The sequence below is a fragment of the Pectobacterium colocasium genome, assembly GCF_020181655.1.
Classification (GTDB): domain Bacteria; phylum Pseudomonadota; class Gammaproteobacteria; order Enterobacterales; family Enterobacteriaceae; genus Pectobacterium; species Pectobacterium colocasium.
The window spans coordinates 3802080-3917422 of record NZ_CP084032.1 but is presented as its reverse complement, the minus strand read 5'-3'; the positions used below and the strand labels follow the sequence as shown (position 1 = coordinate 3917422).

Genomic DNA, 115343 nt, shown 5'->3' with positions numbered 1-115343 from the left:
TCTGCGATGTCGCTCCCCTGTCTTTTTCGCCGGATCTCGATCATTTGCGCAAACTCGTACAGGAACAGCCGATAAAGGCATTGATTGTCGTCCCGATGTGGGGTTACCCGATTGAAATGCGCGCCGTAGTGGATTTTTGCAAGACGGAAGGGATTCGGCTGATTGAGGATTGCGCCCACGCATTTGGCACCACCTCTGACGGGCAATATCTGGGGACGTTTGGTGATGTTTCCTGTTTCTCTACCCATGAGCGCAAGCTGATGAGCACGGGCGAGGGCGGCTTCTGTCTGACCAATGATGATGATGTCTATGAGCGGATGCTCAGGTGGCAGCACCACGGGCTCAAAGCATCCAGCAGGAACAACGGCTATATCTTGGGCGAAGACATCGGCACCAACTTCAAATTGCCACCGCTGTGCGCTGCGCTGGGTATCAATCAGTTAAAGAAACTCGATCGCAAAATTGCGGATCGCCGCGAGCGCGTGCAGAAAGTCCGGCAGGCGCTGTTGGCTATCCCGACAATACAGGAATTCCCCCGCTATCAGGGCGCGGAGATCAATGGCTATTCCATGGTCTACCACCACCTCAACGGCGCGAGCGTTGATCAAGGTAACCGCATGTTTTCTCAGGGGGTGATGTCCGATACCACTCGATACAAATACAAACCGCTTTATCGCGAACCGGCTTTTACGCCATACGCAGAGCCTTGTCCCAATGCGGAACACATCATTGAAACCATTTTCACCGTTCCCTGCCATGAAGGGCTTAACGATAGCGATATCGATTACATCGTCAGTGTCGTGAACGACAATTTTAATGCCTAAGGAAGAGGTCATGGACGACGCGATCTTTGCAAACGATCTCAACGATCCTGTACAGGCCCGAAAGCGTGAGCTGGATGCCGTTATTGCCGTTGCGGCGGGGGATATGGACACCTCTCTTGCCACGGTCGCGCGCTTCGAATCCGAGTTGGCAGACTGGGCTGGGTTTGCGGCATGTGTCGCGACGTCGTCGGATACCGGGGGCGTCAGTGTGATGCTCGGTGCTCTCGATTTCCGGCCCGGCGATGGGGTTATCGTGGGCCCTGACGTCCCGGCATGGGTCACGTCGCCTTTGGTTCATGCGGGGTTGATTCCCGTGGCCGCAGACTATGAGCCTGGCACGCTGCATGTACAGTTGGCTGCGTTCGAGCAGCATGTCAGTGAGAGAACCAGAGCGGTGCTGGTTTCCTCCTCTTTTCTGTATCAGCAGGACATCGCCCACGTTATTGAGATGAGCCGCGCGAGGCAACTTGTCACGATTGTTGAGTTGACCGCGTCCATTGACACGATGCTCGACCATCGACAGATCGCTGAGGGGGTCGACATTGGGCTGTTGTCCTTGCGAGAAGGGCGTTCTGCGATTTCCACTGGCGAAGGGGGCGCTGTACTTTTTCGCCATCGCGAATGGGGGCGCCGGGCGAAAAGTTACTCTCAATTCTCCGATCTGGATGGGATACATCTCGGTGTTAACCACAAGATAAGTGGTATCCAATGTGCTGTCGGGCGACTTCGTTTACAGGCGCTGATAGCAAGGAATGCGGCGCAGCACACGGCGGGCTACCGAATGGATGCTGATGGCCAACACGCTGCCAATCCGTCGCTATCTCACTCTGTGGCCGCAGGGGCTGATGCCCACGCTATCAAAGATAGCTTTTATCCTGTCGGAACCCGTGAAGAAGCGTTTGTGCTAGCTGCGTTGAACAGCGGCATCGGGGGACGATCCGAGAGCGTTCGCCAATACGAACAGCAGCTAAAAACGCATTTTAATGCCGGGCAGGCTATTGCCACGTCATCGGGATATGGTTCGCTCGTTGTCGCGCTGTCTGCCTTTGGCCTTAAGCCGGGAGACAAGGTGCTGTTAACGCCGACATGCCCCCTGTGTACGGTGTATGCCCTCACGTTTATGCGCGTCGAACCGGTATTTTGCGATATCAGCCCGGATGACTTCACCATCGATCTGGCTATGGCTGAGCGCCTGATCGACGACAAAACCAAAGCGATTATCGATATCCCGATGTGGGGATATCCAGTTGATGCGAAGCGAGTTGCCGCGTTTGCGCGTGCGAACGGTTTGTACTACCTGCTTGATATCGCACTGGCGCACAAGGCCAGATTAGATGGCGAATTCCTCTGGAAATACGCCGATATGGCGACGTTTTCCACGCACCACAGCAAAACGCTGGTTACCGGTGAGGGCGGGGCGGTTCTGACTGATAACGACGAGCTGGCGCTGAAGGCGAAGCAGTTCACGCACTGTGATTTCACCGCGTCCCGTAATCCGGTATTGAATTTCTCTCTCTGTGGTTTACAGGCTGCGCTGGGGCTGGCACGGCTTAATCGACTGGAACAGGATGTGCAGCATCGTTTGTCTACCATGCAGACGGTGAGCACGTTGCTGACCAACCCCTATCTCGAACCGTTACCGATCATTTCCGGTGGCGAACCCGCTGGCACTAAACTGATCGTGCGCTCGCTGACGGGCAGCAATGCCGCTTTACTTGAACATCAGTCTCATGCCGGCATCCCCTCGGATATCGCCCTGTATAACTGTAAGGCGCTGTATCAGTATCCCGTTTTACGTGACAAAGCCACGCCGTGCCCGAATGCCGAGCGGATGCTGGCGAGCATCACCACCTTACCTGTTCACCCGGATATCCGACAGGCTGACATCGCGGTTATCGCAGCGGTACTCAATCGCTTTCAGCCTGAGCATACGGAGGAGGTTCTGTCATGACGACATTAAAAAACGCTACAGGCAAGGCTATCGTCATTGGCGCCAGCATTGCTGGCTGTCTGGTCGCCCGTTCGCTTGCCAGGCACTTCAAGGACGTTGTGCTGCTCGATTTGGATACGTTTAGTGATAAACCTTGCACGCGTCGGACGGTGCCGCAGGAACATCATGTGCATCTGCTATTAAATCGCGGTGTCCAGATTATTGAGAATTTCTATCCCGGTTTTAAGAACGAACTGCTGCAATTCGGGGCTGAAGAGATCGATCTGTCTCATGGCGTGAAATGCTATGCCGGCGTGGGCTGGAAACAGCGCTGGCCGACCGGTATTACCGCGCACTATTGTTCAAGAACGCTGCTTGAGCATGTTCTGAGACAATCGGCCAGACGCGTACCGAATATCGAGATTAAAGAGGGCTATCGGGTTAAACACCTTCTTCATGATGACGGAGCCGTTCGGGGGCTTGTCGCGAGTGTTGGGCAAGTAGAGGAAACGCTGGAAGCCGATCTGGTGGTGGATGCCTCTGGCAGAAACTCAAAGGCTGCGGCATGGCTGAAGCAGCTAGGCTACGGCGAGGTTCAGCGTGAAGAGGTCGAGAATCAGCTCGGCTATGTGTCGCGCGTCTATAAGAAAGACACAACGCGTCAGACTGGCTGGAAAGTGTTGCTCGTGACGCCCAATCTGCCGACAAAACGCAGTATGGGTGTCATCAGTCCCATTGAGGGAGACAAGTATATCGTCACCGCCGGAGGCTGGTTCGGCGCATCGCCCAAGCCTAATGAGCATGACTTTATGCGATTCCTTGCCGAACTGCCGGTGCCTGACATCCATGATGAGGTCAGCAAGCTGGAGCCGCTGAGTGAGTTTCACCAGTTCAAGATGCCGTGCAGCCTGAGACGCCGCTATGACCTGATGCCGTCATGGCCGGAGAGCTTTCTGGTCGTGGGGGATGCGCTATGCAGCATCAACCCAATCTACAGTCAGGGGATGAGTGTTTCGGCTCTGCAAGCCGAAGCGCTGGACGTCGCTCTGCCTGAGTACCTCCGGCGGGCGATCCCAGCCCAGCAGGTGCTGAATGTGCAAGTGATGGCGACGGAAATTTCCTGGCAACAGGCCAAAAAAAGCGATGAAAGCCTGAGCCAGCAAACCGCAAAAGCCGCTCTGAAAAGTAGGCTGAAAGAGCGGTATATCAGTCTGGTTCACGCGGCCTCGTTCCACAATCGGGATGTGGCGATTGCCACTCTCAAGATCGCTAACCTGTTAGAAGCGCAGCGCACGCTCTATCGTTTCCCCATAGTCAGAGCCTCATTATCCAGCGTCATTGCCCGAGCCATACGATAAGGAATAGCACGATGAAAGGTAGCACTGCGATTAAACACGTTATTTTCGACTGGAATGGCACGCTGGTCGATGATCTGGCACTGGCGGTGAAGGGGCTGAACGCGGTGAGGGAGTTACAAACGCTGCCCCCTCTCGATGCAAAGAGATATCGCGAGCATTTCGGGTTCCCGATCCAGTCGTTCTATCAGGCGGTCGGGATCGACTGCGAGAGCGGGCGATTCGACGATTTGATCCACACGTATCTGAGTATTTTCAATAGCGAAATCAACCAGTGTCCTCTCCATCAGGGGGCCGTGGATATCATCAGTATGTTGCGACGTACCGGTGTGAGCATCTCCGTGCTGTCTGCCAGCCAGCACGAGACGTTGCAGAACAATCTAGCCAGCGCTGGCATCGATCACCTGGTCGATCATGTGTTTGGCCTCACGAATACTCAGGCTAAAGGCAAGCAGGGTATTGCTCTGGAGCTAGACTCGGTACTGGGCAATCCGGGAACGGACGCCCTGATGATCGGTGATACCGACCATGACATCGACGTCGCACACGCCTGTGGCTGGCAGATGGCTTCTGTCTCACACGGCCATCAGACGCACGAACGGCTGAGCGCTATTCACCCGTTTGTTTTCGGGGATCTGTCATCGGTATACCGCGCCTATTTCCGCTAATTTCGCCAATGCCATGGAGGGTTTCACATGCTAAGCCAAGATCGTGTGTTCGATGTGATGGTGGTACTGATCGTGTTAAGTCTTTTTCTCCGGCTGGCGATCAAGCTTTATTATCGCGACGGTGAGCGGATCCTGCCGAAATTCAAACTTAGCCCCGGCAACAGAGATGAGATCAGTTACTACAAGCGATTTGATACGCTCTTCGCGCCGTTGCCGTTTATCTACTGTTGGCTGGAGATTTTTGCCGCCGTGCTGTTTTTCCGCTGGACAGACTATAACGTGCTGTCCGGTGTGCTGCTGGCGGTGGTGACCTCGGGGCGGATGAGAGCGCTACAAGAGCTGGGTCACAATGCGCTGCACGTGGCGCTGTGCCCCTCGAAGAAGTTACAGTGGTTCCTGTCCAACACGTTTTTCCAGTTCCCGACGCTGAAAAGGGATATGGATTCGCGCTTTATTACGCACGTCATTGAACATCACCCTAATGCGGACGTTCCGGGTAAAGATCCGAATCTGCGGCGGGTGATTGCCGCAGGCATGGTGCCCGGCATCAGCCGTGGTCAGTTTATCAAAGCCTTGTTCTATCCGGTTAGCCTTAAAGGTCTGGCTAATAACATCAAGGGCAACTTTCGCGATGTGTTTCGCGAAAATACCTCGAAGCAGACCGCACTGCTGCGCGTCATCGTGACGATAAGCGTGGTCGCGCTGTATCTGTGGGTGGGCGGCGTTGCGGCATTGATTGTCGGGTGGGTGATTCCTGTTTTCTCCATTTATCCGCTGTTTTCGTGGTGGTCTCTGCTCTCTAAACACCGCTGGCACACGCCCTATATCCCAACTCGCTATCGGCTTGCCCATGATTATGAACATGGCCGCGCCACGGATTTTTCCGGTGTGTTCGGCGCGATTCAGCGATATCTGATATTTCCGATGTCCGACGCCTATCATTTGGCACACCACATTTATCCAACCGTTCGCTATCAATATATGCCCGCCGTGGACTGGGCGCTGAAAGTCAATGAACCGCGATACACGCAGTACATCGCGAAGGGAATGATTTTTGGTTCAGGAGGGCAACCTGCTGCGCTCTCTGAGCTATACCATCGGCTCGTCAACACGGCTGTTCAATCGCCACTAAACAGGGAAAGAGGAACGATTAATGACTGATCAACGAACGACTACGCCACCCCGTATTGGGATCATCTGCGGCAGCGGTATGGATTCTCTGTCGATCATCGAGGCGCCTGAGCGCATCAACGTCACGACTTCCTTTGGCGACCCTTCCGGCATCATCACGCTGGGCGAGATAGCCGGGGTTCCGGTAGCGATCGTTAATCGGCATGGCATCGGTCACAGGCTGCTGCCCTCGGAAATTAACGTCAGAGCTAACATTGCCGCGCTCAAGGCACTGGGGGTTTCGCAGGTGATCTCGTTTAGCGCCGTCGGCAGTCTGGTCGAAGAAGCCCCTCCAGGTACGTTTGTCGCGATCGATCAATATATCGATCGGACGTACCGCCGCGTAAATACCTTCTTCGGTTCAGGGGTGGTGGCGCATGTTCCTTTTGGGAAGCCGGTTTGCACGGATAACCATTCGCTGCTGGTTGATGCACTGGGCGAACTCGCCATTCCGCATCTGGCAAAGGGGCTGTATGTCGTGATGGAAGGGCCGCACTTTTCAACCAAAGCGGAATCCGCATTCCATCGCCAAATGGGGGGCACGGTTATTGGCATGACCGCCATGCCAGAGCCAAAGCTCTGCCGCGAAGCGGAGCTTTGCTACAACATGGTCGCGATGGTGACCGATTACGATTGCTGGCATACCTCCCATGAGGCGGTGAATGCCGCTATGGTCAGCGAGCAGATGGCTGATAATATTAAGAAAGCCGAGTCTCTGTTATCCGTCATCGTGCCAAAACTCGCACAGCGTGAGGCGCTATGCCGCGATCGCTGCCAACACGCGTTAGATGGCGCTATCATGACGGATTTCAGCCTGATCTCGTCCGAAGCCATTAGCCGTTTTTCACCGTTACTTGACCGTGTTATCCAGGACGATATGTCGTCCTGAAATCGTTGCTTAGCTGGGAGAGATTGGAATGAAAACTACCGCAGGATTGTTGTTTGACCTGGATGGAACATTGCTCGACACAGACCGGCTGCATCTGGCCGCGTTTAATGAACTCCTGGCCGACTTTGGTCAGTCCGTCACGATCGACTATTACAACGAAAAAATCATGGGCGCGCCGATGGACCACATCACGCGCGATCTTTTCCCCAATCTATCGCCCGAGCACCGTTATGAACTGGGAGAACGTAAAGAAGCGCTGTTCAGGAAGCAGCTTACGGGGCCGCTGGAAGGCCGCCCTGGCGTGACTGAACTCTTCGAGTGGGCGCAGGACAGAAACATTGGGATCGCTGTGGTAACCAACGCGCCGCGTGAAAGCGCCATCATGATGTTGAAGGGGCTACATTTATTGGAGTCCGTCGATCATCTGCTTATCGGCGCGGAGCTGCCGCGTAGCAAACCCGATCCTTATCCCTACGCGGAAGCAATGCGGCTGCTGGGCGTTGGGCGTGAAAACGCCTTAGCGTTTGAGGATTCCGGCCCCGGTATTCAGTCTGCGGCGGCGGCCGGGGTATTTACCTTCGGTATGACGGGCGCGCTGGATGAAGCGGCGTTGCTGAAGTATGGCGCATCAGCGGCGATCCCAGATTTCAAAGACGACAAGCTGACGGCCATGCTCAGCAAGCTTAGCGCGTGAGGTAAAGGAACCAACATGACCGCCACTCTCATTCATGCCCCAACGGGCTACGGCTCAAAGGCTACGCTCAAGGCCTACAGTTCTTTTGAACCTTATGAGCTTGCGGATTATCTGCGTGCTCTCGCGCATCACATGCCTGATGTGGCGATCCATATTGAAAGAATGCCTACGGCAGCCCTGACGGCAAGGCTGGCTCAGGAACAGCATGCTCCTCAGGTGGATATGATTCTGGGGTGGGCAGATACCGCCTCGCGAACTCTCGATTTAAGCGAGGTGCTATTTGCACCGGGCGCTGACGCCGATGGGTATATGCGCATCACTGGTTTTTCAACCGCGTTTGTCGTCGATCCCGCTGTCCTCTCTGAGACGGGGGTGGATATCGCATCCTGGGTCGATCTTGCCCAACCCGCGCTTCAGGGGAAGATTGCGTTCCCCGACCCAGCCGTGTCGGGCGCGGGGTTTCTGGCGCTGGCGACGATTCTGCAATTCTACGGTGAACCCGAAGGCTGGGCGATCCTCGCTGATATTTATCGTAATGCACATATCAGACCGCCTTCTGCGTGGGAGCCTGCTCGGTTGACCGGAGAAGGGCAGATCGCGGCCGGTGTGACGGTAAAAATAGCAGCCTCAAACCGGCAGCGGGAACGTCCCTCTCTAGGCATCGTTGAGCCGCAGGATGCGATCGGCATTGAATCCGAGGTTTTTACTGGCTTTACCACGACCCGTCACCCTTTGCTGGTCACTCAGGCATTGGAATGGCTCAGGTCAGAAGAAGCTGAAGGGATTTATGCCAGCTACAACAAAGTTATTCTCGGAAAACCGGATAGCCGGCTATTTGTTATTGATGCTGAAAACGCGGTAAAAAATCGAACCCGCTGGTTATCCCAACTTGAATCCATTGCAAACGGTAATCACCTATGAAAAACACGACTTATGCACCCTCTGCCACGACGGCGGTCGTCAATGGCAGTTGGGTATTAGCCAATGACTGGGGAAAGCTCACTAAATACGACATCACTTACACACGCTCAAACGGAACGGAACAGCGGCTGGTTCGTGAAGCCTATGATCGTGGTCACGGCGCGACCATTGCGCTCTACAACCCGGATGCGCGTACGGTCATTCTCACCAGTCAGTTTCGGCTGCCCGCTTTTCTGCTGGGTCATCATTATGAGCTGATCGAAGCGTGTGCAGGTCTGCTGGATGAACGCGACCCGATAGAGGCCATCAGAAAAGAGGCGGAGGAGGAAACCGGATATAAACTCAATGAGGTCACCAAAATTGGTGAAATATTCATGAGCCCCGGTTCTGTTACTGAGCGTCTACACTTCTTTATTGCGCCGTTTACGCACGAAATGCGCATCAATGAAGGCGGCGGTATCGCGGAAGAGGGCGAAGATATCAAGGTCATGGAAATCCCGATTAAAGATGCGCTGCAAATGATTGATGACGGCCAGATTATTGATGCCAAAACCATTATTTTGCTTCAGCACCTGGTGATTAAAAATATTTGTAAGCCGTAATTCTCCTCTAAAGGACATGAATAGATGACGGAACAGAGCCTGGTTAAACCCCAATTCAAGCGCGACTATTACACGTTCTATTTATATATGTTGTCGGTGGTGTGCGGTTTTCATCAGGCCGTACCGGGCTCTATCACTCCTTTCCTACGCGATGAATTACAGCTGTCCAGAATCGTGATTGGCTGGCACTTTAGCCTCTACGCCATTGGTATGTTTGCGACAGGCTTTATCGTTACCTACTGTTCAAGAAGGGTATCGCCAAAGCGTATCCTGCTCACCAGCTCATTTGCGGTGACGATTGCAGTGGCCATTTTTTCCCTGCCAATGCCTTCATCGGCAACGTTGGGCATGTCGTTGGTGTTAGGGCTGGCGGGGGGCGCCATGCAAATTGCCATTCAGGAATCGCTGGCACGTCATCACGGTGAAAACAGCGGGGTTGCCATCACGGAAGGATGCATTTTTGCCGCCATCGGGGTCTTTGCCGGACCGGTCTTTGTCAGCCTCGCGGTGGAGTCAGGTTGGGGATGGCGGATGGCAATGTTCGTGCCCATCATCGCGCTGCTGCCTCTTCTCTTTATTGCGCCCGAAAATCTATCGCGGGTGCCTGTCAATATCGCCACTTCAACCAGCAATCCTGCGGAGCGTTCCCCTCGTCTGCCGCTGGTAGCGTTCCTGATGTTCGGCATGATTTTCCTCGGCATTTCAGCCGAGTGGGGCATTGGATTTTGGGGCGCACAGTTTCTGGAAGAGCAGTTATCCGTAACGGTTGCGACCAGCGTGGGGATGATGTCTGCCTACTTCGGCGGTACGATTGTCGGGCGAATTGCGGTGAGTCGCCTGCTGCTGCGCTATGAAATCAACACGCTGCTGATCGGGGCAATCATCGTTGGTGGAATCGGTTTGGTTATTCTGTGGCTGGTTCCTCATGTCACCGTTGCGCTGGTGAGCCTGGCGATTTTAGGCGCCTGTCTGGGGAATTTTTTCCCGTTGATATTATCGGTTGCAACGCAGCAACCGCCGCAGTTTCTGTCAAAAATCGCGGCGGGAGCAACGCAGTCGGTAGGGCTGGCGCTCTTACTGGCGCCCCTGTTACTTGGCAATGTCGGCGAAAGTATCGGGTTGGTTGGCGCTATTGGATTATTGACCGTGATTCCGCCCGTGATGCTGGTGGCCTACCTGCTGTCACGTAAGCTGTCTTAATGAGGCGAAGGGGGCACGGCGCTGGACGTACTCCTGTGGTGCCCTTGCTTCAAGGCTGCCGGACCTGCTCAGGGAGCAGGTCGATATCAGCGGGAATGGCGGGGTCAGCGATCGCTACGAGAATAATACGGCCCTTTCTGAACCGACTCGCGCAGTTTCAGTTCACCGGTAAAAGGTTGTAGCGGTTTAACGTCTTTGCCAGCGATCAGATCCAGCACTTGGGTAATCGCCGTGGCGGCCATCTCTTCAATCGGCATGTACACGGTGGAGAGTGACGGGTGCAGGTAGGTTGCGCAGGGTTCATCGTCAAAGCCGAAGACGGAGACATCCTGCGGTAATGTTTTCCCCGCCTCGTACAGCGCTTTCATCGCGCCAATTGCCATGTGATCGTTGCTGGCAAACAGTGCGCTAAAGCTCATGCCGCTGTTCAGCAACTGCCGTGCGGCCTGATAGCCGCTGGCCACCATGCTGGTTCCATACGCCACCCGCTGTGGTTCAAACGCGATCTGGTGAGTGGTTAATGCCTGCTGATAGCCCGCAAGCCGTGCCTGTGCCGTCGGCGTTTGCATCGGTGCGGTGATGCAGGCGATCTCGCGGTGACCCTGTTCGATCAGGTAATTCACCACGTCAAACGCGGCCTGCTGCTGGCGGAAGAAAATACAGCGCTCCCGTGCTTGCGGCAGATCGCGATTCATCACAATCATCGGAATGGTCAGCGTGTTGAGTAACGCCATGAGATCCGCTTCGGACATATAGCGGGTATAGAGAATTATCGCATCGCACTGCCTGTCAGACAGAAGCTGCACCGCTCGCTGCTCATCCTCCGGTGTATGGTGCCCATCGGTCACGATGAGGTGTTTACCGTGGCTTTCCGCGATATCCGTAGCACGGCGCAGCAGGCGGCCAAAGTAAGGGCCGTCGAAATTAGAGATAACAAGACCGATACTGTTTGAGGTGCGACGAGCCAGCGAACGAGCCAGAAAATTAGGGCGGTAGCCTAGCTCGTCCATTGCCCGAAATACCGCATCGCGTGTTGCCTGTTTGACCTGACCAGTACCGTTGAGCACTCGGGATACGGTCGCTTTAGACACCCCTGCACGTTTCGCCACTTCCTGCATGGTTTTCATGGCTGCACCTTAATTGAGTATGATGACGGGCTAAGCGCCTATCCATCCCTGTTACGACATATTACCACAGGCATATTGCTGGATTTAACGTCCGGTGCTCGTTTCTCAACCAGGTTTTTTCAGTTTTGTGATGCAGCCATTTCGCGCCGTAGCAAGACAATCTCTTCTGCTAAATCCCGGCATAGCATGGCGGTCATCAGATGATCCTGTGCATGTACCATGATCAGATTGACGGGCACCTTTCCTTGTCCTTCGTCCAGACCGATCAACTGAGTTTGAACACGGTGAGCCTCACGAGCCGCTTCGAGCGACGCGGCGAGCAGGTCGTCAGCCTGTTGCCACTCCCGTTGACGCGCGGCCTGAATCGCCATCATGGCGTTTGAACGGGCTTCACCTGCGTTGATCAGCAGTTCCATCACGGTTTGTTCCATATCGAATGCCGGGGCATTTTCTGTGTCTTTCATTGTAGATTTCCTTCGTTGCCTGAGAAGTTGCCATTCATGGTATGCCAAAAGTCACATTTTCATCATATTGGAATTCCAATATTGCCTTGTGAGAATCCTGTCACAGAAAAATAATTCATTATGGTTGATTTTTGGTATGCCAAACGCGAAAGCGCGGTACCTGCATTTACCCTGCGCGTAACGGCCATCCCGCGTGTCACACGCGATATAACAATATGATGATGAAAGAGGTGGTGTTATGTCATTTAAGGACCAACTGATTGATTCATTGGGCTCCTTTGCCAATAAATTTAACAGTCTGCGTTACATTATGGCGATTAAGGCATCCTTTATTACGCTGATGCCTGTCATTATCGTCGGGGCGTTCTCCGTTCTGATTTCCAACATGGTGATGGATCCGAAAAATGGTCTGGCCAGTTTTTCCATGTTCTCGTTTCTGGCTGAACTTAAACCGATTATGAGCGGCATTAACTACGCCACGCTCAGCTTTCTGACTATCGGTGCCGTCTTCCTGATTGGTATCGAGCTTGGGAAGATTAACGGTTCACGCGGGCTGTTTCCCGGCCTGCTGGCGGTGATCTGCTTTATTGCCGTCACGCCAACCACGATCGAAATGGCCGTCAACGGGCAGATGATGGTGGTGAAAGACGTGCTGGCGAAACAGTTCTCCGATACGAAGAGCCTGTTTCTGGGGATGTTTATCGCCATTCTGTCTGTCGAGATGTATACCAAGCTGCAAAATGTCGATCGGCTACAGATTAAAATGCCAGACAGCGTGCCGCCCAACGTCGCGGCCTCTTTTTCTGCGCTGTTTCCTTCCATCATCACGGTGGTTGCGATTGCCACCTTTGGGTTTGTGTTTCACCGCGTGACGGGCATGTATCTGTATGATGCTGTTTATAAAGTCGTGCAGCAGCCGCTGGAATCCGTGGTGCAAAGCCTGCCTGGTTTACTGGTGCTGATGTTTGTCGCTCAGCTGTTCTGGGTGATCGGGATTCACGGCAACCAGATGATTAAACCGATTCGTGAACCGCTATTGCTGGGGGCGATTGCCGTCAACATGACCGCGTTCGAACAAGGGCAGGAGATACCGAACATTATCACTATGCCGTTCTGGGATGTGTACATGAGCATCGGCGGTTCCGGCCTGACAATTGGCCTGCTGCTGGCGGTGATGATTGCGTCTAAACGCAAAGAGATGAAAGAGATTGCCAAAATCTCTTTCGGCCCCAGCGTGTTCAATATTAATGAGCCGGTGATTTTTGGTATGCCGATTATGCTCAACCCGATTCTGGCTATTCCCTTCATTATCACGCCGCTAGTGACGGGGACGATCGGTTATTTCGCCACCAGTATGGGCTTTGCGGGCAAAGCCGTGGTGATGGTGCCGTGGACGACCCCGCCGATCATTAACGCCTGGCTGTCGACGGCAGGCTCAATGGGGGCGGTTGCGACGCAGATTGTGTGCATCATCGTTGCGATGCTGATCTATCTGCCGTTTGTCAAAGTGGCGTCCCGTCGTGCTGAACTGGCGCAGTTGGAAGCGGAAAAGCAGGCCGCAGCGGAAAAAGCCTGAAACGGGCAAGAAGAGAGGTAACGCATGAGTAAGGTTTCACTGGCTATTCCACCTGATTTTATTCTGGGTGCGGCGGCATCGGCATGGCAAACGGAAGGGTGGAGCGGCAAGAAAGCAGGGCAGGATTCCTATCTGGATCTCTGGTACAAGCAGGATCGTCAGGTCTGGCATAACGGGTATGGCCCGGCGAAAGCGACGGACTTCTTTAACCGCTATCGGGAAGATGTGGCGCTGATGAAGTTGGCGGGGCTGACGCACTATCGTACGTCGATCAACTGGTCACGCTTCATGTTGGATTATGAGAAAGGCATCGTTGATGAGGAGTACGCAGCCTACATCGATAATCTGCTGGATGAAATGCACCGGCAGGGGATCGAACCGATGATCTGCCTTGAACACTACGAACTGCCCGCCTGCCTGCTGGAGAAGTATCAGGGCTGGTCATCAAAGCAGGTGGTGGAGTGGTTTGTGCTGTACGCCGATGCGGTTTTCGCTCGCTATGCCGGAAAAGTGAAGCGCTGGTTTACCTTCAATGAGCCAATTGTGGTGCAGACGCGCGTTTATCTGGACGCGCTACGCTACCCTTATGAACAAAACACGCACACGTGGATGCAGTGGAATCACCATAAGAATCTGGCGACGGCAAAAGTGGTACAGCGGTTTCGGCAGCAGGGCTATCACCGGGATGGCGGCTCGATCGGCGTGATCCTCAATCCCGAAGTGACGTATCCGCGATCCCGTGCGGCGCACGATGTGAAAGCGGCACACCTTTACGATCTGTTCTATAACCGGGTCTTTCTCGATCCGGCGCTGAAAGGGGAATACCCGGTGGAACTGATCGCGCTACTGGCGCAGCATCAGGTGAACTGGGATTATACGGAAGAAGAGCTGGCGATCATTCGCGACAACACGGTCGATGAGGTAGGAATCAACCTGTATTACCCGCATCGGGTAAAAGCGCCTAGCCGTGAATGGAACAAGGAGACCCCGTTCCATCCGGCCTATTACTACGAGCATTTTGAGCTGCCGGGGCGTCGTATGAACACCTCGCGCGGCTGGGAAATCAATCCCAAAATCATTTACGACATGGCGAAACGCATGGAGCGTGACTACGGCAACGCGCCGTGGTTTGTGGCAGAAAACGGCATCGGTATCGAGAACGAAGCGCGCTTTAAAGATGACGCTGGCGTGATTCAGGACGATTACCGCATCGCTTTTATTGCCGAACATCTTTACTGGACGCTGAAGGCGAAGGAAGAGGGCGCAAACTGTCGTGGCTACATGCTGTGGGCGTTTACCGACAATGTCTCGCCGATGAACGCGTTTAAAAATCGCTACGGATTGATCGAAATCGATCTGGAACAGGATCGGCAGCGGAGGCCGAAAAAATCCGCCGCCTGGTTTCGTCAGCTACACGACTCGCGTCGGCTTGAATTGACTTTGGATGATGAAGAGAAATAGGTGCAGGTAACCAAAATGAGGAACGGAATATGAAAAGAATCGTACTGGCCTGTTCAGCAGGCATGTCGACCTCACTGGTGGTCACCAAAATGGAGAAAGAAGCGGAAACGCGAGGAATGGCGCTGAAGATCTATGCGATTCCAGAGCAAAATCTGCGAGATGAATTGCAGGAGTTCAGCAGCGAGATTATTGCGGTTCTGCTGGGGCCGCAGGTGCGCTTCAAGCTCAACGAAAATAAAAAGCTGACGGACAGCTACCAGATTCCTATCGCAGTGATCGACCCTGTCGCCTACGGCACATTAAATGGCGCAAAAGTGCTGGATCAGGCGCTGAGTTTGGTAGACTAGCGCACCGCCGCGACGTCAGTACGTGGCTGGGTATATTCGGTGCGGGCCTGACGTCCGCACCTAGGGCGACAGTGCATGTAGGGTGAAAGCGTGGCGAAGGATGTGGTTCTGCAAGAGAAGAAGCAATATCAGGAAATCGGCTGTGATTTGCGTCAGAAGATTCAGTCAGGGGATTACCCCGTTGGATCGCGCCTTCCTCCTGAACGAAATATTGCGGAAACCTATGGCGTTAGCCGCACGATAGTGCGCGAAGCGTTACTGATGCTTGAGCTGGAAGGCACGGTCGATATTCGTCAGGGGTCTGGGGTTTATGTCCTGCGTATTCCCGATGAAGATGACGCGGCAGACAGCGCCAAGAATCATATTGGCGCGTTTGAAATGTTACAGGCACGCCAACTGCTGGAAAGCAACATCGCGGCGTTTGCGGCACGCATGGCAACGCGGGCGGATATCGAAAACCTGCGCAAGACGCTGGAGCAAGAGCAAGCGGCGATTGCCGGAAAAGATTACCGTGGCGATTTCGATCGCTTGTTCCACCTGCAAATTGCGGGGGCGACGCAAAACCAGATGCTGCTGGAAACGGTCAGCAATATCTGGGCGTGCCGTGATGATAACGCGCTCTGGCAGCAGCTTTACACCCATGTTGGCACGCAGGGCTATCGCCTGAAATGGCTGGCGGATCATCAGGCTATTCTGGCGGCGCTGCGGCGTCGCGATGTGTCCGGCTCTTATCAGGCCATGTGGCAGCACCTCGAAAATGTCAAAAATACGCTGATGGAAATCTCAGACGCCGACGCGCCGGAGTTTGACGGCTATTTGTTTGATTCTGTACCGATTTTTCAGGGGAAGCTGGTGTAATCATGACGGACATTTCTGGGGTAAGTATTGGTTATCTGGCGGATCATCCCCAGCATCAGGAGCAGGTGATTGACTGGATATGGCAGGCGTTCGGCAGCCAGAACAGCCGCGACTTCTTTGCAAGCGTAGTGCGCAATAGCCTGAACCCAGCGGCACTGCCGCTGACGTTTATCGCGCTGGAGGGCGAGCGCTTAGTCGGAACGGTGGGGCTCTGGCGCTGCGATTTAATCAGCCGACAGGATCTGACGCCCTGGCTGGCCTCGCTGTATGTGGAAGAAAGCCAGCGTGACAAAGGGCTGGGTCTCGCGCTGCAACAGCACGTACTGGACTTCTGCCGCCGTCAGGGTTTTGAGGATCTCTACCTGTACGCCACGTTTAGCGGCTATTACGAAAAACACGGCTGGCGTTACATCGGTGAGGGGCTGGACTACCCGGACAAAGCCGTACGCCTATATCACCAGTCGCTATCACGCTAGAAAAACGCGCTAAAAGGGGGCGGCCTTACATGATTCGCTAGAATTTTACAGTTGGTTGCACTTATAGAATAACTCTTTCGATTCATCGCTGGTGAAGATAAGTGGCGATCCTTAGAGTAACAAGTCCCAGAGGTATTGATTGGTGATATTCGATGTGCTCTGTACATTGAAACCATTTGATTACACCAACCTACGCGGATGCGTAGGTTTTTTTTTGCCTGAATTTTCCGTTTTTGTTATCTCCCGCAATTTTCATGCTATGTGAATGCTGTGCCGACGGCAATCTTCACGTGCAGCCGCGTACCCGTCACTTGAAGTATGATATGTATGTAGTATTTTGACGTATCGCCCGGTGGTTTTGCGCTTCGGCAAGCTGCCCGTTTATCTGTCTATTGGGAGAAGGCATGATTCATACCCTGTTACGTTGGGTGTTCCAGCGTCTGTACCGCATCCGGATCGAGGGCGACAGCAGCCAGTTTCAGCAATCCAAATTGCTCATCACCCCTAACCACGTCTCTTTCCTTGATGGTGCTTTGCTGGCGTTATTCTTACCGATAAAGCCCGTCTTTGCGGTGTACTCCTCCATTTCCGATCGCTGGTTTATGCGCTGGCTGAAGCCTTATATCGATTTCGTGCCGTTAGATCCCACCAAGCCTCTGGCGATCAAAGGGCTGATCAAGGTGATCGAACGCGGTCAGCCCGTCGTGGTTTTCCCGGAAGGGCGCATCAGTGTCACCGGATCGCTGATGAAGATTTACAGCGGCGCGGCGTTTGTCGCGGCGAAATCCGGGGCGACGATTATCCCCGTGCGTATTGATGGCGCCGAATTCACACCGTTTGGCCGGTTGGCGGGCGTGTTTAAACGCCGCTGTTTCCCATCGATCACGATCACCTATTTACCGCCTACCACGCTGCCGATGCCGGAAGCCAGCAGTGCCAGAGAACGCCGTGCGTTGGCCGGTGAACACTTGCACCAGATTATGATGAAGGCGCGAATGGACACGCGTCCACAGCATACGCTGTATCAGGCCTTTCTGGCGGCGAGAACCCGTTACGGACGGCGTTCTGCCAGCATTGCGGATATTTCCTTTAATGAAGACAGCTATCAGGGCTTACTGAAAAAATCGCTGGGCGTGTCACGCATTTTGCAGCGTTTCACCCGCGCGGATGAACATGTCGGTATGCTGTTGCCCAACGCGACCATCACCGCAGCATCCATTCTGGGTGCCTCGCTGCGTAACCGCGTTCCTGCCATGCTGAACTACACCGCTGGCGCGAAAGGGCTACAAAGCGCGATGAAAGCGGCGGGGATCAAAACGATTGTCACGTCCCGCCAGTTTCTTGAAAAGGGCAAGTTGACGGATTTGCCGAAGCAGGTCAGCGAGGCCAACTGGGTCTATCTGGAAGACTTGAAAGACACCGTGACGCTGGCGGATAAGCTGTGGATCCTGTTTCATCTGCTGTTCCCAGCCCGTGCGATGCTGCCGCAGAAACCCCAAGATGCGGCCATCGTGCTGTTTACCTCTGGTTCCGAGGGAAACCCGAAAGGCGTCGTGCATTCTCATGACAGCCTGCTGGCGAACGTTGAGCAGATTCGCACCGTGGCGGACTTCACGCCGCGTGACCGCTTTATGTCTGCGCTGCCGCTGTTCCATGCGTTTGGTCTGACGGTGGGGCTATTAACGCCGCTGATGACGGGCGCCCGCGTGTTCCTTTATCCCAGCCCGCTGCATTATCGCATCGTGCCGGAGCTGGTTTACGATCAGAACTGCACCGTGCTGTTTGGTACGTCTACGTTTTTAGGCAACTATGCGCGCTTTGCCCATCCGTATGATTTTGCTCGCCTGCGCTATGTGGTTGCTGGGGCAGAAAAGCTGTCTGAAACCACGCGTCAGGTCTGGCAGGACAAATTTGGTATCCGCATTCTGGAAGGGTACGGCGTGACCGAGTGCGCGCCAGTGGTGGCGATCAACGTCCCGATGGCGACGAAAATCCATTCCGTCGGCAAGTTGTTGCCGGAAATTGAATCGCGATTGATCACGGTGCCGGGCATTACGCGCGGTGGCCGCCTGCAACTGCGCGGGCCAAATATCATGAAAGGCTATCTGCGGGTGGAAAACCCCGGCGTGCTGGAAACGCCAGCGGCAGAAAATGCACAGGGCGAGTTGCAGCAGGGCTGGTATGACACCGGTGATATCGTCGAACTGGATGAAAAAGGATTCTGCACCATCATCGGCCGTGTGAAGCGCTTTGCCAAACTTGCGGGGGAGATGGTATCGCTCGAAAGCGTAGAACAGCTGGCGGCGAAGGTGTCGCCGGAAGCGCAGCATGCTGCTAGTGCGAAAAGCGACAGCAGTAAAGGCGAGGCGCTGGTGCTGTTTACGACGGACAACCAGATCACGCGTGATGTGTTGCTTGCACAGGCTCGCAGTAGCGGTGTGCCGGAACTGGCTGTGCCGCGCGATATTCGCTATGTGAAAGCCTTACCGCTACTCGGCAGTGGCAAGCCTGACTTTGTCACGCTGCGCCACATGGCCGAAGAGCCTGTCACTAACGCATCGGAGCAGAATGCATGAGCCAACAGACTGAACCTGCGACGCCCCTGCTGTCGCGCAGCATGAATGCGGTGATTATTGCGCAGTTCTTCTCCGCGTTTGGCGATAACGCGCTGCTGTTTGCCACGTTAGCGCTGATCAAACAGCTGGTGTATCCCGACTGGAGCCAGCCGTTTTTACAGATAGGCTTTGTCGCTGCGTACATCATTCTGGCACCGTTTGTCGGACAAATTGCGGACAGCTTCGCCAAAGGTCAGGTGATGATGTTCGCCAATACCCTGAAGCTGGCGGGTGCGCTGCTGATTTGCGTGGGCGGTAATCCGTTTCTGGGATACACGCTCGTGGGCATTGGCGCAGCCGCATATTCCCCGGCGAAATACGGTATTCTGGGTGAGATCACGCGTGGTGACCAGTTAGTCAAAGCGAATGGGCTGATGGAAGCCTCGACGATTGCGGCGATCCTGACCGGTTCCGTGGCAGGTGGCGTGCTGGCGGACTGGAACATTTACGGCGCGCTGTCGATTTGCGCGGTGGCGTACGGCGTAGCGCTGGGGGCGAATATGCTGATTCCTCGCCTGAACGCGGCACGACCGGGGCAGCCGTGGCATCCGGTGCAGATGGCGAGCAGCTTCTTTTCTGCTTGTCGGGTGCTGTGGCGCGATGGCGATGCCCGACTCTCGCTCATCGGCACCAGTATGTTCTGGGGGGCGGGAGTGACGCTGCGCTTTCTGTTGGTGCTGTGGGTGCCGCATGCGCTCGGCATTACCGATAATGCGACGCCGACGCTGCTTAACGCAATGGTCGCCGTGGGCATCGTGGTGGGAGCCGGTGCGGCTGCGAAGCTGGTAACGCTCGATAGCGTGCGGCGCTGCCTGCCTGCGGGGTTCCTGATCGGCGTAGTGGTGGTGATTTTTACGCTTCAGCATAACCTCATGAGTGCCTACTCGCTGCTGATTCTGCTGGGGGCGCTGGGTGGATTCTTCATTGTTCCGCTGAACGCGCTTTTGCAGGAACGTGGGAAGGCCAGTGTCGGTGCGGGGAATGCGATCGCCGTACAGAATTTGGGTGAGAACGGCGCTATGCTGTTAATGCTTGGGCTCTATTCTCTGGTAGTGAAACTGGGCGTGTCGGTTATCGCTATCGGGATTGGCTTTGGCGTCCTGTTTGCGCTGGCGATTGCGCTACTGTGGGCATGGTTGGTTCTGGCTAAACGCCGCGATCGTTCCCTCGGCGCAGGTAAAGAATAAACGTCTGATGTAATAAACGTCTTGTGTAATAAACGTATGGTGTAAGAGGGAAGGGTGGAAATGAGTCTGATATGGCATGACTGGGATGTGGCAGACCTTAACGTGTATTCACTGCATGACATATTGGCGCTGCGCAATCAGGTGTTCGTGGTCGAGCAAACCTGTCCCTATCTGGATATTGATGGCCGCGATCTGGTGGACGGCAATCGCCATATTACGGCGTACCGTGACGGCAAGCTGGCTGCCTGCGCCCGGTTGCTCGCGCCCCATCCGAACAACGATGTGGTGACGATTGGGCGTGTGATTGTCGAGCCGCATGCCCGCGGGCAACATCTGGGACATCAGCTGATGGAACACGCGCTGATTGCCTGTGCACGCCACTGGCCGCAAAAACACCTTTTTCTGTCCGCGCAGGCTCATTTGCAAGCGTTCTACGGCGCGTTCGGCTTTGTGGCGACCGGTGAGGTATACGACGAAGACGGCATTCCGCATATTGATATGCTGTCGGCGTTCTGAGAGCTATTGAGCGTGTAGCGGAAGTTATTGGGATTGTGGCTTAAACAAAAAACCGGCTAACGTATGGCCGGTTTTTTTTGTCTGGCGGTGAGTTAGCTGGCAGCGTGAGAAATGGTGCTACCGAGTTTTTGCACATCCTGGCCAAAGCCGCGTGTAGTGTTACAGCCGCTCAATGTTGCTGTGACCAGCAACGCCACTACGATCGTTGTTATACGTTTCATCATCGTTACCAGCAGGTTGTTGATAAATAGGGTTTGATAGAAAGACCGTGATAGGGTTTTACTGTGTCATAACCGCAGGTAAAAATTCAATCCTCGATAGCCCTGAACCGGCTGATATTGTTTGAGATTATGTTGCTACCTATGTGGATTCGCTTAGGCCTGAGTTGGTACGGTGACGGCATGGAGCTAAACCTAATCTGACGGGCGGCTTTGTGCCAGGAGTAGACGTTCAGTTGTTTGTTTTTTGACATGAAACTACGCGTTTTTTGGACGTTAGGGTTATTCCGTCCAAGTAAATTACCTTAGCTGGATGGAAACGATTTTTCTAATTACTCATTGAATCTCAGGAGGTATCCGGACGTCAATCAAACGCACGGTAACAACCCGCGAAATCTATTCTAATGAGCCGCGCCGGCGAACTGGGGTTGAAAAGAAAAGCCCACGAGATGATGAGGCAATTGGAGCATCAAGGAGGTACTATTCGGCAGTTGTGTTAGGTTGCTGAGCGTTCTCATTTTTGCCGCTATTAAGCTGAATGTTTGGCTGCTGGAATAACGATCCCTGCAGATTTTTAAACGCTCCATCCACAATGTCGTCTCTGGATTTTTGTGGCAATGCCCAAGTACAAATGCCATAGACAATGACAGCGAAGGTTATTGTGGCGAAAATGCTGGCAAACCCATTCCAATACCATCCTAATGAGCGGGAAACACGCCCACGTTTGCGTGCTTGGGTGATTTCAACCATACGATGAAAATTGAGAATAGCATCCTCTTCAGCCTTCCTTAATTCGCTCTCACGTGATGCTTTCATAGCCTGTATTTTTGCTTTCAGCCGTTCTATTTCAACATCCTGCAAGTTAGCATCGGCTAATTGTGCATCGTACTCAAGCCGGATGTCAGCATCTATCTGGTTTGTTAAGTTTGTGACGATGGCTTCTGCTTTTTCTTTGTAAGACTCAATTCGGCCTGGCGAATTAACTGTCTGCTCATGAAAGATCTTCAACTGGGAGTTAATATAGTCTTCTGTATATTTGCCACTCTTGCGCAACTTCTCTGCGTATTCATTTTTGTCGTGCTTATAGAGCGCGTAAGCCAAAAAGCCAGAGGTGTCATCTTTTCCTGTAACTAATTGAGTAAAAACCCAGAGCTTTTCCATTTGGTTTTTCCGCAATAAAAAAGCGCCAGAAAAAGGCGCTTTAATCAACTAAAGTAAAATTATCCTTTGGCTACAACTGTCCTGAATGCGCGATCCATCATCATTCGCGCATCATCTCGTGATCTCTGCATTGAGGCAGAACCAGAAGACATTGAAGCTGCAGGCTTAGCAGGGGCGCTATTTTGTGCTAATGCACTGCGAGCAATGTCAGCCTTACGGTTATCTGACAGCGGTCGAAGTTCGTATTTAGCCATTTATCCTCCCCATATATCCAACGGTTATCCACAATCAAACACTGTTGACCATTCTGTGGATAGTTTACCACAGGTACCGTTAAACGCCATATGTAGAATTGTCAAGCACTTAAAGAACAGCAATCACTGTATGTGGGTGGTTTTGTTTCGATTGCCTCTAGATGTAGTGAGTGGTCTCTAAAACTAAAAAAACGTTTGATAATGAAGTCGGTTTAAGATCAGGTGGTTTGCACTGGATGTTGGAACCACTTAGGCCTCCGCACCACCTGGACGCAGCGGTGTTTCTGTCCAGTTATTCCGCACTGATCCCCAAAATCTGTGGATAAACAACATCTGTTTCTCCTGTGGCAGTCTCTGCCGTGGTGATTGCACTTACTCCGTGCAAATCGCGCGGTTTCTAAACATCATATGTCCGCTCCTCGCTCATTACAGCCTGTCAGATTTAATCGTGTTCTGTTCGCGAAAACTGTCCGTTCAAGTCTGAGCTAATGCTACTTATGGTCTCTGAAAATGGCTCATAGCCACTTAAGATCCCGCACAATGTCCTGCGACTGATGACATCGTCGTCCAGTACAAGGAAAAAGGATTTTGGTACTGCGGGCAAGCGGTGTTTGATTGGAAAGGAAGACGGCTCGAAATAAGGTTTGTAAGCGTTGCAAAAGCAGAAAGATAGTGGGAAACGGTGGGCAGGTTTACCAGAGAAAACCTGCCCACAGAATGATTACTCTTCTTCTGTCAGAAACAGCTCCAGCAGGGAATTCAGGAACAACTTGCCGTGTTCGGTGATTTGCCAGTGCGTCGCGGTTTCAGTCAGATAGCCTTGTGCCAGTGCCTGATCTAACATCGGGCGGATACTCTCTTCATCCAAACCAGTATACGCCGTGAAATCCTCGCGTGGGGCGGCTTCCAGCAGGCGAAAGCGGTTCATGAAAAACTCAAATGGCCGATCGTCGTTAGCGACGTCGTGTTGTTTATCCAGATAGGTGCCCTGCATATAGCCACGCGGATGGCGGACTTTGACCGTGCGCAGAATGCGCCCGTCGCTGAAGGTCAGCTTGCCGTGCGCGCCACAGCCAATCCCCAAATAATCACCGAAGCGCCAGTAGTTTAGGTTGTGCTGACACTGGTAGCCCGGTTTGGCATAGGCAGAGGTTTCATACTGCTGGTAACCGGCGGCGCTCAGTAACGCGTGACCCTGCTCGTAGATGTCCCACAGTGCGTCATCGTCCGGTAGCGTCGGCGGACGCGAGCTGAACAGCGTATTCGGTTCAATGGTGAGTTGATACCACGATAAATGCGGTGGATTGAGCGCAATGGCCTGACGCAGATCGTCCAGCGCTTCGTCCAACGATTGATCCGGCAAGCCGTGCATCAGGTCCAGATTAAAGCTGCGTAAGCCCAGACCGGTCGCCAGCTGTGCGGCACGCTTGGCTTCGTCCGGGCCGTGAATACGCCCTAAGCGCGTCAGCTTTTGCGGATCGAAACTCTGCACGCCAATGGAAATTCGGTTTATGCCTGCACGCTGATAGCCACTGAAGCGGTCGGCTTCAACCGTACCGGGATTGGCTTCCATCGTAATTTCGGCATCCGGCGTTAGCGGAATTCTTGCCCGAACGCCGTCGAGCAGCGCCTGCATCGCTTCCGCGCTCAGCAGGCTGGGCGTGCCGCCGCCGATGAAGATCGAATGCAGCGCACGACCGCTCGCTAACGGCAAATCGGCGTCCAGATCCGCCAGCAGGTGATCGACATATTCCTGATGCGGCACATCGCCTTTCAGCGCGTGAGAGTTGAAATCGCAGTACGGGCATTTTTGCACGCACCACGGAATATGGATGTACAGGCTGAGCGGGGGAAGCTTAAGCATTGCGTAGCGCATCCAGCAGCAAGCGCAGCGCCTGACCGCGGTGAGACTGTGCGTTCTTCTCTTCACGCGTCAGCTCTGCGGCCGTTTTACCCAGCTCAGGCACGAAGAAGATGGGGTCATAGCCAAAACCGCCGTTGCCTGCCGCTTCATGCGTCAGCACACCCTGCCAGCTACCGTGGCAGACAATCGGCGTTGGGTCTTCAGCGTGGCGCAGATAAACCAACACGCAGTGGAAGCTGGCACGGCGTTGTGCATCTGGTACGTCTTGTAGTGTCAGCAGTAGCTTATCCAGATTTTGCTGGTCGCTGGCATCCACACCCGCGTAGCGTGCCGAGTAAATACCCGGTGCGCCGCCCAGTGCATCGACAGCCAGACCAGAATCATCGGCAATCGCCGGTAATCCCGTGATTTGCGCCGCATGACGTGCTTTCAGGATGGCGTTTTCGATGAAAGTCAGACCGGTTTCTTCGGCGGAATCCACGCCGATTTCAGTCTGCGCCACAATATCCAGACCGAAATCGGCCAGCAAGCTGGCGAGCTCGCGCACTTTACCGGGGTTTCCGGTAGCCAAAACCACTTTTTGCATCGTCTTGTCCTGCGTGTTTATTCAAGCGTGTTTATTCAATGAAGTCCGTGACGTCCGCCGGGATGTGTTGCGGATGGGTAATTCTAATCTGTTTATGCCGCCCGAGTTCGCCTTTTTCAATCACGACCAGACTCTTGGCGACTCGAAACTGTTTGGCGAGGAATTTGGTCAGATGGGCATTGGCCTGCCCATCCACCGGTGGTGCGGTAATGGCGACTTTCAGTTCGTCGCCATGCAAACCCACGATCTGATCCCGGCTGGCTTTTGGCTGAATATACAGCCGAATCACCAGCGCATCGCCGTGGCGGGTAATGGCACTCACAGCAGGAACCACAGCCCCGGGAACAGATCCATGCCCAGATAGTTGAGCATATACAGAATCAGAATCACGGCCATCGCAGAGAAATCAATGCCGCCCATGACCGGAATAATGCGACGGAGCGGTGCCATTAGCGGTTCAGTTAACTGATGCAGCAGATACTCAATAGGGCTACGGCCCTGGCTGACCCAGCTCATGATGGAACGGATGATGATGACCCAGAAGACCAGATAGCCGGCGGATTTTATCAGCGAAATGAGCCCGACCAGCAGGTTCATGGGGCTGAGAGAAATCGCGCCAACCTGAATCAGCAACAGTAACGGGTATTTGATCGTCGTCAGAATAAAAGCCAGCAGCAGCGAGGCGCTATCAATCGGCCCTAATGACGGCAAAATGCGGCGCAGCGGCCCGACAATCGGCTGGGTGATTTTGACGACAAACTGCGACAGCGGGTTATAGAAATCGCTACGTGACCACTGCATCCAGATGCGCAGCAACAGGACCATTACATAGAGGTCGACCAGCGTTTTGACCAGAAAAGTCAGGGTGAGCATAAGTACGTCTTTTCCTTATAAGATAAAGAATCGGGGAACTCGCTTTGGTTAAAAAAGCGTTTCCATTTCCTGTGCGCGAGCAATTGCCGCCTGCATGGCCTCAGCCACGGTTTGCGTCAACTGCTGTTCGTTAAATACCCGCAGGGCTTCTGCCGTCGTGCCGCCCTTGGAGGTGACATTTTCCCGCAGCGTTGACAGCGCCGTATCGGGGTTGGCTTCAACCAGCGCGGCAGCACCTGACGCGGCCTGTTGCACCAGCAGGCGAGCGGTTTCCTGACAGAATCCCTGACGGATAGCTTCCTGCTGCATGGCTTCCATAAACAGGAAGAAATAGGCCGGTGCGCTGCCCGCCGCGGCGATAACGCCGTTAATGCCTGATTCGCTATCCACCCAGCAAATTTTACCGACGCTCTGCATCAGCTGTGCGGTGAAGTCTTTATCAGCCTGACTGACGGACGCGGGGGCATACATCCCGCTCATGCCTTTTCCGACCAGAGACGGCGTATTTGGCATAATCCGGACGATATTCAGCGGTTCTCCCAGCAGGGTCTGAAAACGGGCAATGCTGATGCCCGCCGCAATCGAGAGTACCAGTTTACCCGTGAAGTTGACGTGTTCATGCAGCGGTTCGCAAACTGTCGCCATCATTTGCGGTTTGACGGCCAGTACAATAACGTCCGCTTCCTGCGCGCAACGGACATTGTCTGCACTGCTGATCACGCCGTATTGTGCAGCCAGCGCATCGCGGTTCTTACCCGAAGGCGCGCAGACGCTGATGTGTTGAGCGGGGTAACCGCCGTTGACTAATCCGGCGATAATGGCCTGCGCCATGTTTCCGGCACCAATAAACGCTATTTTACGTTGCTGCATCTGCATCCTCGTTGCTCACCTGTTTGTCAAAGATGACGTGCCGTTCAGGGCGTGCCTCTGCGGTTTATGCGCTTTTGGCTGATGGTTTAGTTATACGCTTTTTGCGGCATAGTCTTTTGCAGCATAGTCGCGCGCGCCAAAGATTGCCGTGCCAATGCGCACCAGCGTGCTGCCAGCGGTAATCGCCGCGCGCATGTCGTCCGTCATCCCCATAGAGAGTGTATCAATATGCGGATAAGTTGCGGACAACGTTTGGAACAGCGTTGCCATTTGTTTAAAAACCGCCAACTGCTGTTCGTAATCGGTTTCCGGTGCCGGAATCGCCATCAGGCCACGCAGTTGCAGATTAGGTAACGCGGCGACGCTGGCGGCAAGCTCCGCGAGTTCAGCCACCATAATGCCGGATTTGCTCGGTTCACTGCTGATATTAATCTGCAATAGCACATTTAACGGCGGCAACGTGGCCGGACGTTGTTCACTCAGACGCTGCGCGATGCGTAGCCGATCTACGGTATGAAACCAGTCAAAATTCTCGGCCACCAGCCGACTTTTGTTTGACTGTAACGGACCGATAAAGTGCCATTCCAGCGGCGTAGTCGGGTGGTTTTCCTGGAAATAATGAATTTTCTCCACGCCTTCCTGAACATAGTTCTCGCCAAACGCCTTTTGCCCTGCCGCGATGGCTTCTTCGATCGCGCTCACAGGTTTGGTTTTACTGACTGCAAGTAGCGTAATTTCTTCTGGTGCTCGCGCGCAATGCACAGCGGCGGTGGCGATTTGCTGCCGGATGTCCTGTAGATTCTGCTGGATTGTCGTCATGGTTGTTCAGGAGGTTATCTATGGAATTGGATGAGTGGATGGTGCGTAGTGTAAAACATAATGCCTCGGATCTGCACCTTTGTAGCGGCCACCCTCCGGTGCTACGAGTGGATGGGCGGCTACAGCCTGAAAATACCTTACCACGTTTAACGCCGGAGCAGGTGGCGCAATGGTGCAATGCCTGGCTCGAACCCGCGCAGCGAGAGCAACTGCGGCAGTTTGGTCAGGTGGACGGCGCGTTAATGCTGCCCGATGGGCAACGTCTGCGGGTGAATGTGTTTCGCCAGCGGGAAGGGCTGTCTGCGGCGCTGCGTATTATTCCGTCGGCTCAGCCTTCATTGGACGGGCTACAGGCGCCACCCGTTCTGTCGATGCTGCTGGAGAAACCGAACGGACTGATCCTGATTACTGGTGCGACGGGGAGTGGCAAGTCCACGACGCTGGCAGCCATGATCGGGGCGTTAAACGACAGCAGCGATCGCCATGTGATTACACTGGAGGATCCGATCGAGTTTATCCATGTCAGCCGGCGTTGCCTGATTCAACAGCGAGAGATCGGTGCACACAGCGCGTCTTTTGCGCAGGCGTTACGGGCGGCATTGCGGGAAGATCCCGATGTGATTCTGCTGGGGGAACTTCGTGATACAGAGACGATTCGGCTGGCGCTGACGGCGGCGGAAACCGGCCATCTGGTGTTATCTACGCTGCATACACGCAGCGCATCGCAGGCGGTCGATCGTCTGATTGACGTCTTTCCCGGTGAAGAAAAAGCCTATGTTCGCAGCCAGCTCGCCACCTGTTTGCAGGCCGTGGTGACGCAAAGGCTGTTGCCTGTAGCGCAAGGCGGCCGCATTGCGCTTTATGAAGTGCTGACGGCGACTGCGGCGGTCAGCAACCTGATTCGGGAAGGGAAAACGCATCAGCTTCCCGGCCTGATTCAAACGGGAACGGCGGCGGGAATGCAAACGTTCGAGCAAAGCTACCAGCAGCGCTGTCGGGATGGGCTTATTTCACACAGTTGCGCCCTTGCCGTTTAGCCGCATAGAGGTTTTTATCGGCTAACTGAATCCAGTCCTCAACGGAAGCAAGGTCGGAACGGTAAGCGGCAATCCCCGCGCTGATCGTGAAATGCAGAGTCTGGCATTCGTATTCCAGCGTATGTAGCTCAATCGCCTTACGGATACGCTCGATGGTCATCGCCGCCGTTTCATAAGAGACATCTTTTAGCAGTATAATGAACTCTTCTCCCCCAAGGCGGGCGACGAGATCCTCCTGACGTAGCGACATGCGCATGAGCATCGCCAGCTCTTTGAGGACGGCATCGCCAGCCAGATGACCGTATTGATCGTTGATGCTTTTGAATAAATCGATGTCAATAATTGCCAGACAGCTTTTGTCCGTCTGCTGGTGTTGCTGCTTGTGCAGAAAAAAGGCGTTGGCTTGTTCGAAGAAACTGCTGCGATTGGGTAGGCCGGTAAGAAAATCATGCCCCGCGTGAAAACGCAGAGAGGCTTCTATCTGTGCTCGCTCATCTTCCCGTGAACGGGCGTGAATAATGATGCCGAGCGTTTTCACCAGCGGAGCCAGTAGCTCGATCATCGTTTGATCATAACCTTCCCGACGGTTAGCCAGTGCGATCATTCCGATCGCTTTGCCGTTGTGAGTGATAGGGATCCCCAATAGGGAATAGAGTGCGGGATGGATAGGCGGGAGGTCCCGGCCAGCCTTTTGTCTCAGCAGATTATTGGTGCACACCACCGTATTGTGGGTGACCACGTGACCAAACAGATTATCCAGTTTACGGAGCCTCAGGCCGCCGTGGGTTCTGCGCTGGTTTCTGTACCAGGCCAGCGTATCTTCATCCCAGGCAAGATTGGATATGGCGGGAATGTAGAGCGACTGACCGTCTTCGTCTTCCTGCAACGTGGCAATGAAGCCGAAGGTGCTATTGGTGACGTCAAGCAGCCGTTCAAAGACTTTATCGCAGGCGGAGGGCAGATTATGGTCGAGCAGAAAGCTATCGTGGACTGATAGCAGGATATCGAGAATGATGCCTTGCTGGTGGGCTTTTTTTTCGGTTTCGACGTTCTGTGTGATGTTGTGAGCATATTTAATGATTTTCCTCACATTGCCGTCGCTATCCATGATCGGGCTGTAGGTCGCTTGTATCCAGTATGAATGGTTGTCTTTGCCCAGCCGGTGGAAGCGCCCGCTGATGGGGTGACCGCGGTGCAGGGTCTCCCAAAACGTTTGATAGTCGGCTTGTTCGGTATCAACGGGATTGCAGAGTAGTCTGTGGTGCTGACCGAGTAATTCCTTTTCCTCATAGCCCGTTAGCACCAGATAATGTTTATTGATGTGGGTAATATAGCCGTCTTTATCAAACTCGATTACGCCTTGCGCGTTCTCAATCGCATCCAGCCGTGCGCGATGCTCTGACACAAGAAGTCTTTCCTGCGTAATATCCGTTGCCAGTTTTATGATGCCGATACGTCGGCCTTTATCATCAATAATTGGCGTATAAGCAGCATGGAGCCAAATAATTTCTCCTTTTTGCGTTTTTCGCTGGAATTCCCCTGCGTTGATATTTCCTTTCACCACATCGTGCCAGAAATGATCGTGTTTTTGGCGCTGGGCTTCTGGCAGAAAAAATGTGTGATTTTTCTGAATAATATCTTCTTTTTTATAGCCCAGCATTTTGCAAAAAAGAGGATTAGCTTCAACCAGTTTTCCTGCCAGATCGAATTCGGCAATGGCATAAATGGAATCAAGCGCGTGCAGTTTGGCTTCACTGTCAAACCTGGTAATCAAATCAACTGACTGATTATTCATGTTTATCTCTGCCTATATTCTTTCTGTCTTTATCCTTGATTCGCTGTTGTCAGAGGTGTGATTTTATCGTGATGCCGTCTGTGGTGTTATCGGGCGATCGGCAGTCCCCCCCTTTTTTTACGCGAAAATCAATGGGACGAATTAATAAAATAGCCTGCTATTGATTAGATTAATAAATATTATATCGGAATGTAATTAATGGCCGGAAACGTACGGCAAATATCACCAATAAGGAATGCTTCTCATTGTCTTTTTATTCAATACATTAAGGTAATTACGTTGACCATTTTTACGTTGAAACTCTACTTATACGCTTATGTGTAAAAACAGAGAATAGCGGTAAAAAAATAATACTCAAATTCTCTGAAAGTATACCTATAAAATAAGTGCATTAAGTATGAAGAGGGGTCCTGCCTTGTTCGATTATTTATTCGTCTTTTAAAGAGGATGGTGTAAGTAGTGGATTGATGGGAGGATGCCTGTGGCCAGCGCTGAGGCCGACCACAGGCGGTGTAATACACCCGCAGATTAGGAAAGGCGAGGCTCTACCTGAAACAGCGCCATCGATCGCATGAGCTGCTGAGACTGCTGCTCCAGCGATTGCGTAGTCGCGGATGAGGCTTTGACGAGCTGTGCATTGTGTTGAGCGACTTTGTCGATTTGTGTGAAAGCGACGTTAACCTGTTCGATACCGCGATGCTGCTCTTGCGTGGCAGTGGAAATATCTCGCATCAGTTGCGTAATGCGGATGATTTCTTCGGTCACTTCATCCATGGTTTCACCCGCTTTAGAAGCCAATTCCAGCCCTTCAGACACGCGCGTCTGGGAATCCAGAATCAGCGAGCGGATCTCTTTTGCTGCCTGAGAGCTATGCTGCGCCAGATTACGAACTTCTCCGGCGACGACGGCAAAGCCTCTGCCTTGTTCGCCTGCACGAGCGGATTCGACGGAGGCGTTCAGCGCCAGAATATTGGTCTGAAACGCGATGCCGTCAATGACGCTGAGGATGTCATTGATGCGTTTAGCGCTGACGGCGATCTCCTGCATTTTCTCAATCACGTAACAGACGGATTCGTTGCTGCGGCTGCTGGTGTTCGAGACGTTGTTGGCGAGTTGGTGCGCGAGTTCGGCATGGTCGGCATTGAGCTTCACCGTGGCGCTGAGTTGCTCCATGCTTGCTGCCGTCTGTTCCAGTGCAGCAACGGATTCTTCGGTGCGTTGGGCAAGCTGGGTGTTCTCTTCAAAGAGTTCGCGGCTGCCGAGATCGATTTGCGTACTGGCATCGCGTACCTGGCTAACCGACTCCAGCAGCGCACCCTGCATGCGGCTGATGGCATCATTAAGTCTACCCAGTTCGTTGTCTCCGCCTTGAATCAGGCGACGGGTCAGGTTACCAGCGGCCACCTGCTCCAGTTGCTCAATGGCATAATCCAGCGGTTTGAGCAGCATGTGTCGCAGTGCGATCCAGGCTAAGACAACCAACGTGATAGACAGCAGGCAGGCAACGGCAATCAGCAATAGCATCATGTTCTCGTTACGTTCGGACTGTGCCAGCCCTTGTTCGGACAGCTGTTGGGCATACTGACGAAAGTTTTGGATCGATAAATCAAAGGCTTCACTCAGCGGGCCGAGCTGCTTTTCCAGAACGTCATAATATTCGTCGGTATACTGTTTTTGCAGCGCGCTCAGCATTGGGGTCATGCCCTGTTGAAAATAGGCCTGATAGGTTTTTAATACCTCCTGCGCGAGCGCCTGCTGCTTCGGATCGGCATTGGCTGATTTGATCACGCGGTCAATATCCTCCTGCGATTGGCTGAGGTGTTTCTCTACGACCCCAGTTTCCTTCGCCCCGTCGTCCAGTAGGCCGATTTCGATTTTCCTGACGGCGAGCGTTGCCGAGGCGCGTGCGCTGAGCGTTTGGTTATAGCCGCTCATCAGGTTGCCCAGCTCAATGCCCTGAATCTGGTTTTGCGCGGTCAGCGTTTCTCTGTCCTTCTTAATCGCGACTACGCCCATGCTGCTGACGATAAGTAGCAACAGGGTGGTTAACAGCAATAACGTTAATAAGCCGGTACGAATAGAAATATTTTTCAACCTCATGGTGTCCTTTTCCTTACGCCGCCTTCGTCGGTGATAAACCAGTCATCATTGGGTGTGGTGTGTGTAACTAAAGAGAATACGTTATCTGTGTTGCGGTGAGATAAAATTAAAAAGATATGGCAGGGATAAACACGGGCGGTAAGAAGGGCGTAGTTGAGCGCTTCTCGCAACACAAAGGGGATAAATAATTAGCCGTAGCGTTTACGCCTGGTTTATTATCTGTCAATAGCGTTGGTTTTTCAGGGGCGTACTTAAGACGCCGGTTAATGATACCCAGAGGTATCCGAGGTTTATGTGCAGTTAACAAGTTTCACGGATTATGGTTTGCGAGCGCTGATTTATATGGCGTCGCTGCCGGGCGGGAAAATGACCAGCATTTCTGAGGTAACGGAAGTGTATGGCGTGTCCCGTAATCATATGGTCAAAATTATCAATCAACTTAGTCGTGCTGGGTTGGTGATGGCTGTGCGTGGCAAGAATGGCGGTATCCGTCTTGGAAAACCGGCTGAAACCATCCGAATTGGCGATGTCGTGCGCGAATTGGAGCCGCTCACGCTGGTTAACTGTAGCCATGAGTTTTGCCACATTACGCCAGCCTGTCGCTTAAAGCAGGTGCTTCAACAGGCGGTACAAAATTTCCTGCATGAGCTGGATCAATACACGCTGGCTGATATGGTCAAAGAAAACCCGCCGCTTTATAAATTATTATTGGTTGAATGAGTTTTGTTCAGCCTCCTGCTGATGACAACGGAGGAACCGCAATGTCACAAGATCCATTCCTGGAACGAGAAGCAGAAAAATACGAATCCCCCATCCCCAGTCGTGAATATATTTTGGCGCACATCGCCAAGCGCGATACCCCGATTAGCCGGGAAGAATTAGCCGCCGACCTGCAATTAACCGGAGAAGAACCCCTCGAAGCGCTGCGCCGCCGTCTGCGCGCGATGGAGCGCGATGGTCAGCTGATTTTTACCCGCCGTCAGTGCTATGCGTTGCCGGAAAAACTCGATCTGCTGCGTGGTACGGTTATCGGTCACCGCGATGGCTTCGGCTTCCTACGTGTGGAAGGCCGCAAAGACGATCTGTATCTATCAGCTGAAGAGATGAAACGGGCGATTCACGGCGATGTTGTGCTGGCACAGCCGCTGGGCGCGGATCGTAAAGGACGGCGTGAAGGGCGCATTGTGCGCGTGCTGGAACCGCGTACCGGGCAAATTGTCGGCCGCTATTTTGTCGATGCGGGTGTCGGGTTCGTTGTACCGGATGACAGTCGTCTGAGCTTCGATATTCTGATCCCGAAAGAAGAAATTAATGGTGCCCGCATGGGCTTCGTTGTGGTGGTAGAGCTGACGCAACGCGCCACACGCCGCACGAAAGCGGTCGGTAAGATCGTCGAGATCCTCGGTGACAATATGGGCACAGGGCTGGCGGTGGATATCGCCCTGCGCACCCACGATATTCCGCACACCTGGCCGCCGAAAGTGGAAGAGCAGGTGAAGGATCTCTCCGAAGAGGTGCCGGAAGCGGCGAAAAAAGGCCGTGTGGATCTGCGTAAGCTGCCGTTGGTGACGATTGATGGCGAAGATGCCCGCGATTTTGATGACGCGGTGTACTGCGAGAAGAAACGCGGCGGCGGCTGGCGGCTGTGGGTTGCCATCGCGGACGTGAGCTATTACGTGCGGCCGAATACGCCACTTGACCATGAAGCGCGGGCGCGTGGCACCTCGGTGTATTTTCCGTCTCAGGTGGTTCCGATGCTGCCGGAAGTGCTGTCGAACGGCCTATGTTCGCTTAACCCGCAGGTCGATCGTCTGTGTATGGTGTGTGAAATGACCATCTCGGCGCAGGGCAAGCTGTCGTCTTACAAGTTCTATGAAGCAGTGATGAGTTCACACGCGCGTCTGACCTACACCAAGGTGTGGAACATTCTGCAAGGTGACGCCGAGCTGCGTGAGCACTACAAACCGCTGGTGGGCGGGCTGGAAGAGCTGCACCACATGTATAAGGTGCTTGAGCACGCGCGTGAAGTGCGCGGCGGCATCGCGTTCGAAACCGAAGAAGCGAAGTTCATTTTTAACGCCGAGCGCCGTATCGACCGTGTGGAAGCCGTGGTGCGTAACGATGCCCACAAGCTAATTGAAGAGTGCATGATTCTGGCGAATATCTCCGCCGCGAGATTTGTGGAGAAAAACGAAGAGCCTGCGCTGTTCCGCGTACACGATCAGCCGAGTGAAGATCATGTATTAGCCCTGCGCAGCGTGCTGGGCGAGCTGGGGCTGACGCTGAAAGGCGGAATGAAGCCACAGCCGAAAGACTACGCGGAATTGATGAATGAGGTAGCGGAGCGTCCCGATCGGGAAATGCTGCAAACTATGCTACTGCGTTCCATGAAGCAGGCGATTTATGACCCGGAAAATCGGGGTCACTTCGGTCTGGCATTGACGTCTTACGGCCACTTTACGTCGCCGATTCGTCGTTATCCTGACCTGTCGCTGCACCGTGCGATTAAATATCTGCTGAGCAATCGCCATGAGCGTTGGACACCAACGGGCGGCTGGCATAGCGATATTAACGAGATGCTACAGCTGGGCATGCATTGTTCGATGACGGAGCGCCGTGCGGATGAAGCGACGCGCGACGTTGCGGACTGGCTGAAGTGCGACTTTATGCAGGATCACGTGGGGGAAGTCTTTACGGGAATCATCTCCAGCGTGACCGGCTTTGGCTTCTTCGTGCGTCTGAAAGATCTGTTTATTGATGGGCTGGTGCATGTTTCTACGCTGGATAATGACTACTACCGTTACGATAATATCGGTCAGCGCCTGATCGGTGAATCGCGCGGGCAGGTTTATCGCCTGGGCGATGAAGTCGAAATTCGCGTTGAGGCGGTGCATATGGATGAGCGCAACATTGATTTTGCGCTGATTTCCAGCACGCGCAAGGTCCGTGGCGAAGGGAAAACCGCGCGCGACCGCGCGAAGAAACCGGAATCGCGTGAGGCTAAGCCAGCCCGACGTCGTCGCAGCGCCAGCAAAGCGCCAGCAAACTTTGAACCGGATGCCGCGTTCCGTAAAGAAGGCGACCGCAACGCGAAATCGGATAAGCCAAAAGCCAAACCGAAAAAGAACCGCGATAAAGCGAAAAAGAACGCGGAAAAAACGCGTAAAATCGCCGCCGCAACCAAAGCGAAACGGGCGAAGAAAAAGTCTGCTGAGTAAGGTTAGCGAATCTGCGCCCTCCCCTGTGAAGGGGAGGGCAGGGGCAAACCGCTATCTCTAAATTAACGGGCACCGCCTGTTATGGTTAATTTGAAGAGTATCAATGAGCGAAATTATTTACGGTATCCATGCGGTTAAAGCACTGCTTGAGCGCGATCCACAGCGTTTTCTGGAAGTTTTTGTTCTGAAAGGGCGCGACGATCGTCGCCTTCAGCCTGTGGTTGCGGAGCTGGAAGCGCAGGGCATCGTCATTCAAGTGGCGAATCGCCAATGGCTGGATAAGCAGGCTGATGACGCGGTGCATCAGGGGATCGTAGCGAAGGTCAAAGAAGGGCGGAAATATCAGGAAAACGATCTGCCTGCGCTGTTAGACAATCTGGAAACGCCTTTCCTGCTGATATTGGATGGCGTGACCGATCCCCACAACCTGGGCGCGTGCTTGCGTAATGCGGACGGCGCCGGTGTGCATGCGGTGATCGTGCCGCGCGATCGTTCTGCGCAACTGAATGCGACAGTGAAGAAGGTTGCCTGTGGCGCGGCGGAAACCGTACCGGTTATCAGCGTGACCAATCTGGCTCGTACCATGCGCCTGTTGCAGGAACGTAATATCTGGATTGTTGGCACGGCGGGTGAAGCGGATCACACGCTGTATCAGAGCAAGCTGACCGGGCCGCTGGCGCTGGTGATGGGCGCGGAAGGGGAAGGTATGCGTCGTTTGACTCGTGAACACTGCGATGAACTGATCAGTATTCCGATGGCGGGCAGTGTGTCTTCACTGAATGTGTCGGTTGCTACTGGCGTGTGTCTGTTTGAGGCTGTTCGCCAACGGGCGTAATCAGCACGGTGATTGATAGCAGCGGGGTGCCATGAGGCACCCCGCTGTCGTTGGGATTATGCAGCAGATGTCAGTCTGCGAACCTCGTGTTGCGAAGGCTGTAAAAGCCGGAAAACAGACACTGCATCAGAAAGTACGATCGCCTGCTGTTCCAGCGACTGAGCGGCAGAAGAGGATTGCTCCACCAGCACGGTGTTTTGCTGCGTGTTCTGATCCATTTCTATAATGGCCTGACCGACCTGAGAAATACCGCGATGCTGCTCGTCAGACGCGGTAGTAATGTCTTTCATGATGGCGTGGACTTGCGTCACTGAATGGACAATCCCTTCCATCGTTTTCCCCGCACCGTTAACGAGCGCCGCGCCGTTATTAATCTGCGAAACCGACTCACCAATGAGCGTATCGATCTCTTTGGCCGCCTGCGCGCTGCGCTGTGCCAGATTACGTACTTCGCTGGCGACAACGGCGAAACCACGGCCTTGCTCACCGGCTCTTGCCGCCTCTACCGCAGCATTGAGCGCCAGAATATTGGTTTGAAACGCGATGCTGTTGATCATTGAGGTAATTTCAGCGATGCGATGTGAGCTTTGCGCAATATCGTGCATGGTGTTGACGGCTTTAGAAACCTGCTCTCCCCCTTGATTTGCGGTGTCAGAAGCATCCATAACCAGTCGGTTGGCCTGATGGGCGTTATCGGCATTCTGTTTCACCGTTGACGTCAGCTGTTCCATACTGGCAGCGGTTTCTTCAAGTGCGGCAGCTTGTTGCGTTGTGCGAGAAGAGAGGTCGGTGTTACCGGCAGAAATTTCCCCAGCAGCATAGGAAATCTGGTTTGCGCTGAGGCGAATTTTATCAATCATGCTGTGCAAGTTGTTGTTCATCTGCCCCATGGCTGAAATCAGCTGGCCCAGCTCATCGCGGCGTTCGTTGTGAAGCTGTACGGTAAGGTCGCCTTCCGCAATCGCGCGGGTGGCGTGTAGCGCCTGATGTAGCGGGCGTACAATCTGTCGTGAGATAACGATGGCTGTGGTCAGACCGAGTATGATGGCGATAAGTGTGATCACGCCCAGCTGTATATCGCTGCTAATAACGTTACGGCCCGCGCGGCTCTCTTCCGTGAAGTAAAGCTTATTGATGTTTTCCTGCAACCCCGCCATTTGATCGTTTAATTCACTGAGCCGCTGTTGGCTGACATCCGGGCTCATAACCTGCTGGCGCTGTGAAATATAGGCGTTGAGGGATGCGCTGATATCCTGAATTGCGCTTTTATCTTCCGTTGGCCAATGACCGGTGTCGATCGCTTTCAGCAGTGCTGAGAGTTCTTCCTTAATGTTACCGATCGCACTATCGTGCTGTTCGAGATACTGCGCTTTACGCTCCAACGCATAACCAAAGTTGCCTTCCCGCGCGACAACGGTTTTGTCATACATAGCGCCAAGACGACTGATGCGTTTTAACGACTGATCGCTATTGTTTAATCCGTAAAAGCCGACCATGGAGAGAATCACTCCCATGATGAGCAATAAACCAAATCCTACCAATAACTTTCGCGTTACAGACAGGTTTTGAAATGACATCCAGCGCAGCATAAACCTCTTCCTTTCGTTCATTAATTATTTATCTATTTTTCCGTCATTGCAGGCCAAGAACGGATGCGTTGTCGTTGTGTATTTGTCTAAATTGTGTGTTTGTATAAATTGCGTGTCTGTGTAAAAAGGCAGGTGATGAATGTGAAACGGGCACTATCTAACTGATAAAAAATGCCTTATCTGTTATCGGTATTTCAGGCGCAATGCTTATCCGTTTTCTTAAAAAATGTGAGGAGACTCGTGCGGATATGATGGCCGGGGGGATAAAGCGCTCCGTTGGGGGTTCCTGCATTGCTTATCACGTAAAGTCATGTATAAACGCTTTGCTATGCAAGAATCATCTATATTCTTCATGCTTCCTCTTATTATTGCTGATGCGCCAACGGGGCTCATTTAAAAGGAATATCGCTATGCCTATTGTTACGTCGCTACTCGCTTTCGCGTCCTATTTCTTTATCGGATTTGCCATGGTACTGGCCTTTCTGTTTATCTACACCCGCGTCACGCCGCATGATGAATGGGCGTTGATTAAAGAGAACAACGGTACGGCAGCCATTGGGTTTGGTGGGGCGTTAATTGGTTATGTCATCCCGCTTTCCAGTGCGGCGATTAATTCCGTGAGTCTGGTAGATTACATTACCTGGGGCGTGGTGGCGCTGGTGGTGCAATTGCTGATTTATTTCGCTGTCCGTCTGTATATGCCGCGTCTCAGCCAGCATATCCAGAATAACGATATGGCCTCTGGCGCCTTTCTCTGCGCGGCCTCGCTCAGCGGCGGGATTCTGAATGCGGCGTGTATGTCGTATTAATGTGATGTTGCATGACAATACCGAGAATCTGCCCGTTATTTTTTATGGTGGACTGCTTTTGTGTCCGCCATCCTCGTTGACCGCATTTTGACAACCTGTCCCGCAGATTCAGCGGTACAGCACGGCACGCGCGAACCACATGCCGGGGAGCGTTGCGGCCTCGGATTTCAGCACTATCACGTAATAGCGCGCACCGGAGGCATTAATACTGTTCACTTAAGCGTGGATTTAGGGGGAAACACGGTGATGAGGTTCCCGCAGGGATACCTCGCACCGTGGTAGCCCCCGGTATCTCGGTTCTTAAACGATCGGCATCACACCGGAGGCATCGGCTTTTTGTTGAAGGGCGCGATCTACATCATCTGCGTTTCCGCGCATGCTCACCGAAATCGTCCCCATTTTTTTCCAACTGGCTGGTTTGCGCATAGCGAATTTCGAGGGCGTTCTCCGCGGGCGGCGGTGGCGCGACAGGCTTTCCTTGTATGATCTGGCAGCCCGATAGCATCAGTATTAAGGGTAAGAAAAGTATCCGCACGATGTTCATCGTTTCAGCCTGATAGGAATCGATAGCGGGAGTGTAACGCTATCGCCGGGCCGATGGCATTCTCTTTAAGAGGGAAAAATAACGGGCGGCAGTCGGTGCCCGCCCGTGAGTTGAGGTTAGCGCGGCGTGACCAGCGTGAAATCTTCGCCTTTGAAGACTTTTACCGGATTGCCGCGTTCGATCTGATGGTGGAACAGACGCCGCTGTGCCCGTAGTTCAGCATGCTGCTGTTGCTGTAACGCTTCCAGACGATAGGCGATGAGATAACAGGCCAGACGCTTGTTTGCGTGCTGGCTGCGTTCACTCTGCACTTTCACCGTGATGCCGCTGGCGACATGGGTGGCGCGAACGGCAGATTCGGTTTTATTCACATGCTGTCCGCCGGGGCCGGAGGATTTCGTGGTTTCAAAACGAATCTCGTTATCGGCAAACGCCTGTTCCTGATGAAAGCGCGCGACGCCGATAAACCAGTTCTTGCGTCCGCCACCTTTACGCCAGGGGCTATTGCAGGTCCACTGAAGCGTGCCGCACCAACTAGCAGCCAGCGATTCCGCTTGGTCACCGTTTAGCAGCACCAGTGCGGAACGCAGCGTACCGGCGCGTTTTCCTGCTTCGGTTTCGATGATGTCACATTCGATACCTTGCCGTGCTGCATCCTGTGCCAGAGCCTGCAACGCTTTTGCCGTTGCCAGCATGCATTCCTCCGGTCCCTGCGCGGCGGAGAGCTGAAGTAATATCATTTATCCTCCCCGCGCGTTTTGTAAGTGAGAACCGGTTTCAGGCGCGCAATCAACGTGATTAATCCCGCCTGCTGCATCGCGCCGATCACGCTGTCTATCGGTTTATAGGCCTCGGGCGCTTCCTGAAAAATCAGCTGCCTGTCCTGACAAATCACGCGGCTGCCGAAGCGGGTTCGCGCCAGTTGCTGAACGCTGTAACGTGAAGACAGCCGATCTTTACACTCCGTGCGCATCCATTTTCTGCCTGCGCCATGCGCCAGCGAATACAGGCTGTCTGCGTGAGGAATGGGTTGCACAAGATAGCTGTAGTCGCCACGAGAACCGGGAATGATGACCGGGCCGCAGTCGGCAGGCGTTGCGCCTTTGCGGTGCAGCCAGCCGGAAATGCCTTCAATCGTTGTCGGTGTCACCAGATTGTGGTTCACGTCCAGTGCGGCATCGCCTTCCGTATGCCAGCGATCCAGCATCCGCTGTGCGATCAGCCGCCGATTATTGGTGGCAAACGTCAGCGCGAACTGGTGCTGTTCCAGATAGGCTTGTGCGGCAGGCGTGTTGGCTTCAAGCCCCTGATGGCCGAATTCTCGCACGTGGGCTTCCAGTATGGTTTGCCCTAATCCTCGCGAGCCGCTGTGAACGAGCAACAACAGTTGTTTAGGATCGATGTGCAGAGCGTGCAGCGCATCTGGCTGATAGATTTCATCAAGCTGCTGTAATTCCGCAAAGTGGTTACCGCCGCCGATGGTGCCCAGCGAATAGCGGAAATCCGCCAGCGATGGGGGAATTTCGATATCGTCTTCCTGTGGACCATCGATATTACCAAGCCGCTTTTCCAGCTTATCCAACGAAATCTTGTTGGCATTAAGGCCAGTGCGCCATAGCGCCATGCCGCAGCCGATATCGTTGCCAACCAGCGCCGGATAGAAGCGCTGTTGTGAGAAAAAGGCGGCGCCAATAGGGTAGCCGCGTCCCGGATGCAAATCTGGCATACCGGCCACGCGAACCATATCGGGAAGTTGTGATGTAATGTGAAGCTGTTGGATTGCTTTATCTTCAATCCAGGTATTTTCAGTCGCGATCACACTGACGCGCGCCGAAATAGAGCGAATAGCATTGCCCATAGATCATCCTGCTGATCAATTTAAAAATAGGGTAAGGCAGGCTACAGCTGGGGGGATAACGCAAAGCGGAAAAGAATGCGGAATTAGTCCCGAGATGTCCTGCAAAGAATCAGAGTAATGGTTGTCATGATGTCGTCTCCTTTGTCAGTTGGGGGATGGGTGAAAAAACGTCGGCATAATACGCAAGTGGGAGCCATCGTGCAATATCTGCAACACGATGGCCGTGATGTGTTTTCCCGCTTTTGCGCCACAGGATAAAGTAGCGGCACAAAAGCGGATAGCTCACCAGCTTAAATACGGAAGACGCTGACCAGTTCGCTGAGGTGATGGCCTTTCTGGCGCAGACTCTGTGCGGTGTCTTCCGAGTTGTTGACCAGAATGGTGTTTTCCTGCGTTGCCTGACCAATCTGTACAATCGCGATATTCACTTGGCCAATCCCGGCGGACTGCTCGCGTGAGGCGATATCAATATCGTTCACGATGGTACTGACCTGCAAGATGCGGTTGCGCAAATCATCCATTACCGCCTGCGTTTTTTCTGAGAAATGGTAACCCGCTTCGATTTTCTCCAGCGACTCATCAATCAGGGTTTCGATCTCTTTCACGGCGGTAGAACTGCGCTGTGCCAGCGCGCGAACTTCCGCAGCAACCACCGCGAAGCCTCGGCCGTGCTCACCCGCACGAGCGGCTTCAACTGCCGCATTCAGCGCCAGAATATTGGTCTGGAACGCGATAGATTCGATCACCGTCGTGATATCGGCAATTCGCTGTGAGGAGTTCTTGATGTCGCTCATCGTAGAGACGGAGTCGGTGACGGTCTGGCTGCCGTTACGTGCCGCTGCGGCGCTCTCTTCTGCCAGCCCTTTGGCGGCGGAGACGTTGTCGGCGTTCTGCTTCACGCTGGCGGAGAGTTGCTCCATGCTGGCAGAGGTTTCTTCGACGCTACTGGCCTGGCGGGCAATCTGCTCGCTGATGTTTTCGCTATCGGCAGCCAATGCATCGGTCGCGGTGCTGATTTCTTCTGCCGAGTTTCTCACCTGTGACACAATGGTGGTCAGCCCCTGTCCGATGCCGTTAATGGCATTAATCAGGCGACCTACTTCGTCGGTACGATCGGTGGAGAGCGTTGCTGTCAGGTTACCGGCAGAAAACTGTTCCGCCACCTTGACGACTTCAACCAGCGGCTGGCTCAGCCATTTACGTGTCAGCACGACAAAGAATGCAGCGAAGAGCAGAACCAGAATAATGCCGCCACCCAAAAATAAATTACGAGTGTCATTAACCTCAGCCATTAGGCTTTCTTTGCTTACGGCTCCCGCAACAATCCAGTGCCATTGTGGAATGCTGCGATACACCATGATTCGGGTTTTTTCTTCACCCGTCATCGTGTTGTTGTCGTATTCGATCGTCCCATTACCGGTTGCCAACACTTTCTCTAACGCCCCTTCTGACCAGTCAGGGCGTTGGTTGGCATTACTTTGGTGGTAAAGATAGTTGCCCGCATCTTTTCCTTTTTTCGTACTAAGAACAAAGAAATGGCCTGTCTCACCTATTTTCTTGTTCAGAATCGTTTGTTGCATCTCGGTAAACTGCTTCGTGATGTCGACACCGACGAAAAGAATGCCGATAACCTTATTGGCACTGTCGCGTATCGGCTGATACTGGGTGATGTATTGTTTGCCGAATAGCGTTGCTAGCCCACTGTAGGTGTCACCTTTTACCACGAGCGCATAGGCTGGGCTTTCGCGATCGAGCTTGGTGCCCATTGCGCGCGATCCATCTTCTTTTTTCAGTGACGTGGTGACGCGCGTAAAATCGTCTCCATCACGGACAAAAATCGTTGAGATCGCGTGAGTACGGCTCAGAAAGTCGTCCGGCACTTCGGTATTGAGGTTCAATACCGTATCGCCAGCCTTGAGCGTTGGTTGCGATGTGGTGCCGAAAGGCGTGCGGTTAACGGTATCCAGCGAAAACTGTGTTGGCAGAAAGCTTGCCAGCAGGCGCGTATAGTTGCTGACCTCGGCTTGCAGGCTGGTATCGTACATGTTGATCATGTCGGTGACGCCATTCACCTGGCTTTGCATGTCGTTGAGGGTCAGGGCTTTGAGCTGATTGCCTGCGGAGCGGGTGAGGGATAGGGTGAACGCAATGAAAAGTATCGCCACGCTTAATGAAGCGATGACCGATAACTTGATACCCAGGCCCCAGTGTTTAAAAGAAAGTCCCAACATATGTGTGTCTCTTATAATAAAAAAGGTTATTTTTTAGTCTTACTTCACATGCGTTAACGGCAGTAAATGAAAAAAAATTAATCACGGAGTGTAAACATTCATTTCAGTTATTGATCTGGATCAATGTGATTTTTTTATTTACATAAATGTGCCGATTAAATCAGCATGAAATTCATGACGACACGGGATAAGAAGATGGCTGTGAGTCGATTTATCGTAAAAGGACGCCTCCTTTCCGCTAAATACGATTTCGCTACATAACAATAGGCTGACAGAACTGAAAACGAGGGAAATATGGTCGAAATGTCATTGGAGAAGCTCGGTAGCGGTATTGAAGTGATTCATGCGGTACCTGCGGGAAAAAAAGATCAGCCGTTACCGACGATTTTTTTCTTTCATGGCTACACCTCATCTAAAGACGTGTATTCATATTTTGGCTATGCGCTGGCGCAGGCCGGATTTCGGGTGATACTGCCCGATGCGGCCATGCACGGCGCGCGCTATGACGGGGATGATGCGCAGCGGCTGCGCCACTTCTGGGATATTCTGCAATCGAATATTGAAGAGCTCCCTGGCTATGTGGCGGAATATCGGCAGCGTGGCTTGATCGACAGCGAGCAGATTGGCGTTTGCGGCGCGTCGCTGGGGGGAATGAGTGCGCTGGGGTGTATGGCGCGTTATCCCTGGATTACTGCGGTGGCGGCATTTATGGGATCCGGTTATTTCTCTACGCTGTCGTCGGCGCTGTTTCCGCCAGTTCCGGCCGATCGTGAGGAAAATCAGGCGGTGTTGCAGGCGCTAGCGACCAAACTGGCGGACTATGATGTCACCGCGCGTCTGGACGCGCTGTCCGAACGACCGCTGCTGGTGTGGCACGGTGAAGCGGATGACGTCGTGCCGGCGGCAGAAAGTGTTCGTCTTTATCAGGCATTACAGGCGCGTGATAAACTGGCCAATCTGACGTATCTGACCGAGCCGGGCGTGGAGCACCGCATTACGCCAGCGGCGTTGCAGGCGGGGGCTGATTTCTTCCTGCGGACGCTGTCATTCTGCACCGATCGCTGAAATATCGCCACGTAGAAAACTCCTGTGTTTCTTCCTTGTGTTCTTTAATGTCGGGCACTATACTTACGCGTCATTTTTTCAGCCGCACACATACACGTTCCTTGCCTCCACGGGCCGCGGTTGACCCAGACAGGAGGCTGAATAATCCGTAAGGAGCAATTCGATGCGTCATTACGAAATCGTATTTATGGTTCATCCTGACCAGAGCGAACAGGTTCCGGGCATGATCGAGCGCTACAGTGCTACCATCACTGGTGCGCAGGGCACGATCCACCGTCTGGAAGACTGGGGCCGCCGTCAGCTGGCTTACCCGATCAACAAACTGCACAAAGCTCACTACGTTCTGCTGAACGTTGAAGCGCCGCAGGAAGCGATCGATGAGCTGGAAACAAACTTCCGCTTTAACGATGCCGTTATCCGCAGCATGGTTATGCGCGTTAAGCACGCGGTAACTGAAGCATCTCCAATGGTGAAAGCGAAAGACGAACGCCGTGAGCGTCGTGAAGATTTCGCTGAAGCTGGCGATGATGTGGATGCAGGGGATTCTGAAGAGTAATTGTTGTGGTGGCGGTAAATCGTCTGGTGTTGTCCGGCACAGTGTGCAAGACGCCCATTCGTAAAGTCAGCCCGTCAGGTATTCCTCACTGTCAGTTTGTGCTTGAGCACCGCTCGACGCAGGAGGAAGCCGGATTGAGTCGGCAAGCATGGTGTCGTATGCCCGTGATTGTCAGCGGACTCTCGTCACAAGCAGTTACCCACAGTATAACGGTCGGCACGCAACTTACCGTGCACGGGTTCATTAGCTGCCATCAAGGGCGCAATGGCTTGAGCAAGATAGTGTTACATGCCGAGCAGATTGAATTGATAGATTCTGGAGACTAGCCAAATGGCACGTTATTTCCGTCGTCGCAAATTCTGCCGTTTCACCGCGGAAGGCGTTGTAGAGATTGATTATAAAGATATCGCTACGCTGAAAAACTATATCACTGAAAGCGGCAAGATTGTTCCGAGCCGTATCACCGGTACTCGTGCAAAATACCAGCGTCAGTTGGCCCGCGCTATCAAGCGTGCGCGTTACTTGTCTTTGTTGCCGTACACTGACCGTCATCAGTAATCGGCCACTGTCCATTAACGAGACTTTGAGAGGATAAAGTAATGCAAGTTATTCTGCTTGATAAAGTAGCAAACCTGGGCAGCCTGGGTGATCAGGTAAACGTTAAAGCGGGCTACGCTCGTAACTTCCTGGTTCCACAGGGCAAAGCTGTCCCTGCAACCAAGAAAAACGTTGAGTTCTTCGAAGCACGCCGTGCTGAACTGGAAGCCAAACTGGCTGACGTTCTGGCTGCTGCTGAAGCTCGCGCCGCTAAGATCAAAGAACTGGGTAGCGTTACCATCGCGTCTAAAGCAGGCGACGAAGGTAAACTGTTCGGTTCCATCGGTACTCGCGATATCGCTGATGCGGTAACGGCTGCCGGTGTTGACATTGCTAAGAGCGAAGTTCGCCTGCCGAACGGCGTTCTGCGTACTCTGGGTGAGCACGAAGTAAGCTTCCAGGTACACAGCGATGTATTTGCTGAGCTGAATGTCGTTGTTGTTGCTGAAGCATAATTCACGTTTGTCGTCGAATTAATACTTTAGTTAACATGTGAAACGCTGGCCTTGTGCCAGCGTTTTGCATTTTAGGGATGGGAAATGACTTATCATTACCGATACCTAAAAAATGAGGCCGGAGGCCGCATGTCTGATTTAATCCACCTTATCCGCGTCTATGACGCGCACGCGCCTTTCTCTTCTCCCACTTTTCTGGTTGACCGCTTGTGGCCACGTGGCATCAGTAAAGCGCGCCTGGAAGGGGTGGAGTGGTTTAAAGACATCGCGCCGAGCAGCGAGCTGCGGAAATGGTTTCACGCCGAGCCGGAGCGCTGGATGGAATTTGTGGATTATTATCGTAATGAGTTAGCGCAGGGAACGGCGTGCGAGAGACTGTTGATGTTGCTTGAACAGAAGCAAACCATCACGTTGCTTTATGGCAGTAAAAACGCGCAGCACAACCATGCTATTGTTCTGCGCGATTTTCTATTGGAGCGGCTAAATCATTAGCGAGTACGCGTAAAAGCGCCATCTGCACCGCGGGTGAATCGAATCGTCTGGTTTGCCGTGGTTTCGATTTCCAACTCTGCGACCATGCCTTGCGCATTCAACTGTAATTTAACTTCCTGACCCGCCCGTAAATTGCTGAGCGGTTTATCCCTACCTTCCACCTGTGCCATCGCGAACACGTCGCTGACGGGCAGATTGTTATCGCGAAAGAGCTGAGCCAGCGTTTGCCCTGAAGCAATCTCATACTGCCGCCACGGTGCTGATGACGGCGTTGGCGGCGTTGTGGCAGGTTGCTGATGTGACGTTGAAGGCTGATTTTCAATAATCACCGCCTGCATTGCAGCCTGATTATCCGCCTGGGTCAGAGGAATAGGCATGGTTCGGGTCGGTTGCGGGTGTTGTGCGCTGTAAGGCCAGAGCAAGACAACCAGAAGCAGGGCGATAGCGATTAAAATCCAACGGCGGTGGAGGAGCGGCAAGGGTTCCATCCAGTGGTAGCCATCGGGCAGATGCCAGATTTTTTGCAGCAGGGCACCAAGGCGTTCACGCCGGGAAGCAGGAGCCAGGCGTTCCTGGTCTTCGCGTTCCCCGTCGTTTTCTACGGCTACAGCATGTGAGGGCTGCCGCTGGATAATTCGCTGGCAGAAGCGTACTAGCGTTTGATAATCCCAGGTGGTTTTCCGCTTCCTGGGCGCAATTCTGCCCATGGTGACCTCTCTTACTACAATTCAGTATAAAAACAGTTCAGTATAAAAACGATGTCATTAGCAACGCTATATCGGCAGCTCAACTATCTGCGCCATCCACTACGCTATATCACTCGCCAGACGGCGTCGGCATAAAAACAGTATCAGGATGATAACGCAATCCAGTATACCGATAATCTGTATGAGCTGACCAGTTAACGCGTTGATGATTAAGGTAACCGCTGAACCCGAAACATCGGAACTACCAGTATAGGACAGCTTCCCGGAATGGCTTGGCTGGCGTGCGGTTAACGTGATTACCTGCACACATGATTTTACCCCAATCCCTGTCGCTGTTATGCTGCGCTTTCAGTTTTTTACAGATTAAAAGGAACATCCATGACAACTCCTTCTTTTGATAGCGTCGAAGCGCAGGCAAGTTACGGCATCGGCTTACAGGTTGGTCAACAGTTACAGGAATCAGGTCTTGAAGGTCTGATCCCAGAAGCTCTGCTTGCTGGTTTACGTGACGCGCTGGAAGGTAATGCGCCTGCGGTGCCTGTGGATGTGGTTCATCGTGCGCTGCGTGAAATTCATGAACGTGCCGATGCGGTACGTCGTGAGCGCCAACAGGTGCTGGCAGTAGAAGGTCAGCAGTTCCTGACTGAAAACGCGCAGAAAGAAGGTGTGAACAGCACGGAATCTGGTCTGCAATTCCGTGTGTTGACGCAGGGTGAAGGCGCTATCCCAGCTCGTCAGGATCGCGTACGTGTACATTACACTGGCCGTCTGATTGACGGCAGCGTGTTCGACAGCTCCGTTCAGCGCGGTCAGCCTGCTGAATTCCCGGTAAGCGGTGTGATTCCAGGCTGGATTGAAGCGTTGACGCTGATGCCAGTCGGTTCCAAGTGGGAACTCTATATTCCGCACAATTTGGCGTATGGCGAACGTGGCGCGGGTGCTTCCATTCCGCCGTTCAGCGCGCTGATTTTTGAAGTGGAACTGCTGGAAATTCTGTAATCTCCAGACAAAGAAAGGCGCTCACTGAGCGCCTTTCAGATCGTTGACAAATCTATTTGTTGACCGCAAACGGGAGTAACGGAATAGAAGAGTAAAGCGTTTGCGCCATGGATGGCGCAACTCGAGCGCACAGGGAGGTGTTCACAGCGTCTTTACGATCTATCCGTTATTCCCGCTCGTCAGCCTTTTTTATTTTCTACTGACTTTCTTTTTTTATTGAAGCGACATTACTCACCGCGCAGCGCGCGTGGGAACAGCAAATTGTTTTCCAGATGGATGTGCTCCATCAGGTCGGTAATGAACTCGTTGATACCGGAATACAGTGCACGCCAGGTGTTGCAGGCACCTTCCGGTGGCACGACGCCGTTGGTCAGTTCTTTGACCACTTCCACATCACGCCCGGCGTCATCGTGTTCATGCTCCATGACTGAAATCGGCGCTGCGGCATTTGCCCCCATTCCCTGACCGATCATCGGGAAGAGGATACGTTCTTCTTTCATCATGTGCTGAGACAGCTCGTGATAAATGGCGGTCAGTTGGTTGGCGAGGCCGTGCGGGCAATCGGCTTTATCGTGATGCACACGTTCGACTTTTTCTGCCATCAGAATCAGTTCCGGCAGTTGTTCGCGATGGCGATCGTGAAAACGAGGGATGATGTACGCGATAATGTCGGCCAGCGGCGCTTCACGCCAGTCCCGCGCATCGGAAGGCTGAGCAGCCAGTTTTTCTAACTGCGCTTCCAGCTCGTCGATATTGAGATCCTTTTTGCCCGCAGCGCGACTGAGCGTTTGCTTTCCGCCGCAGCAGAAGTCCAGATTGAGTTCACGAAAGAGTTTGGTCGCGCGCGGAATAGCGATAGCCAACTCACCCAGAGATTGATCGCGGTATGCCATGATGATGCCTCTCAACGAATGTAGTCTATAAATTGTATTTTAAATGCATCTTTATGCGTTGAATATACCGCTTACGAGGTAAGCGGTATAAAGTATGCGGTGCTATTGCACGGTATTGCGGGTCTCAATCGACTGCGTGATGGTGTGTAAAAGCGCGGGTATATCCATTCTCGGCAACACAACCTCTATAAGCGACAAGCGAGATTCTGCGTTCACGAGTTCAAGCACCTGGGCGAGAGCTTCCGGTGAGCGCACCTGTTCGCAGAGTATCTCGTTGTCATCCGCGCCTAGCGCGGCGGGAAGCTGCGTCCAGTTCCAGGCGGCGATATCATTGTAGCGCTGCTCAGGGCCGTGAATCGCCCGTTCGACGGTGTAGCCCTCGTTATTCAGCACCACAATGACCATGTTCAAGCGATCCCGAATGATAGAGCCAAGTTCCTGTACGGTGAGCTGAAGTGAGCCGTCGCCGATCAATAGCACCACGCGCCGTTCTGGTTCGGCAATTTGTGCGCCGAATGCGGCTGGCAGAGAGTAGCCTATCGAGCCCCACAGTGGCTGAACGATGAAATGACAGTCCCTCGGCAGTCGGAGTGTTGCGGCCCCAAAACAGGAGGTTCCTTGATCCGTCACGAGAATATCGCCAGGGCGGAGGAAATGCTGTATCTGTTGCCAAAACTCGCGCTGGTTGAGCATGCCTTTATGCTCTGATTGCAGTAAAGCCGGAGGCGTAATGGGGCTGCGATCCCAGCGGGGCGCGAGCGGCGCGGTGATTTTTTCCAACGCGGCGATAGCATCCGACATTGGAACAGAAGGAAAAACCTGACTGCCGACACGAGCCAATGTTGGCTGGATATCGATGTTTTTTTCGCAGGAAATCTGGTGGCTGAAGCCAGTGGTAATCGTATCGGTATAGCGTACGCCGATGCTAATGATAACATCAGCGTCTTCGATGTGTGCCCGGATCGCTTCGTGACTGCCGCGACCCGCGTAGGTGCCAGTAAAGTTATGGTGCTGTTCGTTTAATGTGCCTTTCCCCATTAGCAACGTAGCGTGTGGGAACGGTGTTTTATCGAGCCAGCGTTGAATTTGCCCAGCGACGCCAGCACGCTGCGCCAGAAAGTCGGCCAGCAGTGAGACCGATTTTGCCTCGCTGAGCATCGCTGTGGCGGCTGCGGTAAAGGCTCGTAGAGCATCGTCAGAGCGCAAGGGTTTAGGGATCGCGAGTGGGTACGGTTGCGCGTCGATCGGTGCCGCAGCCACGTCCAATGGCAGAAACAGATATACCGGTTTGTGCTGAGAAAGTGCTTCTCCAATAATCCTATCAATCTCTGTGGTGGCGTTTTCGACGGTGAGGCTGGCCTGTGCGACAGTGACTTCGGCCGCCATGCGGGAAAAGTGACTGAAATCGCCGTCGCCTAATGTATGGTGGAGTAATTCACCGTTGCGTTGTGAAGCGAGACTGGGCGCGGCGGCAATGTGAATAACGGGGAGGCATTCCGCGTAGCTGCCCGCAATGCCGTTAATTGCGCTGAGTTCCCCCACGCCGAAGGTGGTGAGCAGCGCCGCCGCTGTACGACGTCGTGCATAGCCATCGGCGGCGTAAGCGGCGTTTAATTCGTTCGCACAACCCACCCAGGTGATATCCGGGTGCCTGATAACGTGGTCGAGAAAATGCAGATTGTAATCGCCCGGCACGCCGAAGAGATGCTGAATACCAACTTGTGTCAGGCGATCCAGTAAGTAATCGCCCACCGTATAGTTTTCGCTCATCGCTGTTCCCTCTATGAATGACGGATATTCTGAGAGTAAGTATTAACCTTTAGGTGAATATTTCTAATATTTATTCCCTATGGTTACTCGGTTATTCTGCATTTATTCGTATATTTCAGGTTTTTTGGTATTAAATTTATTAATGAATTAATAGGGTGATGATGTATAGCGGGCATTGGCGTTAGCGAAACGTTAAGAATGGTAAAGTCAGGAAAATGCGTATTTATCTGATAGTGGCGCAGAGGAATTCCCCGTATACCTTTGCAAGGCCGCAGTCGCGGTGAGCAAGGAGTTACCCTATGTTTAAGCCACTCGTCATCAGTGCCCTGTTTATGGGAATGTTTGCGGTTATGCCAGCACCAGAGGCTAAGGGGGCCAGCATTGATCTGATGCCCGGTATCACGTTGAATATTGGTGAACGTGACAGACGTGGTAATTACTGGGATGGCTATGACTGGCGCAGCGAGCGCTGGTGGCAGGAGCATCGGGGTTATCACCGTGGCGAACGTAATCGGCACGGTTACTATTGGGATGGCTGGCGTTGGCGCGATGCCCGCTGGTGGCGTGAGAGCCAGCGCGACAGGCGCGATTATGATAATCGCCGCTTTGATCCCCCTCGCTACGTTGACGATCGCGGGCCGCGTCGCGGTGATTGGGACCGACGCGGGCATGAGCGGGGGAATGGGTATTATCGCAATGGGCGGGGATCGTTTCGCGACTAGCGGATAAAAAAAGCGCCGCGAAAGGGCGGCGCTTGTGCATTGGATAATGGTACGTAGAGTGTGTTGCTGAACTAGTTAGCCAGTTTTGCAGCGATATCAGCGATGCGTTGACCATACAGCTTACCGGTCGCCAGATCGCCGGCAACCACTTCATCTGCGCTGGCGTCAGACGGCGTCTGTGCCAGCAGACCCACGGAACCACCGAGGTTATTCAAATCGTCGCGTTTTGCCGCTTTGGCATTGGAGGGCAGTTGGTTCAGGCTGACCCAAATTCCGCCGTGCTGTGAAGCCAGCGTTTGCAGATAAATCAGGGTGACCTGCTTGTCCCCGTTCAGGCTGGCGCTGTTAGTAAAACCGCCAAACACCTTGTTGCTCCAGGCACGGGTAAACCAGGCTTTCGAGCTGGCATCCGCAAATTTCTTGAACTGCCAGGTCGGGCCACCCATGTAGGTCGGCGTACCAAAGATAATCGCGTCGGCGGCGGCGAGTTTCTCCCACTCTGCATCGCTGATGTTTCCTTCCGCATCGATGGCAATCAGTTCGGCGTTGGCACCCTCGGCGACGGCATGAGCTAAACGTTGCGTGTGACCATAGCCTGAATGATAAATAACGACTGCTTTTGACATAACCTTTCCTCGTTTCTCTGTGTTTATCAACAATACGCTGGAGCCTTGTCATGCTGCCCCGCAAGTGATACGTGCTTTCTAATCGATACTAACTTTATAATGTGAGGACTATATCGGAGCCTTATGGTTCTGTTAAGACAGCACTTTTAAGTGAGTTGGTATCTTCAAGGTAACCATACCCGCCATACTTCAGGCTGCTATATGGAAACTCGCCGATGAGCAAACGTTATGATGTTTATGCACAAAACTGCCCGACCCGCATGATTTTGGATCGCGTGGCGGATAAATGGACGTTGCTGATCCTCAATATTTTGGTTGAGCGACCGATGCGCTTTAATCAGCTAAGACGCGACGTAGAAGGGATTTCACAAAAGGTATTGTCGCAAACGCTAAAAAATCTGGTGCGTGACGGCTTTGTTGAGCGAACCGTCTTTCCGACGATTCCCGTGACGGTGGAATACGCCTCGACTCAAATGGGGAAAACGCTGGCCAAGCCGATTGCCGAGCTCACGTATTGGGCAGAACAGAACATGGATAATGTGCTGTTATCTCAGCAAAAGTTTGATGCGTCGGCGAATAGTACGGCTGAACCGCTCTAAGCGCAACGCACAGGCTCCTGCGGTAGCAAGAGCCTGTGGACACAACGCGATCAGCCCTTATTTGGCGTGCTGAAGGTCAAGGCGATAAACCGCAAAGCCCGTTTCATCATTACCGATGGACGTCATCGGGTACTGGGCTTTCTCTTTGATAAACGTCGCGGCTTTCTCTGACGGCGACGTTTCAAAACGGACATCCAGTGGCGTATCGCTGACGATAGGTGCCAGGCGCCAGTTGTTATCCGCCTGCGGTTTCACTTCTCCCGACTTTTGCGTTTCCGCGCTGATGTAGGCCGCCAGAACGGAGCGGTTTTCATCCGGCGAGGCGAAGGCCACGTATTTCTCACCCGTACCGGCAAATTTCTCGCCGTAGGCGCGGTAGTTGTTGGTAGCGATCAGGAAGGTTGCTTTGGGATCAATCGGTTTACCGTTAAACGTCAGTCCTTTAATACGGTGTGCCTTATCGTTGATTAACGCGCACTCGCTGTCATAACGGGCAGGTTGCGTCACATCAATCTGGTAGTTGACGCCGTCGATCACGTCGAAGTTATACGTGCGGAAGCCATCCCAGTTGAGCAACGATTGCGGCTCACGCTTGCTGGTGTCGATTTGTTTGAACTGACCCGCCGAGCATTCCAGCCACTCCTGCACCTGCTGTCCGTTCACTTTCACAACGACCAGCGTGTTTGGATAAAGATACAAATCGGCAGCGTTACGGAAGGTAAGCTGGCCTTTTTCTACCTCGACATAGCTGGCCGGATCGTTTTTACGTCCACCGGCTTTAAACGGTGCGGCGGCGGAAAGTACCGGCAAATCGGCCAGATCGGGATCGCCCTGAATAAAGTGTTCTACATAGGCACGCTGGGCATTGTTGACGATCTGCACGGTAGGATCGTCCTGAATCAGCGACAGGTAGCTGTACATGTTGTCTGCGGATTTGCCGATCGGTTTGCTGACAAACTCGCGTGTATTCTGGTGTGCATCGGAAAGCTCTTTCACCAGCTTGTCGTCTTCCGCCGCCAGTGATTTCTTCTGCGCTTTGTCATAGATCGGTCTGGCTTCCGCTTTCGCCTGTTCCACCTTCCATGTGCCGCTGTCGTTATTCAACGTGAAATCGACGACGCCGAGATGGTCACCCCATTGTCCTGGCATCACCGCAGGGATGCCGTTGAGCGTTCCCTGTTTGATGTCAGCGCCCTTGATGTTGGCAAAGTCATTGCTGGGGAAAACCGCGTGAGCATGACCAAACATGATCGCGTCAACGCCCGGAACCTGGCTGAGATAGTAAACAGAATTTTCCGCCATCGCTTTGTACGGCTCGGCAGAAAGGCCGGAATGGGGGATAACAATGACCAGATCGGCCCCTTGCTTACGCATTTCCGGCACCCATTTTTTGGCGCTCTCCGTGATGTCTTCCACGGTGACCTTTCCTGTTAAATTGGCTTTATCCCACACCATGACCTGTGGCGGGACGAAGCCAATATAGCCGATGCGCAGGGTATGCGGTTTGCCGTCGCGGTCTTTAACCGACTTGTTTTCAATGTGATAAGGCGTAAACAGCGGTTTACCCGTTTTGGCATCCAGCACGTTGGCGTTCACATAAGGGAATTTCGCGCCTGACAGCGCCTTGTGCAGGTAGTCCAGGCCATAGTTGAATTCGTGGTTACCGATGTTGCCGACGGAATAATCCAGCGTGTTCATCGCCTGATAAACCGGGTGCACGTCGCCGGCTTTCAGCCCTTTTGCGGCCATGTAATCGCCCAACGGACTACCCTGGATCAAATCGCCGTTATCCACCAGCACGCTGTTAGTGGCCTGTTCGCGTGCGGCGTTAATCAGGCTGGCGGTACGCACCAGACCAAACTTATCGGTTGGCGTATCCTTGTAGTAGTCGAAATCCATCATATTGCTGTGCAGATCGGTGGTTTCCAATACCCGTAGATCAACGGTAGCGGCATGAACGGTCGTGGCGACCAGCGTAGCAAGCAGGCTGAGTGCCAATGAATGCTTCATTGTGTAACTCCTTGTGCGGTGATTATCGACGCGTGAGGCGATCGGGGGTGTCTTTCATATCATGATGAAGTTAAAGTGATTATCGTCTCTAAATACTGAGGATGACATCAATAATGGCAATAATCGTAGATTGCCTCACAGATGTATAATGAATGACAGAGATGAAGTCTGCGTTACGCGTAACCGATAACGACGAGGTTGATCATGTTAGAAACTGTTTGCCAACTGGCTCGCGATGCCGGTACTGCCATTATGCAGGTTTACGAAGGGCAACATCCTGTGGATGTCGCGCATAAGAACGATGATTCGCCAGTGACCGCCGCCGATCTGGCGGCGCACCGGGTCATTAAGGATGGGCTGACCGCGGCGTTCCCTGATATTCCCGTGCTGTCAGAAGAAGATCCGCCCACATGGGAAATCCGTCAGCACTGGCAGCGCTATTGGCTGGTTGATCCGTTGGATGGCACCAAAGAATTCCTCAGCCGCAATGGTGAGTTCACGGTGAATATTGCGCTGATCGAGCATGGTCAAGCCGTTCTGGGTGTGGTTTATGTACCGGTCACGGGCGTGATGTATTCTGCGGCGGCAGGTAAAGCCTGGAAAGAAGAGAACGGCCAGCGTCGGCACATTACGGTGAAGCAGGCTCACCCGCCGCTGGTGGTGGTCAGTCGTTCTCATGCCGATCGTGAATTAAAGGACTACCTCAACCAACTGGGCGAGCACCAGACGGTGGCGATTGGGTCATCGCTCAAATTTTGTCTGGTGGCGGAAGGCGAAGCACAGCTTTACCCGCGCTTCGGACCGACAAACATTTGGGATACGGCGGCGGGCCACGCGGTGGCGGTGGCTGCCGGGGCACAGATTCACGACTGGCAAGGACAGCCGTTATCCTATACGCCGCGTGAATCCTTCCTCAACCCCGGCTTTCGCGTCTCTTTATTTTAGCCTGCCAGACGCTCTCGTTTGTTATTTCTCTTCCAGCAACTGGCGCAGCAGGGACATCACCTGCTGCACTTCCTGCCCATTCAGTGCGCCATCCTTCACGAAACGGACTTTCCCTTGTTTATCCAGCACGGCGATAGCTGAGCTTTGCGGCTGTAGCTGCCAGGTTTTCCGCACGTTACCGTTGCTATCGACAATAAATTGCGACCACGGGAAGGCTTTCTTGTTGTCCTCAAGGCTACTGCGCACAAACATGCTGGTGCCGATAATGGCATCGTCGGTATTCACGATTGTCGTCGTTTGGTAATAATCGTGCGGTAGGTTAGCGGCCTTCAGTGCGGAGATGAGCGGGTCGTTCATCTCTTTGGCGGAGGTGCGGCCAGCGATATGTTGTATCACCCGTACTTTTCCGGGCAATTGCGCGCTGTTCCAGTTTTTATAACTAAACTGATTATTCTGGTACTGAAGTTCCCCTCTGTCCGCGACGCCGACGGGAGGAACCAATTGGTTGAGCACTAGCGTATGGGCTGAGGCAGGAAGCGAGGCAAGCCCTAACAGCGGCGTGATAGCAAGAGCGAGGAGCAGGTGGCGTATTTTTATCATGGTATGTCCTTCTGTGTAGGGAACCTGATGCGATGTCAGTGATGGAAAAGATCAGGCTATGGAATAAGCGTAGATTCAGGAAACTGGTCTGTCCTGCTTCGCAGTAAAACGGTTTGTGCCTGAGTGCACAAAACCCTTGTTTTTGAAGGTTTATACTGATGACTAGGGGTTTACTTAAACACTACTCTGTAAAAATCTGTAAAAGCAGTTAAGAATACTGGGCTGTGGGGAACTAAATGCCGTTTTGCTGTACTAATTAGCAGTATCCGTTATCTCATTAGCGCTCCAGAACCTCAGTCATGTTGGCGAAAGGGAGAGCGTAGAAAAATAAAACGGGAGAGTAAAACGATGAGGATTTTCGAACGTTACAATCCTTTGAAAGTCGCTAAATATGTGAAAACCCTGTTTCGCGGGCGGCTGTACATAAAAGGGGTTGGTGCTTTTGAGTTCGACTACGGCAAAATTCTACTGCCAAAGAAACAGGATAAGCAGCATCTTCTGGTGATGTCCGAAGTGAATCGCCAGGTCATCCGGCTTCAGGCTGAGATGGGATGAGTGATAAAGAAACGGCCCGTAGCGGGCCGTTTTGGTTTGTTATGAAGACTGGTGGGTTACGCATGTCTTCTGGCGGTTAATCGTCGCTATCAATCTTCACGCTTGATGAGACAATCGGGCGGTCTTCCAGACGCGTCACCAACAGCTGATCGATCTTGTAGCTGTCGATATCTACCACTTCAAACTTATAGCCTGAGAAGCGCACCGCATCGGTCCGTTTCGGGATTTTCCGCAGCGTATACATCATGAAGCCGCCGATGGTTTCGTAGTTGCCGGAATGCGGGAAATCATCAATATTCAGCGCGCGCATCACGTCTTCTATTGGCGTGCCGCCTTCAACCAGCCAGGAATTCTCATCGCGCGCGACAATCTGTTCTTCCATTCCCTGACCGACGAGATCGCCCATCAGCGTGGTCATCACGTCGTTAAGCGTGATGATGCCGACGACCAGCGCATATTCGTTCAGGATGACCGCAAAGTCTTCGCCCGCGGTTTTAAAGCTTTCTAACGCTTCGGACAGCGTCAGCGTATCCGGTACGATCAGCGCTGGACGAATCTGCACGCCGCTACTCAGCGTCAGGCTCTGGTTTCCCAACACCCGAATCAGCAGGTCTTTGGAATCCACGTAGCCGACGATCTGATCAATCGTGCCATCGCAAACCAGAAACTTGGAATGCGGCTGCTGGGCGATCTTTTCCTTAATGCTGTCTTCCTGCTCGCGCAGATCGAAATAAACCACGCTTTCGCGTGAGGTCATTGAAGACGGCACGGTGCGGGATTCCAGTTCAAATACGTTCTCGATCAGTTCGTGCTCCTGCTTACGCAGCACGCCAGCCAATGCACCCGCTTCCACCACGGCGTAAATATCATCGGACGTGATGTCATCTTTACGCACCATCGGCAGCTTGAGCAGGCGGAAAATAACATTAGCCAGGCCGTTAAAGATCCACACCAGTGGACGGAAGAGAAACAGGCAGAAGCGCATGGGGTTGATTATGCGGACCGCGACGGCTTCCGGCGCAATCATACCAATGCGTTTCGGGGTGAGGTCGCCAAACAGGATAAACAGACTGGTGACGAGGACGAATGAACAAATGAAGCTGACTTTATCTGCGGCTTCGGGTGACATGAAGCGTTCAAACAGAATGGAAAACGTCGGGGAAAATGCCGCATCGCCGATAATACCGGCCAGAATTGCGACGGCGTTGACGCCAATTTGAATCACGGTAAAGAAGATGCCCGGTGTCTCCTGGAATTTGAGCACCAGATCGGCGTTGAGGTTTCCCTCGTCGGCCATCAGTTTGAGTTTAATTTTACGGGATGCCGCCAGCGAGATCTCGGACAGCGAGAAAAACGCACTGATGGCAATGAGACAAAGAATCAGCAATAGACTGTTTAACATCATTTTTAACGTTTTCGCATGAGTCGAGATTGACGCAGCGATCCTCAGAAAGGTGAGTATACTCGTCATACTTCAAGCTGCTTGTGCGTTGGCTACGCTCAGTCACCCGAATCACTTACTTGAGTAAGCTCATCGGGACTCCTTCCCTTGCCGCCTTCACGCAACTCGAATTATTTAGAGTATAAATTAATAGCAATAATTGAAGGTCTATAACCGGGCAACGATCTGCCCGGTTGCGGGGCATTATAGCAGGAGCGGTGAATTTACCGCCAGTGGTCAACGCGGGGGCGGAAGACAGATGCTGATGCCGCCTAGCCCGCAGTAGCCGTTCGGGTTCTTGTGCAGGTATTGTTGGTGGTCGTCTTCCGCATAATAGAACGGGCCCGCAGGCTCGATTTCTGTGCTGATAACGCGGCTGTCACCGTTTTCTCTCATCGCCTGCTGAAAACGCTGAAGGCTGTCCTGTGCGGCCTGTTCCTGTTCGGGGGAAAGTGTATAGATAGCGGAGCGATATTGGCTGCCGATATCACCGCCCTGACGCATACCTTGCGCGGGGTCGTGATTTTCCCAGAACAGTTGCAGCAAGCGATCGTAGCTGATAACCGCAGGATCAAACACGATACGCACCGCTTCGGCATGATCGGTCAGCCCGCTGCACACTTCACGGTAGGTCGGGTTGGGCGTGTAACCGCCAGTGTAACCTGCTGCGGTGCTGTAGATGCCTGGCTGTTGCCAGAATAGGCGCTCTACTCCCCAGAAGCAGCCCATCGCAAAAATTGCCACGGACATGTGATCCGGCACATGTGTCATGGAATGTTCATGAACGACATGAAGTCTGGCCACCGGCATCGGGGTGGAACGTCCCGGTAAAGCATCGGATTGTGTAATCCGCTGCGTTTTATCAATCGAACTCATCACGTTGTTAACTCCAGCTAGACTGGGTAAATAACCTGCTTTCATGGAAAGCATAACCAAGAAGCATTGACCTGTCTTTATATCTTACTGGGGTTTAATGTTAAGGTAATGTTTATCTGTAATGCCGCATATTGATGTTTGTAGTTGAAAATCTATTCTTAAGATGAAAAATTAGTATTTATCACTAAGATAATTCAATATTGGTAGGGAATTTCGGCGCTACGTGGCGGATTGCCAGGTAAGCGTACAGCGTCGTCCGTCAACGCGGCGGGCGAAGTGATAAAAGCCATGCTATAGGTTTTAGACGACGAGGTTTTAGGCGACAGACCGATTTATCAGGGAGCTCAGTGACTATTTTCATTGCAGACAAACGTTTCATTGCAAAAAGACGTTTCACTTCAAAGAACCGCTTCATTGGAAAAAAAAGCGTTACCGGGCAAAAAAGCATAGCAGGACAAAAAAACAGTTTTGCTGGCTGTGGTTCGCCACGGTACCGGTTTCTTGGCCTGATGTGCGCGCTGCTTATGTTGGCACCGGAGAGCCAGGCGGCGAATGTGCGCCTGCAAGTCATGGGGCTGGAAGGGCAACTACAAAAGAATGTGCGGGCACGTTTATCCACCATCGCGGTCGATGAGGTCAATGCCGATGGGCGTTTCCGTTCACGCGTTGATGAAGCGATCCGTCAGGGATTGCGTGCGCTTGGCTATTACGATCCACAGATCGGTTTCGAATTCCGGCCTGCCGTTAACGGCGGGCGACCTGTACTGATTGCTACCGTCACGCCCGGTGAACCGGTAAAAATTGCCGGGGTGAACATCACCTTGCGCGGTGGTGCGCATGACGATAAAGATTACCAGCAACGGGTTAAAGACGATCGCCCCGCAATCGGTTCAGTGCTGAACCACGGCGATTTCGATCGTTTTAAAAGCGGGCTGAACGGTTTGTCATTACGCAAAGGCTATTTCGATGCCCGCTTCCAGCAAAGTCAGCTTGGCGTGATGCGGGAAGAGAGAGAGGCGTTTTGGGATATCGACTTTGATAGCGGTGAACGCTACCGCTTTGGCGCCGTACACTTTCAGGGCGCACAAATCCGCGAGGATTATCTGCAAAATCTGGTACCGTTTCATGAAGGTGATGCGTATACCAGTGAAGATCTCGGTGAGTTAAACCGCCGTCTTTCTGCGACGGGATGGTTTAATTCCGTCGTGGTGTCGCCTGATTTCGACCAGTCAAAAAGCACCAAAGTGCTGCCGTTGGAAGCCGTGGTAACACCGCGAACCCGTAACCGTATCGAAACCGGGGTGGGGTACGCTACCGATGTGGGGCCGCGTTTTAAAACAACCTGGAATAAGCCTTGGGTGAATTCACGCGGCCACAGTCTTGAAAGCAGCCTGAGCGTGTCCGCACCGGAGCAATCGCTTGATTTTAGCTACAAAATCCCCTTGCTGAAGAGTCCGCTTGAGCAGTATTACCTGCTGCAAGGCGGCTTCAAACGTGAAGATCTTAACGATACTAAATCGGATGGCACGACGTTGAACGTGGCACGCTACTGGGATCTTTCCAGCGGGTGGCAACGGGCGATTAACCTGCGCTGGAGTCTCGACCACTTTACGCAGGCGAGTGTGACGGATACCACGATGCTGATCTATCCGGGTGTCAGCATTAATCGAACTCGCCAACGCGGCGGATTGATGCCGGTGTGGGGCGATACACAGCGTTATTCCATCGACATCTCTGACACCTCCTGGGGGTCGGATATCGATTTTGCTGTGGTTCAGGCACAAAACGTCTGGATTCGTACGCTGGCGGATAAACACCGCTTTGTCGCACGCGGTAATCTGGGCTGGATTGAGACCAACAATTTCTCCCGCGTTCCTCCCTCACTGCGTTTCTTTGCTGGTGGCGATCGCAGCATTCGTGGGTATAAGTACAAATCTATTTCGCCACGCGACGACGATGGCAAACTGACCGGTGCGTCCAAGCTGGCGACTGGCTCGCTCGAATACCAATACAACGTAACGGGAAAATGGTGGGGCGCGGTTTTTGTTGATTCAGGTGAAGCAGTGAATGACATCAAACGGAGTAACTTCAAGACGGGCACGGGCGTCGGCGTACGCTGGGCCTCGCCGATTGGCCCAGTGAAACTTGATGTCGCCATGCCGATCGGCGATGCAGAGAAGAAGAATGATGTTCAGTTCTATATCGCGCTGGGGCCTGAATTATGATGGATGAGAAAAACGAAAAAAAAGTACAGGATCCGGTGACAGAAGAAAACGTCGCGCACGATAACGCGCCGACGCGGCCTGCACGAAAAGGGCGCGGGTGGAAAAAGGTCGGTATTGGCCTTGTGGTATTCTTACTGCTGCTCGTGGTTGGGTTGGGGATGTTGGTGGGCACCACGCCGGGCCTGCATCTGTTGCTGAATACCGCCGCACGCGTGGTGCCGGGGTTGGATATTGCCAGCATGAGCGGCGGCTGGCGTGATTTAACGCTGAGAAATGTCAGCTACGAGATGCCGGGTGTGACGGTAAAGAGCGAGGCATTTCACCTGTCGCTCGCACTGGGCTGCCTGCGCAAAAGTCAGTTGTGTATTAACGATCTCTCGGCGAACCGCGTTGATGTAATCGTCGATACCAAAGCCTTACCCGTGGCGGAAGCGACACCGCCGCCTTCGACGCCGGTAACGGAGATCTCCGCACCGTTCCCGATTTCACTGCGCCAGCTAACGCTTAGCAACGTTCAGGTTACCGTGGATGACACGGCGATTTCACTGAGCGAATTCCGCACCGGAATGCAGTGGGAAGGGCGTGCGTTGACGCTGCTACCGACCAAAATCAGCGCGTTGCTGGTGGCTTTGCCGAAAACGCCCGTTGACGTATTGGAGGATGGCAAAGTAACGGCGGCGGAATTGGCGTCTGTCGTTAAAGAAACCGCGAAGAACGTGCGTGATGCCGCCGAGCAAGGCGCATCGCAAACCGTTCATATCGATCACACGCTGCAAATCGATAAAGCGTTAGGGGCCAATAATACGGTCGCGGCCGCCACAACGACATCACCGATACCGACCGCGTCGTCGCCACAAACGGATAGCACCGCTGACAAGCCGACAGTCCCTGAACAGCCGCTGGGGGAACGCCTGAGCGAGCTGTTCTCCAAACCGTTATTACCTGATTTGCCGCAGTTCACGTTGCCCCTGGATCTGAACATTGTCGAGATTCACGGCGAACAGCTGCGGCTGACGGGCGATCGGGACATTGTGATTAATAACCTGTTCGTGCAGGCATCGACCCAGCAACAGCATTTGCGGTTGGATAAGTTGATCGTGCAATCGCCGCAGGGTGGATTGAATGTACGCGGTGAGGCAACTCTCAGCGAGAGCTGGCCTGTCTCTCTGACGGCAAACGGCGTGTTGAATGTCGAACCGCTCAAAGGTGAAACGCTGAAACTGGCGGTTGATGGTGGCCTGCGCGAACAGCTGAATGTGGCGCTGAACCTCTCGGGGCCGCAGCGCGCTCAGTTGGATGTGCAAACCAAACTGGCAGAAGCCGGGCTGCCGCTGGCATTGACGCTGCAAACCGAGCGTGTGCGTTGGCCGCTGACGGGCGCCACGCAGTATCAGGCCAGCAACGTCAGGCTGCGTTTTAACGGCAAAGCGACCGACTATGCGCTGTCGCTGCGAGGCGATCTGAGCGGTGCGGATATTCCCCCCGCGACGCTGCTGCTGGATGGCAAAGGTAACGAACAGCAGTTTACGCTGAGCCGCCTGCGGTTGGCGGCGTTGCAAGGGAATGCCGATCTAAGCGCGCTTATCGACTGGAGCAAAGCGATTAGCTGGCGCAGTGAGCTGCTGCTGAACGGGATTAACACTGCAAAACAGTGGCCTGAATGGCCCGCGAAAATAGATGGCAAGATAACGACGCGCGGCAGCGTCTATGGCGGGAGCTGGCAATTACAGGTGCCGGAGTTACGGTTGGATGGCAACGTAAAAGCGAATAAGCTCACGGCCAGAGGTGAACTCCGCGGCAACGCGGCGGGTCAGTGGACAATACCCGCGCTGAATCTGGCATTAGGCCGCAACCAGTTGAATGTCAAAGGTGAACTGAGCGACAAGTGGCAGTTGGATGCAGATATCAATGCGCCATCGCTGGACGGCATGTTACCCGGTCTGGCAGGGCGCGCCCTCGGTACGCTCAAATTACGCGGCAATCTGCGTGAACCTCAGATGCTGGCGGATATCACCGCTTCCGGCCTGCGCTGGCAGGCGATGACGATTCGTCAGGTGAGAGTAGAGGGTGATGTCCGCTCCGAACAGCAAATTCAGGGCAAGCTGGCTATACGTCTCGAAGCACTGAAGCAGGACGACCTGAATATTGCGCTGTTGACGTTGGATGCCAGCGGCAATGAAAAACAGCATCAGCTTCGGCTGAATATGCAGGGTGAGCCGGTCGCGGGTCAGTTGGCGCTTTCGGGCAGCTTCGATCGTCAGGAACAGCGCTGGCGCGGTACGCTGAACAATACCCGCTTCGACACGCCAGTGGGAGAGTGGCGTCTGACACAGGATATGGCGCTGGATTACCTGAATGCACAGCAGAAAATCACTATCGGTACGCACTGTTGGAGGAACCCGAACGCAGAGCTTTGCGTACCTAAGGCGATTGAAGCCGGGCCGAGCGGGCAGGCGAGCATTCGACTGAATCGCTTCGATCTCGCGATGTTAAAGCCGTTCCTGACGGCGGATACCGTGCTGGCTGGAACGTTCACTGGCGGTGCCGATATCAGTTGGCAGGCGGGACAAGGCTTACCGCAGGCGAAAGTGTCGCTGGTGGGCAACGGGGTGAGCGTTCGTCAGCAGTTGCAAGGCAACACGCTGCCGATTGATTTCGACACCTTTACGCTGAATGCGGGGATCGATCGCGGGCGGGCGCAGCTTGGCTGGCTGATGGCCATTCGGGATAACGGGCGATTCAGCGGCGATATTCAGGTAAGTGATCCACAGGGTCGGCGCAATCTCGGCGGCAACGTCACGATCAACTCGATTTCGCTGGCGCTGCTCAACCCTGCGTTGAGTAAAGGAGAGAAGGCGGCGGGGATACTGAATGCGAACCTGCGTCTGGCAGGGGATGCGGCGCGCCCTCAGATCTTCGGCCAGATGGTGCTGGAACGATTGGATATTGATGGCAACTGGATGCCGGTTGATCTGACCAACGGGCGGTTGGCGGTGAACTTCAGCGGGATGTCGTCAACGCTGCAAGGCTTCCTGAAAACAGATAACGGGCAGTTGAACCTCGGCGGGAATGCCGACTGGTCGCGACCGGACGCCTGGCGTGCGCGGATCGCAGCGAAAGGCCAGAAGCTACGCGTGACGATTCCGCCTATGGCGCGGCTGGACGTCTCACCGGACATTGTTTTCGAAGCCACGCCACAGCTGTTTGCCTTGAACGGTTCCGTCAGTATTCCGTGGGCGCGTATTGTGGTGAAAGATATGCCGGAAAGCGCGGTGGCGGTGTCATCGGATGAAGTGATGCTGGATGCGCAGGGACAGCCGCTGAAGAAAGCCAGTGCGGCAATTCCGATTAACAGCAATCTCACCATCCGTGTCGGGAATGATGTGCGGCTGGATGCGTTCGGGCTGGCTGCCCGCCTACAGGGCGACCTGAAAATGGTTCAGGACGAGCGCGGATTAGGGCTGAACGGGCAAATCGATATTCCGTCTGGCCGCTTCAAAGCCTACGGACAGGATTTGATCGTCCGCAAGGGGCTGATTCTGTTCTCCGGCCCGCCGGATCAGCCGATCCTGAATATCGAAGCCATTCGTAACCCAGACAATACTGCTGATGACGTTACCGCAGGTGTGCGCGTCACTGGCATGGCCGCCACACCGAAGCTGGAAGTCTTCTCCGATCCGGCCATGTCGCAGCAGGAAGCGCTCTCTTATCTGCTGCGCGGACAGGGTTTGGACAGCGGTGGAGCCGATAGCTCGGCAATGACCTCAATGTTAGTCGGTTTAGGGGTTGCACAAAGTGGTCAAGTTGTGGGTAAAATCGGCGAGGCCTTTGGCGTAAGTAATTTAGCTCTGGATACACAGGGTGTTGGCGATAATTCTCAGGTTGTCGTCAGCGGCTACGTCCTTCCGGGTCTGCAAGTGAAATATGGTGTTGGCATATTCGATTCTTTGGCAACGTTAACGCTGCGTTACCGCCTGATGCCAAAGCTATACTTGGAAGCGGTGTCTGGAATTAGCCAGGCATTAGATGTGCTCTATCAGTTTGAGTTTTAGCGATGCGAATTATTGTTTACGGCAGTTTACGACGCAAACAGGGAAATAGTCATTGGATGACCAATGCGCAATGGCTAGGGGATTGTCAGCTCGCAGGTTTCGAGCTGTACGATCTCGGCCATTATCCGGCAGTAGTACCTGGTGATGGCGAAATCCATTGTGAGGTTTATCGCATTAGTTCGTCGATATTGACGGAACTGGATGCCTTAAAGCGGGACGGTCACGAATACCAACGTGAGCTGATTTCCACCCCTCTGGGCAGTGCCTGGATCTATTTGTACAAACACTCTGTTGCAGGATTGACGCGTATAGCCAGCGGTGACTGGCTAAAGCGTAACGAAGAAGATGAGGCTTGAGGTCGAATAGCCAATCAAGTCAGGGGCATAAATAAAAACACCGCGCAAGGCGGTGTTTTTGATCGTGCGATATCTTGAGCCGTAAGGGGCTTAATGCATATAGCGTGGCGCTTATTTGTTTTTCGCGCGCTCGAAGGAAGCAACGATCTCGGCTTTTGCCGCGTCAGCGTTATCCCAACCTTCCACTTTCACCCACTTGCCTTTTTCCAGATCTTTGTAGTGCTCAAAGAAGTGGCCGATCTGTGCACGCAGCAGCTCAGGCAGGTCGTTAACGTCTTTAATGTGATCGTATTCTTTCGTCAGTTTGCTGTGCGGAACGGCAACCAGCTTGGCATCTTCGCCTGCTTCGTCAGTCATTTTCAGCACGCCAACAGGACGGCAACGGATCACGGAGCCTGGCTGTAGTGGATACGGGGTTGGCACCAGAACGTCAACCGGGTCGCCATCCAGAGACAGCGTGTGGTTGATGTAGCCGTAGTTGCATGGGTAGAACATCGCTGTAGACATGAAACGGTCTACAAACAGCGCACCGCTATCTTTATCAATTTCATATTTGATCGGATCGGCGTTCGCGGGAATTTCAATCACTACATAGATATCTTCCGGCAGATCTTTACCCGCCGGGACATTGTTCAGACTCATGTCGGTTTCCTTCTCTTAAACCTGAAATAGCGTGGCCGTCATTATAGCCAAAAAGCGTTTAATGTCCCTGATTTTTAGTGTGCGTGAGGGGGAGTGCGCTCGCGTTGGTCGTTTAAGTAAAAATACTTTCGTTACTAAAGTTTCTTTAAAGAAAGCAGGCTTGCTACCGATAGGAACATGATCAAGATCACGTTATGTGGAGCATTTCTCCGCATTTATTTATCATTTGTAATTCCAGGGAAACAACGATGTTAAGAAATATCACAATCAAGACGAGCTTGATTGCTTTGTTAGGCACGATGGTCCTGCTGTTATTGCTGGTCTGCGGAATTGGCATCACCTCAATCAATCAGGGAGTCACGTCGCTGACGACAATCGACAAGATTCAGGGGAAAGAAGTCACGGCGCTGGCGGGGAGTTATACCGCCTCGCTGCGTGCAAGAACGGGCGCGGCGTTGGCCGCTCGTCAGATGGAAAGCGGGTTGACCGATCTCGCAAATGCATCGGTCGCGCGAGCGGAAGCCTACACGGCGCTCTCCCAAAAAGAAATGGCGCGTTTTCTTTCTTACGGCACCGTAACGGAGCGCGGCGCCAGAATGGCGGCTGAGGTGAAAAGTAGCTACGAGCAGTACATGAGCCTTGGCGTTCAGCCGATGGTCGATGCGTTGAAACGCGGCGATGTTGCAGCCTATTACGTGCTGTTGCAAGACGTACTGCCGCCGCTCAGCGTTAAGATGGATAAGGTGGCGAACGAATTCCGCGACTTCGGCCTGGAAGTGGGAGAAACTATGCTGACAGACGCCGAGAACTTTGCGTTTGAGCGCCTGACGATCATTGGTGTTGCCTGTGTCGTCGTTCTGCTGCTGGTATTGGCTGCCTGGATTGCGCTGAAGCGTTCTATCCTTTCTCCGCTTGAAGAAACGGTCGCCCAATTGGAATTTATTGCCCGTGGCGATTTGACCCAGCGCATCGCCGAGGGGGGGAATAATGAAATAGGCCGCCTGATTCAGGCGATGCAGGTAATGCAGTCTTCACTGGCAACCGCCGTTGGGCGCGTTCGCGATGCCGGTATGCAAATTGATGTCGGCACGCGTGAACTGTCTTCTGGCAATACCCATCTGGCTGCGCGCACGGAAGAGTCTGCTTCATCGCTGGAAGAAACCGCCGCCAGTATGGAGCAGTTGACTGCCACGGTAGCGCTGAATGCGGAGAGTGCGGAACAAGCGCATACGCTGGCGCAAAATGTGTCGGATATCGCTAATAAGGGCAGCGAGACCGTCGGCAGCATGATTGAGAAAATGCAGATGATTTCCAGCAGTTCGGAGCGTATTGCCGATATTCTGGCGGTGATTGACGGTATTGCGTTCCAGACCAATATTCTGGCGCTGAACGCAGCGGTTGAAGCCGCACGTGCGGGTGAGCAGGGGCGTGGGTTTGCCGTGGTCGCGGGAGAAGTCCGCAATCTGGCGCAGCGCAGTGCCCAGTCGGCTAAAGAGATTAAAATGCTGATGGAAGAATCGCAGAGCCGTGTCAGTGAAGGCACCGCGATGGCAAAAATGGCGGGCGAAACGATGAATGACGTTTCTGGCGCCGTGGCACGCGTCACGTCCCTGATGCGTGAGATCTCAACGGCAACGCGTGAGCAGAGCAATGGGATTGGGCAGGTGAATCTGGCGGTGTCGCAGATGGATGAGGTCGCCCAGCAAAATGCGTCTCTGGTCGAAGAATCCGCCGCGGCCACGCGCTCGTTAGAAGATCAGGCGCGTCTGCTGGCAGAAAGCATGGCGCAGTTTAAAGTGCAGTCGCAGGAGTTTGCCGCTATCGGCCGATTCTAATTCCCCCTTCATACTTCAAGCTGCATGTGCGTTGGCGATACTCGGCCCATCTTGAGCCTCGCCCTGAAGGGCCGCCGCAAGCGGCGTTCAAATCGGCTAAGCCGATTTGTCCTCGCTCACCCCAGTCACTTACTTGTGTAAGCTCCTGGGGATTCACTGCGTCGCCGCGTTACAAGGCCATGCGGCCTTGTCCTAAAGGACCAACGCAGAGCGTTGTTCAAAACGCTCACGTTTTGTCACGCAACTCGAATTATTTAGGGGGATCTTTCATAAAAAAATTCCCGTGAAAACGGGAATTTTTTTGCCTTATGCTTCGGGGGGCGTTTGTTCGTCTTCTGGCTGTTTCTTCTTACGCAGCTTGTTCCAGATTTTACTTTCCTGTCCGCGCCATAGGCGCTGGATATTGTCGTGGTGACGCATCAGGATCAGACAAGAGAGCATCGCGACGGGAAAAGTAAACTGTGGCTTGAACCACCAAACATAAAACGGTGCGATGAGCGCACTGACGATGGCACCGAGTGAGGAATAACCGCTCAGCAGGACGGTGAGTAGCCAGGTGCCAGTCATCAGTCCCGTCAGATCCCAGCCGATTGGTGCGATGGCACCAAAAGCCGTCGCCACACCTTTGCCGCCGCGAAAGTGGAAAAAGACCGGATAGATATGGCCGAGACAGGCAGCGATGGCGGTTAACCCAAGATAGAGCGGGGGAACGCCCAGTGCGTAAGCGGCCCAGACTGGCAGCATGCCTTTCAGGACATCAAAAACTAATACGGTTGCAGCGGCAGCCTTGCCGCCAATACGCAATACGTTAGTGGCTCCGGGGTTCCCGGAACCATGCTGACGCGGGTCAGGTAGCCCAGCAATTCTGCAAAACAAAATCGCACTGGAAATAGAGCCACACAGATACGCGATTAACATCATACCAAGCGCGGTAACACTCATAACGCCATTCCGTTTAATAAGGGTCGTTTTACTCTTCTCATCTGTGGATAATACGCACATTCCGTCGGAAGTGGTATCCGACAGCGACAAAAACAGAGAATGGCGTGATGGATATCGTATTTATTGAAGAACTTACTGTAATCACCACCATCGGTGTTTACGATTGGGAACAGACTATCCAGCAGAAACTGGTGTTCGATATCGAAATGGGCTGGGACAACCGTCAGGCCGCCGCCAGTGACGATGTGAATGACTGCCTGAGCTATGCTGATGTCAGCGATGCGGTGATTGCCCATGTGGCAAATCAGCGCTTTGCTCTGGTAGAGCGTGTCGCTGAAGAAGTCGCACACATGCTGATGCAGCGCTTCTCTATTCCCTGGCTGCGGATCAAGCTCAGCAAGCCGGGGGCGGTGGCGCAGGCGCGTCAGGTTGGGGTCATTATTGAACGTGGCGCACGATAAATCTTATTTAACAGAAAAATACTGATTTACGTGCAACTAAATCGTAACCCAAATAGTCTATACCCCAGTTATAGCGGCTCGCGAAAGTACGCGGCCGCTTTTTTATGGGCTGAATTTTCGTTTTTATTAAAGGCAAGGATTTTTAGATGACTGACCTGCATTCATTGCTAATCGCATTTATTCTTGGTGTGGTCGAAGGACTGACCGAGTTTTTGCCCGTATCGTCTACGGGGCATATGATTATTGTTGGTCACTGGTTAGGGTTTGTTGATGAGAAAGCCAAGACGTTTGAAGTGATTATTCAGCTTGGCTCGATTCTGGCCGTTGTCGTGATGTTCTGGCGCCGTCTCTTTGGTTTGATTGGTATTCACTTCGGTGAAGTCCCGCATGAGGGGCATACGGCGGGTCGTCTGAAATTGACGCACATCTTGCTGGCTATGATTCCCGCTGTGGTGCTTGGGCTGATTTTCCATGACGTGATCAAATCGTTGTTTTACCCACAGAACGTGATGTATGCGCTGGTTATCGGTGGTTTTCTGCTGTTAGCGGCGGAATGGCTTAAGCCTAAAAAGCCGCGCGCCGTCGGGCTGGATGACATCACGCATCGTCAGGCATTTATGATTGGCTGTTTTCAATGTCTGGCGCTGTGGCCCGGTTTTTCACGTTCGGGGGCGACCATTTCCGGCGGGATGCTGGTGGGCGTCAGCCGCTATGCGGCTTCCGAATTCTCTTTTATTCTGGCGGTTCCCATGATGATGGGCGCGACCGTTCTGGATCTGTATAAAAGCTGGCATTTCCTGTCGCTGTCCGATGTACCGATGTTTGCCGTTGGTTTTGTGACGGCGTTTATCGTGGCGCTGATTGCGATTAAAACCTTCCTGAAAGTCATCAAACGCATCTCGTTTGTCCCGTTTGCGATTTACCGTTTTATCGTCGCGGGCGTCGTTTACATGGTGTTTATGTAAGACCGATCGTGTCGGTAGTCGTTAGATAGACCGTGAGAGAGAAGAGGCCACGCATTAGCGTGGCCTCTTTGTTTCAGGATGGGGCTGAGGCATCCGGCTGCTGGGCTTTCCAGTCTGCCAATGCCTGAGTGCGGCGACGTGTCAGCTCATTGCGCACGTCAATGCCTTTAAAACCGTCAGCGACGACGGCCGTACTGCTGACCAGACTGGCAACGCGGAAGGCTTCACGCAGATAGTCGCCTTGTGGATAAGGCGTATCTTCAAAACCCGCCCGCCCTCTGGCGTCGGCTTCGCTAGTGAGCGCTAACTGCTCCAGGCGCTGCGGCTTGCGCCAGACATCAATGGCATCAAATAACTTCAGCAGCGTTTTGGGTTGCAACACCTGTACGGTATGAACCAGGTCATGATATTCCGCAACCAGCTTTGCCAAATCGCGAATCGGGTTAGGCACGCGCAGGCGCTGACACAGCGCTTCAACCAGTTTGACACCCGCCGGGCCATGACCGTGATGCCGTGGCCACAGTTCAGGAGGCGTCAGCCCTTTCCCTAAATCGTGGCACAGCGTGGCAAAGCGTACGTCAATCTCAGGGCTGAGGCGTGCGGCCATCGCCACCGTCATCATGGTATGAATGCCGGTATCGATTTCTGGGTGCCACTTGGCAGGGGCGGGCACACCGTACAGATTATCGATCTCTGGAAACAGTACGGCCAGCGCGCCGCAGTCACGCAGCACCTGAAAATAGACATCTGGCGATGACGTGCCAAGCGCTTTTTCCGTTTCTTTCCAGACCCGCTCTGGCGTCAGGTAAGCCAATTCGCCCTCATGCGCCATTTTTTGCATCAGCGCCATGGTTTCTTCTGCAATCTGGAAGCCGAGATGAGCAAAACGCGCGGCAAAACGGGCAACGCGCAGCACTCGTAACGGATCTTCGCTGAACGCGTCGGATACGTGGCGCAGTACGCGATTCTCAAGATCGCGACGGCCATGATAAGGATCGATGAGATCTCCCCGCTCAGTGCGGGCAATGGCATTGATGGTCAAATCGCGGCGAAGCAAATCCTGCTCTAGCGTGACATCGGGCGCGGCATGGCAGACAAAACCGGTATAGCCTTTGCCGGATTTGCGCTCGGTACGTGCGAGTGCGTATTCATCGCGGCTAACGGGGTGTAAGAAAACGGGGAAATCCTTTCCAACCTGCTGGTAACCCTGCTCTAGCAGATTCTCCGGCGTCGCGCCGACCACCACCCAATCTTTCTCGGTGACGGGTAAACCCAGCATGCTGTCCCGAACAGCGCCGCCGACAAGGTAAATCTTCAACGTCGGGCTCCTGAATCAATAACCAATACTTCACCACATACTACCATCTTTGCGCCGCCGCGTAGGCTGCAAAGAAAAATGCCTGCAAGAAGCAGTAATACTGTTCACTTAAGCGTGGATTTAGGGGGAAACACGGTGATGAGGTTCCCGCAGGGATACCTCGCACGGTGGTAGCCCCCGGTATCTCGATTCTTAAACGATCGGCATTATGCAAGAAGCAGGCACTTATTTCGATTAGTTCATCCAGCGGTCATTTTTCTTTTTGCGCGGGATGATGTGTGGCAACAGCAGACCCAGCAGCAGGCCGATGCCTGCCACGCCGCCGCCGTACATAAACCACTGTAAAATGATGGTGCGTTGCTTATCATCAAGCTGGACATTCGCCGCGCTGACTTTCTTTTGCGCCACGATAAGCTGATTTTTCAGATCCTGATTTTCCTGACGTAATCCGTTGATAACACTATCGCTGCCCGCGACTTTCTGCTGCATATCTGCGGTGCGCTGGTTCCAGGTCTGATCGATATTATTCAGTTTGTCCGTCAGGTCTTTGACCTGATTCTCCAGTTCGGGCACCCGCGTGCGCAGGCTCGGCGTATTGCTCAACTGGTCGAGCGGGATCCAGGTGGTGCGGTTTTTGTCATCACGAATCTGTGCATAGCCCGCGTTTTCATTAACGCTGAGTAGCGTGACCTCTGCACCCGCATTCAGTGTGCCGACGATACGATATTGATTGCCCGGGCCACTGTGGACATACGTCAATAACTCATCGGAAATATAGCGTTTTTCTTCCGCCTGTGTGGTCCAACTCAGCGTGAGAGAAAATAAAGTAAAACAGAGTAAGCCTAATTTCTGCATAAGATCATCATGTTGCGTTAATGGTGGTCTGATAGTAGAGGCTTAAGTCTGACGAGGCAACGTATAAACCGAAATGAGAACAGTCTTAGAACCTAGCCATTAGGGCTATTTCACATCAATCACACCTGCTGGAACAGGTTCTTAGACGGTGTTTAAGCGCGGAAAATAGCGTACTGGTGACAGGTTTGCATAAGAAATGCGCGCTTGTTCGCAGGTGAAAAAGAGTGTGTACGGTAAGGGTAGTAAGGCGAAGTAAAATGTTATTTACTGACAGGATAATGAACGCGGTTTTGGTGTTGTGAATGCTATGAGTGAAGAAATTGAACTGAAGTTTATTGTTCATCCAGACAGCGTTGAATCGCTGTTGACGCAACTGGCTGAATGGGAAAGTGATTATAGCCAGTATGAGCACATGCGTGCTCAGCGTCTGAGCAATACTTATTATGAGACGGCGGACAACTATCTGCGACGCAACGGCATCGGTCTGCGTATTCGTGGCGAGAATGAACGCTATGAAATGACGGCGAAGACAGCCGGTAAGGTCATTGGCGGGCTGCATCAACATCCTGAATATAACGTTGAACTGGATAAAGCTGAGCTGGATCTCAGCCTGTTTCCAGCGGAAGTCTGGCCGGAAGAGTGCGATGTTGAGGCGTTGCAGTCATCGCTCAACCCGCTGTTTAGCACGGAGTTTACGCGTGAAAAGTGGGTGTTTACTTACTATCAAAGCGTGATTGAAGTGGCGTTAGATCGTGGTGAAATTCGTGCCGGGGATCTGAGTGAACCGCTGTGTGAATTGGAGATGGAACTTAAGATTGGTCAGACTACCCACCTGCTGGAACTGGCAAAGGAAATCGCAGAGTTTGGTGGTATGCGGCAGGGCAGCCTCAGTAAGGCCGCGCGCGGATACCATCTGGCAAAAGGTAACCCGGTTCGCGAGTGTCTTCCTCTCAATAGATTAGTTGTCGATCCAAAAACCACTATCGATCAGGCTATCCGTGCGGCGCTGGAACTGGGGTTGAGCCATTGGCAATACCACGAAGAACTGTGGGTCAGAGGGAACCCTTCTGCCCGCGAAGCGCTGCCTGAAGCCAGCGCGTTGATGCGCGAAATGTTGGTACTGGTAGGCGGCGTCGTGCTACGCAAAGTCACCACGCTTTTTCGCTCGGCTCTCGCTACTTTGGAGTCCCGGTTACAAAGCGCCAGTGGCGCAGACGTCTGTTACAGCACTGACTACCTGCAAAGTAAGTTGGTACTGACTTCCTGGCTGGTCGAGTCTGGCTGGCGGGACCATATGGATAATAAAGATCGCATTAAGCTACAGGGTTCGTTCAAACGCTTTGCTGACATCATGCTAAGCCGTAGCACGGCGGATCTGAAAAGCGCTTTTGCTTCTAAATTGACGGAAGTGCAGTACGAACAGCAAATTCCTCGCCTGCAACGTAATATCTGCGCGTTTCTTCTCTTGTCCGGCGCGTATCCGGCGGAGCAGGTGGAAGCCTACATTTCACACTGGCGGGTGTTGCTCCACGAAATTGAGCGGCTCGCTGCCGGGAAGGCGCCTTCCGTGTATCTGGAAGCCTACCGTAAAGAGGCGTTGACCTTGCCCCCGTTCTGGCTACATAGCGGCGGACCATCACAGTAACCGTTAACTGCCGCTTGTCAGTGAAGATAGGCGGCGCATCAAGGGAACCCCCATGCCGATACTTCCTTTGCCTGCTTTACCTGTGCTTCTGACGGAACAATCTCAGCGTGCGCTCTCGCGTTTGCGGGAAGCCGCACCTGATGAACCGATAACGGACAGCGACACTGCTGTTTTGGCATTGAGCGATTTTGTCAGCGATGCGCTTTCGCTACATCCTGACTGGTGGCAAGGAATTCATCAGCAACCGCCGCAGCCTGAAGAGTGGCAGCACTACGCCGACTGGTTAAGTCGCGCCCTGACCGATGTTAACGATGAAAATGCGTTAATGGCGGCATTGCGTCGGTTTCGCCGCCATATGCTGACGCGAATTGCGTGGTCACAGGCGCTGCAAACCAGTACCACGGAACACACACTGCGTCAGTTGAGCGAACTGGCCGAGGTGGTGATTGTGGCGGCAAGAAACTGGCTATATCAGGCCTGTTGCCGTGAATGGGGGACGCCGTGCAATGCGCAGGGCGTGGCGCAGCCTCTGCTGATTCTGGGTATGGGGAAACTCGGCGGGGGAGAGCTGAATTTCTCTTCAGATATCGATCTGATCTTCGTCTATCCCGAAAATGGCCATACACAAGGCGGACGGCGCGAACTGGATAACGCACAGTTCTTCACGCGTCTGGGGCAGCGGCTCATTAAGGTGCTGGATCAGCCGACCGTCGATGGTTTTGTTTACCGCGTGGATATGCGGCTACGCCCTTTTGGCGACAGCGGACCGTTGGTGCTCAGTTTTGCGGCCATGGAGGATTATTATCAGGAGCAAGGCCGCGACTGGGAACGCTATGCGATGGTCAAAGCGCGCCTGATGGGCGGAATGGACGATGCTTACAGTCAGGAACTGCGCAGTACGCTGAAGCCCTTCGTCTTCCGTCGCTATATTGATTTCAGCGTGATCCAGTCGCTGCGAAATATGAAGAGCATGATTGCCCGCGAGGTTCGTCGTCGGGATCTGCGCAACAACATCAAACTGGGTGCCGGCGGGATTCGTGAAATCGAATTTATTACGCAGGTTTTCCAACTGATTCGCGGCGGCCGTGAGCCGGGATTACAGGGGCGTTCGCTGCTGCCGACGCTCCAACATGTGGGAGCGCTGGGACTATTAACGCCGCAACAGGTTCTTGATCTCAGTAACGCTTACCTGTTTCTGCGCCGTCTGGAGAACCTGTTGCAGGCCATTGCCGATGAGCAGACCCAAACCCTGCCGGGTGATGAACTGAACCAGCAGAGGCTAGCGTGGGGAATGGGGTGCGACAGCTGGGCCACACTGCAATCCATGCTGTCGCAGCATATGCAGGCGGTGCGCCACGTATTTGATGATCTGATTGGCGATGATGCGCCAGACAATAATGATATCCCCGAACATAGCAGCTATAGCAGTCTGTGGCATGATACGTTGGATGACGGTGAACTGGCCCCGTTGACGCCACATCTTACGGAAACCGTGCGTGAGAAGCTGATGAAGACGATTGTGGCGTTCCGCAACGATGTGGCGAAACGCACAATCGGGCCGCGCGGTCGGGACGTGCTGGATCAGCTTATGCCGTGCTTACTGGCGGAGGTCTGCGCCCGTCAGGAGGCGGATACGGTGTTGTCTCGATTAACGCCGCTGCTGCTGGGGATCGTTACCCGTACCACTTATCTCGAACTGTTGTTGGAATCCCGTGCTGCGCTCGGTCAGTTGATTCGCCTGTGTGCGGCTTCGCCGATGGTGGCCAGCCAACTGGCGCGCTACCCCCTTCTGCTGGATGAATTACTCGATGCGTCCACACTGTATCAGCCGACGGCACCGGGCGCGTATGCCGATGAGCTACGCCAGTATTTGATGCGTGTCCCTGAAGATGATGAAGAACAGCAGTTGGAAGCGGTTCGCCAGTTCAAGCAGTCGCAGCAGTTGCGTATTGCCGCAGGTGATATCGGCGGCGTCCTGCCGGTGATGAAAGTGAGCGATCACTTAACGTACCTGGCAGAAGCGATTATTGCGGCAGTGGTTCAGCAGGCGTGGGGACAGATGGTGGCGCGCTACGGTCAGCCGTCCCATTTACAGCATCGTGAAGGTCGTGGGTTTGCCGTGATTGCCTATGGCAAGCTCGGCGGCTGGGAACTGGGGTATAGCTCCGATCTCGATCTGGTGTTCTTGCTGGATTGTCCATCAGACGTGATGACGGATGGCGAACGCAGTATTGATGGTCGCCAGTTCTACCTGCGTCTCGCACAGCGTGTGATGCACCTGTTTAGCACCCGGACGTCATCAGGCATTTTGTATGAAGTGGATGCTCGTCTGCGGCCATCGGGCGCGGCGGGCATGCTGGTGAGTACAGTAGAAGCATTTGATGAGTATCAGCGTAATGAAGCGTGGACGTGGGAGCATCAGGCTTTGGTGCGTGCGCGCATGGTGTACGGCGAAAGCGGCGTGCAGCAGACCTTTGAGTCTATTCGCCGCGGTATTCTGTGCGCAGAGCGTGATGCGAATACCCTGCGGACTGAAGTGCGCGAAATGCGGGAAAAAATGCGTCAGCATCTGGCGAACAAAGATAAAGCGCTCTTTGATATCAAAACGGATGCGGGCGGCATTACGGATATTGAATTTATTGCCCAGTATCTGGTACTGCGTTATGCCGCTCAGGAACCGCGTTTGACCCGCTGGTCAGACAACGTGCGCATTCTGGAACTGATGGCGCAGTATGGCGTGATGGAAGAGAGCGAAGCCAATGCGCTCAAGCTGGCCTACGTCACCATGCGCAATGAGTTACACCATCTGGCCTTGCAGGAACTGTCCGGGCGGGTCAGTAAGGATCGGTTTGTGGCGGAAAGAGAGCAGGTGCTGGTGAGTTGGAATAAGTGGCTGGTAGGAGAGTAAGTTCCCTCCGTCTATCTAGACAACGGGTTATGTGATAAATGCCGCGTCCGGTGACGCGGCGGTGACGTGTAATCATCGTGCCTATGATATTATTACGCGCATTATGCGAAATAAGCCTGGAGTAGAGGATGAAAGTGACGCTGCCTGATTTCCGTCAAGCGGGTGTGTTAGTGGTGGGTGATGTCATGCTGGATCGTTACTGGTACGGGCCGACCAGCCGAATTTCACCAGAGGCACCCGTACCTGTGGTCAAGGTGGATACGATCGAAGAGCGTCCCGGTGGCGCGGCGAACGTCGCGATGAATATCGCAGCGCTGGGCGCGGGGTCGCGGCTGGTGGGGTTAACGGGTATTGATGATGCTGCACGCGCACTGAATGCCAAGCTTGGTGAAGTGAATGTGAAGTGCGACTTTGTCTCGGTTCCTACACATCCGACGATTACCAAATTGCGTGTGCTGTCGCGTAATCAGCAGTTGATCCGACTGGATTTTGAGGAAGGCTTTGAGGGTATTGATCCTCAGCCGATCATTGAGCGTATTCAACTGGCACTGCCAAAAATTGGCGCACTGGTGCTGTCTGACTATGCAAAAGGCGCATTAGCGCATGTACAAGTCATGATTCAGACGGCAAAAGACGCTGGTGTTCCGGTGCTGATCGACCCGAAAGGCACAGATTTTTCCCGCTACCGTGGCGCGACATTGCTGACGCCGAACCTGTCTGAGTTTGAAGCAGTCGCAGGGCGTTGCAAAACGGAAGAAGAGTTGGTTGAGCGCGGTATGCAACTGGTTGCCGATTATGATCTGTCCGCGTTGCTGATTACACGTTCTGAGCAAGGGATGACGCTGCTACAGCCGGGCAAGGCACCGCTGCATTTGCCAACGCAGGCGCAGGAAGTGTATGACGTGACCGGTGCGGGCGATACCGTCATTGGCGTACTGGCCGCTGCGCTGGCGGCGGGTAATCCGCTGGAAGAAGCCTGTTTTCTGGCGAATGCCGCCGCAGGCGTCGTTGTTGGCAAGCTGGGTACGTCAACGGTTACTCCGATTGAGCTGGAAAATGCGATCCGTGGCCGTGCCGATACCGGGTTTGGCGTGATGACAGAAGAACAACTGAAACAGGCGGTTGAACTGGCGCGCCAGCGGGGCGAAAAGATTGTGATGACCAACGGTTGCTTCGATATTCTGCATGCTGGGCATGTGTCTTATCTGGCAAATGCCCGCAAACTGGGCGACCGGTTAATTGTTGCAGTAAACAGCGATGCTTCAACCAAACGTCTGAAGGGGCCGACTCGCCCCGTCAACCCGCTGCCACAGCGGATGATCGTGCTGGGTGCGCTGGAAGCCGTCGATTGGGTTGTGCCGTTTGAAGAAGATACGCCGCAGCGCCTGATTGCCAGCATTCTGCCGGATATCCTGGTGAAAGGCGGAGATTACCAGCCACATGAAATCGCCGGTAGTGAAGAAGTCTGGGCCAACGGCGGTGAAGTGAAAGTCCTGAACTTTGAGGACGGCTGCTCGACGACGAACATCATCAATACGATTAAAGCCAACACGTCTCAATCTTAAAAAATAAAACTGACGGCGTTTACACTGTTCCAATGCCGTTCAGACCGCAAGCTAATGATTCTCGCTCTGACACATCACGGGCGAGAATCATAACAATCATAACGCCGACAGGGCGACACGTCAGATAAAACAGGTATGAAACCAGTGAAGAAAGAACCAGCCGAAGTGAATGAGGTCGCACTGCGGGTAGCGGAGTTGCGCCGGGTCTTACGCCATCACGAATACAAATATCACGTTGAAGATGCGCCCGAAATTCCTGATGTCGAATATGACAAACTTATGCAGGAACTGAAAGCGTTAGAGGCGGATCACCCTGAGCTGGTAACCAGCGATTCTCCCACGCAGCGCGTGGGGGCAGCGCCGCTGGCGGCATTTGAACAGGTACGCCATGAAGTGCCGATGTTATCGCTGGATAACGTATTTGATGAAGAGAGCTATCTGGCCTTCAGCAAGCGAATTGGCGACAGGCTGAAAAACGGTGACGATCTGACATTCTGCTGCGAGCTAAAGCTGGATGGTTTAGCGGTCAGCCTGCTGTATGAAGACGGTATTCTGGTGCAGGCGGCCACGCGAGGGGATGGCACGACCGGGGAAAATATCACCAGCAACATTCGTACCGTTGCGGCGATTCCGTTGCGCCTTGAAGGTGACAATATTCCGCGCCGTGTTGAAGTGCGCGGTGAAGTGTTTATGAAACACAGCGGTTTTGAAAAGCTGAACGAAGAAGCTCGCCGCACGGGGAGTAAAGTTTTTGCCAACCCACGTAATGCCGCCGCCGGATCGCTGCGCCAGCTCGACCCACGTATTACGGCTAAACGCCCGCTGACCTTCTTCTGCTATGGCGTCGGCCTGCTGGAAGGTGGAGAACTCCCCGCCAGCCACTGGGAACGGCTGATGCAGTTCAAAGCGTGGGGATTGCCGGTTAGTGACAAAATCAAGCTCTGTACCGGTCCGGCCGAGGTACTGGATTTTTATCGTCAGGTCGAACAAACCCGTAGTTCGTTAGGCTTTGATATTGATGGCGTCGTTGTCAAAGTTGACTCGTTGGAATTGCAGGAGCGGTTAGGGTTTGTTGCCCGCGCGCCTCGCTGGGCAGTAGCCTTTAAATTTCCGGCGCAGGAACAGCTGACCTGGGTACGTGATGTCGAGTTTCAGGTTGGGCGCACAGGGGCGATTACGCCAGTTGCGCGCCTGGAGCCGGTCGCTGTGGCTGGGGTCATCGTCAGCAATGCCACACTGCACAATGCGGATGAAATTGAGCGGCTAGGTTTGCAGATTGGCGATCGCGTGATTGTGCGTCGAGCGGGAGATGTGATCCCGCAGATCGTTGGTATCGTGGAATCTGAACGGCCAGAAACGGTACAACCGATCGTTTTCCCTGCGGCCTGTCCCGTGTGCGGGTCTGACGTTGAACGCGTAGAAGGGGAGGCCGTTACGCGCTGTACCGGTGGGTTGATCTGTGGTGCCCAGCGTAAAGAGGCGCTGAAGCATTTTGTTTCTCGCCGTGCGTTGGATGTGGAAGGCATGGGCGATAAGATCATCGATCAGTTGGTGGAAAAAGAGTACGTCAAGACGCCAGCCGACCTGTTTCGCCTGAGCGCTGGGATCATGACGGGTCTGGATCGTATGGGGCCGAAGTCTGCGACGAATCTGGTCAATGCGTTGGAAAAGGCGAAAAGCACCACGCTGGCGCGTTTTCTGTATGCGTTGGGGATCCGCGACGTTGGCGAATCGACGGCTGCCAATCTGGCCGCCCATTTTGGTTCGCTGGAGGCGCTGTTTGCTGCCGATGAAGAAGCACTGCTGGCGGTGCCGGATGTCGGTAAAGTCGTTGCCGCACATGTACGCCATTTCCTTGAGGAAGAGCATAACCAAACCGTTATTCGTGAACTGACCGATCCTGCGGGCATCAACATTCACTGGCCTGAGGTTCTGGTCGTCAAGGCGGAAGAGATCGACAGCCCATTCGCGGGGAAAACGGTGGTGTTGACCGGATCGCTGAGCATTTTGTCCCGTGACGAAGCCAAAGATCGGCTAACAGCGTTAGGCGCAAAAGTGAGTGGCAGCGTCTCGAAGAAAACCGATATGGTGATCGCCGGTGAAGCCGCAGGTTCTAAGCTGGCAAAAGCGCAGGAACTGGGGATCCCGGTGATCGACGAGGCGGAAATGATTCGACTATTGGGGGAGTAAGCGGTGGAAAAAGAAGACCTGATAGACATTGCCAGGATGCAGATGCCCTTTGGTAAATACAAAGGGCGAGTGCTGATTGATTTGCCTGAAGAGTACCTGCTGTGGTTCTCCCGCAAGGATGAATTTCCTAACGGTCGTTTAGGGGAACTGATGCAAATGACGCTGGCAATCAAGATAGAGGGTCTGCAAGGGTTGGTAACACCGCTAAAGCGACCCCAATCCTGACTGTCCATTTTCTGCGGTAACGTCTGACGAAAAAAAGGTCGCTTCAATCAAGCGACCTTTTACGTTTATCGACTACCCATCCCTAATGCAGACTAGACGTAGATATTAATCTGGTTGTCTGCTGTCGGGCGATTAACGCCTTCTTCTTTAGCATATTGAGCCGAAGCAGAGGAAGAGGTGTCAGACTGCTGTTCTGATTTTTCACTCTGCAAGCGGGCAATTTGTGCCTGTAACGCCTGGATCTGTGCTTGAATGGCCTGCTGTTGCTGTTCGATCAGTTTACGTTCATCATCGCTTTCTGCGCTGGAAGCTGACTCGGTCAATTTACTCACCTGTTTGGTAAGCGCCTGAACCTGCTTGGTTAGCTGCGCAATCTGCTGCTCTGAGGTGTTGCTGCTTTTACTGCTGCTTGCTGTTGTTGTCGTTACGCTGATACTGCTGATGGTGTTTGACATTTTCCCTCCTGAAAATGAAAAGATGCCGATATACCCGAATTATTTGGGGTACAAGCCGTTATATCGGCAATTTAAGCACTTTCTCGAAGGGGATATTGTTGGCAATGAAACATGAAATACTCACTTTCCTGATAGCTCATGTAACAAAATGTATCAATCAGGAAAGGGAGAGAAATAAAGAAGGGAATGCGTCAGATATTCCGGTCAGACGTAGATATCAACACCGCCTTTTTTGTCTTTATTTTCAGTTTGTTGTGATGTCGTTTTTGACGCAGCCTCGGCCGCTTTCTTTTCTGCTTCTTCTTTTTGGATACGGGCAATTTCGGCATAGAGCGCCTGAATTTGCGCCTGGATCATCTGCTGCTGCTGCTTGATGAGTTTACGCTCGGCTTCGCTTTGCGCTTTTTCGGCCGACGTGCCCAGCTCTTTTAGCTTGTTAGTCAGCTGCTTGATTTGATTTTGTATGGCGGCAATTTTTTGTTGAGCGGCACTACCCGTATTAGCGGTCGATGTGGCTTTACTCTCTGTATTAGATGAAGCCTTATTCGCTGTGGACTTACTGGCCGCAGAGGCTGTCGCTGCTACATTTGACACTGTATTCATTGTGATCCGGCTGATATCACTAGACATCACTTCCTCCTGAAATAAGTCAATGCTTCGATCACTATCGGCTGTGTCGCGCTTTTCTTTACGAAAAGCTTACAAATGGATGAGCTACTGTGCATTTGCTGGAAGGAAAAAAGTTGCTGGCAAGGGCGCTGTCCTGCTCCCTTGCCGCAATTGAAGAGAGAATGTCCGTTAACTGCCGTACACGTTAATTGCGCTGTTCAGCCGCCTGGCCTGAAGGTTTAACCCTTCCGCGGCTTCTGTAGAGTGCGTAACCATATCGGTATTGCGCTGTGTCATTTGTTCTATCTGCGCAATGGAGGTATTGATCAGGCCCAATGCCGAGGTTTGCTCATGTGTTGCGTTGCTGATCTCTTTGATCATGGTGGAGACTTGCAAGACTTCATCAACGATGTCGCTAATATGTTTGCCCGCGTTTTCTACCATTGTGCTGCCTTGTTTCACACTTTCAACGTTAGCGTCGATGAGCGCTTTAATCTCTTTGGCCGCAGAGGCGGAATGCTGTGCTAAATTGCGAACTTCGGCGGCCACCACGGCAAACCCTCGTCCCTGTACGCCAGCACGTGCCGCTTCAACCGCCGCATTCAGCGCAAGGATGTTAGTCTGGAAGGCAATACTGTCTATCACGCCAATGATATCAACGATCTTATCGCTGGCGCTGGAAATGGAATCCATCATACCGATGGTTTCCTTCATGATATTGCCACCTTTAAGTGCGGTACTACTGGCGGCTTCTGCCATGGTGGTGGCCTGTGCCGCGGTTTCTGCACTTTGCTGCACGGCAACGGTAATTTCTTCAATGGCGGCAGCGGTTTGTTGCAGATTTGCCGATGTTTCTTCTGTCCGCGTATTCAGGTCGATATTGTTTTCCGCCAGCTTATGGCTGACGTTGGTAATACCGTTTACCTGGGTGCTGACGTCATCAACCAGCGAGTGTAAATTCAGGCCAAACTGGTTAACGGAACGCAGCAGCAAGCCGATTTCGTCTACTCGATTCAGATGGATATGCTTTACTTTACGGCCTGATACCACATGCTGAGCCTGTTTCAGTATCGTCCTGATTGGTTGTGCAATTTGCTTTTGCAGAAACTGATCCATGATGACAATGAGTGACAGCGCGAGCGCCAGCAGCCACAGTGGATTCATGCCGCTGAAAGCAAGCAGCGTGGGAATGAGTCCCGCCGTCAGTACCGTGATGCGTAAGCGCCAGCGGACTGACAATTTCTGCAGCAGCGACAGCGGCGCAAAGAGTCCGGTGCGAACCACCAGCCCTTTGTAAAACTTACGGCTACCCGCCTGTTTTTTCTGCACGGCGCTATACAGCGCTTCGGCAGATTTGATCTCCTCGGCGCTGGGCGTGTTACGTACCGAGATATAGCCCGCGAGATGCTCCTGCTGGTAGACCGGCGTAACGTTGGCGCGAACCCAATAGTGGTCGCCGTTATTGCGACGGTTTTTAACTAATCCTGTCCAGCTATCGCCTTGTTTTAACGTAAACCACATGTCGGCATAGGCTTCAACGGGCATGTCTGGATGACGCACAATATTGTGTGGCTGGTTGATGAGCTGCTCTTCAGAAAAACCGCTAACCTTAATGAAGGCAGAGTTGGCATAAGTAATGTGGCTGTGAATATTTGTCGTGGACATCAATATGGTGTCCATGTCTAACAGATACTCCTGCTGTGTAACAGGTGTATTCACTCTCATGAGAAACCCCGGCGTACGTATCCCGCTCAGTTCCCAGGTTCAGCCATACTGACCGCTTTTCTCGTTTCAGTTGTTCTGATTATTACAGAGGCTGATACGCTGTGTCGCTGCCGCGTGGTACATCCCGTGAAATCTGTCAGGCATATTGCTGTGTAAATATTCAAGTTATTCAAATGGGTATACTGAAATTTTTTGGGCGCTCACTCATTTATATAAAATAATGCTAAGCATTATTTATGAGCGGGCTATTGACCCTATATTGTGCGTGATGGAGTTTTTGTAACTGTATCCGTCATACTTCAAGTTGCATGTGCGTTGGCTGCGTTACTCGGTCCACTTACGTGGACCTCGCCCCGCTGGGGCCGCTGCAAGCAGCGTTCAAATCTGCCTCTGGCAGATTTGTCAGTCACCCGAATCACTTACCTGAGTAAGCTCATCGGGACTCCTTCGCTTGCCGCGTTCCAGGGCTTATAAATAAGCCTTGCCCTAGCGGGCCAACGCTTTGCGTTGTTCAAACGTTAACGTTTGTCCTGAAACTCGAATTATTTAGGATATATATTTTTGTAACAAATATTTCATCAGTGTTAGCACGCTTTTTCAGCACGCGTAAATTTATGATGAGGAGGATTACCTGTCAATTGATTCATTTTATTGGCAATAAATAATCGGTAAAAAAATGATTAAAAATAAGCGTAGGGATAAATAGGGATTATTCTTAAAGAAGTTTTTTAATCAATCAAGTTGACGCTAAGAAGAATCATTTGTTAAGTTTTTTTTATTTTTTCTTTGCGTTAATGAAATTAAATGTTGCCTTGCTGAGGTTTATTCTTTTAATTACCGCTTTTCTTTCATTTTTATTGATGCTGAATTTATTGTAGATCAAATAATGCCATCCGCAGGCCAGATAATGGATCTGGCCTGCAGAGAACGATAATCAGGTTACCGGTGCCGGATTGAAAACGGCCAGGGCGTTATGCAGCCCCCATTGATCGGACCAGGTTTTTTTCTTGCCGCTGGCGATGTCTAGAATGAAGTGAAAAAGCTGCCAGCCCACGTCTTCGATTGTGGTTTCTCCGGTAGCAATCGTACCAGCATCAATATCCATCAGATCGTGCCAGCGGTTTGCCAATGCAGTGCGGGTTGCCATTTTGATGACGGGCACCGCGAGCAGACCATAGGGCGTACCGCGGCCGGTAGTGAAGACCTGCACGGTGATACCGGAAGCAAGCTGCTGCGTGCCGCACACGAAGTCACTGGCGGGCGTTGCGGCGTAAATCAGCCCACGTTTGGTTGGGCGTTGACCGGGTGACAGAACTTCGACAATAGCGCTGGTGCCAGATTTGGCGATGGAACCGAGCGCTTTTTCCACCACGTTCGCCAGACCTCCTTTTTTATTGCCTGGTGAGGGGTTGGCGCTACGATCGGTCTGGCCGCTGTCGAGGTAATTATCGTACCAGGCCATTTCTTCCAGCAGACGTTTACCGACTTCTTCATTGATGGCGCGCGGTGTTAACAGATGAATGGCGTCGCGGACTTCAGTCACTTCGGAGAACATAACGGTTGCGCCGCAGCGAACCAGCAGATCGGATGCAAAACCGACGGCTGGGTTAGCGGTGACGCCAGAGAAAGCATCGCTGCCGCCACACTGCATGCCGACAACCAATTCTGAGGCCGGACAGGTTTCACGCTGACGTTTGTTTAGCCGTTGCAGGTGTTTGTCTGCCATCGTCAGGATGTCATCCACCATCGAGCGGAAACCCACGTGGTGTTCATCCTGCAAACGGACAATACTACTGTCATCAAGCGAGATAGCCTGTACGTCTGATGTCCCTTCGAGCAGGCGCTCCGGCTGTAATTTTTCACAACCCAGGCCGACAACCAGAATTTCACCGCCAAAATTCGGGTTTAGCGCCAGGTTGTGAATGGTGCGAATAGGAACGACCGCCGCAGGCGCATTGATTGCCACGCCACAGCCGTAGAGGTGGTTGAGTGCCACCACGCCATCCACATTGGGATAGTTAGGCAGTAAATCGCGCTCGATAATTTTGACGACGTAGTCCACCACGCCGGCGACGCAGTGCACACTGGTGCTAATGCCCAGCAGATTTTTCGTGCCTACGCTGCCATCGGCATTGCGGTAGCCCTCAAAGGTGTAGCCTTCCAGCGAAGGAAGAGAGGGGGGGACTTTAGTCGCCAGTGGCAGGGTGTCCAGCGCGGGAGCCTGAGGCAGCTCGACTAAAGATTCATCAATCCAGCTTCCTTTAGGAATATCGCGTAGCGCATACCCGATAATTTCACCATAGCGGATAATGGCGCCTGATTTGGCGATATCAACAAGGGCAACTTTGTGGCCCTGCGGAACATGTTCAATTAATTCCAGATTATCATTAAAACGGGTTCCGGCATGTAAGCCATTATTATTAACAACAATGGCAACATTATCAGAATCGTGGACCTTAATATAAAGTGGCTGCTCTTGTGCAGCATTACTTTCTGATTTATCTGACATGATGCAAGCCTTTATTATTGGTTTGGCAGAAACGCCGTGGTAGTGATTACCACGCTATTACTTCATTGCTCGCTAACGAGTATACGTGAGGTTCTCTTCTCGTACATTATGCAATTGACCTAAGTCCGGGCTTTTTGTTCCTGATTTATCAGGCGAAGACCCAGTTTTTGGTGAGTTTGATCACATTCTGCTGGCGTGTGGTTTTTACGGAGGAAATGAAAATAATGTGTAGGAATGTAAAAAGAGAATAGCGGCATTTTTCGTGAAATACCTCGCACTATATAGGGCAAGTGCACCAACATATTCAAAAGGACATTTTTAATGTTGGGCTTTTATCTAGTGAGCGGTCAGTAGGTAAAAATTATAATGATCTGGCGAGTTGAAGATGTCAGCTAATTACTCTGAAGCTATATAGCCTGGCTATTCGCAAAAAAAATAAAAATGGGAATTTAACTATACCCTAAATAATTCGAGTTTCAGGTAGGCGGCAAGATAAGGAATCCCGATGAACTTACTTAGGTAAGTGATTCGGGTGAGTGAACGCAGCCAACACACATGTAACTTGAAGTATGACGGGGATATCCACTGATCTTCATTCTGATAACCCTACACGTTATCTGTTATTCGGAATGAATGAGCGAACCGCGATTGAAGCAGGAGTTCATCATGAATACAGTAAGCTCAGCAGCTGGCGCGATACAAAAGAGAACAAACGCCCGCTACTGGATTGTCGTGATGTTGTTTATCGTCACGTCATTTAACTATGGCGACCGCGCCACTATCTCGATAGCGGGCTCTGCCATGTCAAAAGATATTGGCCTGGATGCCGTCGGTATGGGGTATATCTTCTCCGCGTTTTCCTGGGCTTATGTTATCGGCCAAATCCCTGGTGGTTGGCTACTTGATCGCTTTGGTTCAAAACGTGTCTACTTCTGGAGTATTTTTACCTGGTCACTCTTCACGTTGCTGCAAGGGTTCGTCGATCTCTTTCCTACCACGGCATCTATTGTCATTGCACTGTTCTTATTGCGCTTTATGGTGGGGATTTGTGAATCGCCTTCTTTCCCTGGCAACAGCCGTATCGTTGCAGCCTGGTTCCCGGCGCAGGAGCGTGGTACTGCGGTAGCGATCTTTAACTCCGCACAATATTTTGCGACGGTAATTTTTGCTCCTATCATGGGGTGGCTGGTGCACGCTGTTGGTTGGTCGCACGTATTCTGGTTCATGGGCGGATTGGGGATCATCCTCAGTTTCATCTGGTTGAAAGTCATCCACGATCCCAAAGATCATCCTGGGGTTAATCAGGCTGAATTGGACTATATCGAAGCGGGTGGCGCGTTGATTAATATGGACGTGGCATCGAATAAAGCGAAAGTTCCATCAGCAGAGAAATGGTTCCAAATTAAGCAACTGCTGACTTCTCGTATGATGATCGGTATTTATCTGGGCCAATACTGTATTAACGCACTGACTTACTTCTTTATCACCTGGTTTCCTGTGTATCTGGTTCAGGCTAGGGGTATGTCAATTCTGAAAGCAGGCTTTGTCGCTTCTGTCCCTGCAATCTGCGGTTTTGTGGGGGGAGTCTTGGGAGGCGTGATTTCCGATTATTTAATGCGCCGAACTAACTCTCTGACCTTTGCGCGTAAAACGCCGATTGTTCTTGGTATGTTGCTCTCTATGTCGATGGTTATTTGTAACTATGTCTCGACAGAGTGGGTGGTGATTGCTGTAATGGCGTTAGCGTTCTTCGGTAAAGGTATTGGTGCGCTGGGCTGGGCGGTCATGGCGGATACTGCGCCAAAAGAGATCAGTGGCCTGAGTGGTGGCTTGTTTAACATGTTTGGCAATATCTCTGGCATCGTAACCCCGATTGCTATCGGGTATATCGTAGGGATGACTGGCTCTTTTAATGGTGGCTTAGTTTATGTCGGTATTCATGCTGCCTTTGCTATCATCAGCTATCTGTTTATTGTGCAAAATATTAAACGTATCGAATTGAAGCCGTTTGTTAAATAACGCATCCGAATTCGGGCAGTAACATAAAACACCGCGCTATCAGGATGGTAGCGCGGTGTTTTGCTATTATACTTTTTCCCATTTTTCTTATGAAAAATAGGGCGTTTTTCATTCCTGAAATCTGACCGCTGTACCATGTATTTTGTGGGCTGTAAGGCGGAAATTCGCTTTCCCCGGTTTTCGTGAAACACCTCCCATTGCCCTGTGATAATGACATATTTAATCTGCATTTCGGCAGGGAATGCTGTGCTATTGCCCAATGAGTTGTGAAATAAGAAAACTTATACTTTTTCCTGAGGTTGGTAAGGCGGTGCGGATTATCAGACCGCCTTCTTAACTGGTTTATTCCGGTATCGGGACAGTAATAACCTGTTTTTATTCTGACAATCTTACAAGCCCTACAAGCATTGTTCATTTCAACTCAGAGTAAAAACCAGGTTGCGCTAAAGAGTAGGAAAACAACATGAAATTATCTACTGGTGCACCATCTGCTTTTTATTTCTGTATGGCTGAATTATTTTCATCGGCCGCAACGTGCTCCTGCGTTTTGGCAAACATCGGAAATCTAAGCGTAAACCCTGTGCGCGCCACTCGTGACGGGAGTCTGTAATGACAAACTTTTCAGCGACCCCTGTAATTACCGACATGAAAGTTATCCCCGTCGCGGGCTATGACAGCATGTTGCTGAACATCGGCGGCGCACATGGTGCTTATTTTACGCGTAACCTCGTCATTTTAACCGACAGCGCCGGGCATACCGGTGTGGGCGAAGCGCCCGGCGGTGAAGTCATTTACAACACGCTGGTTGAGGCGATTCCCCGCGTGAAAGGCGAAAAAATCGCCCGCATGAACCGTCTGGTTCATGACATTCATGTCGGCAACCAGTCTTCTGATTTTGATTCCTTCGGCAAAGGCGCCTGGACGTTTGAGCTGCGAGTGAATGCGGTCGCGGCGCTCGAAGCGGCGCTGCTCGATCTGCTGGGACAATTTATGGGTGTCCCCGTTGCCGAGCTGCTGGGACCGGGGAAACAGCGTGATGACGTCACCGTGCTCGGTTATCTGTTCTATATAGGCGATCGCACGAAGACGGATTTACCTTACTTATCCGGTGAGAAAGTATCCGGTGAGAAAGGCAAGCACGAGTGGTATCACCTGCGTCACCAGCAGGCGATGGACAGCGAGGCGATTGTGCGTTTGGCCGAAGCCACCACTGACCGCTATGGATTTAAAGATTTCAAACTCAAAGGCGGCGTATTGCCCGGCGAGCAGGAAATCGATGCCGTGAAGGCGCTGAAGAAACGTTTCCCAGATGCCCGCATTACCGTCGATCCAAACGGGGCCTGGCTGTTGGATGAAGCGATCGCGTTGTGCAAAGACATGAAGGGGATTCTGACCTATGCGGAAGACCCTTGCGGTGCTGAACAAGGTTTCTCCGGTCGCGAAGTGATGGCGGAATTCCGTCGTGCCACTGGGTTGCCAGTCGCGACCAACATGATAGCCACCAACTGGCGCGAAATGAACCATGCCGTGATGCTACAGGCGGTCGATATTCCGCTGGCCGATCCGCATTTCTGGACGATGCACGGTGCGGTGCGCGTCGCCCAACTGTGTGATGAGTGGGGGCTGACGTGGGGCTGCCATTCCAATAACCACTTTGATGTTTCGCTGGCGATGTTCACGCACGTGGGGGCGGCGGCACCGGGTAACCCGACGGCGATTGATACGCACTGGATCTGGCAGGAAGGGCAGCACCTGACCAAAGAGCCGCTGCAAATCGTTAACGGCAAAATTAAGGTACCGGAACGGCCCGGCCTGGGGATTGAGCTGGATATGGCACAGGTGATGAAAGCCCACGATCTGTACAAAAAATTACCGAGTGGGGCACGCAACGATGCCGTCGCCATGCAGTATCTGATTCCTGGTTGGAAATTTGACCGCAAACGCCCGGTTTTTGGCCGCTAACCCGACATAAAAAATGAGAGAGAAAGGATAAGAAAATGACATTGCAAAATTCAACGCCGGTTATTACCCACATGCAGGTTATTCCGGTTGCAGGTCACGACAGTATGCTGCTCAACCTGAGCGGCGCACATGCACCTTATTTCACTCGCAACATTGTGATTCTGAAAGATAACGCCGGGCATACCGGTGTCGGTGAAATTCCCGGCGGTGAGAAAATCCGCCAGACGCTGGAAGACGCCGCTGTGCTGGTCGTGGGCAAAACGCTGGGTGAGTACAAGAATGTGATGACGGCCGTGCGTGAGCAGTTTGCCGACCGTGATTCCTCCGGGCGCGGCTTGCAGACGTTCGATCTGCGTACCACTATCCATGTCGTCACGGGGATAGAAGCCGCGATGCTCGATCTGCTGGGGCAGTTCCTCAATGTCAGCGTGGCCTCGCTGCTGGGTGACGGCCAACAGCGTGATGCCGTTGAGATGCTGGGTTATCTGTTCTACATCGGCGATCGCAATAAAACCGATTTGCCTTACCAGAGCCAGGTTAACGAGAAATGCGACTGGTACCGTCTGCGTCACGAAGAAGCGCTGACGCCAGAAACCATCGTACGTCTGGCTGAGGCGGCGTATGAAAAATACGGCTTCAACGATTTCAAACTGAAAGGCGGCGTACTGGCCGGTAGCGAAGAGGCCGAAGCGGTTACCGCGCTGGCGAAACGCTTCCCGCAGGCGCGCATCACGCTGGATCCGAACGGAGCCTGGTCGCTGGATGACGCCATCGGTCTGGGCAAACAGTTGCGCGGCGTGCTGGCCTATGCAGAGGATCCGTGCGGCGCGGAACAAGGTTTCTCCGGCCGTGAAGTCATGGCTGAGTTCCGCCGTGCGACGGGGTTGCCGACGGCAACCAACATGATCGCCACTGACTGGCGGCAGATGGGGCACACCATTTCACTGCAATCGGTCGATATCCCGCTGGCCGATCCGCACTTCTGGACAATGCAAGGGTCTGTACGTGTCGCGCAAATGTGCCACGAATGGGGCTTAACCTGGGGTTCTCACTCCAATAACCATTTTGATATTTCACTGGCCATGTTTACCCAGGTTGCCGCTGCGGCACCGGGCAAGATTACGGCGATTGATACGCACTGGATCTGGCAGGAAGGCAACCAGCGTCTGACGAAAGAACCGTTGCAGATTGTTGGCGGTATGGTGGAAGTGCCGAAGAAACCGGGTCTGGGCATCGAACTGGATATGGATCAGGTGATGAAAGCACACGAACTGTATAAAAACATGGGATTAGGCGCACGTAACGACGCAATGGGAATGCAGTACCTTATTCCTGAGTGGACGTTTGATAATAAACGTCCGTGTCTGGTTCGCTAACGTTCTGATTTTCCGTTTTTTGAGCGCGCCGCTTCAGGCAGGCGGCGCTGGAATGACCGAGGATAAAAAATGAAGACTCCGCTGTTACCTAACCGTTTTCGCCAAGATTTGCAGCAGGGCAAAACGTTGATTGGCTGCTGGTGTGCGTTGGGCAACCCGATTTCCACTGAAGTGCTGGGACTGGCGGGATTCGACTGGCTGGTGCTGGATGGCGAGCATGCGCCTAACGATATCGTGACGTTTATTCCTCAGCTGATGGCGCTGAAAGGCAGCCACAGCGCGCCTGTCGTTCGTCCGCCGTGCAATGAGCCGATCGTTATCAAACGCTTGTTGGATATTGGGTTCAATAACTTCCTGATTCCCTTTGTGGAAACGGCGGAAGAAGCCGCTCGTGCAGTGGCGTCAACCCGCTATCCGCCAGCGGGTATCCGCGGTGTTTCCGTGGCGCACCGTAGCAACTCTTATGGTACGGAACCGGACTATTTCGCCAAGATTAACGACAACATTACTGTCGTGGTGCAAATCGAAAGTCAGGACGGCCTCGACAATCTGGATGCGATTATCGCGGTCGATGGCGTAGATGGCGTGTTTGTTGGCCCGAGCGACCTGTCTGCGGCGCTGGGCTATCTCGGTCAGCCTAACCATCCTGACGTGCAGAAAGCGATTCGCCACATCTTTGATCGTGCCGCGGCGCATAACAAACCCTGTGGCATTTTGGCACCGGTTGAAGCCGATGCTCGTCGCTATCTGGAATGGGGCGCAAGCTTTGTCGCGGTTGGTAGCGATCTGGGTGTGTTCCGCAGCGCGACACAGGCGCTGAGCGACAAGTACAAGAAGTAATTCAGACCGTTGACAAACCTATTTACGGAACGAGAACGATGGTAATGGGATAGAAGAGTAAAGCGTCCGCGCCAGGGATGGCGCTGCTCGAGCTTACAGGGACGTACTTGCAGCGTCTTTACGATCTACCCATTACCATTGCTCGGTGTATTTTGTCAGCAAATTCAGTCATTCCGCCGCGAATTGGACCCGCCATGATGCGGGCCATCGTGAATTGAAGTGATATCTACATCAGACAATGAGGTTAGGGCGATGAAAATTGGTTTTATTGGATTGGGCATCATGGGAAAACCGATGAGTAAAAATCTGCTAAAAGCAGGTTACTCATTAGTCGTGATGGATAGAAATCTGGACGCGGTTGCGGAAGTCGTGGCAGCAGGCGCAACGGCGGCTGAAACGCCGAAACAGGTTGCGGAACAGAGCGACGTTATCATCACCATGTTGCCTAACTCTCCACACGTTAAAGACGTGGTGCTGGGTGAAAACGGCGTCATCGACGGCGCGCGTGCCGGAAGCATTGTGGTGGATATGAGTTCAATCGCACCGCTTGCCAGCCGTGAAATTGCTACCGCACTGGCGGCGAAAGAGATCGCCATGCTGGATGCGCCGGTCAGCGGCGGTGAACCCAAAGCCATCGACGGCACGTTGTCTGTTATGGTGGGCGGCGACAAGGCGCAGTTTGACCGCTGTTTTGAGGTACTGAAATCGATGGCGGGCTCCGTGGTTCATACCGGTGATATTGGTGCGGGCAACGTGACCAAACTGGCGAACCAGGTGATTGTGGCGCTGAACATTGCCGCCATGTCGGAAGCGCTGGTACTGGCAACAAAAGCCGGGGTTAACCCAGATCTGGTGTATCAGGCAATCCGCGGCGGGTTGGCGGGCAGTACCGTGCTGGATGCGAAAGCGCCGATGGTGATGGATCGTAACTTTAAACCGGGTTTCCGCATCGACCTGCATATCAAAGATTTGGCGAACGCGCTGGATACCTCACACGGTGTTGGCGCACAGCTGCCGTTAACGGCGGCGGTGATGGAAATGATGCAGGCGCTGAAAGCGGACAATCTGGGATCGGCTGACCACAGTGCGTTGGCATGCTACTACGAGAAACTGGCCAAAGTGGAAGTTACGCGATAAGCCGTGAAGCGATAGTCACGAGGCTGGCACAGGATGCCAGCCGACTGGCAGATAATCATTCTGATCTATCCAATAGATTTCAGGATCTGCTGCCCTGAAAGCTGGTGGGTATAAGCGCCGTTTCATGAGCGCGCGGATTATTGATGCAATCGGAACGTTGATGAAATCGGATCGTTTATGAAAATAGTGATCGCACCGGATTCTTATAAAGAAAGCCTGTCTGCACAAGATGTTGCTACGCAGATTGAAAAGGGATTTCGCGAAATATTTCCCGATGCCTGCTATGTCAAATTACCTGTTGCAGATGGTGGGGAAGGCACAGTTGAAGCGATGGTCGCCGCGACCAATGGCAAGATTGTGAATGTTAACGTGACAGGGCCGTTAGGCGATAGCATCGACGCGTTCTTTGGCCTGTCTGGCGATGAAAAAACGGCGTTTATTGAGATGGCGGCGGCAAGCGGGCTGGAGCGAGTCCCTTCGCAGCAGCGTAATCCGTTAAAGACAACCAGCTATGGCACGGGTGAACTGATTCGCTGCGCATTAGATCACGGCATCCGGCACTGCATCATCGGGATTGGCGGAAGCGCAACCAATGATGGCGGATCGGGCATGGTGCAGGCGCTGGGCGCGAAGCTGCTGGATAAACAGGGCGAGCAGATCGGTTTTGGCGGTGGTGAGCTCGACAAACTCGCTCGCATTGACATCAGTGAGTTGGATGAACGTATTAAAGGCTGTCGTTTTGAAGTGGCTTGCGATGTGACCAACCCGCTGACGGGGAAACAGGGTGCATCGGCGATTTTTGGCCCTCAGAAAGGAGCGACTGCGGAGATGATTGAGCAGTTGGATAATGCGCTGAAGCATTATGCGGCGGTGATTCGCCACGATCTGGATATGGACGTGGAACACGTTCCCGGCGCGGGCGCGGCGGGCGGCATGGGCGCGGCGCTACAGGCGTTTTGCGGCGCTGAACTGCGTCAGGGAATCGAGATTGTCACGGAAGCGTTGGGGCTGGATGAACTGGTACGCGATGCCACACTGGTGATTACCGGGGAAGGTCGCATCGACAGCCAGACGATCCACGGTAAAGTGCCGATTGGCGTGGCGCGGGTCGCCAAACACTATAATAAACCGGTGATTGGTATTGCAGGCAGCCTGACAGCAGACGTCGGTGTGGTACATGAACATGGTCTGGACGCGGTATTCAGCGTGCTTTACAACATCTGCTCACTAGAAGAAGCGCTGGATAATGCGGCAGAGAATGTGAGGATGACGGCACGTAATATCGCCGCCACGATCCGGTTGGCGCAGTCTGTGTCGCGCTGAGCGCTATCGTGATGCGGTGGCGCTACGGTTAATCAGCGCCTTTTATCTACACGTTTTTATGCAGATGCGGAGGCGGTTTCGTGCGCTCGTCCCTTAAACGTTCAGCGTTAGGTTCTCCCTCTGTCAGGCTGCTGTTTCTTATACTAATGCAGCGACATTGTGGGTTTTGCCGTTATCCGGCGTAAAAAATTATGCTGAGGAGATAGCTGGCTTCGGATGAGCCGCAGGACGCGGCGAAAGCTTGCGCCACGTCGGGAACGTGTCGCAAGCGGTCCGTAAAGCCAGATACCGACGAAGGCCCCGCGTTAGCGGCATAATTCCCGCCAAAAAGCCTGGGGTCACGGGGCGAGCGGCGCTTGAGCCGTCCCGTGTCGGGCGCGTGCTGCGGAGGAGCATGGAATAGCCATATTGTAAGCGCACGAAACTGTCTCCACAGCCACATAAAATATGACGTGGGGATATTAATTACGAATGCATAGGTTTGATATGCGGCTGGGCGGCTTTGTTGACGTTGTCGATTTCGTCCAGTAGCTCCAGCCATTCGGGTTCTAGATCGCCGGCGTGAACGCCTTTACGCAACTGCTGCTCCAGATAGCGGCAAATGCGTTTCAGACGCGGGACGCCGCTGTAGCTGCAACTGCCGTGCAGTTTATGCACCAGCTCAATAATGTTGTCATCTGTTTGACCTTCCAGCACCTTTTCTATTTTCTGCTGAACCTCCGGTAAGAAATCCAGCAGCATTTGCAGCAGGTCACGCGCCAATTCCGGCTTGTTGGCCGCCTGTTGCTGCGCCAGCGCCCAGTCGAGAGACAGTTGGCTATCGTCGTGCTCGCTCAGTAAACCTGTCATATCGGCTCGATCGTGCTTCAGTGGATCCTTCCGCGCATGGCGCGTTAGCACGCTTTTCAGCATCTGTTCGTCTATCGGTTTAGCCAGATAGTCATCCATACCTGAACGCAGCAGATGCTCACGTTCACCCGTCATGGTTTGTGCCGTCACTGCGATGATGGGCGTGGTGGCATGATGGGGGATATAGCGGATCCGCTCACTAGCGCAAATGCCGTCCATCCCCGGCATCTGAATGTCCATGAGGATAATGTCGAACGGGTTTAGCTTCGCCTGTGCAATCGCATCTTGCCCACTTTCGCACAGAATAATCGTCTCGACCTGCTCTTCCAGCAGTGTGCCGATCAGTTTCAGATTCGCAGGGTTGTCATCCACCGCCATCACGCTCAGCGGCAGACGAGCCGGATGACGTATGGCACTCGGGTGAGAGGCGGTGTCGTCCGGCAGGAAAGAGAGCTGGAACAGCGTGCTGTCCTGTAACAGCGGCAGCAGGCGCGATGCCGCGAGCGGTTTGCTCAGGCATGCATGTACGCCGAAGGTTTTCAGCTGTTCGGCATCCATTTGCGCCAGACTGGGCAGCGCCAAAATCACACAGGGGGCGCGACGGCAGATATCACGCAGTCTGGGCGTGTAGTCGAGCAGTGTGTTGCGATATTGCACGGGAATGCCGAGCAGCAGGATATCGAACTCTCCCTCAGGCAGTTGCTCAAACGTCGGGCTGTAGCTCACGATGAGCGGCGTCTGATTCAAAATATCCAGCGTGGCCTGCGCGGCGATGGGATGATACTCGACGTAGGCCAGATGTTTGCCTTGCAGCATCGTATAAGCCGGTTCTGTCGGTATGGCGTGCGGGTTGAGCGGTAGCGTGATGTGGAACCAGAAGGTCGATCCCTTGTTGAGCTGGCTCTGGAAACTGATATCGCCGCCCATCTCTTTGACCAGACGTTGGGTGATGACCAGCCCGAGTCCCGTGCCGCCATGACGGCGTGAAATACTGGTATCGGCTTGGCGGAATGCCTGAAACAGCTGCGATTGCTGCAACTCGGCAATGCCGATGCCGGTATCGCGTATTTGCACTTCTAGCTGAACCTGATGATGTTCCTGTCGACGCTTCTCTACCCGAATATCAATGTTGCCCTGCTCGGTAAATTTAATCGCGTTGCCCAGCAGGTTGGTGATGATTTGCTGTATCCGCAGTGGATCGCCGACAAACTGTTCGGGCACGTCATTCTGAATGCTGAGCGTCAGCTCCAATCCTTTTTCATGTGCCGTATGCGCCAGCAGCATCACAACATCGTCCAGCGTGCTGTGCAGGGAGAACGGAATATCCTCCAGCACCAGTTTGCCGGCCTCCAGCTTTGAGAAATCCAGCACATCGTTAATGATGTTCAGCAGGTTATTAGCGGAACGTTCGATGGTAAGCAGATAGTCAGTTTGTGTGGTGTTCAGCGGTGTTTTCAACGTCTGGCGAGTGAAACCGATCACGCCATTCAGCGGCGTTCTCAGTTCGTGTGACATATTGGCCAGAAACTCAGACTTGATGCGTGCCGCTTCCTGCGCCCGCTTTTTGGCCAGATCCAGTTCGACGTTCTGGATCTCCATCTGCTCCAGCGTTTCCCGCAGATCGTAAGTCGCCTGATCGATATTTTGCTGCATTTCCTCATGGTAGGCGGTTAGCGACATAGCCATTGAGTTGATGCCGTTTTTCAGCATGTCCAACTCGCCTAGCATGTACCCTTCTACCCGGCTATCCAACTGCCCGCGACGGATGCGATCGACGGTCTCAACCATATTACGGATCGGGGTCGTGACATCCCGCATCAGACGATAGGCAAAGAGAACGGCGGCACCCAACGATAACAACAACAAGAGCGCGGCGATGAAGATTTCCTGATACTGCTGAAGCCGAATGGCGCTGGTGTCCAGTTCGATCACCAGATAGCCGAGAGGGGTGGCGGTGCCGGGCAGTGCGGGCACAGTGCCGGCTGGCATAAATTCGCTGTCATTGGTGATCGGCATGTGCAGAACCAGCGCGTCGTTCGTGTAGTGCAGGTGCAATTTGTTGTAGGAAGGTGCATCGCTGCTGATCGGCTGCAATGTCACGTTGTTGCGTACGTTGGTGGTGGCCAGGAGCTGATTGCGCGCATCGAACACGCTAATGGTACGAATAATCGCAGAGTGGCGGCGATGGAGCGTATTGATTAATGCTGGAATCGTGTCCATCTGGCGATGGGTAATTGCGTAAGCGCTGATGGTTGCCAGCGGTTCAATGATGCTGGTGCCCGAGTCGGCCAATTGTGACTGCAACTGATTGTAACGGTGGATAACGAAGAACGAACTGAGCAACAGCCCGATCATCAGCGTCGGTGCCAAAATCAGTATCAACATCCGTGCACGAAGACTGTATTTGGTCATGGGGTTCCAATGTGGGAGAATTAGAGGATGCCAGGCACCCTATTATTTAATTTAGTTACCGGGTACTGCCACTGCCGTTCAACTCAAGAGAAAAATCGATAGTACATTATGGCGCAATTCTACTCTCCAAACCGGCGTGTGACGACCCGGAAAGCGATTCCTGCTAAGAACCTCACTGTTACGGTCACGTCACTTGATCCGTTTGGGCAGGGAGTAGCGCGTCACGAAGGCAAGACGGTGTTTGTCACGGGGGTACTGCCGGGAGAGCAGGCTGAGGTTCAACTGACGGAAGAGAAACGCCAGTTTTCGCATGCAAAACTGAAACGTCTTCTGACGCACAGCCCGCAGCGCGTAGAGCCGCAGTGCCCGCATTTTACCCGCTGCGGCGGCTGCCAGCAGCAGCACGCGGACATCACGCTGCAACAGAGCAGCAAAACGGCTGCATTAATGCGTTTGATGACGCGGGAAACAGGTGTTGAGCTGCCTGACGCCTCGCTGATTGCCGGCACACCTTATGCCTATCGGAGGCGCGCGCGGCTTGCGTTATACTTTCAGACAAAAGAGCAACGTCTGTTGATGGGCTATCGGCAATCCAATTCTCACGATCTGGTGGATATCAAAGCCTGTACGGTGTTGCGCCCAGAGCTTGAAGCGCTGCTGCAACCGCTGCGCGATTGCCTGAACCGATTAAAGGCGGTGAAGCGTCTTGGGCATGTGGAACTGGTGCAGGCGGAAAATGGCCCGCTGCTGGTGCTGAGGCACCTTGATCCGCTGCATTCATCGGATGAACAGGCGCTGCGAGATTTTGCCCGGCAGCAGGGCGTCTCGGTTTACCTGGCGCCGGATGCTGATTCGCTGACGTGTCTGCACGGCGAAGAGCCGGTTTATCAGGTCGCTGGGCTGACGCTCGCTTTTAGCCCGCGCGATTTTATTCAGGTCAATGACGCGGTCAATCAGCAGATGGTTTCACAGGCGCTGGCGTGGTTGGATGTGCAACCGCAGGATAGAATATTAGATCTGTTTTGCGGCATGGGTAACTTCACGTTGCCGCTGGCACAGCGCGCCGCCAGCGTCGTTGGCGTTGAAGGGGTGACCGCGCTGGTAGAGAAAGGGCGCGAGAATGCCCGACGCAACACGCTGTCCAATGTCACATTTTTTCACCAAAATCTTGAAGATGACGTCACACAGCAGCCGTGGGCGGCTCAGGGTTTTGATAAGATATTACTTGATCCGGCACGTGCGGGCGCGGCAGGCGTGATGGAACAGATAACCCGACTGGCACCTGAGCGGGTGGTCTATGTTTCCTGTAATGCCACGACGCTAGCGCGCGACAGCAAAGTGTTATTGGCAGCTGGTTTTAGACTGGCGAATGTCGCGATGCTGGATATGTTTCCACATACCGGGCACCTTGAATCGATGGCACTGTTTTTGCACGATACCGGCACGCGAAAGGCGTCATAGGCTGCAAAGCGGCGTCGTTTGCAAGGTGAAGGGTAACGTAGGGAGAAATTATGGTTGCGGTAAGAAGTGCGCATTTGAATACGGCAGGTGAATTTGTCCCTGACGCGTGGATTGCTTCGCTGGGTATTGCCAGCCAGCAGTCGTGTGAACGTTTAGCCGAAACCTGGCGTTACTGTGAGCAGCAAACGCACGATCACGCCGATGCATCGCTGCTGCTGTGGCGCGGCATTGAAATGGTGGAAATCCTGTCCACGCTCAGTATGGACAATGACAGCATGCGCGCGGCGCTGCTCTTTCCACTGGCGGATGCGGGCGTGGTCGATGAAGCGACGCTGGAAGCCGCGTTTGGTAAAAACATCGTTGATTTGGTGCATGGCGTGCGCGATATGGATGCAATTCGCCAGCTCAAAGCGACGCAGAATGACTCTGGCGCGTCTGAGCAGGTCGATAACATCCGTCGCATGCTGTTGGCGATGGTGGAAGATTTCCGCTGCGTCGTGATCAAGCTTGCCGAGCGGATCGCGCATCTGCGTGAAGTGAAGGATGCCCCGGAAGAAGAACGGGTGCTGGCAGCCAAAGAGTGTACCAATATCTACGCGCCGTTGGCGAACCGCCTGGGCATTGGCCAGTTGAAGTGGGAGCTGGAGGATTTCTGCTTCCGCTATCTGCATCCTGATGAATATAAAAAAATCGCCAAGCTGCTGCACGAGCGCCGCATCGATCGCGCGCAGTACATTGACGATTTTGTCAAAACGCTGCGCGATGCGATGAAAGAAGAGGGCGTGCAGGCGGAGATCTACGGCCGTCCCAAACATATCTACAGCATCTGGCGCAAGATGCAGAAAAAAGCGCTGTCGTTCGATGAGCTGTTTGATGTGCGTGCGGTGCGTATTGTCGTCGAACGTTTGCAGGACTGCTATGGGGCGCTGGGTATCGTGCATACCCACTATCGCCATTTGCCGGACGAATTTGACGATTACGTTGCCAACCCGAAACCAAACGGCTATCAGTCCATTCACACCGTGGTGTTAGGGCCGGGTGGGAAGACGCTTGAAATCCAGATTCGCACGCGCCAGATGCATGAAGATGCCGAGCTGGGCGTGGCGGCACACTGGAAATACAAAGAAGGCACCTCCGTGGGCGGGCGCTCCGGCTATGAAGGCCGCATTGCCTGGCTGCGTAAACTGCTTGCCTGGCAAGAAGAGGTGGCTGATTCGAACGACGTGCTGGATGAGGTTCGCAGTCAGGTATTTGACGACCGTGTGTATGTCTTTACGCCGAAAGGCGATGTGGTGGATCTTCCGGCCGGTTCCACGCCGCTGGATTTCGCTTATCACATCCACAGCGATATCGGGCACCGTTGCATCGGGGCGAAAATCGGCGGACGTATTGTGCCGTTTACCTACCAGTTGCAAATGGGCGATCAGATTGAAATCATCACCCAGAAGCAGCCAAACCCAAGCCGTGACTGGCTGAACCCGAATCTGGGGTATATCACCACCAGCCGTGGACGTTCCAAGATCCAGAACTGGTTCCGCAAGCAGGATCGCGACAAGAATATTCTGGCGGGACGGCAGATTCTGGATGACGAGCTGGCGCATCTGGGGATCAGCCTGAAAGCGGCGGAGAAATTGCTGCTGCCGCGCTATAACGTGAATTCGCTGGATGAACTACTGGCTGCTATCGGCGGCGGCGATGTTCGTCTGAACCAGATGGTGAATTTCCTGCAATCGCAGTTAAAACAGCCGAGCGCGGAAGAACTGGATCGTGAAGCGCTGCGCCAGCTGACGCAGAAATCGCATCAGCCGCCAGTACGCAGTAATAATAAAGATAACGGTCGTGTGGTCGTGGAAGGCGTCGGTAACCTGATGCACCATATCGCGCGCTGCTGCCAGCCGATTCCGGGCGACGAGATCACCGGATTTATCACGCGTGGTCGTGGGATTTCGATTCACCGCGCGGACTGCGAACAGTTGGATGAACTGCGCGCCAGTTCGCCGGAGCGGATTGTGGACGCGGTATGGGGCGAAAGCTACTCCAGCGGTTATTCGCTGGTGGTGAGGGTGATTGCCAACGATCGCAGTGGCCTGTTGCGAGATATCACCACAATTCTGGCGAATGAGAAGGTCAATGTACTGGGCGTCGCCAGCCGCAGCGACACCAAACAGCAACTGGCAACGATTGACATGGATATCGAGATCTACAACCTGCAAGTACTGAGCCGCATTCTGGCGAAGCTCAACCAACTGCCGGATGTGATTGATGCGCGGCGCCAGCAGGGAGCGTAAATGATGGTTTCACCATCAGCCAGTTGAAAACCTTGTGCGGGTGTGGTGAAAAGTTTCGTGCGTGATTAGCCGTATTGTTTTTTGTGGCACCAGAGCCACGCCCGACTGAGGGATGCTCAGGTGCCGCATCCCTCAGAACCCTGGCTTTTGGCGAGAATTGTGCCGCGTTGCGGTTCCTTCGATGAACATGTCCGCTGTCGAGCCACCTGTGACGCGTTCCTGACGCGGCACAGGCTTTCGCCGCGTCCGTGCGGCTCACTCGGCGGTCATGTGCATCTCAGCACAATTTTTTACGCCGTTGAAATGAAAATAGTGATGTCTTTTCGCTTTTTAGCCGAAGTTGGCTTCTGTGTTTTGCTATTTCCACACAAATTTTGCAGGAATATTATGACTTTACCTTTGACGAATGTATCCCCCGTCGAGCGTCTGCTCGCCATCATGAAAACCCTACGCGATCCTGAAAATGGCTGTCCGTGGGACAAGAAGCAGACTTTCGACACCATCGCGCCCTATACGCTGGAAGAAACATACGAAGTGCTGGATGCTATCAGCCGTCAGGATTTTGATGATTTGCGCGGTGAGTTAGGGGATTTGCTGTTTCAGGTGGTGTTTTACGCACAGATGGCGCAGGAAAAGGGCCTGTTCGATTTCTCCGATGTATGTAACGCCATCAGCGATAAGCTGGAACGCCGCCACCCGCATATCTTCGGGGATCTGACGCTGACGGATAGCGATGCCGTGCTGGCAAACTGGGAACAGACCAAAGCGCAGGAACGGGCGGAGAAAGATCGTCATTCGCCGTTGGATGACATTCCTGATGCGCTGCCTGCCTTAATGAAAGCGCAAAAAATTCAGCAGCGTTGTGCCTCTGTTGGCTTCGATTGGGACAGCCTGGGGCCGGTGCTCGATAAAGTTTACGAAGAGATCGACGAGGTGATGTTTGAGGCGCGGCAAGCCGTTGTCGATGAAGAAAAATTAGGTGAAGAGATTGGTGATTTATTGTTCGCTACAGTCAATCTTTCTCGCCATCTGGGACACAAGGCTGAGACGGCGTTACAGGCGGCAAATCGTAAGTTCACTCGACGTTTTCGTGAGGTAGAACAAATCGTTACGGCATCGGGAAAAACGCTGGAACAGGCGACACTGGACGAAATGGAAGCCGCATGGCAGCAGGTGAAAAAACAGGAAATCAGCCATTAATCCATTTTTATCGATAAGATCGTTTTTTATTGATTTTAAGGTTTTTATTTTATTGTTTTTTAAAGTGATTGTGAGTCGGGGTGAAGGTGGTTTCACCTCGTCTGCACGTGTGTTGGAATCGTCACATTGTGTAAAACGAACATTTGTGGCGCTCATCAGGTTCAGGTATACTACTTTCCCGTCTTGGTACTTCCATCGTCTTTAAACCTAAACTCTCAGGTTCAGCATGACAACTAATTATATTTTTGTGACCGGCGGGGTCGTTTCCTCTCTGGGTAAAGGCATTGCCGCAGCCTCTCTGGCGGCTATTCTCGAAGCCCGTGGCCTCAACGTTACCATCATGAAACTGGACCCGTACATCAACGTGGATCCGGGCACGATGAGCCCGACGCAGCACGGTGAAGTCTTTGTCACCGAAGACGGCGCCGAAACCGATCTGGACTTGGGTCACTACGAGCGTTTCATCCGCACTAAAATGTCGCGCCGCAACAACTTCACCACTGGCCGTATCTACTCTGATGTCCTGCGCAAAGAGCGCCGTGGCGACTATCTGGGCGCGACCATTCAGGTGATTCCACATATCACTAACGCGATTAAAGAGCGCATCATTGAAGGTGGCGAAGGCCACGATGTCGTTCTGGTTGAAATCGGTGGTACCGTCGGTGATATCGAATCATTGCCGTTCCTTGAAGCGATTCGGCAGATGGCGGTACAAGTCGGCCGCGAGCACACGCTGTTTATGCACCTGACGCTGGTGCCGTATCTTGCGGCGGCGGGCGAAGTGAAAACCAAGCCGACGCAGCACTCTGTTAAAGAGCTGCTTTCCATCGGTATCCAGCCTGACGTGCTGATTTGCCGTTCCGACCGCACGGTGCCCGCCAATGAGCGTGCAAAAATTGCTTTATTCTGTAATGTGCCGGAAAAAGCAGTAATATCCCTTAAAGACATTGATTCGATTTATAAAATCCCGGCGCTATTGAAATCACAGGGGCTGGACGATTATATTTGTAAACGATTCAGCTTGAACTGCCCTGAAGCCAACCTGTCAGAATGGGAACAGGTTGTGTATGAAGAAGCGAATCCGGGCGGTGAAGTGACTATCGGTATGGTCGGCAAATATGTTGCGCTGCCGGATGCCTACAAATCCGTGATTGAAGCGCTGAAACACGGCGGCTTGAAGAACCGTCTGACGGTGAATATCAAGCTGATCGACTCGCAAGATGTCGAAACCCGTGGTGTCGACGTATTGAAAGATTTAGACGCGATTCTGATTCCAGGCGGTTTTGGCTACCGTGGCGTCGAAGGGAAAATCATGGCGGCGCGTTATGCCCGTGAGAACCATATCCCTTATCTGGGCATTTGCCTGGGGATGCAGGTCGCATTAATGGAATTTGCCCGTAACGTTGTCGGAATGGAAGGCGCAAACTCAACGGAGTTTATGCCAGACTGTAAGTACCCGGTGGTTGCGCTGATCACGGAATGGCGTGATGAGAACGGCAATGTTGAAGTCCGTGATGAAGCCAGCGATCTGGGCGGCACCATGCGCGTTGGCGGGCAGCAATGCCATCTGACCGAAGGCAGTCTGGTGCGTCAGATGTACGGTGAACAGACGATTATCGAACGTCACCGTCATCGTTATGAAGTGAACAACATGCTGTTGAAACAGATTGAAGCGGCGGGATTACGGGTTGCTGGTCTTTCCGCCGACCGCAAACTGGTGGAGATTGTTGAGTTACCCGATCATCCCTGGTTCGTTGCCTGTCAATTCCACCCGGAATTCACATCAACGCCGCGAGATGGACATCCCCTGTTTGCCGGCTTTGTGAAAGCCGCTGGCGCGTACCAGAAGCGTCAGGTGAAGTAAGAGTTATATCAGCAACGCGCGATCGCTATCGCGCGTTGCTCGTCTAGGGTTTTAGTTCTGTCTAAAGTTTTAGTTTAACTTGTACTGAGGAAAATCTAATGTCCAAAATTGTTAAAGTCATCGGCCGTGAAATCATCGACTCACGCGGAAACCCAACTGTTGAAGCGGAAGTTCATCTGGAAGGTGGTTTTGTAGGTCTGGCTGCTGCGCCATCAGGAGCTTCTACTGGCTCTCGCGAAGCGCTGGAACTGCGTGACGGTGACAAATCCCGTTTTCTGGGCAAAGGCGTAACGAAAGCCGTTGCCGCTGTTAACGGCCCGATTGCTCAGGCTGTTGTGGGTAAAGACGCGAAAGATCAGGCGAACATCGACAAGATCATGATCGATCTGGATGGTACCGACAACAAATCCAAATTTGGTGCTAACGCCATTCTGGCTGTTTCTCTGGCTGCCGCTAAAGCTGCTGCTGCGTCAAAAGGCCTGCCGCTGTATGCTCACATCGCTGAACTGAACGGCACCCCAGGAAAATACTCTATGCCACTGCCAATGATGAACATCATCAACGGCGGCGAGCACGCAGATAACAACGTTGATATCCAAGAGTTCATGATTCAGCCTGTTGGCGCGAAAACCCTGAAAGAAGCTGTTCGTATGGGTTCTGAAGTGTTCCACAACCTGGCTAAAGTTCTGAAGTCTAAAGGCATGAGCACGGCTGTGGGTGACGAAGGTGGCTACGCGCCTAACCTGGGTTCCAACGCCGAAGCGCTGGCTGTTATCGCTGAAGCGGTAAAAGCGGCAGGCTACGAGCTGGGCAAAGACATTACGTTGGCGATGGACTGTGCAGCATCTGAATTCTACAAAGACGGTAAATACGTTCTGGCTGGCGAAGGCAACAAAGCGTTCACCTCTGAAGAATTCACTCACTTCCTGGAAGATCTGACTAAACAGTACCCAATCGTATCTATCGAAGACGGTCTGGACGAATCTGATTGGGCTGGCTTCGCGTACCAGACTAAAGTTCTGGGCGACAAAATCCAGCTGGTTGGTGACGATCTGTTCGTAACCAACACCAAGATCCTGAAAGAAGGTATCGAGAAAGGCATCGCTAACTCCATCCTGATCAAATTCAACCAGATCGGTTCTCTGACCGAAACGCTGGCTGCAATTAAAATGGCGAAAGATGCAGGCTACACGGCTGTTATCTCTCACCGTTCAGGCGAGACTGAAGATGCAACCATCGCTGACCTGGCAGTAGGTACAGCGGCTGGTCAGATCAAAACCGGATCTATGAGCCGTTCTGACCGCGTTGCTAAATACAACCAGCTGATTCGTATCGAAGAAGCGCTGGGTGATGCTGCACCGTTCAACGGTCTGAAAGAAGTTAAAGGCCAGTAATTGCGTTTCTGGCGTATCAGGTCGCTGAGAAAACGGCCTGATATACGCCAACGTGATTAACCCTAAAAATCCAGAAGCGTGAAAACGTTTCTGGATTTTTTTATGGCAGACATCCTTGTCTGCCACCCTTCGGGCCGTTGCTGCGCAACGTTGAAAAACGCTTTCGACGGTTTTTATGCCGTATAGCACATCCAGTTTCTTGAATTTCTCTTCAATTACAGACAGTGCCACCTCCATCAACTAAACCCCTTCTTCTATCCTGTGATCGCCATAAGCTAACTACGGGTTTCGTTCAGCTAAAATCGGTTTTTATAAAATCTTTGACGCGGATCGCACCCATCTTCCCCATGTTGCCAGCGTGTGACGAGGGGTGGCAAAAGCGCAAAGGTTTTCACGATCGCCGGGCGCTACCGTAGCAGCGTGACACCTTCATAATTAAAAATGTTCGGAGAAGGATGGCGATGAAAATGCGTAAGATCGGTTTGGCTAACTATTTAGCTCTCTGCTGTTGTTGAGTTCTGGGCTGGCGTGCATTGGGCGCGGCGGAATCAACTACGTGCCGTGGAACACTTACATCGCCGATGTGGATGATGTGATCACCGCACAGCGTGCTGCGGGAAGAAACGCTGAAAATGTGCGAAGCCGGACGCCCTGTGCCGGAAAAGATTACGCCGCAGGCGCGGGCAACGGTCGAAATGCTGGCCGGTATGCCGTATGAATCGCTGTGGGGCAACAACAACATCGGCTACCTGAATCGCCATAAAGGCGACAAGTCGGTCACGCATGCCACGCAGTCGTAACTGTATTGAACTGTTAACTGATAACTCAATTGGATGAATGACTATGACCGTATTCAGTGTAAAACATAGCCCGCTTTTACGTCAGCCGGAACGCTTCATCTCCCGTGAGGATCTGAAGGCGCTGATTTGCCGCATCACCGACAATCTGGTGAATATTGAGGATAAAACCGGTGAGTTCTTGTTACGGCTGGACGATGGTCGGGTGATTGATACCAAAGGCTGGGCGGGCTGGGAATGGACGCACGGCATCGGGCTGTACGGGATTTACCAGTATTATCAGCAAACGGGCGACGAGCAGATGCGCGCCATCATCGACGACTGGTTTACCGCGCGTCTGGCGGAAGGCACGCCGACGAAGAATGTGAACACGGTGTGCCCGTTCCTGACGCTGGCTTATCGCTATGAAGAAACGGGCGATGCGCGCTGGTTGCCGTATCTGGAGCGCTGGGCAGAATGGGTGATGTATGAAATGCCGCGCACGGACAAGCAGGGCTTGCAGCATATTGTTTATAACAATGAAAACCATCAGCAACTGTGGGATGACACGCTGATGATGAGCGTGCTGCCGCTGGCGAAAATCGGCAAGCTGTTAAACCGGCCGGAGTTTGTGGAAGAAGCCACGTATCAGTTCCTGTTGCATGTGCAATATTTGATGGATCGCGAAAGCGGCCTGTGGTTCCACGGCTGGACGTTCGAAGGGCAGCACAACTACGCCAAAGCACGCTGGGCGCGTGGCAACAGCTGGCTGACCATCGTGATTCCTGAATTTATTGAACTGCTGGATCTGCCGAAACACAATGCGACGCGCCGCTTCCTGTTGCAGGTGCTGGAAAGCCAGATTGAAGCACTGGCGAAATATCAGGATGACAGCGGTCTGTGGCACACGCTGATCGACGATCCGAATTCTTACCTTGAAAGCTCGGCAACCGCCGGTTTTGCCTACGGTATTTTGAAAGCGGTGCGCAAGCGCTATGTCGACCCGAGCTACGCTGAAGTGGCGGAGAAAGCGATTCGCGGCGTGATTAATCACGTTAATGAGGACGGCGAACTGACGCAGGTGTCATTCGGCACCGCGATGGGCAACGATCTGGATTTCTACCGCAACATCGCGCTGACCTCCATGCCGTACGGTCAGGCAATGGCGATTCTGTGTCTGGCGGAATACTTACGGGTGTATCTGTAACGGGTTAACATGAATGTTGTCTCTTAGTCATATTTATTATGCTGGCTAAGGGGCATGTTTCGTGCGCGATACTGCCGCTATTCATATGCGATACCGTATACGCGCCCGACGCAAGGTGGCTCAGTCGCCGCCACCCTGCGAACCCAGGCTTCCGGCTAAATTATGCCGCTACGCGGTGCCATCGGTGTTCCTGACCGCGATTCGAGCCGTCAGTGACGCGTTCCCGACGCGGCACTGACTTTCGCGGCATCCATGCCGCTCACTCGGCGGCCAAGCCCACCGCTGCATAATTTTTACGCCGGATAACGGCAAAACCCATAATAATTCGCGGCATTTGTATTTGTGTATAAGAAACTCGTGAAGGTAAGAGGAATGCTTTATTTCCCGCCAGCCAGATCGATAAAATTCCCAGTAACGTAAGACGCGTCATCCGATAGCAGCCAGCCTATTGCTTGCGCGACCTCCATCGGGTGACCACCTCGTTTCATGGGTAGCGAATGTTTGATGCGATCGACTCGTGCCGGTTCGCCGCCGTCAGCGTGCATATCGGTATAAATAAAACCGGGACGCACGGCGTTAACGCGAATGCCCTGATCGGCAACTTCCAGCGATAAACCAATGGTCAGCGTATCGAGCGCGCCCTTTGATGCCGCATAATCAATATATTCATGCGGTGACCCTAGGCGGGCGGCGGCGGATGACACGTTGACGATCGCCCCGCCTTTTCCACCATGGCGGAATGCCATACGCTTGACCGCTTCTCGGGCACAGAGAAAACTGCCCACCGTATTGGTCGCAAACATGTCGTTAAGCCGCACAGCATCAAGCTGTTCAATCGTGGCTTGGGGTTTAAGCATCGCAGCGTTATTCACCAGACCGGTGAGGCAGCCAAGTTCTTTATCCATCCGTTTAAAAAGAGCAATAACTTGCTCTTCATCGGCGATATCGACCTGAACGGCGATGGCCGTTCCGCCTTTAGCGCGAATCTCTTCGAGGACGCTATGTGCGCTGTCCCTTTGTGTACGATAGCCGATGCAAATCTTGTGGCCTTTTCCTGCCAGATAGCACGCGGTGGCGCGGCCAATGCCGCGCGAACCGCCAGTAATCAACGTAATGAATTCCATTCTGCCCCTTAGTTTTTGAGCCCCGCCATACTGTAATTCGCCGGGAGCCAGCGGTAACCGTTTGGTTTACCGTTAGCATCATACACGGCTTTGACCTGGCCTAAACCGGGGAAGGAAATGTGTGCCGCACCAATCCATTCATTATTGCGTGCGGCCTCTGCCAGAATCTGTAAACGCGCTTCTGCGGCTTCATCCATATTGCGATCGAAGTCGATCGTGGTCAGGGGGCGAGGAAATTGTACGGCTTCGGCATGGATCGTATCGCCCCAGAGCGTCAGTTTTTGACCATCACTTTCGATCTGATAAAGGCTGTGCCCCGGCGTATGTCCCGGTGCTGGTATAGCGGTAATGCCGGGAAAAAGCTGCTGCTGGCCGGAGAAGGTTTTTAGCCTATGGGCGGCAATCACAGGTTGCAGTGAATCTTCAGATTGTCCGAACGTGTGTTTCTCGCTCTCCCGCACATGCGCGCTGTTGGCCGGATTGAGCCAGAAATCCGCATCCTTCTGGTTAACATAAACGGTGGCATTAGGGAAAACCAGCTTGCCGTCACGCGACACGCCGCCGGAATGGTCGGCATGAATATGGGTCAGCAAAACGGTATCGATCTTCTCGGGTGGGTAACCCGCGGCGCGCAGATTATCGGGTAATTTCCCTCCTTGTTTGCCGAATAGCGGCCCGGCCCCTGTATCGACCAGTATCAGCTGTTTACCCGTATTAATGAGGTACGCATTAATCGAGGTTTCAACCTGTGGCTGGAGATTCTTTTGCGCCAGCAGGTGCAGCATTTCCTCGTGGGGAATATGGGTGAGCAATTTATCCAGCGGAATGGTGACCGTACCGTCAGAAAGAGCGGTAATTTCAAACTGGCCTAGCATCATCCGATAATAGCCTGGTGCCTGTGTTCTTTGTTGAGGCACCGATTCTGCTTCGGCGATAAAGGACGCCCCTGCTGACAAAACCACGGGTAATAATGTCTGTTTCAGAAGATTCATTTTCATTGTGCACTCTTAGAAAGTGGCCCTGCTCGTCAGGGAGTGGAACGATTATTCTGCTAGCGGTACTATTGTTCAAATTGATTAATTTGATACTGACTATCATGGAAAATGATTTTTACGGCGTGGATTTAAACCTGCTGGTGACATTTCTGGTGCTGTATCGCGAGAAAAGTGTCTCCGCAGCGGCGGATAAGCTGCATTTGGGACAGCCTGCCGTGAGCGGGGCGCTGGCGCGTTTACGTACGCTGTTTGACGATCCGCTGTTTATCCGTACGGGACAGGTGATGCGCCCGACGGCGCGTGCGGATTATCTGGCGACCCAGTTGTCACCTGTTTTTGAACACTTACAGTCGGTTCTGGGTGAGCCTGAGAGGTTTGATCCGCTGACCGATTCGCGTGTGATTACGCTGGGAATGACCGATTGGGTAGAAATCTGGTTGATGCCGCTACTGCTGAAACGGCTCAAAACCCATGCTCCTTATTTACGTATCAACCTTGTGGCCACCGATCCGTTTTTGGATGTGGCACGTCTGGAAAATGACAGCATCGATCTGGTGGTGTCCGTCGCCAGTTCACAGGCAGGTTGGCTGAAGCAACAAGCCTTACTCTCGTCAGGATTCAGGGCGTTGTGGCATCCGCAGCAGCTTGATCTGCCGCGTCCTCTTTCTTTGACCGTATACAGCCAACAGCGTCATTTACTGGTGACCTACCGTGAACGTGCGCATGGCATTGTGGACGACATGTTGGAAAAGCAGGGAATGGCGCGGACAATTTATTACACCACGCCGCATTTCTCCGCTCTGCCGGGAATCTTGCAGCAAACACCGTCAATCGCTACCGTGCCGGAAAAGCTGGCGACGCAGTGGTGTCAGCATTATGGCTTGATCGATAGCCCCGTGCCGCTTGCGTTACCGACCTATACGCTCTCGGCGCTCTGGCATGCCAGACAGGACAGTAATCCGGCGATAACGTGGCTGTATGGGCAAATTGCTGAGGTGGTGGCAGAGCAAGGGACGGAACCGCCCCCTGCTTGAGTGACGGCAAGGAGATTATTGCGATAATCCTGCCACACTGTAATTCGCCGGAAGCCAGCGGTAGCCGTTGGTGGTGCCGTTGCGTTCCAGACGTGTACCCACGTGGCCGATGCCGGGGAAGGGCAGATGAGCGCCTGCAACCCAGTAACCCTGACTGGCGGCGTCGGCCAGCGTTTTATTACGGGATTCTGTCGCCTGATCCATATTTGAATCAAAGCTGATGGTGGTGGCCGGTAAGCTCATCTGTACCGCTTCCGCATGAATGATGTCTCCCCATGCCAGCAGTTTTTTGCCTTCGCTCTCAATCAGAAACGACGTATGCCCCGGCGTATGTCCCGGGCTTGGGATCGCGGTGACACCAGGCAACAGTGCTGTCTGCTGAGCTGGGAACGTTTTCAGCTTGTTCTCTTTGCGAATGGCATCAAAGGTACTTTGCACGCGTTGGAACGCGGCCTTTCTGCTCTCTGGCGCACTCTTCAGATTATCTGGGCTGAGCCAGAAGTCGGTTTCTGGCTGGCTGACATACACGGTAGCGTTCGGGTAGTTCAGCTTACTGTCCTGTACCAGACCACCAAAATGGTCGCCGTGCAGATGGGTCATCAATATGGTATCGACCTGCTCAGGCTTGTAGCCCGCCGCGATCAGGTTCGGCAGCACTTTTCCTACGGTAGGATTGCTTTGTTTGCCGTTGCCCGTGTCTATCAGAATCAGGTGTTTGCCGGTATTGACCAAATAGGCGTTGATGGAGGTTTCCACCTGCGGCGTCAGCGCTTTCTCTGCCAGCAGTTCAGTGATTTTTTCCGGTGGTGTCCTCTGCAACAGTTTATCCATCGGCATGGTGTTGGTGCCGTCAGACAGTGCCGTGATTTCGAACTGTCCGAGCATAATACGGTAATAGCCCGGCTGGGTTTTAATCTGCGCGATGTCCTGCGCCTGAGCAAATACAGGCACAAAGGCACACGAGACGAGTAATAGGGCTAACGGTTTCAATAACTTCATTGATTCTTGTCCTTGTTAGTAATGAAACGTAACGAATGCAGGTGAAATCCTAACAACAGATTGATTATTGACGCATGGGGCGAATTACTCAACTGTCCCCGAACCGTATGTGTCCGCCAGATTTGCCACGGCATCGCCGCCGTCCTGCAACGTGGAGGATTTAGGGTATAATGCCTTTTTAAGTGAACGAGACAGTGAAAACCATGCAGTACCCGATTAATGAAATATTCCAGACGTTACAGGGCGAAGGCTATTTTACCGGTGTGCCGGCGGTGTTTGTGCGCCTGCAAGGGTGCCCGGTCGGCTGTAGCTGGTGCGATACCAAACACACCTGGGACAAACTGGCAGAGCGGGAAACCTCATTGGATCAGGTGCTGGTAAAAACGGAAGAAAGCGATGCCTGGGGTGCGGCGAGTGCGGACGATATTCTGGCGCTGATGACGCAGCAAGGCTATACGGCACGCCACATTGTGATCACGGGCGGTGAACCTTGCATCCACGATTTGGCACCGCTGACGCTACAGCTGGAAAAACAGGGTTTCAGCTGTCAGATCGAAACCAGCGGTACGCACGATGTGCGCTGCTCGCCCAAAACCTGGGTGACGGTATCGCCGAAAGTAAATATGCGCGGTGGCATGAAGGTGCTCGATCAGGCGTTGCAACGGGCGGATGAGATCAAACACCCGGTGGCGCGTGAGCGTGACATTGAAGCGTTGGATGCGCTACTGGCGCGGCTTGATGATGATAAGCCGCGCATTATCGCGCTACAACCGATCAGCCAGAAAGACGATGCGACCAAACTGTGTATCGCGACCTGCATCGCCCGTAACTGGCGGCTGTCTATGCAGACACATAAGTACCTGAATATCGCCTGATATTTATCTACTGATGATAGCGGCTGATCGTCGCGGCGTGAGAGCAGGATGTTCATCGCGCCGCGGTGCCTCATTACTCGCCTTTATAGACGCAGCCAGCGGTGCACGTTTCTTTCACCATCACGGCGCTGAGCAGCGGTAATGTCGGCTTCAACTGATGCCAGATCCAGTGCGCCAGCACCTCGCTGGTTGGGTTTTCCAATCCAGGGATCTCATTCAGATAGTGGTGATCCAACCGTTCCCACGTCGGTTTGAACGCGGCTTTCAGCTCAGAGAAATCCATCACCCAGCCGGTATGCGGATCCACTTCACCGGTAATTTCCAGTCTCACCATGAAAGAGTGCCCATGCAGCCGCCCGCATTTGTGGCCTTCCGGCACGTGAGGCAAATGATGCGCGGCTTCAAACTGAAAATCTTTAAATAGCGTAGTGACCATAGCGAGGTTCCCGGTTTCGTTCTGAAAAAGGGGCTTTCAGAACACAGTATGCAAAAACCGTCGCATACTACCCGAAAGCGCTTACTCTTCCAACTGCACTATCGTCGCGTGGCTCCAGCCGGAAGGCAGTGGTTCAGGGCGGTGGAACGTCATGTGGCTGGTGGTCAGGTTCACAACGCCACGCGCGAATAACGCAGGCATACCGCCAGGGTAGGCCTCAACGCCGAATGCACGTCCCGTTGTGGGATCGACCCGATAGGCATTATCCAGCCCCATACCCGTAGGGCGTTCCGGGTTGCAGGGCGGGCGTACATCGTACATGCCCTGTTCTGGCGAGTCGCTTTGCCGCTGTTCGAGGTGCACGGCATGGAAATGGACATCGCGAATGTAGCCTACAGGCGTGCTGTGCAGGTTAATTGCCCCCTCGCTGATCCCTGCGATCTGAGAAAACTGTACCGCTTCGATCCGGCCCGGTTCGATAACGGGATCGCGATAGCGTACGGAAATAAAGATCGGGTCAGCCTTGCCCCAATGGCACGGATGCGCAGCGACACAGTGGAACGTAATGTTGCTGAACTGTAGACGTCGGAACGTGCCGCCATCGCGGGAGATCAGGCCAATGGCTCGGTTGGTCTCGTAAATGGCACAGTTGCTGACAGAAATATCTTCAATATCGGCAAAGGTTTCGGTGCCGACCTTCAGGGCGCAACTCTTGGATCGCAACAGACAATTGCTGATGACGACCTGCTGCACTTTACGTTGCAGATGGGGCGGCTTATGGGTGGTTTTGATGCACAGCGCATCATCAGCGGCGCTCAGCGAACAGTTACTGATTTGTACC

99 protein-coding genes and 1 pseudogene (2 of these 100 cut by a window edge) are annotated in these 115343 nt (G+C 53.2%); 60 read left to right on the top strand and 40 right to left on the bottom strand.

Features of this window, described 5'->3' with window-relative positions; all coding sequences use genetic code 11:
* The 10 genes in view from LCF41_RS17750 to LCF41_RS17705 are tightly spaced (at most 28 nt apart) and all read left to right on the top strand, a layout consistent with a single transcriptional unit that may run on beyond the window.
* On the top strand, positions 1-824 hold the 3' portion of the coding sequence (locus LCF41_RS17750) for a DegT/DnrJ/EryC1/StrS family aminotransferase (protein ID WP_225085701.1). It extends 301 nt beyond the left edge of the window; the window shows 824 of its 1125 coding nt (coding positions 302-1125); the start codon falls outside the window, past its left edge; it ends in the stop codon at positions 822-824.
* Positions 825-834: 10 nt separating this feature from the next.
* Entirely contained in the window at positions 835-2775 is a 1941-nt protein-coding gene (locus LCF41_RS17745; protein WP_225085700.1) for a DegT/DnrJ/EryC1/StrS family aminotransferase, read from the top strand.
* Complete coding sequence (locus tag LCF41_RS17740) at positions 2772-4112, top strand: NAD(P)/FAD-dependent oxidoreductase (RefSeq protein ID WP_225085699.1); 1341 nt, start codon at positions 2772-2774, stop codon at positions 4110-4112. The genes LCF41_RS17745 and LCF41_RS17740 overlap by 4 nt, the downstream gene beginning before the upstream one ends.
* Positions 4113-4123: 11 nt before the next feature.
* The gene (locus LCF41_RS17735) at positions 4124-4777 is read left to right on the top strand and encodes an HAD family hydrolase (protein ID WP_225085698.1); all 654 of its coding nucleotides are present in this window, start codon (positions 4124-4126) and stop codon (positions 4775-4777) included.
* A 27-nt stretch (positions 4778-4804) separates the two neighbouring features.
* Positions 4805-5938 (top strand): fatty acid desaturase family protein, encoded by a 1134-nt coding sequence (locus LCF41_RS17730; RefSeq protein WP_225085697.1) that lies wholly within the window; start codon positions 4805-4807, stop codon positions 5936-5938.
* On the top strand, positions 5931-6836 hold the full coding sequence (gene mtnP / locus LCF41_RS17725; protein ID WP_225085696.1) for an S-methyl-5'-thioadenosine phosphorylase: 906 nt from the start codon (positions 5931-5933) through the stop codon (positions 6834-6836). Before LCF41_RS17730 ends, mtnP begins: the two co-directional genes overlap by 8 nt.
* Positions 6837-6864: 28 nt before the next feature.
* Complete coding sequence (locus LCF41_RS17720; protein ID WP_225085695.1) at positions 6865-7530, top strand: HAD family hydrolase; 666 nt, start codon at positions 6865-6867, stop codon at positions 7528-7530.
* A 15-nt stretch (positions 7531-7545) separates the two neighbouring features.
* The gene (locus tag LCF41_RS17715) at positions 7546-8451 is read left to right on the top strand and encodes an ABC transporter substrate-binding protein (protein ID WP_225085694.1); all 906 of its coding nucleotides are present in this window, start codon (positions 7546-7548) and stop codon (positions 8449-8451) included.
* Positions 8448-9053: an NUDIX domain-containing protein gene (locus tag LCF41_RS17710; RefSeq protein WP_225085693.1), complete on the top strand. Its 606-nt coding sequence runs from the start codon at positions 8448-8450 to the stop codon at positions 9051-9053. The genes LCF41_RS17715 and LCF41_RS17710 overlap by 4 nt, the downstream gene beginning before the upstream one ends.
* Before the next feature lie 24 nt (positions 9054-9077).
* Complete coding sequence (locus LCF41_RS17705; protein ID WP_225085692.1) at positions 9078-10253, top strand: MFS transporter; 1176 nt, start codon at positions 9078-9080, stop codon at positions 10251-10253.
* A 104-nt stretch (positions 10254-10357) separates the two neighbouring features.
* Here LCF41_RS17705 and LCF41_RS17700 read toward each other — a convergent pair whose 3' ends face one another.
* Both LCF41_RS17700 and LCF41_RS17695 read right to left on the bottom strand, forming a co-directional pair.
* Positions 10358-11380, bottom strand: coding sequence for a LacI family DNA-binding transcriptional regulator (locus tag LCF41_RS17700; RefSeq protein ID WP_225085691.1), 1023 nt, complete (start codon positions 11378-11380; stop codon positions 10358-10360).
* A 119-nt stretch (positions 11381-11499) separates the two neighbouring features.
* Positions 11500-11844, bottom strand: a complete 345-nt coding sequence (locus LCF41_RS17695; protein ID WP_225085690.1) for a PTS lactose/cellobiose transporter subunit IIA — start codon at positions 11842-11844, stop codon at positions 11500-11502.
* A 238-nt stretch (positions 11845-12082) separates the two neighbouring features.
* Here LCF41_RS17695 and LCF41_RS17690 point away from each other — a divergent pair, with 238 nt between their 5' ends.
* The 8 genes from LCF41_RS17690 to LCF41_RS17655 all read left to right on the top strand — a co-directional run bounded on the left by LCF41_RS17690 (position 12083) and on the right by LCF41_RS17655 (position 20880).
* Positions 12083-13420 carry a PTS sugar transporter subunit IIC gene (locus LCF41_RS17690; RefSeq protein ID WP_039361387.1) on the top strand — a complete coding sequence of 446 codons (1338 nt, stop codon included), beginning with the start codon at positions 12083-12085 and terminating at the stop codon, positions 13418-13420.
* 24 nt (positions 13421-13444) lie between these two features.
* Complete coding sequence (locus tag LCF41_RS17685) at positions 13445-14881, top strand: glycoside hydrolase family 1 protein (protein WP_225085689.1); 1437 nt, start codon at positions 13445-13447, stop codon at positions 14879-14881.
* A gap of 29 nt (positions 14882-14910) precedes the next feature.
* On the top strand, positions 14911-15228 hold the full coding sequence (locus LCF41_RS17680; RefSeq protein ID WP_225085688.1) for a PTS sugar transporter subunit IIB: 318 nt from the start codon (positions 14911-14913) through the stop codon (positions 15226-15228).
* A gap of 90 nt (positions 15229-15318) precedes the next feature.
* Entirely contained in the window at positions 15319-16086 is a 768-nt protein-coding gene (locus tag LCF41_RS17675; protein WP_103160671.1) for an FCD domain-containing protein, read from the top strand.
* Between the two features lie 2 nt (positions 16087-16088).
* Positions 16089-16562 (top strand): GNAT family N-acetyltransferase, encoded by a 474-nt coding sequence (locus LCF41_RS17670; protein ID WP_225085687.1) that lies wholly within the window; start codon positions 16089-16091, stop codon positions 16560-16562.
* Positions 16563-16966: 404 nt separating this feature from the next.
* Positions 16967-19138, top strand: coding sequence for a bifunctional acyl-ACP--phospholipid O-acyltransferase/long-chain-fatty-acid--ACP ligase (gene aas / locus LCF41_RS17665; RefSeq protein ID WP_225085686.1), 2172 nt, complete (start codon positions 16967-16969; stop codon positions 19136-19138).
* The gene (gene lplT / locus LCF41_RS17660; protein WP_225085685.1) at positions 19135-20364 is read left to right on the top strand and encodes a lysophospholipid transporter LplT; all 1230 of its coding nucleotides are present in this window, start codon (positions 19135-19137) and stop codon (positions 20362-20364) included. Before aas ends, lplT begins: the two co-directional genes overlap by 4 nt.
* A 60-nt stretch (positions 20365-20424) precedes the next feature.
* Positions 20425-20880, top strand: coding sequence for a GNAT family N-acetyltransferase (locus LCF41_RS17655; RefSeq protein ID WP_225085684.1), 456 nt, complete (start codon positions 20425-20427; stop codon positions 20878-20880).
* A 92-nt stretch (positions 20881-20972) separates the two neighbouring features.
* Here LCF41_RS17655 and LCF41_RS17650 read toward each other — a convergent pair whose 3' ends face one another.
* The 9 genes from LCF41_RS17650 to LCF41_RS17610 form a co-directional block, all read right to left on the bottom strand.
* Positions 20973-21101 (bottom strand): entericidin A/B family lipoprotein, encoded by a 129-nt coding sequence (locus LCF41_RS17650; RefSeq protein WP_225088216.1) that lies wholly within the window; start codon positions 21099-21101, stop codon positions 20973-20975.
* Between the two features lie 477 nt (positions 21102-21578).
* On the bottom strand, positions 21579-22259 hold the full coding sequence (locus LCF41_RS17645; RefSeq protein WP_225085683.1) for a hypothetical protein: 681 nt from the start codon (positions 22257-22259) through the stop codon (positions 21579-21581).
* A gap of 59 nt (positions 22260-22318) precedes the next feature.
* Positions 22319-22513, bottom strand: coding sequence for a hypothetical protein (locus tag LCF41_RS17640; protein WP_225085682.1), 195 nt, complete (start codon positions 22511-22513; stop codon positions 22319-22321).
* Between the two features lie 721 nt (positions 22514-23234).
* Positions 23235-24377, bottom strand: coding sequence for a radical SAM family heme chaperone HemW (gene hemW, locus LCF41_RS17635; protein ID WP_225085681.1), 1143 nt, complete (start codon positions 24375-24377; stop codon positions 23235-23237).
* Positions 24370-24963 carry an RdgB/HAM1 family non-canonical purine NTP pyrophosphatase gene (gene rdgB / locus LCF41_RS17630; RefSeq protein WP_225085680.1) on the bottom strand — a complete coding sequence of 198 codons (594 nt, stop codon included), beginning with the start codon at positions 24961-24963 and terminating at the stop codon, positions 24370-24372. Before rdgB ends, hemW begins: the two co-directional genes overlap by 8 nt.
* A 31-nt stretch (positions 24964-24994) precedes the next feature.
* Entirely contained in the window at positions 24995-25285 is a 291-nt protein-coding gene (gene yggU / locus LCF41_RS17625; RefSeq protein WP_225085679.1) for a DUF167 family protein YggU, read from the bottom strand.
* Positions 25282-25836 (bottom strand): YggT family protein, encoded by a 555-nt coding sequence (locus LCF41_RS17620; protein ID WP_010295003.1) that lies wholly within the window; start codon positions 25834-25836, stop codon positions 25282-25284. The genes yggU and LCF41_RS17620 overlap by 4 nt, the downstream gene beginning before the upstream one ends.
* Before the next feature lie 48 nt (positions 25837-25884).
* A complete protein-coding gene (proC, locus tag LCF41_RS17615; RefSeq protein WP_225085678.1) occupies positions 25885-26706 on the bottom strand; it encodes a pyrroline-5-carboxylate reductase in 822 nt (273 codons plus the stop codon).
* A gap of 90 nt (positions 26707-26796) precedes the next feature.
* A complete protein-coding gene (locus LCF41_RS17610) occupies positions 26797-27525 on the bottom strand; it encodes a YggS family pyridoxal phosphate-dependent enzyme (protein ID WP_225085677.1) in 729 nt (242 codons plus the stop codon).
* Between the two features lie 20 nt (positions 27526-27545).
* On the opposite strand from LCF41_RS17610, the gene LCF41_RS17605 reads away from it, so the two are divergent.
* Positions 27546-28562 carry a type IV pilus twitching motility protein PilT gene (locus tag LCF41_RS17605; RefSeq protein WP_225085676.1) on the top strand — a complete coding sequence of 339 codons (1017 nt, stop codon included), beginning with the start codon at positions 27546-27548 and terminating at the stop codon, positions 28560-28562.
* On the opposite strand, the gene LCF41_RS17600 is transcribed toward LCF41_RS17605, so the two are convergent.
* Positions 28531-30357: a sensor domain-containing diguanylate cyclase gene (locus LCF41_RS17600; protein ID WP_225085675.1), complete on the bottom strand. Its 1827-nt coding sequence runs from the start codon at positions 30355-30357 to the stop codon at positions 28531-28533. The two genes, LCF41_RS17605 and LCF41_RS17600, sit on opposite strands and share 32 nt — an antisense overlap.
* Positions 30358-30885: 528 nt before the next feature.
* Entirely contained in the window at positions 30886-32457 is a 1572-nt protein-coding gene (locus tag LCF41_RS17595) for a methyl-accepting chemotaxis protein (RefSeq protein WP_225085674.1), read from the bottom strand.
* Between the two features lie 294 nt (positions 32458-32751).
* On the opposite strand from LCF41_RS17595, the gene nsrR reads away from it, so the two are divergent.
* The 3 genes from nsrR (at position 32752) to rlmB (ending at position 36510) form a co-directional block, all read left to right on the top strand.
* On the top strand, positions 32752-33177 hold the full coding sequence (nsrR, locus tag LCF41_RS17590) for a nitric oxide-sensing transcriptional repressor NsrR (RefSeq protein ID WP_010279087.1): 426 nt from the start codon (positions 32752-32754) through the stop codon (positions 33175-33177).
* 41 nt (positions 33178-33218) lie between these two features.
* A complete protein-coding gene (gene rnr, locus LCF41_RS17585; protein ID WP_225085673.1) occupies positions 33219-35675 on the top strand; it encodes a ribonuclease R in 2457 nt (818 codons plus the stop codon).
* Positions 35676-35778: 103 nt separating this feature from the next.
* Positions 35779-36510 carry a 23S rRNA (guanosine(2251)-2'-O)-methyltransferase RlmB gene (rlmB, locus tag LCF41_RS17580; RefSeq protein WP_225085672.1) on the top strand — a complete coding sequence of 244 codons (732 nt, stop codon included), beginning with the start codon at positions 35779-35781 and terminating at the stop codon, positions 36508-36510.
* A gap of 56 nt (positions 36511-36566) precedes the next feature.
* On the opposite strand, the gene LCF41_RS17575 is transcribed toward rlmB, so the two are convergent.
* Complete coding sequence (locus LCF41_RS17575) at positions 36567-38099, bottom strand: methyl-accepting chemotaxis protein (protein ID WP_225085671.1); 1533 nt, start codon at positions 38097-38099, stop codon at positions 36567-36569.
* Positions 38100-38509: 410 nt separating this feature from the next.
* Between LCF41_RS17575 and LCF41_RS17570 the strand changes: the two genes are divergently transcribed.
* Entirely contained in the window at positions 38510-38908 is a 399-nt protein-coding gene (locus LCF41_RS17570; protein ID WP_225085670.1) for a DUF350 domain-containing protein, read from the top strand.
* Between the two features lie 300 nt (positions 38909-39208).
* On the opposite strand, the gene LCF41_RS17560 is transcribed toward LCF41_RS17570, so the two are convergent.
* From LCF41_RS17560 to LCF41_RS17545, 4 genes are all read right to left on the bottom strand, one after another.
* Positions 39209-39334, bottom strand: coding sequence for a YdgH/BhsA/McbA-like domain containing protein (locus LCF41_RS17560; protein ID WP_225085668.1), 126 nt, complete (start codon positions 39332-39334; stop codon positions 39209-39211).
* 234 nt (positions 39335-39568) lie between these two features.
* Complete coding sequence (prfH, locus tag LCF41_RS17555) at positions 39569-40192, bottom strand: peptide chain release factor H (protein WP_225085667.1); 624 nt, start codon at positions 40190-40192, stop codon at positions 39569-39571.
* Complete coding sequence (locus LCF41_RS17550; RefSeq protein WP_225085666.1) at positions 40189-41310, bottom strand: RNA ligase RtcB family protein; 1122 nt, start codon at positions 41308-41310, stop codon at positions 40189-40191. The genes prfH and LCF41_RS17550 overlap by 4 nt, the downstream gene beginning before the upstream one ends.
* 290 nt (positions 41311-41600) lie before the next feature.
* Positions 41601-43541 (bottom strand): methyl-accepting chemotaxis protein, encoded by a 1941-nt coding sequence (locus LCF41_RS17545; RefSeq protein WP_225085665.1) that lies wholly within the window; start codon positions 43539-43541, stop codon positions 41601-41603.
* Positions 43542-43835: 294 nt separating this feature from the next.
* On the opposite strand from LCF41_RS17545, the gene yjfP reads away from it, so the two are divergent.
* From yjfP to LCF41_RS17515, 6 genes are all read left to right on the top strand, one after another.
* Positions 43836-44606, top strand: a complete 771-nt coding sequence (gene yjfP, locus LCF41_RS17540; RefSeq protein WP_225085664.1) for an esterase — start codon at positions 43836-43838, stop codon at positions 44604-44606.
* Between the two features lie 163 nt (positions 44607-44769).
* Positions 44770-45162 carry a 30S ribosomal protein S6 gene (gene rpsF / locus LCF41_RS17535; protein WP_225085663.1) on the top strand — a complete coding sequence of 131 codons (393 nt, stop codon included), beginning with the start codon at positions 44770-44772 and terminating at the stop codon, positions 45160-45162.
* A gap of 5 nt (positions 45163-45167) precedes the next feature.
* Positions 45168-45488: a primosomal replication protein N gene (gene priB, locus LCF41_RS17530; protein WP_225085662.1), complete on the top strand. Its 321-nt coding sequence runs from the start codon at positions 45168-45170 to the stop codon at positions 45486-45488.
* Between the two features lie 4 nt (positions 45489-45492).
* The gene (gene rpsR, locus LCF41_RS17525) at positions 45493-45720 is read left to right on the top strand and encodes a 30S ribosomal protein S18 (protein WP_005974788.1); all 228 of its coding nucleotides are present in this window, start codon (positions 45493-45495) and stop codon (positions 45718-45720) included.
* Positions 45721-45761: 41 nt separating this feature from the next.
* On the top strand, positions 45762-46214 hold the full coding sequence (rplI, locus tag LCF41_RS17520; RefSeq protein WP_010279043.1) for a 50S ribosomal protein L9: 453 nt from the start codon (positions 45762-45764) through the stop codon (positions 46212-46214).
* A gap of 129 nt (positions 46215-46343) precedes the next feature.
* Positions 46344-46706 (top strand): DUF488 domain-containing protein, encoded by a 363-nt coding sequence (locus LCF41_RS17515; RefSeq protein ID WP_225085661.1) that lies wholly within the window; start codon positions 46344-46346, stop codon positions 46704-46706.
* Here LCF41_RS17515 and LCF41_RS17510 read toward each other — a convergent pair.
* Entirely contained in the window at positions 46703-47413 is a 711-nt protein-coding gene (locus tag LCF41_RS17510) for a LysM-like peptidoglycan-binding domain-containing protein (protein ID WP_225085660.1), read from the bottom strand. The two genes, LCF41_RS17515 and LCF41_RS17510, sit on opposite strands and share 4 nt — an antisense overlap.
* Positions 47414-47791: 378 nt before the next feature.
* Here LCF41_RS17510 and bamJ point away from each other — a divergent pair, with 378 nt between their 5' ends.
* Entirely contained in the window at positions 47792-48412 is a 621-nt protein-coding gene (gene bamJ / locus LCF41_RS17505; protein WP_225085659.1) for a BamJ family beta-barrel-assembly machinery protein, read from the top strand.
* A 227-nt stretch (positions 48413-48639) separates the two neighbouring features.
* On the opposite strand, the gene ytfE is transcribed toward bamJ, so the two are convergent.
* Both ytfE and ipdC read right to left on the bottom strand, forming a co-directional pair.
* Positions 48640-49305 (bottom strand): iron-sulfur cluster repair protein YtfE, encoded by a 666-nt coding sequence (gene ytfE / locus LCF41_RS17500; RefSeq protein WP_225085658.1) that lies wholly within the window; start codon positions 49303-49305, stop codon positions 48640-48642.
* 102 nt (positions 49306-49407) lie between these two features.
* Positions 49408-51075, bottom strand: coding sequence for an indolepyruvate decarboxylase (gene ipdC / locus LCF41_RS17495; RefSeq protein WP_225085657.1), 1668 nt, complete (start codon positions 51073-51075; stop codon positions 49408-49410).
* A gap of 299 nt (positions 51076-51374) precedes the next feature.
* On the opposite strand from ipdC, the gene LCF41_RS17490 reads away from it, so the two are divergent.
* The gene (locus LCF41_RS17490) at positions 51375-51797 is read left to right on the top strand and encodes a DUF2502 domain-containing protein (RefSeq protein WP_225085656.1); all 423 of its coding nucleotides are present in this window, start codon (positions 51375-51377) and stop codon (positions 51795-51797) included.
* Between the two features lie 71 nt (positions 51798-51868).
* On the opposite strand, the gene LCF41_RS17485 is transcribed toward LCF41_RS17490, so the two are convergent.
* Complete coding sequence (locus tag LCF41_RS17485) at positions 51869-52423, bottom strand: flavodoxin family protein (RefSeq protein ID WP_225085655.1); 555 nt, start codon at positions 52421-52423, stop codon at positions 51869-51871.
* 215 nt (positions 52424-52638) lie between these two features.
* Here LCF41_RS17485 and LCF41_RS17480 point away from each other — a divergent pair, with 215 nt between their 5' ends.
* Complete coding sequence (locus LCF41_RS17480; protein ID WP_225085654.1) at positions 52639-53022, top strand: winged helix-turn-helix transcriptional regulator; 384 nt, start codon at positions 52639-52641, stop codon at positions 53020-53022.
* Positions 53023-53079: 57 nt separating this feature from the next.
* Here the strand turns inward: LCF41_RS17480 and LCF41_RS17475 are convergent, their stop codons facing one another.
* Positions 53080-55032: a bifunctional 2',3'-cyclic-nucleotide 2'-phosphodiesterase/3'-nucleotidase gene (locus LCF41_RS17475; RefSeq protein WP_225085653.1), complete on the bottom strand. Its 1953-nt coding sequence runs from the start codon at positions 55030-55032 to the stop codon at positions 53080-53082.
* Between the two features lie 204 nt (positions 55033-55236).
* Here LCF41_RS17475 and cysQ point away from each other — a divergent pair, with 204 nt between their 5' ends.
* Positions 55237-55977, top strand: coding sequence for a 3'(2'),5'-bisphosphate nucleotidase CysQ (gene cysQ / locus LCF41_RS17470; RefSeq protein ID WP_225085652.1), 741 nt, complete (start codon positions 55237-55239; stop codon positions 55975-55977).
* Between the two features lie 21 nt (positions 55978-55998).
* Here cysQ and LCF41_RS17465 read toward each other — a convergent pair whose 3' ends face one another.
* Positions 55999-56577 carry a YtfJ family protein gene (locus LCF41_RS17465; protein WP_225085651.1) on the bottom strand — a complete coding sequence of 193 codons (579 nt, stop codon included), beginning with the start codon at positions 56575-56577 and terminating at the stop codon, positions 55999-56001.
* 348 nt (positions 56578-56925) lie between these two features.
* On the opposite strand from LCF41_RS17465, the gene LCF41_RS17460 reads away from it, so the two are divergent.
* On the top strand, positions 56926-57132 hold the full coding sequence (locus LCF41_RS17460) for a DUF1107 domain-containing protein (RefSeq protein WP_005974755.1): 207 nt from the start codon (positions 56926-56928) through the stop codon (positions 57130-57132).
* 76 nt (positions 57133-57208) lie between these two features.
* Here LCF41_RS17460 and paeA read toward each other — a convergent pair whose 3' ends face one another.
* Together paeA and msrA are read right to left on the bottom strand one after the other, a co-directional pair.
* Positions 57209-58534, bottom strand: coding sequence for a polyamine export protein PaeA (paeA, locus tag LCF41_RS17455; protein WP_225088215.1), 1326 nt, complete (start codon positions 58532-58534; stop codon positions 57209-57211).
* Between the two features lie 276 nt (positions 58535-58810).
* On the bottom strand, positions 58811-59449 hold the full coding sequence (gene msrA, locus LCF41_RS17450; RefSeq protein WP_225085650.1) for a peptide-methionine (S)-S-oxide reductase MsrA: 639 nt from the start codon (positions 59447-59449) through the stop codon (positions 58811-58813).
* Between the two features lie 509 nt (positions 59450-59958).
* Here msrA and tamA point away from each other — a divergent pair.
* From tamA to LCF41_RS17435, 3 genes are read left to right on the top strand one after another with little or no spacing between them, the layout of a single operon-like run.
* Complete coding sequence (tamA, locus tag LCF41_RS17445; protein ID WP_225085649.1) at positions 59959-61674, top strand: autotransporter assembly complex protein TamA; 1716 nt, start codon at positions 59959-59961, stop codon at positions 61672-61674.
* On the top strand, positions 61671-65726 hold the full coding sequence (tamB, locus tag LCF41_RS17440; protein WP_225085648.1) for an autotransporter assembly complex protein TamB: 4056 nt from the start codon (positions 61671-61673) through the stop codon (positions 65724-65726). The genes tamA and tamB overlap by 4 nt, the downstream gene beginning before the upstream one ends.
* A 2-nt stretch (positions 65727-65728) precedes the next feature.
* Entirely contained in the window at positions 65729-66082 is a 354-nt protein-coding gene (locus LCF41_RS17435; protein WP_225085647.1) for a gamma-glutamylcyclotransferase family protein, read from the top strand.
* A 111-nt stretch (positions 66083-66193) separates the two neighbouring features.
* Here LCF41_RS17435 and ppa read toward each other — a convergent pair whose 3' ends face one another.
* Positions 66194-66724, bottom strand: a complete 531-nt coding sequence (ppa, locus tag LCF41_RS17430; RefSeq protein ID WP_225085646.1) for an inorganic diphosphatase — start codon at positions 66722-66724, stop codon at positions 66194-66196.
* 248 nt (positions 66725-66972) lie between these two features.
* On the opposite strand from ppa, the gene LCF41_RS17425 reads away from it, so the two are divergent.
* The gene (locus LCF41_RS17425) at positions 66973-68559 is read left to right on the top strand and encodes a methyl-accepting chemotaxis protein (protein WP_225085645.1); all 1587 of its coding nucleotides are present in this window, start codon (positions 66973-66975) and stop codon (positions 68557-68559) included.
* A 306-nt stretch (positions 68560-68865) separates the two neighbouring features.
* Here LCF41_RS17425 and plsY read toward each other — a convergent pair whose 3' ends face one another.
* Positions 68866-69501 (bottom strand): glycerol-3-phosphate 1-O-acyltransferase PlsY, encoded by a 636-nt coding sequence (plsY, locus tag LCF41_RS17420; protein ID WP_110162485.1) that lies wholly within the window; start codon positions 69499-69501, stop codon positions 68866-68868.
* Positions 69502-69608: 107 nt separating this feature from the next.
* Between plsY and folB the strand changes: the two genes are divergently transcribed.
* Together folB and bacA are read left to right on the top strand one after the other, a co-directional pair.
* Complete coding sequence (gene folB, locus LCF41_RS17415) at positions 69609-69962, top strand: bifunctional dihydroneopterin aldolase/7,8-dihydroneopterin epimerase (protein WP_039293439.1); 354 nt, start codon at positions 69609-69611, stop codon at positions 69960-69962.
* Positions 69963-70108: 146 nt separating this feature from the next.
* Entirely contained in the window at positions 70109-70927 is an 819-nt protein-coding gene (gene bacA, locus LCF41_RS17410; protein WP_225085644.1) for an undecaprenyl-diphosphate phosphatase, read from the top strand.
* A 73-nt stretch (positions 70928-71000) separates the two neighbouring features.
* Here the strand turns inward: bacA and LCF41_RS17405 are convergent, their stop codons facing one another.
* Positions 71001-72245: a multifunctional CCA addition/repair protein gene (locus LCF41_RS17405; protein WP_225085643.1), complete on the bottom strand. Its 1245-nt coding sequence runs from the start codon at positions 72243-72245 to the stop codon at positions 71001-71003.
* A gap of 234 nt (positions 72246-72479) precedes the next feature.
* A complete protein-coding gene (locus tag LCF41_RS17400; RefSeq protein ID WP_225085642.1) occupies positions 72480-73100 on the bottom strand; it encodes a TIGR04211 family SH3 domain-containing protein in 621 nt (206 codons plus the stop codon).
* Between the two features lie 307 nt (positions 73101-73407).
* On the opposite strand from LCF41_RS17400, the gene LCF41_RS17395 reads away from it, so the two are divergent.
* The 5 genes from LCF41_RS17395 to LCF41_RS17375 all read left to right on the top strand — a co-directional run bounded on the left by LCF41_RS17395 (position 73408) and on the right by LCF41_RS17375 (position 81633).
* Entirely contained in the window at positions 73408-74745 is a 1338-nt protein-coding gene (locus LCF41_RS17395) for a CYTH domain-containing protein (protein WP_225085641.1), read from the top strand.
* A gap of 52 nt (positions 74746-74797) precedes the next feature.
* Positions 74798-77653 (top strand): bifunctional [glutamate--ammonia ligase]-adenylyl-L-tyrosine phosphorylase/[glutamate--ammonia-ligase] adenylyltransferase, encoded by a 2856-nt coding sequence (gene glnE / locus LCF41_RS17390; protein WP_225085640.1) that lies wholly within the window; start codon positions 74798-74800, stop codon positions 77651-77653.
* 128 nt (positions 77654-77781) lie between these two features.
* Positions 77782-79218, top strand: a complete 1437-nt coding sequence (hldE, locus tag LCF41_RS17385) for a bifunctional D-glycero-beta-D-manno-heptose-7-phosphate kinase/D-glycero-beta-D-manno-heptose 1-phosphate adenylyltransferase HldE (RefSeq protein WP_225085639.1) — start codon at positions 77782-77784, stop codon at positions 79216-79218.
* A gap of 135 nt (positions 79219-79353) precedes the next feature.
* The gene (gene ligA / locus LCF41_RS17380; protein WP_225085638.1) at positions 79354-81408 is read left to right on the top strand and encodes an NAD-dependent DNA ligase LigA; all 2055 of its coding nucleotides are present in this window, start codon (positions 79354-79356) and stop codon (positions 81406-81408) included.
* 3 nt (positions 81409-81411) lie between these two features.
* Complete coding sequence (locus LCF41_RS17375; protein ID WP_225085637.1) at positions 81412-81633, top strand: DUF3820 family protein; 222 nt, start codon at positions 81412-81414, stop codon at positions 81631-81633.
* A 92-nt stretch (positions 81634-81725) separates the two neighbouring features.
* Here the strand turns inward: LCF41_RS17375 and LCF41_RS17370 are convergent, their stop codons facing one another.
* The 4 genes from LCF41_RS17370 to garD all read right to left on the bottom strand — a co-directional run bounded on the left by LCF41_RS17370 (position 81726) and on the right by garD (position 86931).
* Positions 81726-82088: a FlxA-like family protein gene (locus LCF41_RS17370; RefSeq protein ID WP_225085636.1), complete on the bottom strand. Its 363-nt coding sequence runs from the start codon at positions 82086-82088 to the stop codon at positions 81726-81728.
* 204 nt (positions 82089-82292) lie between these two features.
* Positions 82293-82718: a FlxA-like family protein gene (locus LCF41_RS17365; RefSeq protein WP_225085635.1), complete on the bottom strand. Its 426-nt coding sequence runs from the start codon at positions 82716-82718 to the stop codon at positions 82293-82295.
* A gap of 168 nt (positions 82719-82886) precedes the next feature.
* Positions 82887-84422, bottom strand: coding sequence for a methyl-accepting chemotaxis protein (locus tag LCF41_RS17360; RefSeq protein WP_225085634.1), 1536 nt, complete (start codon positions 84420-84422; stop codon positions 82887-82889).
* A 934-nt stretch (positions 84423-85356) separates the two neighbouring features.
* Positions 85357-86931: a galactarate dehydratase gene (gene garD / locus LCF41_RS17355; protein ID WP_225085633.1), complete on the bottom strand. Its 1575-nt coding sequence runs from the start codon at positions 86929-86931 to the stop codon at positions 85357-85359.
* Positions 86932-87597: 666 nt separating this feature from the next.
* Between garD and LCF41_RS17350 the strand changes: the two genes are divergently transcribed.
* The 6 genes from LCF41_RS17350 (at position 87598) to LCF41_RS17325 (ending at position 95588) form a co-directional block, all read left to right on the top strand.
* Positions 87598-88950 (top strand): MFS transporter, encoded by a 1353-nt coding sequence (locus LCF41_RS17350; RefSeq protein WP_225085632.1) that lies wholly within the window; start codon positions 87598-87600, stop codon positions 88948-88950.
* 609 nt (positions 88951-89559) lie between these two features.
* Positions 89560-90912, top strand: a complete 1353-nt coding sequence (locus LCF41_RS17345; RefSeq protein ID WP_225085631.1) for a glucarate dehydratase family protein — start codon at positions 89560-89562, stop codon at positions 90910-90912.
* Between the two features lie 35 nt (positions 90913-90947).
* Positions 90948-92288: a glucarate dehydratase gene (gene gudD, locus LCF41_RS17340; protein ID WP_225085630.1), complete on the top strand. Its 1341-nt coding sequence runs from the start codon at positions 90948-90950 to the stop codon at positions 92286-92288.
* 69 nt (positions 92289-92357) lie between these two features.
* Positions 92358-93128 (top strand): 2-dehydro-3-deoxyglucarate aldolase, encoded by a 771-nt coding sequence (gene garL / locus LCF41_RS17335; RefSeq protein WP_225085629.1) that lies wholly within the window; start codon positions 92358-92360, stop codon positions 93126-93128.
* Positions 93129-93380: 252 nt separating this feature from the next.
* Complete coding sequence (gene garR / locus LCF41_RS17330; protein ID WP_250160539.1) at positions 93381-94265, top strand: 2-hydroxy-3-oxopropionate reductase; 885 nt, start codon at positions 93381-93383, stop codon at positions 94263-94265.
* A gap of 177 nt (positions 94266-94442) precedes the next feature.
* The gene (locus LCF41_RS17325) at positions 94443-95588 is read left to right on the top strand and encodes a glycerate kinase (protein WP_225085627.1); all 1146 of its coding nucleotides are present in this window, start codon (positions 94443-94445) and stop codon (positions 95586-95588) included.
* A gap of 465 nt (positions 95589-96053) precedes the next feature.
* Here the strand turns inward: LCF41_RS17325 and barA are convergent, their stop codons facing one another.
* Positions 96054-98849, bottom strand: coding sequence for a two-component sensor histidine kinase BarA (barA, locus tag LCF41_RS17320; protein WP_225085626.1), 2796 nt, complete (start codon positions 98847-98849; stop codon positions 96054-96056).
* A gap of 108 nt (positions 98850-98957) precedes the next feature.
* Between barA and rlmD the strand changes: the two genes are divergently transcribed.
* The 7 genes and pseudogenes from rlmD to bglB all read left to right on the top strand — a co-directional run bounded on the left by rlmD (position 98958) and on the right by bglB (position 109039).
* Positions 98958-100310 (top strand): 23S rRNA (uracil(1939)-C(5))-methyltransferase RlmD, encoded by a 1353-nt coding sequence (gene rlmD / locus LCF41_RS17315; RefSeq protein ID WP_225085625.1) that lies wholly within the window; start codon positions 98958-98960, stop codon positions 100308-100310.
* A 50-nt stretch (positions 100311-100360) separates the two neighbouring features.
* A complete protein-coding gene (gene relA / locus LCF41_RS17310; protein ID WP_225085624.1) occupies positions 100361-102598 on the top strand; it encodes a GTP diphosphokinase in 2238 nt (745 codons plus the stop codon).
* A gap of 387 nt (positions 102599-102985) precedes the next feature.
* Positions 102986-103798 (top strand): nucleoside triphosphate pyrophosphohydrolase, encoded by an 813-nt coding sequence (mazG, locus tag LCF41_RS17305; RefSeq protein ID WP_225085623.1) that lies wholly within the window; start codon positions 102986-102988, stop codon positions 103796-103798.
* A gap of 226 nt (positions 103799-104024) precedes the next feature.
* The gene (gene pyrG / locus LCF41_RS17300; RefSeq protein ID WP_225085622.1) at positions 104025-105662 is read left to right on the top strand and encodes a glutamine hydrolyzing CTP synthase; all 1638 of its coding nucleotides are present in this window, start codon (positions 104025-104027) and stop codon (positions 105660-105662) included.
* 98 nt (positions 105663-105760) lie between these two features.
* Positions 105761-107056 carry a phosphopyruvate hydratase gene (gene eno, locus LCF41_RS17295; protein ID WP_180741677.1) on the top strand — a complete coding sequence of 432 codons (1296 nt, stop codon included), beginning with the start codon at positions 105761-105763 and terminating at the stop codon, positions 107054-107056.
* Between the two features lie 499 nt (positions 107057-107555).
* Positions 107556-107856: pseudogene (locus LCF41_RS17290) on the top strand (hypothetical protein); the annotation flags it as partial.
* 43 nt (positions 107857-107899) lie between these two features.
* Complete coding sequence (gene bglB / locus LCF41_RS17285; RefSeq protein ID WP_225085621.1) at positions 107900-109039, top strand: beta-galactosidase BglB; 1140 nt, start codon at positions 107900-107902, stop codon at positions 109037-109039.
* 377 nt (positions 109040-109416) lie between these two features.
* Here bglB and LCF41_RS17280 read toward each other — a convergent pair whose 3' ends face one another.
* Positions 109417-110163, bottom strand: a complete 747-nt coding sequence (locus LCF41_RS17280; protein WP_225085620.1) for an SDR family oxidoreductase — start codon at positions 110161-110163, stop codon at positions 109417-109419.
* Between the two features lie 8 nt (positions 110164-110171).
* The gene (locus LCF41_RS17275) at positions 110172-111161 is read right to left on the bottom strand and encodes an MBL fold metallo-hydrolase (RefSeq protein ID WP_225085619.1); all 990 of its coding nucleotides are present in this window, start codon (positions 111159-111161) and stop codon (positions 110172-110174) included.
* A 98-nt stretch (positions 111162-111259) separates the two neighbouring features.
* Here LCF41_RS17275 and LCF41_RS17270 point away from each other — a divergent pair, with 98 nt between their 5' ends.
* Positions 111260-112192 (top strand): LysR family transcriptional regulator, encoded by a 933-nt coding sequence (locus LCF41_RS17270; RefSeq protein ID WP_225085618.1) that lies wholly within the window; start codon positions 111260-111262, stop codon positions 112190-112192.
* A gap of 15 nt (positions 112193-112207) precedes the next feature.
* Here the strand turns inward: LCF41_RS17270 and LCF41_RS17265 are convergent, their stop codons facing one another.
* A complete protein-coding gene (locus tag LCF41_RS17265) occupies positions 112208-113191 on the bottom strand; it encodes an MBL fold metallo-hydrolase (RefSeq protein ID WP_225085617.1) in 984 nt (327 codons plus the stop codon).
* Positions 113192-113394: 203 nt separating this feature from the next.
* On the opposite strand from LCF41_RS17265, the gene queE reads away from it, so the two are divergent.
* Positions 113395-114066: a 7-carboxy-7-deazaguanine synthase QueE gene (gene queE / locus LCF41_RS17260; RefSeq protein ID WP_225085616.1), complete on the top strand. Its 672-nt coding sequence runs from the start codon at positions 113395-113397 to the stop codon at positions 114064-114066.
* Between the two features lie 73 nt (positions 114067-114139).
* Here queE and queD read toward each other — a convergent pair whose 3' ends face one another.
* Both queD and LCF41_RS17250 read right to left on the bottom strand, forming a co-directional pair.
* Complete coding sequence (gene queD / locus LCF41_RS17255; RefSeq protein ID WP_015841518.1) at positions 114140-114502, bottom strand: 6-carboxytetrahydropterin synthase QueD; 363 nt, start codon at positions 114500-114502, stop codon at positions 114140-114142.
* Positions 114503-114583: 81 nt separating this feature from the next.
* A protein-coding gene (locus tag LCF41_RS17250; RefSeq protein ID WP_225085615.1) for a glycoside hydrolase family 28 protein crosses the window boundary here: on the bottom strand, positions 114584-115343 show its 3' portion. The gene runs 575 nt beyond the window's last position; only the last 760 of its 1335 coding nucleotides appear in the window; its start codon lies off the right edge, out of view; the stop codon is at positions 114584-114586.

Bases quoted from the DNA above. Each gene is read 5' to 3' on its own strand.
- LCF41_RS17745 (WP_225085700.1), top strand. From the start codon at position 835: ATGGACGACGCGATCTTTGCAAACGATCTCAACGATCCTGTACAGGCC.
- LCF41_RS17740 (WP_225085699.1), top strand. From the start codon at position 2,772: ATGACGACATTAAAAAACGCTACAGGCAAGGCTATCGTCATTGGCGCC.
- LCF41_RS17735 (WP_225085698.1), top strand. From the start codon at position 4,124: ATGAAAGGTAGCACTGCGATTAAACACGTTATTTTCGACTGGAATGGC.
- LCF41_RS17730 (WP_225085697.1), top strand. From the start codon at position 4,805: ATGCTAAGCCAAGATCGTGTGTTCGATGTGATGGTGGTACTGATCGTG.
- mtnP (WP_225085696.1), top strand. From the start codon at position 5,931: ATGACTGATCAACGAACGACTACGCCACCCCGTATTGGGATCATCTGC.
- LCF41_RS17720 (WP_225085695.1), top strand. From the start codon at position 6,865: ATGAAAACTACCGCAGGATTGTTGTTTGACCTGGATGGAACATTGCTC.
- LCF41_RS17715 (WP_225085694.1), top strand. From the start codon at position 7,546: ATGACCGCCACTCTCATTCATGCCCCAACGGGCTACGGCTCAAAGGCT.
- LCF41_RS17710 (WP_225085693.1), top strand. From the start codon at position 8,448: ATGAAAAACACGACTTATGCACCCTCTGCCACGACGGCGGTCGTCAAT.
- LCF41_RS17705 (WP_225085692.1), top strand. From the start codon at position 9,078: ATGACGGAACAGAGCCTGGTTAAACCCCAATTCAAGCGCGACTATTAC.
- LCF41_RS17700 (WP_225085691.1), bottom strand. From the start codon at position 11,380: ATGAAAACCATGCAGGAAGTGGCGAAACGTGCAGGGGTGTCTAAAGCG.
- LCF41_RS17695 (WP_225085690.1), bottom strand. From the start codon at position 11,844: ATGAAAGACACAGAAAATGCCCCGGCATTCGATATGGAACAAACCGTG.
- LCF41_RS17690 (WP_039361387.1), top strand. From the start codon at position 12,083: ATGTCATTTAAGGACCAACTGATTGATTCATTGGGCTCCTTTGCCAAT.
- LCF41_RS17685 (WP_225085689.1), top strand. From the start codon at position 13,445: ATGAGTAAGGTTTCACTGGCTATTCCACCTGATTTTATTCTGGGTGCG.
- LCF41_RS17680 (WP_225085688.1), top strand. From the start codon at position 14,911: ATGAAAAGAATCGTACTGGCCTGTTCAGCAGGCATGTCGACCTCACTG.
- LCF41_RS17670 (WP_225085687.1), top strand. From the start codon at position 16,089: ATGACGGACATTTCTGGGGTAAGTATTGGTTATCTGGCGGATCATCCC.
- aas (WP_225085686.1), top strand. From the start codon at position 16,967: ATGATTCATACCCTGTTACGTTGGGTGTTCCAGCGTCTGTACCGCATC.
- lplT (WP_225085685.1), top strand. From the start codon at position 19,135: ATGAGCCAACAGACTGAACCTGCGACGCCCCTGCTGTCGCGCAGCATG.
- LCF41_RS17655 (WP_225085684.1), top strand. From the start codon at position 20,425: ATGAGTCTGATATGGCATGACTGGGATGTGGCAGACCTTAACGTGTAT.
- LCF41_RS17650 (WP_225088216.1), bottom strand. From the start codon at position 21,101: ATGAAACGTATAACAACGATCGTAGTGGCGTTGCTGGTCACAGCAACA.
- LCF41_RS17645 (WP_225085683.1), bottom strand. From the start codon at position 22,259: ATGGAAAAGCTCTGGGTTTTTACTCAATTAGTTACAGGAAAAGATGAC.
- LCF41_RS17640 (WP_225085682.1), bottom strand. From the start codon at position 22,513: ATGGCTAAATACGAACTTCGACCGCTGTCAGATAACCGTAAGGCTGAC.
- hemW (WP_225085681.1), bottom strand. From the start codon at position 24,377: ATGCTTAAGCTTCCCCCGCTCAGCCTGTACATCCATATTCCGTGGTGC.
- rdgB (WP_225085680.1), bottom strand. From the start codon at position 24,963: ATGCAAAAAGTGGTTTTGGCTACCGGAAACCCCGGTAAAGTGCGCGAG.
- LCF41_RS17620 (WP_010295003.1), bottom strand. From the start codon at position 25,836: ATGCTCACCCTGACTTTTCTGGTCAAAACGCTGGTCGACCTCTATGTA.
- proC (WP_225085678.1), bottom strand. From the start codon at position 26,706: ATGCAGCAACGTAAAATAGCGTTTATTGGTGCCGGAAACATGGCGCAG.
- LCF41_RS17610 (WP_225085677.1), bottom strand. From the start codon at position 27,525: ATGACGACAATCCAGCAGAATCTACAGGACATCCGGCAGCAAATCGCC.
- LCF41_RS17605 (WP_225085676.1), top strand. From the start codon at position 27,546: ATGGAATTGGATGAGTGGATGGTGCGTAGTGTAAAACATAATGCCTCG.
- LCF41_RS17600 (WP_225085675.1), bottom strand. From the start codon at position 30,357: ATGAATAATCAGTCAGTTGATTTGATTACCAGGTTTGACAGTGAAGCC.
- LCF41_RS17595 (WP_225085674.1), bottom strand. From the start codon at position 32,457: ATGAGGTTGAAAAATATTTCTATTCGTACCGGCTTATTAACGTTATTG.
- rnr (WP_225085673.1), top strand. From the start codon at position 33,219: ATGTCACAAGATCCATTCCTGGAACGAGAAGCAGAAAAATACGAATCC.
- rlmB (WP_225085672.1), top strand. From the start codon at position 35,779: ATGAGCGAAATTATTTACGGTATCCATGCGGTTAAAGCACTGCTTGAG.
- LCF41_RS17575 (WP_225085671.1), bottom strand. From the start codon at position 38,099: ATGCTGCGCTGGATGTCATTTCAAAACCTGTCTGTAACGCGAAAGTTA.
- LCF41_RS17570 (WP_225085670.1), top strand. From the start codon at position 38,510: ATGCCTATTGTTACGTCGCTACTCGCTTTCGCGTCCTATTTCTTTATC.
- LCF41_RS17560 (WP_225085668.1), bottom strand. From the start codon at position 39,334: ATGCGCAAACCAGCCAGTTGGAAAAAAATGGGGACGATTTCGGTGAGC.
- prfH (WP_225085667.1), bottom strand. From the start codon at position 40,192: ATGATATTACTTCAGCTCTCCGCCGCGCAGGGACCGGAGGAATGCATG.
- LCF41_RS17550 (WP_225085666.1), bottom strand. From the start codon at position 41,310: ATGGGCAATGCTATTCGCTCTATTTCGGCGCGCGTCAGTGTGATCGCG.
- LCF41_RS17545 (WP_225085665.1), bottom strand. From the start codon at position 43,541: ATGTTGGGACTTTCTTTTAAACACTGGGGCCTGGGTATCAAGTTATCG.
- yjfP (WP_225085664.1), top strand. From the start codon at position 43,836: ATGGTCGAAATGTCATTGGAGAAGCTCGGTAGCGGTATTGAAGTGATT.
- rpsF (WP_225085663.1), top strand. From the start codon at position 44,770: ATGCGTCATTACGAAATCGTATTTATGGTTCATCCTGACCAGAGCGAA.
- rpsR (WP_005974788.1), top strand. From the start codon at position 45,493: ATGGCACGTTATTTCCGTCGTCGCAAATTCTGCCGTTTCACCGCGGAA.
- rplI (WP_010279043.1), top strand. From the start codon at position 45,762: ATGCAAGTTATTCTGCTTGATAAAGTAGCAAACCTGGGCAGCCTGGGT.
- LCF41_RS17515 (WP_225085661.1), top strand. From the start codon at position 46,344: ATGTCTGATTTAATCCACCTTATCCGCGTCTATGACGCGCACGCGCCT.
- LCF41_RS17510 (WP_225085660.1), bottom strand. From the start codon at position 47,413: ATGGGCAGAATTGCGCCCAGGAAGCGGAAAACCACCTGGGATTATCAA.
- bamJ (WP_225085659.1), top strand. From the start codon at position 47,792: ATGACAACTCCTTCTTTTGATAGCGTCGAAGCGCAGGCAAGTTACGGC.
- ytfE (WP_225085658.1), bottom strand. From the start codon at position 49,305: ATGGCATACCGCGATCAATCTCTGGGTGAGTTGGCTATCGCTATTCCG.
- ipdC (WP_225085657.1), bottom strand. From the start codon at position 51,075: ATGAGCGAAAACTATACGGTGGGCGATTACTTACTGGATCGCCTGACA.
- LCF41_RS17490 (WP_225085656.1), top strand. From the start codon at position 51,375: ATGTTTAAGCCACTCGTCATCAGTGCCCTGTTTATGGGAATGTTTGCG.
- LCF41_RS17485 (WP_225085655.1), bottom strand. From the start codon at position 52,423: ATGTCAAAAGCAGTCGTTATTTATCATTCAGGCTATGGTCACACGCAA.
- LCF41_RS17480 (WP_225085654.1), top strand. From the start codon at position 52,639: ATGAGCAAACGTTATGATGTTTATGCACAAAACTGCCCGACCCGCATG.
- LCF41_RS17475 (WP_225085653.1), bottom strand. From the start codon at position 55,032: ATGAAGCATTCATTGGCACTCAGCCTGCTTGCTACGCTGGTCGCCACG.
- cysQ (WP_225085652.1), top strand. From the start codon at position 55,237: ATGTTAGAAACTGTTTGCCAACTGGCTCGCGATGCCGGTACTGCCATT.
- LCF41_RS17465 (WP_225085651.1), bottom strand. From the start codon at position 56,577: ATGATAAAAATACGCCACCTGCTCCTCGCTCTTGCTATCACGCCGCTG.
- LCF41_RS17460 (WP_005974755.1), top strand. From the start codon at position 56,926: ATGAGGATTTTCGAACGTTACAATCCTTTGAAAGTCGCTAAATATGTG.
- paeA (WP_225088215.1), bottom strand. From the start codon at position 58,534: ATGTTAAACAGTCTATTGCTGATTCTTTGTCTCATTGCCATCAGTGCG.
- msrA (WP_225085650.1), bottom strand. From the start codon at position 59,449: ATGAGTTCGATTGATAAAACGCAGCGGATTACACAATCCGATGCTTTA.
- tamA (WP_225085649.1), top strand. From the start codon at position 59,959: ATGTGCGCGCTGCTTATGTTGGCACCGGAGAGCCAGGCGGCGAATGTG.
- tamB (WP_225085648.1), top strand. From the start codon at position 61,671: ATGATGGATGAGAAAAACGAAAAAAAAGTACAGGATCCGGTGACAGAA.
- LCF41_RS17435 (WP_225085647.1), top strand. From the start codon at position 65,729: ATGCGAATTATTGTTTACGGCAGTTTACGACGCAAACAGGGAAATAGT.
- ppa (WP_225085646.1), bottom strand. From the start codon at position 66,724: ATGAGTCTGAACAATGTCCCGGCGGGTAAAGATCTGCCGGAAGATATC.
- LCF41_RS17425 (WP_225085645.1), top strand. From the start codon at position 66,973: ATGTTAAGAAATATCACAATCAAGACGAGCTTGATTGCTTTGTTAGGC.
- plsY (WP_110162485.1), bottom strand. From the start codon at position 69,501: ATGAGTGTTACCGCGCTTGGTATGATGTTAATCGCGTATCTGTGTGGC.
- folB (WP_039293439.1), top strand. From the start codon at position 69,609: ATGGATATCGTATTTATTGAAGAACTTACTGTAATCACCACCATCGGT.
- bacA (WP_225085644.1), top strand. From the start codon at position 70,109: ATGACTGACCTGCATTCATTGCTAATCGCATTTATTCTTGGTGTGGTC.
- LCF41_RS17400 (WP_225085642.1), bottom strand. From the start codon at position 73,100: ATGCAGAAATTAGGCTTACTCTGTTTTACTTTATTTTCTCTCACGCTG.
- LCF41_RS17395 (WP_225085641.1), top strand. From the start codon at position 73,408: ATGAGTGAAGAAATTGAACTGAAGTTTATTGTTCATCCAGACAGCGTT.
- glnE (WP_225085640.1), top strand. From the start codon at position 74,798: ATGCCGATACTTCCTTTGCCTGCTTTACCTGTGCTTCTGACGGAACAA.
- hldE (WP_225085639.1), top strand. From the start codon at position 77,782: ATGAAAGTGACGCTGCCTGATTTCCGTCAAGCGGGTGTGTTAGTGGTG.
- ligA (WP_225085638.1), top strand. From the start codon at position 79,354: ATGAAACCAGTGAAGAAAGAACCAGCCGAAGTGAATGAGGTCGCACTG.
- LCF41_RS17370 (WP_225085636.1), bottom strand. From the start codon at position 82,088: ATGTCAAACACCATCAGCAGTATCAGCGTAACGACAACAACAGCAAGC.
- LCF41_RS17365 (WP_225085635.1), bottom strand. From the start codon at position 82,718: ATGTCTAGTGATATCAGCCGGATCACAATGAATACAGTGTCAAATGTA.
- LCF41_RS17360 (WP_225085634.1), bottom strand. From the start codon at position 84,422: ATGAGAGTGAATACACCTGTTACACAGCAGGAGTATCTGTTAGACATG.
- garD (WP_225085633.1), bottom strand. From the start codon at position 86,931: ATGTCAGATAAATCAGAAAGTAATGCTGCACAAGAGCAGCCACTTTAT.
- LCF41_RS17350 (WP_225085632.1), top strand. From the start codon at position 87,598: ATGAATACAGTAAGCTCAGCAGCTGGCGCGATACAAAAGAGAACAAAC.
- LCF41_RS17345 (WP_225085631.1), top strand. From the start codon at position 89,560: ATGACAAACTTTTCAGCGACCCCTGTAATTACCGACATGAAAGTTATC.
- gudD (WP_225085630.1), top strand. From the start codon at position 90,948: ATGACATTGCAAAATTCAACGCCGGTTATTACCCACATGCAGGTTATT.
- garL (WP_225085629.1), top strand. From the start codon at position 92,358: ATGAAGACTCCGCTGTTACCTAACCGTTTTCGCCAAGATTTGCAGCAG.
- garR (WP_250160539.1), top strand. From the start codon at position 93,381: ATGAAAATTGGTTTTATTGGATTGGGCATCATGGGAAAACCGATGAGT.
- LCF41_RS17325 (WP_225085627.1), top strand. From the start codon at position 94,443: ATGAAAATAGTGATCGCACCGGATTCTTATAAAGAAAGCCTGTCTGCA.
- barA (WP_225085626.1), bottom strand. From the start codon at position 98,849: ATGACCAAATACAGTCTTCGTGCACGGATGTTGATACTGATTTTGGCA.
- rlmD (WP_225085625.1), top strand. From the start codon at position 98,958: ATGGCGCAATTCTACTCTCCAAACCGGCGTGTGACGACCCGGAAAGCG.
- relA (WP_225085624.1), top strand. From the start codon at position 100,361: ATGGTTGCGGTAAGAAGTGCGCATTTGAATACGGCAGGTGAATTTGTC.
- mazG (WP_225085623.1), top strand. From the start codon at position 102,986: ATGACTTTACCTTTGACGAATGTATCCCCCGTCGAGCGTCTGCTCGCC.
- pyrG (WP_225085622.1), top strand. From the start codon at position 104,025: ATGACAACTAATTATATTTTTGTGACCGGCGGGGTCGTTTCCTCTCTG.
- eno (WP_180741677.1), top strand. From the start codon at position 105,761: ATGTCCAAAATTGTTAAAGTCATCGGCCGTGAAATCATCGACTCACGC.
- bglB (WP_225085621.1), top strand. From the start codon at position 107,900: ATGACCGTATTCAGTGTAAAACATAGCCCGCTTTTACGTCAGCCGGAA.
- LCF41_RS17280 (WP_225085620.1), bottom strand. From the start codon at position 110,163: ATGGAATTCATTACGTTGATTACTGGCGGTTCGCGCGGCATTGGCCGC.
- LCF41_RS17275 (WP_225085619.1), bottom strand. From the start codon at position 111,161: ATGAAAATGAATCTTCTGAAACAGACATTATTACCCGTGGTTTTGTCA.
- LCF41_RS17270 (WP_225085618.1), top strand. From the start codon at position 111,260: ATGGAAAATGATTTTTACGGCGTGGATTTAAACCTGCTGGTGACATTT.
- LCF41_RS17265 (WP_225085617.1), bottom strand. From the start codon at position 113,191: ATGAAGTTATTGAAACCGTTAGCCCTATTACTCGTCTCGTGTGCCTTT.
- queE (WP_225085616.1), top strand. From the start codon at position 113,395: ATGCAGTACCCGATTAATGAAATATTCCAGACGTTACAGGGCGAAGGC.
- queD (WP_015841518.1), bottom strand. From the start codon at position 114,502: ATGGTCACTACGCTATTTAAAGATTTTCAGTTTGAAGCCGCGCATCAT.